Below are 115,343 nucleotides of genomic sequence, written 5' to 3'. Positions count from 1 at the left end.
AATTGCCATTTATTGTCGTACGATTCATATTGGGAAATGCGGGTATAACCAGTGCAACTTTATTTTTAATATTATCCAGTAGTGCGGCTATTTCAGTACCAATATTTCCCCGTAAAGTAGAATCAATTTTTTTATAAATCTGTTTTAAATTAGGATTATTTGTTATAACAGTTTGTATTCTTTTTTTTGCTTCTTCATTTGATACGGCTCGACTTTCAGTATTCACGACCATAACTTCGTGATTGTCGTTTTTAATTTCTTGAATACCATATTTTTTCGATAAGTTGGCTTTTTCCCAATCGAAAACTACATTAACTACTAATCCTTTATTTACTAATTGTACACCTGCGTCGTTAGAACCAGTGAAGTCATCAGCAATAATTAATTTAATCATTAAGATCCCTTGATCATAAATAATTCCTTTTATTCTGTTGATTATACATATTCTTGATTAAAAATAATAGTCAATATGATTAAAAAAAATCAAAATAATCATAATGTGATCTTTGTCATATTTTTTTACATTTTTCTTGCTCATAATTCAAACATAAATTAATATTTAATGATTAAATTAGATCAATTTGATTTATAGTTTTCATTTTTTTTGGTGGGGATAATTATGCATATAAATAGCACAATTCTTAGTGGGCAAGGAGTTTTAAAAGATCTCTATTTTTTATTGAAAGATCGTAAACATGTTCTGTTTATAACAGATCAAAATATTATTAATTTATCCGTAACAAAAGAACTTATCAAAAAAGTGCAAGAAAATGTTGCTTTAGTAACCATAGTTGATGATATCCCACCAGAACCAAGTCATCATGATGTCACTAATTTATTAAATAAAATGAAAGTTTCTAATGCAGATCTTGTAATTGGTGTCGGTGGTGGAAGTGTACTTGATGTGGCTAAATTGATTTCTGTTTTATGTATCAAAGATTCAAACATTACACTTGAACAGTTATTAGATGGGCAAAAACCAACTAGGCGTTGTACTTCTATATTGATTCCCACTACAGCTGGAACAGGTTCGGAAGCAACTCCTAATGCTATTTTAGCTATTCCAGAAAAAGATACAAAACAAGGGATAATTTCTCCTGTTATGTTACCTGATTATGTCTGTTTAGTACCTGAATTAACAACGTCAATGCCAAATCATATTGCTGCCTCAACAGGTATAGATGCATTATGCCATCTAATAGAGTGCTTTACAGCCAATATTTCTAATCCTATAGGTGACAATTATGCCTTAATCGGTATGCAAAAATTATTTAATTCTCTCGAAAAATCAGTTAATGATAAAACCAATATAGAAACAAAACTGAATATGTTATGGGCGTCTTATTATGGTGGAGCTGCGATTGCTCATGCAGGTACTCATTTAGTTCATGCAATGTCTTACCCACTTGGCGGTAAATACCATATTCCTCATGGTGTTGCTAATGCCATTTTACTTGTTCCTTGTATGGAATTTGTTCGTGATGCAGTAGTTGATAAATTCGCTCAAGCTTATGATCTTTTACCTGATGCCGTTCTAACCTTAACAGCAGAAGAAAAATCACATGCTTTAGTTAACTACTTTAGAGAACTAGTAAAACGCTTAGCATTGCCTTGCAAATTACAGGAACTCAATATCTCATCAGACGATCTACATTATCTAGTTGATGCAGCTCTTGATGTGAAACGTTTAATGAATAACGTACCAAAGCAAGTTTCCAAACAAGATGTATTAGCTATTTATCGATCGCTTTTATAAAAAACTTGGTTAGCAGGAGTAAATATAATGAGAAAAAAAATAGAAGGAATTTTAACCGCTATTGTTACCACCTTTGATGACAATGGTGATTTTTGTCCAAAACGGATGCGTAAACAAGTCCAACGTCAACTAACAAATGGAAACAGTGTTTTTTGCAATGGTACTAATGGTGAGTTTTTTGTATTAAGTACTCAAGAAAAAATTAAAGTGACTGAAGTTTGTGTTGATGAAGTAGCAGGGAGATCGCCTGTTATGGCTCATATTGGAGAAATCTCGACACGTGAAACAATCAAATTAGGTAAAGAGATTGAGAAATTAGGCGTTGATGCGGTATCAGTCATAGCACCTTATTTTATACCCGTTAAACAAGAGGAGCTAATTTATCACTATACGGCTATTGCTGACGCTCTTACTGTTCCAGTCTTTTTATACAATATCCCCGCAAGAACCGGTAACACAATTCAACCAGAAACCGCTGCCAAACTAGCTGAACATCCTAATATTTTAGGGATTAAAGATAGTGCAGGTAGTGCAGAAAGCTTACAAGCATTCCTAGATGTCGCTAATAAAATTGATGGTTTTGATGTATTAACAGGGCCAGATTCGCTTATTTATCAGGGTTTTATTGGTGGTGCAGTTGGATCAATTTCAGGGTTAGCAAATGTTGCACCAGGTTATATTAATGCCATCTGGAAAAATTTTAAAAAAGGTGATCTGGCTAAATCTAAAGCAGCTCAAGATGCGGTTGGGGATTTAAGAAAAAATTTGTATGCAACAGTATTTTCACCAGCAGCTGTTAAGAAAGCATTAACTTTAATGGGCGAAGATGTTGGTGTAAGTCGTTATCCAATTTTGTTCACGGGTGAACATATAGCCACAATTAAAAATATTATTAAAGAATTATAACAAATACTTAGTTTGTAATTATATTAAACATGAAAGGTGATTTATGCATTATTTTGGAACGATTGACACGATAATAATAATTAGTATTGTAGTTCTTTATATTTTAGCTACCTCATGGATGACTTATTTTTTAAGAAGTAAAAATAATAGTGACTTTATGGAAGGTTCTCGAGCTGTACCTGCAATTGTCGTTGGTATTTTATTGATGACTGAGTATATTGGTGCGAAGTCAACTATAGGTACGGCTCAGTCCGCGTTTGATAATGGTATTGCAGCATCATGGTCAGTTATAGGTGCAGCAATAGGTTTTCCTCTATTTGGTTTGATATTAGTTAAAAAAATTTATAACACAGGGGAAATTACAATTTCTGGTGCTATCGCTCAAAAATATGGTAATTCAACTAAGAATCTAATTTCGCTTATAATGATTTACGCATTAATACTGGTAAATGTCGGAAATTATATTAGTGGTGCAGCAGCTATTTCTACTGTACTTCAAATTTCTTTACCCGTTGCCGCCTTTATTACTGCTGTGGTGAGTACATTTTATTTCGCTTTTGGTGGCTTGAAAGGTGTTGCTTATGTAACAATTATTCATAGCGCAGTTAAGTATTTTGGTGTGTTATTTATTTTAGGAACAGCGCTTTATCTTACTGGTGGTTTTGGTCCTATGATTGAACAAATGCCGCCTCATTATTGGACTTGGGATGGTTCAATCGGTGCTAGTACGATTTTTGCCTGGTTAATCGGTACTATAGGCTCAATATTCTGTACGCAATTTGTTATTCAAGCTATATCATCAACTAAAGATGCAAGATCAGCTAAAAGAGCTTGTTGGTATGCTTTCTTTTTCTGCTTACCAATTGCGATAGCAATAGCTGTTATTGGTGTTTGTGCAAAATTCCTACATCCTGACATTAAAAGTTTATATGCACTACCTGTATTTATTCAAGATATGAACCCTTTCATGGCAGGCATTATTACTACATCATTAGTTGCTTCAATTTTTATCAGTGTTAGTACAGTGGCATTAGCAATAGCTTCTTTAATTGTTAAAGATTTCTATGTTCCTTACTGTAAACCAACAGCAGAAAAAGAATTTAAAGCAACAAAAATTATTTCGGTTATTGTTGGTTTTGCTCCATTATTACTTGTACTTGCTTTTCCTGAAGTTTTGAAATTATCATTCTTCACAAGAGCAATTCGTTTATCAATTACCATTGTAGCAATGATAGCCTTCTATCTACCATTTTTAAATAGTACACGAGCTGCAAATATGGCTTTAGTTGGTGCTGCAATTATAACGTCTCTTTGGTTCTACTGCGGTGACCCATTTGGTATTAATAACATGTATGTAGCATTAATTTCACCGGCATTAATTATGTTATTAGACAAAGTGCTAATCAGTCCTTTTGTAAAAACTAAAGTTAAAGCGGATAATTTATAAGGAGATAAAGGAATGACAAAAGTAACATTAGATTGTTCGGGCCGATTATGTAAAAATACTGATGATTCACAACGTGTTGATGCATATTTGCCGACCGAATGTGTGCAAAATCATGCAGCAAATTTGTTGCAATTGCCAAATGGTGATCTACTTTGCACATGGTTTGGTGGAACACAAGAAGGGATTCCTGACATTTCTGCATATTATTCTAGATTAAAAAAAGGGAGTGATACATGGACAAAAGCAGTTAAACTTTCGGACGATCCAACACGATCTGAACAAAACCCATTATTCTTTTTAGATCCCGATAATGTTTTATGGATTTTATATACTGCGCAAATTTCAGGAAACCAAGATACTGCGATTGTCCGTTATCGAAAATCACTAGATTATGGAGAAACCTGGGGGCCGATTGAAACATTATTGGAAGACCCCAATAAAGGTATTTTTATTCGCCAGCCTATTACAGTTATGCCAAACGGGGATTGGTTATTGCCAGTTTTTTACTGTATTGCAAAACCGGGTGAAAAGTGGGTTGGAAGTTATGACACTAGCGGTGTGATGATTTCTAAAGATAAAGGTAAAACATGGTCAAATATTGATGTCCCTGAAAGTCTAGGCTGTGTGCATATGAATATCTTAATGCTAAAAGATAACTCTTTGTATGCTATTTTTCGTAGTCGCTGGGCTGATCATATTTATGAAAGTAGATCAACAGATGGTGGTTATACGTGGACCAATCCTGTTGCTACCATATTACCTAATAATAATTCATCAATTCAAGCCACAGTATTAGATAATGGTCATATTGCCCTAGTATTTAATAACTCAAGTGCCAAAGATGCCAAAGAAAGGCGTGTATCTCTTTATGATGAAATAGAAGATGAAAGCAGTGCACATAAAGAAGAAGCAAAAATTCTTGATGGACAAAAAAATGCTTTCTGGGGTGCTCCTCGAGCGCCTATGTCGTTAGCAATTTCCACTGATAATGGTAAAACATGGCCCTATATTCGAAATTTGGATGAAGGTGATGGTTACTGTATGTCAAATAATTCTAAAGACAATCTTAATCGAGAGTTTTCATATCCAAGTATCAAACAAGGCTTAGATGGTAAGTTACACATCGCCTATACCTATTTTAGAATGGCAATTAAATATGTTTTGGTTGAAGAAGATTGGGTTAAGTCCACTATTGATAATAAGTCCTAGCAAATTTAAAGGGCTTAAATTTTAAAAGGTAAACTGGCAAAGGGAGATTGAAAATGATTGCTGGTAATACAAAATTTCTACATTTAGCAACACTACCTAAGTCGTTATATAGTATTTTAGCTCGACCAGAAGCTAGCTTTGAATATCTAAAGACTTTACCTGATGGTAGATATCAACTAAAAGGAGAAGAGTGGTTTTATAATATCGGTGATTCTTATACTTCACCTGAGCAAGAGCGACATACAGAGTTTCATAAGCTATTTTTAGATATTCAAATGATCTTAGAAGGTGAAGAAATCATTCGTTACAGTTTGATTGATTCTAGTAATGAACCTTGCTATGAGAAAAAGCCTGATTTGTATATTTTGGAAAATCCTAAGATAAATAATGCTATTTATTTAACTGAAGGAGATTTTGTTACTTTTGCACCTGGTGAGGCCCATCAGGCTTTGTGTATGATTAATGTTCCCCAAAAAGTACGAAAAGTTGTATTTAAAGTTCCTGCAAATATTCTTTAAATTCTTTACAAAAACATCCTACAAAAAAGTCAAAACAAGTTCAGTTAATGAACTTGTTTTTTTGTGATAAACTTTTACCTATTTATCAATGTTTACAATTCTTATTTATATTCAATATAACTATTAGTTATAACCATGTAAAAATTTATTATTTAGTTACCTAAGTTATTTGCTGTTAGACTTTAGTTGTACTTAACTCTATCCTTATTTGGGGAAATCAAGATGAAATTTTTAACTAAAACGCTAACAGTAGTAGCATTAATTGGTAGTTTATTAGGAACGAATTCTGCTTTTGCGGATCGTTTGGATGATATTGAAAAACGCGGTGAAATTAAAATAGCCGTATTTGATAGCAATCCGCCGTTTGGCTTTATTGATGAAAAAACGAATAAAATTGCAGGGCTTGATGTTGATTATGCTAATGAAATTGCTAAAGCATTGAATGTAAAAGTTGATCTTGTTCCAACTAATCCGGCTAACCGTATTCCCTTACTAACCTCACAAAAAGCCGATCTGATTGTAGCAAACTTTACGGTTACTGATGAACGCGCTAAAACAGTCGATTTTAGTTTACCTTACTTTGCTACCGGGCAAAAATTTATTGCCAAAAAAGGGTTATTAAAATCGCCTGATGATTTAAAAAATTTACGCATTGGTGCTGATAAAGGTACGGTAATGGAAATTACTTTACGTGAAAAGTATCCAACAGCTAAAGTAATCTCCTATGACGATACGCCTTTTGCTTTTACTGCATTGCGTAATGGTGTGGTACAAGCTATTACTCAAGATGATGCTAAATTAATTGGGTTACTTGCTAATGTGCCTGACGAACAACGCGCCGCATTTGAAATTTCGCCATTTAGTATTACCCAAGAGTATCAAGCTGTTGGTATTCCAAAAGGGGAAACCCGTTTGAAAGAAAAGGTTGACCAAATACTATTAAAACTTGAAAATGATGGTGAAGCGTTAACGATTTATAATCGTTGGTTTGGACCAGAAACCAAATCAGCTATGCCGCGCGGTGATTTTAAAATAGGTCAAGGTTTATAATTTATGTTTGAGCAGTTACTAGAACCACGTTACTTATGGTGGTTATGGGATGGTTTTTTAGTCACTATCGCTATTTCGGTTTTAACAATCATTTTATCTACTGTATTGGGTTTTTTGCTAGTTATTGCTCAACAAAGTCATATCAAATTTATCAAAGGCGTTGTAGTTAGCTATAACGCCATTTTTCGTTATTCGCCATTATTGCCTCAACTGTTTTTTTGGTACTTTGGCATTGGAAGTTTATTACCTGCTGAATTTAAAATGTGGTTATTTGATGAACCACAGATTAATTTATTTTTGTTCACTTTAAAAATGCCGTCATTTGAATTTATTATTGGTTTGATTGCTTTAACATTTTATTCTAGTGCGTTTATTTCTGAAGAATTTCGAGCAGGAATATCTGGGGTGAGTAAAGGGCAACAGCAGGCATCATCGGCACTCGGGTTGACTTGGTGGCAAAGTATGCGTTTTATTATTCTGCCGCAAAGTTTTCGTATCGCATTCCCACCATTAATTGGTCAATATATGAATATTATCAAAAATTCATCCCTGACCATGGCCATTGGCGTCTTAGAGTTGTCTTACGTTTCTCGACAAGTAGAAACTGAATCGCTTAAAACTTTTCAGGATTTTGCCATTGCAACGTTTTTATATATTTTAGCTATAGTGATTGTAGGTACGCTCGGCAATATTTATCAGGCAAAACGACTGCAATTTGGTAACAAGGTTTAGTTATGGAACTTAAAGGTTTAGCACTTATTTGGAATAACCTGGATTATTTAATGTGGGGAAACTTTCCTGGCGGCATTTTCTTGACACTATTAATGAGCATTGCCGCTATCTTTTTTTCCACACTTTTGGGGATTTTAGCTGGGGTAGGCTTAACGGTGGCCAAAGGTATATGTCGCTATATATTAATTAGTTTATTGGGTTTTTTAAGAGCTATTCCTGTGATTATGCTAATTTTTTGGACTTACTTTTTATTACCTATATTGCTTGATATTGATGTGCCAGCTATAGCTACAGTGATATTCGCGTTATCCTTAATTGGCGCGGCTTATATTGGTCATTCAGTTTATGCGGGTATGATTGCGATTGCCAAAGAACAGTGGCAAGCAGCCTATTCGTTAGGTTTGACTAAAAGACAAGTTATTATTTTTATTATTTTGCCGCAAGCACTAAAAATGATGTTGCCATCTTTCGTTAATCAATGGGTTTCACTCATTAAAGATACCTCTTTAGCTTATATTGTTGGTGTGGCTGAATTTACTTTTGTTGCAACACAAATCAACAATCGTAGTATGGTTTATCCAACCGAGATATTTTTATTTGTCATTGTCGTTTATTTTATTATTTGCTGGTTGTTGGATTTTTCTTTATCTATGCTATCAAAAAGTCGATTATTTCGTATTCACTGATCATTATTGTTGAACCGCCAAACTAACCATAATTTCTGATTATGTTAAGTTTGGTAAAATCATTATCCCTTTATCAAATATAGCCTTATTCCACTTTACTTGGGCGTATCAAACCGAAATGGAATTTATATTTGAAATTTATTGCATTAAGGTTGTATTAAGATTTATTGATTAAATTAGTTCACATTATAAATAATATTGGTTTTTTTTATGTGGAACAATGTGAATACTCAACTTTTTTTACTCATTAATGCATCAGAACAAGCTTCAAAAACATTTGTCTATTTTGCTGTTTTTTGTGCAAATTATTTAGTTTATTTGCCTGTCATTGTTTTAGGCATTTATTGGTTTTTACAGCCTTCTTGTCGACAATTAATTATTAAAATTGCCATTGGTTTAGCTTTGGCATTATTGGTCACGTTTATTCTTCGCCATCTCTTTTATTCACCGCGTCCTTTTGCACAAAATATAGGGACCAATTATTTATATCACGATAAAACAAGTTCATTTCCTAGCCAACATGCGGTTTTTGTTTGGACTATTTGTTTAGTCATTTGCTTAAATTACGGTGCTAAATTAAAAAAACTTCTAATGCTATTTACTGTTGTGGCTATTTTAGTCTGTTGGAGCCGAGTCTACTTAGGTGTCCATTGGCCATTAGACATAGTGGGGGGCTTTATAGTGAGTTTAATTTCAGCTTATGTAATACAAAAATTATGGCCGATTATTTATAAATTACTATCAATGATTTTTATTCGCTGATCAGTATTTTAATTAAATAAACATCATTCATTTTTACATATTCATTAACGCTGATAGCTAAACACGAACTTCCTTTAGGGATAGGTATAAATGTAGTATAGGTTTTTTATGAAAAGAATAATTCAAATGCTTTTAACTCGTCCTATATCACTGCGTACGCTCATTGTGTCAGTTGCAGTATATCAAGCGACAATTTTGAATATCAGTTTTTACAAACAAGTTTTAATCAAATTATCTTTAGATTCTATTGAAAATATTGCCTTTTTTATATCCATGCCTGTTGTTGTTTTTTGTGTGATTTTTATCCTGCTCACTCTGCTATTAAATCAATGGTTAGTTAAAATAGTAGCAAGTAGTTTAGTCATAATCGGTTCAGCACTCTCTTATTTTATGCTCAGATTTGGCATTATGATTGATCGCAGTATGTTGCAAAATACGTTAGAGACGAGTTTTACTGAATCGGCATCGTTGATAACCTTTGAATTAATAAACTGTATTTTACTGTTAGGGATTTTACCCAGTATTGTCATTATACTTGTTAAAATTAAACCAAGAACGATAGGATTATATTTTTTATTTAAGCATGTCATGATTGTATTATTAGCACTGTTATTGGTTGGGCTTATTGCGCTTATTTTTTATAAAAATTATGCTACGTTTATGCGTAATAATAGCAAAATAATCAAATATCTACTCCCATCCAATTATATTGGTGCACTATACGGACAATATCAATTTGAACAAAATAAAAATCGCCCTTTTTTAACAATCGGTGATGATGCTCATCGGCAAGTCGTTAATAGTGATAGTGAAGCTATTAAAACAGTTGTTGTGTTAATAGTTGGCGAAACAGCGCGTAGTGAAAATTTTGCACTAAATGGTTATGGTAAAAACACAACGCCTTTGTTAAGCAAACGTGATGATGTTATCTCGTTTCAAAATACAACGTCGTGTGGTACCTATACTGCTTTTTCTATCCCTTGTATGTTTTCGAATATGTCACGTAAAAATTACGATGAAGCTTTAGCTTTACGTCAAGAAAATATACTCGATATTTTAAACAAACAAGGTATAAATGTAATTTGGTTGGATAATAATACTGGTTGTAAAGGTGTTTGTAACAGGATTGAAAATGAAAATATAACTAAAAAGTATCTAAATAGCGGTAGCAAACTTTGCCAAGATGGGGCGTGTTATGATGAAGTGCTTGTCAATGAGTTAGCCACAAAGCTGCAACATCTTGATAAAGATTCCTTAATTGTTTTACATCCTTTAGGTAGTCATGGTCCAAATTACTATCAACGTTATCCTGAACAATTTAGAACATTTACACCAACATGTGATACTAATCAGATAACTAATTGTGACTTAGGCAGTTTAGTGAATACTTACGATAATACGATTGTGTATACTGATTATATTATCAATCAAACAATTGAACTTTTACAACGTAAGCAAAATAAATATAACACGATGCTGATCTATTTATCCGATCATGGCGAATCGTTGGGTGAAAATGGTCTATATTTACACAGTTTTCCTTATTCAATTGCGCCAACACAACAAACTAAAATTCCATTTATTTTGTGGATTTCAAAGCATTTAGCAAACTTAAATCATATCAATACAGCATGTATACAAAATCATGCAAAACAGGACCTTTTATCGCATGATAATTTGTTTCATTTATTATTAGGCATTTTTGCTATTCAGACTAAAGAGTATAATCAATCACTCGATAGCTTAAATTCTTGTAAAAATGCTCGTGGATAGGTTTTAAAAATCATGAAAATATTAATTGTTGAAGACGATAATCTGTTACAAAAAGGGTTGTATGATGGTATCACCGCGAATGGTTATGTTTGTGAAGTGGCGGCAACAGGGGAACAAGCTGAACAACATTTACTATTTGGACAATTTAGTTTGATTATTTTAGATCTTGGCTTGCCCGATTGTGATGGACTTGAGCTTTTAACACGCTGGCGTAAAAATAAAATTAGTATCCCTGTATTGATTTTAACCGCTCGAGATACTATTGAAGATAGGGTTCAAGGATTAGATCTTGGTGCGGATGATTACTTAATTAAACCCTTTGCTTTGACTGAATTATTAGCACGCATTCGAGCGCTGATACGTCGGCATCAGGGAATTGCCGAAAACCTTATTAGTTATGGTCCTATCACCATTGATATAAAACAACAAAAGACCATTTTGTCTAATCAAGAAGTGATGCTAACCCCTAAGGAATTTATTGTGTTATCTCGATTAATGTTAAAAGCCGGTGAAAAAGTCCATCGAGATCTGTTGCAAAATGATTTGTATGATTGGCAAAGTGATCCGAGTTCAAATGTACTGGAAGTTTATATTCATGGGCTACGAAATAAACTGGGTAAAAATTTAATACGTACTGTAAGAGGTTACGGTTATCAGCTTAATACTCAAGACGATTAACCATGCACAATCAATTAAGAAAAAATTTTATGATCATAAATTCTATCAGTAAAATTCGTCACACAATTCGCTGGAATCTATTTTTTACTTTGGGCGCTATTATGCTGATTTGTCAAATCATCACCGTGTTTTGGTTATGGCATGAAAGTAAAGAACAGATTGATGTTTTAGTGAATTTAACTTTAAGCCAAAATAAAATTGACGAAGTTGTCGAACATGAGGAACTTGAAGCTATCTTTGCTTTGTTTTGTTCAGCTTTTTCGATGATGCTAGTTACATTATTTTTAGCTTATAAGGCAATTAAATGGATAACAAAACCACTAGAAGTTCTTGAGCACGATCTTAACCAACGTACTGAGGAAAATCTTAAACCCATTGCCCCAATTAGTAATATGCGAGAGATCAAATCGATTACTACGGTATTAAATAATCTATTTTTAAGATTGAATAACACGTTATCACAAGAGCGGCTTTTTACCGCTGATGTTGCTCACGAAATGCGAACACCTTTAGCCGGTATTCGTCTCCATTTGGAATTATTAGAAACTAAACATCACATTGATTGCCATGAATTAATTGAGCGAATTGATCGTTTGGTCAATACAGTTGAACAATTATTGATGCTAGCTAGAGCCAGTCAAAAATTTACTATTGGTCAATATCAAAAAATTAATTTTTATCAAGATGTCATGATTCCATTAACCGATGAGTTAAGCGAATTAACTTCGCAAAAAAATCAGTTAGTTTTGTGGCAGGTTATTGACCATACTGTAACGTTTAATGGTGATGCGACGTTAATTCGTCTATTAGTACGTAATTTAGTTGAAAACGCTCATCGATATAGCCCCGAAAATACTAACATCACTGTTAGTTGCCTTAAGGACGACAAAGATATCGTTATTTCGGTTATCGATGAAGGGATGGGCATTGATGAGTCAAAAAGTGAAAAACTGACCCAAGCTTTTTTCCGTATGGATAGAAAACATAATGGAATAGGGCTTGGGTTAAGCATCGTTAATCGTATATCTAATTTACATCATGGCGTATTCACCCTTAACAATAGACAAGATAATATTAAAGGTGCAGTAGCAACATTGCGCCTTACTGATTCACCTCGTTAACTAATTGAGTGATTAACTGATTGTGTTTGTTTTCTCTGATTAATGAAGCTAAAAACCGTTGCCAAGTGCGTTCAATTTTGGCTCTAGCAAAATAAGAAACATAATTAGCGATAGGAATCAATGTCGAATTACCAATGTTATCAATAATAATTAAGCGATTTGCTTCTGGTGATAAATGTTGAAATAAAATATTTTTACTTTTGATTGTCATGGTAATAATTCGATCATTTAACAATGCTGTTTTTAATGCTTTTAGCGAAATGACTAATGCATCAAAATATTGTTTGGTTAGCTGTTCATCCAACAAATATTTTTCAAGTGGAGTCGCTATTTCACCGTTATAATCACGAATGAGTTCAAACACATGACCTTGGCCATAATTGGTGTTTACCGGACCGTAATATTGTGCTAACGCATCCCATGATATGTGGCGTTTAATAAGATGCTTATAATAGGCTATTTCGCGGTTGGTTTCTTCTTCTGCCCCGTCATTATAATTGACTTTGATGCACTTATTCGGATCATCTGGGTGATGATAGCATTTACGGTGTAACCCCTTGCTTATATAATCTTTATCGGTAAGTTGAATTAAATTTTCCATCTAATTTTTAATGCGTTATTAATAGTTCGCTTAGAGTTTATCAGCAAGTGTTTTCGCATGCCATGATTTTTTATTTAAAATGTAGCGCTTTTATTATATTTCTGTATAATATTGCAACCCACGTTACAACAGTGTTTTTCCCAACACTGTTTTCGGTTGTCAAAGTTAATGTAACAACTCGAAGGGGTTAGTTAGTTAATAGCAACAATCAAAAAGTGTAAATAAATCAAATGATTTATTAACGTGAGATTAATTAAAAATTGGATAATTACGAATGAGTACTTTTTCAGCTAAACCAGAAACAGTTAAACGCGACTGGTATGTTGTTGATGCAGCAGGTAAAACGCTAGGTCGTTTAGCTACTGAAATCGCAAGCCGTTTGCGTGGTAAACACAAAGCAGAATATACACCACATGTTGATACAGGTGATTATATTATCGTTATCAATGCAGAAAAAGTTGCTGTAACAGGCAAAAAACGCACTGATAAGATCTATTATCGTCATACTGGCTACATCGGTGGACTTAAAGAAGCGACTTTTAAAGAAATGATTGAACGTCATCCTGAACAAGTCATCGAAATTGCTGTCAAAGGCATGCTACCGAAAGGTCCTCTTGGTCGTGCAATGTACCGTAAACTAAAAGTTTATGCTGGTAATGAGCACAATCATGCGGCACAACAACCGCAAGTATTAGATATTTAAGGGGATAGAAGATGGCTGATAATCAATATTACGGTACAGGTCGCCGCAAAAGTTCTGCTGCTCGCGTGTTTATTAAACCAGGTAGTGGAAATATCGTTATTAATAAACGTTCATTAGAGCAATACTTTGGTCGTGATACTGCTCGTATGGTTGTGATGCAACCTTTAGAGTTAGTTGAAATGACTGACAAACTTGATCTTTACATCACTGTTAAAGGTGGGGGTATTTCAGGTCAAGCGGGTGCGATTCGTCACGGTATTACTCGTGCATTAATGGAATATGATGAAACTTTACGTTCTTCATTACGTCAAGCGGGCTTTGTTACTCGTGATGCGCGTCAAGTTGAACGTAAAAAAGTGGGTCTACGCAAAGCACGTCGTCGTCCACAATTCAGCAAACGTTAATTATTTTTTGTACAAAGGTTACAAAATTGTTTGCAAAAACCCAGTTTCGACTGGGTTTTTTTATTTGGATTTTAATTAGATGCTAATTCATAGTCTGACGGGTAAATGTAATTTTGTTAATTGATAAAAAACATTAATTTTATTAATTTATTGTTTTTATTTTATTTTATTATGTTAATTAAATTCAAACCTTTGTTTTAAGATGTATATTTATTCTTAAACTTTTGTCAAATTGCTGTTGTTTAGAGAAAGATAACAAGAAAATTAATTTTTTTTAACAAATTTGTTATCCAATTTGCTAGAATAGTTAAATTCTAAACTTTTTTTAATTTTGCATATTTGGAGTGAACATGGTTGTTGCTGTTAATAAACGTTCTGTAATGACATTATTTTGTGATACAACAGATATTTACGGCCATCAAATTCGTTTTGTGCTGGCAGAAAAAGGGGTAACTGCTGAAATTGAGTTTGTAACGGCAGATAATTTACCTCAAGAACTTCTAGATCTTAATCCCTATGGTACAATTCCAACTTTGATTGATCGCGATCTAACATTATATGAACCTCATATTGCGTTAGAATATCTTGATGAACGCTTCCCTCATCCACCTTTAATGCCTGTTTATCCGATTGTTCGTGCAAATTCTCGTTTAACCATGTACCGCATTAAAAAAGAGTGGTATAGCGCTTATGAAACCATCATTGCCGATCCTAATAGCCAAGCTGCAAAAACTGCGCGTAAAAATTTGCTTGATGATTTGGTTTCCATTTCGGTTATGTTCAAAGAAAAACCGTATTTTATGAGTGATGATTTCACATTATGTGATTGTTATTTTGCCCCATTACTATGGCGTTTACCAATGATTGGTATTGAATTGCCAAAAGTAGCTGAGAAGAATTATCTAGCTTATATGGCACGTATTTTTGAACGTCCAGCTTTTGTTAACTCATTAACTGAAGAAGAAAAAAAGATAAGATCTTAAGTAAATTTTTATCTCGTTGATAAAACTGTTGAAATAGGTAGTTTTTATGGATCTTGAACAAATGACACCAAGGCGCCCTTATTTATTTAGGGCTTTTTATGATTGGATTATTGATAATGAACTAACGCCATATATTGTTGTTAATACTTCAATTTATGGTGTGATTGTTCCTCAAGAATTTGTCCAAAATAATCAGATAGTCTTAAATATTGCGCCACATTCAGTTGGTCAATATTTTGCGTCTAATGAACAAATTGAATTTAATGCTAGATTTTCTGGTGTTCCTCAACACATTGTTGTGCCAATGGCCGCTATTGAAGCTATTTATGCACGTGAAAATGGGGTAGGGATGGGATTTGAAGATGAACCTCAATATCATGCTCAGACCAAAAATAGTGACACACAACCTGAATCAACCAATAAAAAAACCACTAATCCATTTAGAGTTGTAAAATAATTAACCTTTCATAATTGTTCTTACTTGCTTAGTGACTGCGTTATAAACCCTACTAATGTCTTGCTTGCACCTCTGTAAGCAAGATCTCATGATGTACTTTATAAAAATTAATCTACAGGTGTAATAGTTATTTTTTAATAGCTAAACGCACAAAAAATATTGTTATTTTATTTTTTATAATTGATAATGATTATTATTATTAAATGAAAGTTGGTTAATTTTATGAAGTCCAGTAATAAAACTGCAAGTTCAAGACTTTGGGAGTTAGCATTTAATTATAAGGTTTTAATGACTTTCGCTTGTCTATTTTCAATTGTTAGTGTAGCCGTTTCTTTTATCCCGTTTATCGCCATATATTTTATTATTTATGAAATAGTAATGAGTATCAGTAGTGGTGCGGCGTTAAATAATGATTTAATTATCAATTATGGTTGGTTAGCTTTTATTTCAGCAGCGGTATCCATTTTATTAAACTTTTTGGGATTATGTTTTTCACATTATGCGGCTTTCAAAACTCTCTATCATTTAAAATATAATTTTGTAAGATACTTATCCCTATTACCATTAGGTTTTTTTTACACGCATTCGAGTGGAGAATTACGTAAGATTGTTGATGATGATATCGAAAAAATTGAACAATTTATCGCTCACCAACTACCCGACATGGTTGGGGCGTTTGCTTCCCCTGTTATGATTTTCATTATTTTAGCTGTCTTTGATTGGCGATTAGGTTTAGCGACGTTATTCCCTATAATGCTTGCCTATATTGTGTTAATCAGTGGTTATAAACGTCAAGATGTTAAACATCATCAACAAGAGTTTCAAAAAAGATTAATTGAAATGAGTAATGCATCTGTCGAATATATTCGTGGTATTACTGTTGTTAAAGCCTTCAATCAAACCTTTTTTTCATTTAAACGCTTTTATCAGTCAATTAAAGCTTACCAGTTATATTGCTTAAAATTTATCTATTGTTTCAAATATCACATGGCTTTTTTCTTATTGATATTAAATAATATTTACCTTTTTATTATTCCAATCATTATTTTATTATTAGGGCATACTGATAATTACGCTCATTTTATACTGTCTGCTATTTTTTATTTGATTTTTTCTTTAGGGTTACCAGCACCGTTCTTTAAATTACTTTATGTTACTAGGAATTTTCAAAATTCAGCAACTAGTGTGCAAACTATGGATGCGGTATTGAATATACCTTTGTTGCCTGAGCCTAAAATAGGTTTAAAAACAGATCATTATGATATATGTTTTAATGATGTGAATTTTTCTTACTCTAACAATCAAATTGATGACCAATCTGTCAATAATAATGCAATCAGTCATATAACATTCACTGCAAAACAAGGTCAAACTACAGCTTTAGTTGGTTTATCTGGCAGTGGTAAAAGTACCATTTCTTTACTGATACCACGATTTTTTGATCCTACCAGTGGGCATATCACTATTGGTGGTGTTGATTTAAAGCAGATGAACAGTGATTACTTGTTATCGTTAGTCAGTTTTGTTTTTCAGGATGTTTTTTTATTTAAACAACGCATTTTAGACAATATCAGAATCGGCAAACCTCATGCATCACTTGATGAAGTGATTGCTGCTGCGAAAGCGGCACAATGTCATGATTTTATTGAAAAGCTACCGGATGGCTATAATTCAGTTATTGGTACACAAGGCTTACATCTATCGGGGGGTGAAATGCAACGTTTGGCTATTGCAAGAGCATTATTAAAAAATTCGCCTATTTTGATCTTGGATGAAGCGACGGCATTTGCCGATCCTGAAAATGAATATAAGATTCAACTAGCATTAAAAGCGTTAATGAAAGATAAAACAGTCATTATGATTGCGCATCGGCTCTCTACCATTAAAGATGCTGACCAAATAATTGTTTTAGATAAAGGTCATATTGTTGAAAAAGGTGCGCACCAAACACTAATTGACAATCACGCAACCTATTACAAGATGTGGCAGTACTATCAAAAAACATTAGATTGGGATATGCCACAAAGTAATCAGGCAGTTGAAGCAAATGATAGGCAAATAAATCATGTTAATGAGGTGCGAGATGTTTAAACGTTTACTGATGCTATCAGATGTGGGAAATAAAAATCTAATTCAAGCTACGATTGCTTGCACTATTTCTAATCTGACATTAATGCTCCCTTTTATTATTTTATTGCAAGTTATGGTGTTACTGATAAACCCATTAATCAATAATGTGCCTATTAATAAAGATGATTTATGGATAATGGTTGCCTTTGGCGTTTTAGCCGCTTTGTTATTTTTATATTGTTATCAACGAGAATATAAAAAAACTTACGCGAGTGCTTTTGGACAAGCCGCTAATACTCGAATTGAAGTCGCCGAAAAAATTCGAAAACTGCCCCTAAGCTTTTTTAATCGTAAGGATTTATCTGAATTGACGACCAATATCATGGGTGACTGCTCAACGATTGAAAGTATGTTAAGTCACGTTATCCCCCAACTAATTGGTTATTCATGTAGTAGCATAATTACCTGTAGTTTACTTGCTTTTTATGACTGGCGAATGGCTGGAGCCATACTGTGTACATTACCATTATCATTGCTGATTGTAGTTGTCGGTAAGTTGATTGAAAAAAAACTAAGCCATAAGCATATCGAATCAAAATTAGCGGTGTCGAATGAAGTACAAGAGTATCTTGATGGTATTAAAATTATTAAAGGTTTTGGACGCAGTGGAGAAAAATTTCAACAACTGGATAAAGCATTAAAGAATATGATGTGGGCATCGATTAAATTCGAAGGCATTGGCGGTATATTTGTCACGTTATCTATCATGATGTTACAAGTAGGGCTGGGGGTAGTGGTATTAGTGGGGGTAAAATTAATGGTTTCAGGTAGCTTAGCGCCCATTACTTTTTTAGCATTTGTGATCATTAGTTCTCGAATTTACAGCCCTTTAATTTCGGTATTAACGCTGTTACCTGAACTGTTTCATATGTTGGTTTCGATTGAGCGTATGAAGAGTCTTAATAAAGAATCAGTTATGGAAGGTCGTGATGATGTCGTTTTAAATGATTTCACAATTGATATTAATCATATTAATTTTTCCTATCATCAAAAAACCGTTATTCACGATTTAAGTTGCGTTATACCCTCAGGAAAAATGACAGCATTAGTCGGTCCATCTGGCAGTGGTAAAAGTACGTTATTACAATTAATTGCGCGTTTTTGGGATGTCGATAGTGGCACAATTAGCATTAGTGGATTTGATATCAAAGACATCGATCCAGAAACCTTGATGCGTTATATGTCGTTTGTTTTTCAAAATGTTGTGTTATTTGATGATACCATTTTAAATAATATCCGTATTGGTCGCCATAATGCGACAGATGAAGAAGTGATGCAAGCTGCAAAAAAAGCGCGTTGTGATGAGTTAGTTGCACGCTTACCGAATGGTTGGAATACTTTAATTGGTGAAAATGGGAGTAAGCTTTCTGGTGGTGAAAGACAACGTATTTCAATAGCAAGAGCTTTATTAAAAAATGCGCCGATTGTGTTACTTGATGAAGCAACAGCTTCACTTGATCCCGAAAATGAAGTTTATATTCAGCAAGCTATTGCTGAACTGGTGAAAGATCGCACGGTAATTGTGATTGCGCATCGTTTAAAAACCGTCATTTCGGCAGATCAGATAATAGTATTAGATAAAGGTACTCTTGTCGAGCAAGGTAGTTATCAACAATTAATGAATAACAATCAACTGTTTGCTAAGCTTTATAAGCTACAAAAACAAACCTTTTCGTTGGCACCTTGAGTGCCTATATTTCTGAGTTAAATCGGTATATGATATGTGTAAATTATCATTATAGACTATAGATTAATGAACGAAATCGAATTGAAGTTTGAAATAACTAATCGCCAAATTGCTGACCTAACGTTGTTTTTAAACCAGTGGGTGAATTGTGATGCTGCTGAGTATATAGATAGTGGGCAAACGCAGCCAAGAATTTCACAATTAATCTTATTAAACACTTATTATGATACTCCAGACTATTATTTGCGTAATAATGGCTGTGGATTAAGAGTCAGAGTAAGTGAACAAGGTTCAAATCAACATTGTGAAATGACTCTTAAGCGTGATTCTCAATCAATAGCGGGTTTGCATCAACGCGCTGAATACAATATTGATTTACCCAGCCCACACCTTGATATAACGGCTTTGCCTAAAGCTGCACTACCAAAAGATTGCGATATTAACCAACTACAAAATCATCTTAAACCTTTATTTAGCACCAATTTTAAACGCCAAGCTTGGTTAATTTTATTTGCTAATAGCGAAATAGAAGTAGCTTTAGACCAAGGTGAAATCGAGTCGAATGGAACAAAATTACCCATCCAAGAAGTTGAATTAGAGATAAAACAGGGTAATAAGCAAGATTTGATTAATTTTGCTATTGAATTAGCTCGGTTTGATTTGCACCTTTTTTCGCAAAGCAAAGCAGCAAGAGGTTATCGATTATTAAAAAATCAACCAATTAACCACAGTGAAATTAATTTAAGTTGTCAACAAAGCTTACCTGATATTTTAAAATTCTGGCAACAAAATGAAGAGTATGCCTTAGCTAATAACGATCTCAACTTTTATCAACACACATTACAACAAGTTCAACAAGCTTTATTAGAAAAGGGTGTTTTCATTGAACCTGAATTCAATCAATGGCAGCATGCGTTACAATCGATTAAATCAGTAAGCGATTTTGCTTATCGTGAGGTAAATACTAAATTGAAGTTAATGTTATTAGCTCAAAATAACCGGTAGTGTTTTAGCAATATGTTTTAAATCATTATGGAACATTAAATGCCCGTTAATTTTTTTAAATTACCTTTATTGACGATATTATTTTTTCTGCTAATTAACGTTATTTTGCTAACAGGTTATTCTTGTTTTTTTGACATTAGCCTGTTTTTTTCACCAACCATTGGGCAAAGATCGTTTTATTGGGTAGTGGGTAATGTGCTTTTAACGCATTTCTTAATTCAATTACCCAATTTATTATTTATTTTTATTATCTCAACGCTGCTTTTATCTCGACAAGCTATTTATCAAATCCATTGGCGTAATGTTAGTTTTATTTTCATTATTTCAATTGTCATCACATTGATAACGCTGGTTAGTCAATACTATCTAAATCAATATGTTGTTCCTCTCTTAAATCAAAGTTCATCATCGAAACCATCTATATTAACCTCATGGATTTTGGTTATCGTATTGATGATAATTGGCTATGTTGTGATAGCAATGATGTTTTATTTAGGCATGAAATTATTTAAAAAATACCTTATTTATCCCCATTATTGCCTAACCAGGCAGCAAAATAAAAATTTACATTTATCATTGTATATCGTGCTATTTAATGGGTATTTTTTAACTTTGTTATTTAGTTTTTTTCACCTGCAGAACGTTTTTTATACGTCTTTGTTTGCTAACTTGGTTAGAACTGGCATATTGTTTACTTTTCTAATTGTAGTAAATACATTAGGTTATTTTGCTTTACGTAACGGTTTTACGGCTGTAAAAAACCATTTAGAAATAAAAAAACTGATCTTGAGTTCTTTATGGGCTTTTTTGATTCTTTGTTGTTTAACGTTAGCATTGATGTTTGGATTAATCCAATTGATGGGATTAATCGCAAATGAATATCTATCAGACACCATAGAAATAGGTTTGTGGTACCTATTTCTTTTGATCTTGTGCGTGTTAGGTTGTTTTGTCACTCGGGTATCGGTAAAACTGTTTTTTAAACAGCGTCAACTTATCAATCAACCAAATTTTATATGAGCTAATAATATGTCAGAATTAACTTCACTCCTTAATGATAAAAAGCAGAAAATTATCTCACAATTGACTCAATGTGATCCTAATGATGTTCACGTTAATTTAGATATTTTGGTTCAAAGTGATTTTATCGTTGATGCTTTTTATCGGTTTCCAGAATGGTTGACAGACATTGTTAACAATCCCCCTCAGACTGATGAAAGACGTAACTATCAACAATGGTTAAATCAAAAGTTAGCGTCGGTATCTGATGAATTGACGCTCATGAAAGCGTTAAGATTATTTAGGCGTTATATCTTAGTGAGGCTTGAATGGTCACAATTAACGCAAACCAGTAGCGATGAGCAAATTTTATTGCAACTTACTCACTTGGCAGAGGTGATTATCATCACTGCGCGAGATTGGCTTTATGAACTGAGTTGTAAAGAGTGGGGTACGCCGTGTAATTTGCAAGGACAAGCGCAACCTTTACTTATCCTGGGCATGGGAAAATTAGGAGGGGGAGAGCTTAATTTTTCATCTGATATTGACCTTATTTTTACTTATCCTGAACATGGACAAACACAAGGCGGTCGTCGCGAATTAGATAATGCTGTGTTTTTTACGCGTTTGGGACAACGTTTAATTAGAGCGTTAGATCAAGTTACCGAAGATGGTTTTGTCTACCGAGTTGATATGCGCTTACGTCCTTTAGGCGATGGTGGCCCGCTTGTTTTGAGTTTTTCGTCGATGGAAGACTATTATCAAGAACAAGGTCGTGATTGGGAACGTTATGCGATGGTGAAAGCAAAAGTGCTGGGTAATCAACAAGATCATTATACTGTTGAACTATATCAACTTCTCAAGCCATTTGTTTATCGTCGTTATATTGATTTTAGTGTATTACAATCATTGCGCAACATGAAAAGTATGATTGAACGCGAGGTTCGTCGTCGAGGTTTAAAAAATAATATCAAATTGGGTGCAGGTGGCATTCGTGAAATTGAATTTATTGTACAAGTTTTTCAACTTATTCGTGGTGGGCGAGTTGTTGGATTACAGACTCGCTCACTGTTAACCGCACTACAAGTCATTGAACATGAACAGTTATTGAATTATCAGGAAGTCTCAATTTTACGTGAAAACTACCTATTTTTACGTCGTTGTGAAAATGTATTGCAAGCAATCAATGATGAACAAACACAAACACTTCCCGACGATGAATTAAATAAAGCTCGGTTATCATTGTCTATGGGGTTTGGCACTTGGCAAGAATTTGAAACGGAATTATTTGTTCGAATGCAGGCGAATCGTCAAATATTTAATGAATTAATTGGTGAGGATGACAATGAATCCTCAACTAAAACTAAACCTTATAATGACCAATTTGATGAATTATGGGTGCCTGATTTGCAATTGAGTGATGTGCAAGCACTATTACCTGATTATTCAGATGAGAAAGCTAATCAGCTCTACCAATTACTTTTACAATTCCGTAATGATATTGGTAAACGTACTATCGGCGTACGTGGACGAGAAATACTCGATCAACTCATGCCACGCTTACTTGATGCTTGCTGTAATGATAGTCATAGCTTGATGGTATTATCACGTATTTTGCCATTATTGGTAAATATTGTAAGCCGTACCACCTATTTAGAACTGTTATTAGAATATCCAACAGCATTAAAACAATTAATTCGATTATGCAGTGCATCGCCTATGATTAGCGATCAGCTTGCACATTATCCAATTTTGCTTGATGAACTAATTGATATTAATTCATTGTATCAAACACTTGCGCCACAAGAGTATAAAAATCAGCTCTACCAATACCTATTACGTATTTTATCGGATGATGAAGAACAACAACTTGAAGCACTACGGCAGTTTAAACAGATGCAACTGCTGCATATCGCGGCGGCTGATGTTGAGCATGTATTATCGACCATGAAAGTCAGCGATCATTTAACCTATGTTGCAGAATCGCTCCTTGATTTTGTTGTTCAAATGGCCTGGAATCAGATGGTGGGTCGTTATGGTAAACCTGAACATTTAGAGGATAATCAAAAAGGGTTAGTTGTGATTGCTTATGGTAAATTAGGTGGATGGGAACTGGGTTATGGCTCTGATTTAGATTTAGTTTTTTTACATGATTGCCCCGTTCATAGCATGACCAATGGCGATAAGCAGATCGATAGTCGTCAATTTTACTTACGACTAGTACAACGAATAATTCACCTATTTAATGTACGAACCAGCTTTGGTATTCTTTATGAAGTTGATGTCCGCTTGCGACCACAAGGTGATGCTGGACTATTAGCGTGCAGTTTAGATTCATTTGAAGATTATCAGATGAATGAAGCATGGACATGGGAACACCAAGCTTTGGTTCGAGCAAGAGCTGTTTATGGCGAATCCGCACTCATTGATCGCTTTAATCAGATTCGTCATAGTATATTAAGCCAACCTCGAGATGAAAATCGATTAAAAACTGAAGTAAGAGAGATGCGCGAAAAGATGAGAAGCCATTTAGGCTCCACACAATCAGACTTATTTAATTTAAAAATTGATGAAGGTGGAATTGGCGATATTGAATTTTTGTCTCAGTTTTTGGTACTTAATTATGCTCATCAACAACCTAAAATGACGCAATGGAGTGATAATGTGCGTATTTTAGAGTTGGCTGCAAAATATCAAATTATGGATAATGAGCAAGCGCAGCAATTGACAAAAGCTTATATCGATATGCGTAACGAAATTCATCGTTTAGCCTTACAAGTTTTACCCGGTACGGTTGATAATTCTTGTTTTACACAGGAAAGAGCAATAGTAAAACAGAGCTGGAATAAATGGTTAAATTGAAGGTTTAATATTGGTTAATAAGCGAGTTTGATATCAAAAAACAATGATGCTTGATATCTTATTAAAACTAACCTACTAGTTAGGCTTCATTTGCAAGTTTGATAAAGGTTCAACAAACTTATATTAAATAGAGTGATGATCTAAGGTTCAAATAAGATTTTAATATCAACACGTTACCATATAGTTAGTTAAGTTGAGTGGGTTATTACCGGTTATTTATGGAGTTTAATATCAATGGCAACGATTAAAGATATCGCTAAGATGGCGGGTGTATCACATGGTACGGTGTCAAATGTACTAAATGGTCGCGGTAATGTCAGTGTCAAAAAAATTAAACTTGTTGAGCAAGCCGCTCAAGCATTAGGGTATCAACTAAACTTACAAGCAAAATTTTTAAAACAAGGAACGACCAAAACGATTTCGGTCTTGTTACCCAATATTACCGCTGAACAGTACGCCGATTTATATGATGGGCTTTTTAGTTATTTAAATCGATTAGGTTATGGATTAACCTTATATTTAACCTATGATTCAAAAGAGTTTGAATTACAACTCATTCAAGAAATTGCTGTAAAACGCGATTATGCGGTGATTGTGGTCAGCGCTTTAGACAGCGCACAAAGTTATTACCAAACGCTAAAAGTAGATAAAGAAAAAATTATTTTTGTTTACCGTAAACCAAAATCTGCGCTGAAATTCATATCATTAGATTTTGAAAAAGCTGGGCATGATATTGCCTGCGAAATGATAAAAAATAATTATCGGCATATTGGTTTATTTAGTAATTCTGATCAACATACTCATTCACAATCTTTTAAAAAAGGGTTAGAGCAAACCTTTAAGCAACAAAATTATCGTGTCGAGATAAATTGCATTACTTCAATGCCTTCAAATAGTACCTATAATTTATCATTCAATTTTTTTGCAAATGAGCAAGTAGAGTACGATGCCATCATTACCATGGATATGGAGCGCGCACATTTTGTTCGTAATGCTAATTATTTCGGAAGTTTACAATCTTGCCCACCCATTTATACATTAACAAATCATAGTTTTTTTTATGAAAACCATTTTTATCAATATCATATGAATTATGGGATATTAAGTCGGCAAATTGCCAACTTAATTGAGGACCAGCGAGTTACTTTACCTGAAAATAAAGGATTTACCTTACTTCCTGATTCATTGCCCCACGACAAGACTAACGATGGTGATACAGTTAATTTTTTAATCCTTCCCAGCCCGTCAACCCAAGCCGTAGTCAAATTATTACCTCACTTTAGCAAAATAAGTGGTATTAATGTTAATTTAATAGTTAAGCCTTTTGATGAGATTTATCACATACTTAATCATATAGAACATCATCAATATCTGGATATTATTCGGATTGATATGGCGGGTTTGCCTTGGTTTGCCCCTTCAATATTTAAACCGCTATCTGAACTGCAAATTGATTTATCCAATATCTTTACACGCTATACGCCTGAAATAATAGACCGTTTTAGTTATGTGAATAATATCGCTTATGCTTTGCCGTTCGATCCAAGTGTACAAATGCTGTTTTATCGTAAAGATCTTTTTGATGATCCGTTAATTAAACGCGCTTATTTTGAGCAGTTTCGTCAACAACTTGATGTACCGGCAAATTTTGCTGATTTTAATCAAATATCGGCTTTTTTTAATCGACAGCAAAATGGGGAGTCACAAGTAGAGTTTGGTAGTTGTTTTACCTCAGGTAATGATGAACTCATCGCTTCCGAATTTTTAGTCCGCTATTATGCACAGGGTGGAAAATTATTTAATCAACCCCAACCTCAGCTCGATACTGCTATAGCACTTACAACGTTAACTCAATTACACTCTTTTATTAAACTAGCCAAAAATATTAATGCCACTTGGTGGCAAGATTCAGTGAAATTATTTGAACAAGGCAAGTTAGCGATGCTAATTGTTTATATGAATTTGTTTAGTTGTATAAATCATCGTAACATTTTGCCGTTGGTGGGGTATGCTAAAGTGCCGGGTAATAAGCCTTTATTTGGTGGTGGTTCTTTAGGCGTATCAAAGTATAGTCAAAAAGATGCGGCTATAAAATCTTTTTTTGAGTGGCTATATTCGCCAGAAATTAGCGAACAGATTGCGTTGTTGGGTGGGGCAACGGCACAAAACTCTATTTTTCAAAATCAACGCATTATCAATAGCTATCCGTGGCTCACTGTGGCTAAGCAGCAGTACGCTAACGGTATACGTGAAAATAGTATAAAAGGTAAGGCTGTGAATTTAAGGTGTGTTGAAAACATCATAGGTAATTATTTATCAAAGTGGATGGCTAAACAATACGATTCAAAACAAGTTATTGATTTGATTAATGATGAGATAAAAAAACAATATTGCTAATGATAAACACACTAACAATATTGTTTGATTTGATAATTAAAATCAGATTATTTTGATTTTTCTTTCGGTGCCATTATTACATCTTTATCTTTGAACAATAACCAAAAACCAATCGCAACAATCGCTGCCACTACAGCAGGATAGATCCAAAATTCTTGCCATTGTGGCCCAGCATTTGGCAGCGTTTTTTCGGTAACTACGCGATTGTTGATAAATCCACAAACTGATGCGGCCATAAATACGCCAAAGCCGTTAGAAACAATAAAACGTAAGCCTTGCGCTTGTGCTTTGATTTCTGGTCCTGCTTTTTTATCTACATAAATATCACCAGCGGTAAAGAAGAAGTCCCAACAAACACCTTGTAAAAGTAATGTGCCAATAATATAAAAGAACATCGTACTACCATCAGCAGTGGCGGCTAACGATAACATTAAACTACGAATAACCCAGCATATTGCGCCAAATAAAATGATTTTTTTGAAACCAAAACGACCTAATAAGAAAGATAGAAGGAACATAAATAAGACTTCAGTGGCGATAGCTATTTGCATCATTGATGCAGGTTCTAATCCTAAAACAGGTAGATAAACCGGTAAATAAGCACTATAAGCTGTTTTAGTTATCATTAAGATAAAAGTGGACAACATAAAAATAGTAAAGTATTTATCTTTAAAAAGTGATAATGCATCTAAACACATCGCATCGCGCAAAGAGAATTTTTTATTTTTGCTGCTTGGTGGTGTATTAGGTAGTGTGAAGCAATAAATGCCATAAACAACAGATGCACCTGAAGCAAGTAAAAATGAATTGATAGAACTAGAAAAACCTGTGTAACCAAGAATCAACCCTACAATCATAAAGCCGATAGTACCAAATACACGAATAATTGGGAACCAACGTACACCATCTATATGTCTAAAGCTAACGCTATTGGCTAAAGCTGTTGTTGGATAGAATAATAAACCAACGATGAAAATCATGATTAAAAAACCAGCAATATTGCCGTTTTCAACAAAGTTAGGAATCAAGAATAATACAACGGCATTGAGAATATGCAATATGCCCATCACTTTTTGTGATGCAATAAATCTATCCGCAATCATGCCAATAAATAACGGTGAAATGATGGTTGCGATACCTAATACAGAGTAAGTTGATCCAACAATCTCTTTTAATCCATAAGCAGCGAGGACTGCCCCAATAACCATATTCCATGCACCTTGCACAAAATATTGTAAAAACATCATTACCAGTAGACGTGGTATTTTAAACATAAAAAACTCCGTGTTAAATTGTTTTTATTAAGCCGTCATAAGCGACTTCTATATTATGAGGTTTGAATATTTCCACTAATTCATCGTGCATAAAGCCACTACTATGTGAATGATGCGACGTTATTAGTTGTGTTTTATTATGAAAAATATTTTCACTAATCATGCGTTGTTGTGCGGCGATCACAGTTTCAATGCTCATATGATTATTGGTGCGGTCGTCTTGTTTATAGCCATAGGTACATTCAAAGATCGCTAAATCAATTTTTTTGCCGCTGTTTTTGAGCCATTGCCAAGTGAGTTCAGGAAAATAGCCAGAATCATGACCATGAAGAATAGTTTTCCCCTCTTTTTCAATTAAGTAGATAAAACAAAATTCCCATTTTGCATGATTCGATAGTAAAGGCGTCACATGATAGCCAGCAGAACTGGTAATAGTCTGATAAGGGACCAATAAATTAAACACAAAGCGTTCAGGGCTGTAACCTGGTAGCACATGTAAGCACCCATTTATTGCGATATCATTGCCGTAGATATAAAGCGGGTGATCAATGTTAAAGCCATAATCTACCATACGGCTAAATAGATCACCGACATTAAAATGGTCTGGATGAGTATGCGTAAATAACAAATCTTTAATTTTAGTTACATCAATATTTTCTCGCATAACTTGGTAACTAAATTCGGGTGCAAAGTCAATTTGCATGATGTCATCAATGATAACGGAGCTTCGGCTCCTGATATTTTTACCTTTTTGTATGCGGGTTTTCTCGCAGATTTCACATTTACAAAAAGGATTTGGGATACCTTCCGAGGCTGCTGTACCCAAAAACTGTAGTTTCACATTGTTCTCCTATAATTCAATGATTCAAATTGTTGTCATTTTATTTGGTGATATAAAGCATTTAAAATTGGAACGTTCCAATTTTATTGAAATGACTTGAATTCCACAATAAAATTAATTAATTTTTTGTTAATTCGTGAGGAAGATCAAAATTTGTAAGGGATGATGAGTGTCGAACTCTAAAATTAATGAGGGGAAAGATTATCGGCGAGTTTACTCATTCGCCGATAAATGGTTATTTAAAAGTAGATAATGACGTAATATTTAGTTTGCTTCTTTCCAAAGAATTAAGTCTTGATCCTCAAGGTCAGATGGATCAAATCCAACTACTGAGGGGAGATCTTCGCGATCAAACGCCATGTCGCCACCATTGACATCAATATCCCCTTTTTTGATACCTTTAAAATCATAAAGGTTAGTATCACATAAATGTGAAAGCGTAATATTTTGCGTGGCTCTAAACATGGTTTCTATACGACCAGGAAACTTTTTATCCCAATCGTTTAGCATCTCTTTAATCACTTGACGTTGTAAATTAGGTTGTGAACCACAAAGATTACATGGAATGATTGGAAATTGCTTAATTTCAGCATATTTTGCAATATCCTTTTCTTTGCAGTAAGCAAGCGGTCGAATAATAATATGCTCGCCTGAGTCATTAACCAATTTGGGTGGCATTGCTTTAAGTTTGCCACCATAAAACATATTTAAAAATAACGTTTCTAGAATATCATCGCGGTGATGACCTAACGCAATTTTCGTTGCGCCAAGCTCTGTTGCGGTGCGGTATAAAATACCACGACGCAAACGAGAACAAAGTGAACACGTTGTTTTGCCTTCAGGAATTTTTTCTTTTACGATACCATAAGTATTTTCTTGAACAATTTTATACTCAATACCTAATGACTCTAAGTACTGCGGCAAAACATGTTCAGGAAAACCGGGTTGTTTTTGATCTAAATTGACGGCAATTAGTTCAAAATTGATCGGGGCACTGATTTTCAAATTTAATAAAATATCGAGTAGCGTATAGCTATCTTTACCACCTGATAAGCAAACCATAATCCGATCACCATCTTCAATCATATTGAAGTCGGCAATGGCTTCTCCAGTTAGACGACGTAACCGTTTATGTAATTTATTTTGATTATATGTATTCATCACGATTTTATAGATTATTCAGCTCGGCTCATATAACGGCGTTCTGCAATATGAATTTTCACTTTTTCGTTGTTATCAATGTATTCTGGAACCTGAATAACTAAGCCAGTTGATAAGGTTGCCGGTTTTGTGCGTGCACTGGCAGACGCACCTTTGATGCTAGGTGAAGTTTCAATGATTTCTAAATCAACCGTTTGCGGTAACTCTAATGCAACTACCTCGCCATCAGCCATTAGCACTTGAATACCGTTCATTCCCCCTTCAGGAATAAATAATAGCTCTTCTTCGATTTGCGCTTTTTTGAAGATAAACGGCGTGTAATCTTCATTATCCATAAAGACATACTCATCACCATCGATATATGAAAAACTAACCGGACGACGAATTAATTCAATGGTTTCGATAATATCATCACCTTTAAAACGTTCTTCGACTTTACCGCCAGTTTTTACATCAGTAAATCGCATTTTATAAAGTGTACTAGCGCCACGTGCACTAGGGCTTTGAACATCAATATCTTTAACCAATAATAATTTACCGTTATAAGTGACTGCATCGCCACGTTTTATTTCATTTGCTTTAGCCATAATATCTTCTTCGTGATTATTAAAAATAGAGTTGAAAATTAGCTCGCTATTTTAGCGCTATCTTGCTATTGTCACCAACAAAATTTACCGATTAATGTCAAATTATGAAAAAAACAACGGATAGCTTATTTCAATGTCGAAAAAACTGTGGTGCTTGTTGTATTGCGCCTTCAATTTCGTCAATGATTCCTGGTATGCCAAATGGTAAACCCGCTGGAGTTGCATGCATTCATTTAAATGCTAATTTTCAATGTGACTTATTTGGACAGTCATCAAGACCAAAAGTTTGTGGTCGGTTAAAGCCTTGTATTGAGATGTGTGGCAACAATCGTGTACAAGCTTTAAATTATTTAACTCAATTAGAACAGTTAACTAGCGTTTAACTATTGCTAATATTTAATAAACGAGTTTTATTATTAGAATTATTTATCTCGCGTCGTTTTTTTTTTGATAAACTTCATCGCATTTCATTATTTAATGATAAATGACCATATTAATTAGATTAATCTTTAGTTAATTGTTGTTAGGATTGCGGTATTACACTATTAACTGAATTTTTCTTATTGTCTTTTTTAATCTTTTTAAACAGAAGAATATTGTTATGAATAATAAATTAAAACGGGACTTAAAATCTCGGCATTTAGCCATGATTGCTATTGGCGGTTCAATTGGTACAGGGCTTTTTGTTGCTTCAGGCGCAACGGTTGCTCAAGCGGGTCCCGGTGGTGCATTACTTTCGTATGCTATCATTGGTATTATGGTGTACTTTTTAATGACCAGTCTTGGTGAACTAGCGGCGTATTTGCCGGTGTCAGGAACCTTTGCTACTTATGGCGCTCGTTATGTTGATGAGGCTTTTGGTTTCGCAATTGGATGGAATTATTGGTATAACTGGGCAATTACTGTTGCAGTAGATTTAGTTGCTGCTCAGCTTGTTATCTCTTATTGGTTTGATGCAGGTAGTTATAGTTGGCTTTGGAGCTTGCTGTTTTTAAGCATCATCTTTTGTTTAAACTATATTTCTGTAAAAGGATTTGGTGAAGCCGAGTTTTGGTTCTCATTAATTAAAGTTGTCACTGTTATCGTGTTTATTGTGATTGGTTTGTTGATGATTGTTGGCATTTTAAAGGGGAGTGAAAATGCAGGTTGGCAAAATTGGACTATTGGTGATGCTCCTTTCGTTGGTGGTTTTTCCTCGATGATAGGGGTTGCGATGGTTGTTGGCTTCTCATTCCAAGGTACGGAGTTAATCGGCATAGCGGCTGGAGAGTCAAAAGATCCAGAAAAAAATATTCCAAAAGCGATGAAGCAAGTTTTTTGGCGAATTTTACTGTTTTATATTTTTGCTATTTTGGTCATTAGCTTAATCATTCCTTATACGGATCCAAATTTATTACGTAATGAAGAAACCGACATCAGTGTCAGCCCATTTACCTTAGTTTTTCAGCATGCAGGACTATTATCCGCTGCGGCAATTATGAATGCGGTTATTTTAACATCGGTATTATCGGCGGGTAATTCCGGTTTATATGCCTCAACACGGATGCTTTATGCATTGGCTAAAGAGGGGAAAGCCCCTAAAATCTTTTCAAGGCTATCTTCATCAGGGGTACCTAGATTTGCACTTATCGCAACAACAATTATTGCTATGCTATGTTTTTTAACTTCGATGTATAAAGATCAAGAAGTTTATTTATGGTTGCTTAATATGTCTGGGATGACAGGTTTTATAGCTTGGCTTGGTATTGCAATTAGTCACTACCGTTTTAGAAAAGGTTATATTGCACAAGGATTAGATATCAATAAGTTACCTTATCGTTCAAGCTGTTTTCCATTTGGTCCAATATTTGCTTTTGTCCTATGTTTGATTATTACACTAGGTCAAAATTATGAAGCATTCTTACAAGATACTATTGATTGGAATGGCGTAATAGCAACATATGTCGGTTTACCACTATTTTTGGTAATCTATTTGGGCTACAAAATTGTGAAAAAGACCAAATGGGTTAACTATTCAGAAATGGATTTTTCACAAGTAAATTAATTAGCATAATAGTATTAAAGCTCTTTTTTCCGTCGACACAAGTCGACGGAATTTTATTAAAAAAGAGAATAAACCGTTTTAGATTTAATAATGATTAAATAACAATTCTGATGATAACGATATTAGCGACTACGGAATATGATACGTGCTTTAGATAGATCGTAAGGTGTCATTTCAACGGTAACTTTATCACCAGTTAAAATACGAATATAATTTTTGCGCATTTTACCAGAAATATGTGCAGTAACGACATGACCATTTTCAAGTTCAACACGGAACATCGTGTTTGGAAGAGTATCAAGTATGGTACCTTGCATTTCAATGTTATCTTCTTTTGCCATTGGGGCCTCTTATTAATAAATACAAATTAAATATACTCATATCATCATCCATTTATTCCCATATCATCTGGGGATAACGTGACAACTAAAAACTTTTTCAAAATTGCTGTTATCGACTTTTGTGCATATAGATTAATTGACATTGAGTATAAGCTATAAAATCACTGAATTTATAATATATAAAGACAGCGGCAAAATAATGCCGAAAAAACTGACAGAAGTAAAGACCTTTCTAATTTTTCTTTGCATTATAAAGCCCTTGCTCACAAATATAACGCCATACTTTGGGGGGTAATAAATTTTTACAACTTTGTTGATTATGAATATTTTGTCGAATTTCTGTCGCAGATATATTTTCTAAAGGGGTATGTGCAAAATAGATGTAACCAGCTGGAAAATCATGCAAATCGTCAATATTGGTTGTTTGATGTTGAGTGATAAACGCTTGAAGTTCATTGTCAGTCGTTTTTTCGGTATAACCTGGACGTCTACAAATAAGTAAATGACAGTAATTAAGTAGTATTTTCCAATCTTTCCAGGTGGGTAAATTTATTAAAGAATCTTGTCCCATGATAAAGGCTAGACCAGACTGATCACCATGTTGGTGACGCCACTGTTGCAGTGTTTCGATAGTGTAGGACGGTCGGGTTAAATTTTGTGGTAGTAATTCTCTGGTATCAATTGAAAATAACGGTATATCGCTTATGGCTAAATTTAACATAGCTAGGCGCTGTGCTATCGTTGCCTCAGGTTGCGGTTTATGCGGGGGAATATGGTTGGGTAATAAACTAATTTTCGTTAAGCCAACCTCTTTTGCGAGCGCAATTGCTGGGTAAATATGCCCATAATGAATTGGATCAAAAGTGCCGCCGAACAATGCTGTTAACATTTATTTAATCCCATAAATTGCATTGTTAAAGCCGATAGCGCATCCCACACTCGTAGTTGATTATCATGTTTCAAGCTGATTTCGATTTCAGTAAGTAGAGCTAGCGTTGAAAATAGATCTTTAATATCATTACGATTTAAATAATTGGTATACATTGCTCTTTTATTTTGCCAAATTTTATATTCATCAAAAATTTGTTTTAACGGTTTTGATGATAAGCCTTTTTTTAGATTGATGATCAAAATCAGCTCACGTTGAATAATTCGGAGTAATATTAATGGTTCAAAATCATTCATTTTTAATTGCTGTAAAATGTGGGTTGCTCGCTTTGTTTTGTGAGCAACCATTGCATCAATCCAGTGATATGGGGTAAATATGGCTGAATCATTAATATTACTTTCAACCTGATCATAAGTTATTGTTTGATTTGTATATAATAACTTTAATTGTTCAATAATTTGCGTTAATGCCAGTAAATTTCCTTCGTAATAATAACAAAGAAGATCGATAGCTTCAGGTTCAACCACTATTTGCTTTTGTTGAAGATGATTTTTAATCCATTGTGGTAATAAAGCTGTGTCAGGCGTAGTACAATTGACGACGACTAAGTTATCGGATAATTTTTTATACCAAACTGCATTTTCTTGAGTTTTAGTAATTTTGGTTAAACTGATAATTAATGCAATATCAGGATTGAGTATTTCACTTAAACTATTCAGCTTTGAACTCGCCGCTGCATTGATTGTGTTTTCACCAAAATCTAAAAAAATAAGCGTATTGGTTGAAAACAGATTCATTGCATGACAACTATCATAGATAGGCTGCCAATCAGTTTGATTATCTATGTTAAATGTCAGTTGTTCATTAAAGCCAGCTTGTTTAAAAGCGGTTTTTAGCTGCGATTGGCTATAATATTGTAAATAAGGATCGTTGCCTAATAGTAAATAATAGGGCGATCCTAATTTTGTCGTAATTTGGTCTGCGTTGATTTTAATCATGTCAAAAAGTTAATTAACAGCATCAACCGATTTCAATTTACGAATAATTTGCTTAGCGGCTTGTTTATACATTTCATCTTCAATTAAATCTTGCTCGGTTGTTTTAGCAAGTGCTGCTGTTGGGTTATCAAAAAATGTACGGAAAATACGAACACTAATTGGGTATACCTTTTCACTCGCAACAATAACTTGAGCGTCAACATTTAAGACTAATTGATATTCCGCCGCCTTACCATCTTGGTAAATAGATATCGTACTACGATCAATGGACTCTCTTATAATATTTAAAGAGGGATAATTGTGTGATACATCATTGTTAGCTAATGTAACTTTATTATCCTTTAATAACTCTTTAATATTTCTTGAAAGCTGTCCATAAGGATCATAACTGATATAAGCCATTGTTTTAAATCGTGCCGGTATTTCAGTTTCATTTTGTAGATGAAAACCACAACCCGTCAGTGATACTGCCATTAGCATAAATAAGGCTATATATTTTTTCATAAGTATTACCACCCATGTTTTAATTTTAACAGTATCAACCAACAACAAGATTTAATAATTTACCCGGCACATAAATAACTTTACGAATAGTAACGTCCGCTAAGTATTTTTGGATATTCGGTTCTTGTTTTGCTTGCGCCAATACCAAATCTTGATCAGCATCAGCAGGAACGGTAAACTTACCACGTACTTTACCATTAATTTGCACAACAATCAGTTTTTCATCTTCGACCATGGCTGACTCTTCAGCTATAGGCCATGTTGTATTATCAATTGTTTCACTATGACCTAAAGCTTGCCACATGACAAAACAAGCATGAGGCATCATTGGGTAAAGTAAACGAACAATCGCATTTAAAGCTTCATCCATAAGCGCATGGTCTTGTGCTGATTCTTGTGGTGCTTTTTGCAAACGATTCATAAACTCCATTACCGCAGCGATAGCAGTATTGAAGGTTTGACGACGACCAATATCATCACTGACCTTAGCAATTGTCTTATGTAATTCACGTCTTAATGCTTTTTGATCGGCATTTAAAGCATTAACGTCAAGTTTATCCACACTGCCTTTTTGTGCGTGTTCATAAACTAAACGCCAAACACGTTTTATAAAGCGATTGGCACCTTCAACGCCAGACTCTTGCCATTCAAGGGTCATCTCAGCCGGTGAGGCAAACATCATAAACAAACGTACAGTATCGGCGCCATATTTTTCGACCATTTCTTGCGGATCAATACCGTTATTTTTTGATTTAGACATTTTAGTCATACCGGCATGCACCAGCTCATTACCTTTGCTATCTACCGCTTTCACAATACGACCTTTTTCATCACGTTCGATTGTGACCTCAGTTGGCGATACCCAAATACGTTCATTGGTTGGGCTGGTATAATAAAACGCATCAGCTAACACCATACCTTGGCAAAGCAAACGCTTAGCCGGTTCATCTGATGATACTAGACCAAAATCACGCATTAACTTATGGAAGAATCTAAAATAAAGTAAATGCATAATGGCATGTTCAATACCCCCTACATATTGATCGACTGGCAACCAATAATTGGCAGCTTTTTCGTCCAACATGCCTTTGTCATAATGTGGGCAAGTATAACGAGCATAATACCAAGATGATTCCATAAACGTATCAAAGGTATCCGTTTCACGCAATGCTGGTTGTCCATTTACCGTGGTTTTTGCCCAATTAGGATCGGCTTTAATTGGACTGGTAATACCGTTCATTTCAACATTTTCTGGTAAAATAACTGGCAGCTGATCTTCTGGTGTAGGAATTGTGGTGCCATCTTCAAGTGTCACCATTGGAATTGGTGCACCCCAATAACGTTGGCGAGAAACCCCCCAATCACGTAGGCGGTAATTAACTTTACGTTCACCAATACCTAACGCTATGAGTTTATCGGCAATAGCATTAAACGCTTGTTCAAAATCAAGGCCATTAAACTCACCCGAATTAAACAATATACCATGTTGAGTATACGCATTTTCGGAAAGATCCGGCGCATTGCCATCTTGATCTAAAATTACCGGTTTAATTGGCAAATTATATTTACTTGCAAACTCATAATCGCGTTCATCATGGCCAGGTACTGCCATTACTGCACCGGTTCCATATTCGATTAAAACAAAATTAGCAATCCAAACTGGAACTTTATCGCCTGTTAATGGATGAATAGCAAAAAATCCTGTCGCCATGCCTTTCTTTTCCATGGTCGCCATATCGGCTTCGGCAGTTTTAGTATTTTTGCATTCAGCAATAAATTCAGCAATTTTGGTGTTATTTTGGGCTGCTAATTGCGCTAGTGGGTGTTCGGCCGCAACAGACACAAAACTCACACCCATTAATGTATCTGGCCGCGTAGTATAAACTCGTAACTTATCAGCATAGTTTTCAACCGCAAAATCAAACTCTACACCTTCAGAGCGGCCAATCCAGTTACGTTGCATGGTTTTAACTTGTTCTGGCCAGTTTTCTAATGTATCTAAATCGTTAAGTAACTCTTCGGCATAATTAGTAATTTTAATAAACCATTGTGGGATCTCTTTGCGTTCAACGGGGGTATTACAGCGCCAACAGCAACCTTCAACCACCTGTTCATTAGCAAGGACGGTCTGATCGTTCGGACACCAGTTAACAGCGGATGTTTTTTTATAGACTAAACCTTTTTCAAATAGTTTAGTAAAAAACCACTGTTCCCATTTGTAGTATTCAGGACGGCAGGTTGTCACTTCGCGATCCCAATCATAACCAAACCCTAATAACTGTAGTTGCTTTTTCATGTAAGCAATATTTTCATAGGTCCATTTAGCCGGTGCAGTGTTATTTTTCACTGCCGCACCTTCTGCCGGTAAACCGAAAGCATCCCAACCAATAGGTTGTAAAACATTTTTGCCATTTAAACGTTGATAGCGTGAAATAGTATCACCGATAGTATAGTTTCGAACATGACCAAGGTGTAACCGCCCTGATGGGTAAGGTAACATTGATAAGCAGTAATACTTTTCTTTTGAGGGATCTTCGGTAACATGGAATGTTTTATTTTCTTGCCAATGTTGTTGAACTTTGGCTTCAATCTCATCGGGGCGATATTGTTCTTGCATGACGAATTAATGTCCTATCTATTATTGCTAATAAAAATAATTTGCTAATTGTATTGGTTATTGTCACGTTTTACAAACGATATGTGAATGTATGAATAGATTTATTAAAGGGGATAATTTAGGCAACTCATTAATAATGATTAACAAACAGAGTAATTGCTAGCTGATAATCTTAGTGATGGGCGGGTAATTATCCCGCCTCTTACGGCTTTAGTTACCATTAAATACGCTGGTTAAGCGTGATAAAAATGAGCGCTGTTCTTCTTTAGGCATGTTTTCAAGATTTGCTTGTATAAGCGTATCGGTTTTTTGTGTTTCATTAGTCAAGCCTAGTTCATTATAGGCATCGCGCATTAACAGTAGACCTTGTTTAGTTGAATCCGTATCCGGAAATAACGCAATCATTTGGCTAACACGATTAATAACCGCAACATAAGCACCGCGCTGAGTATAATATTCCGCTATTTTAAGTTGGTATCTTGACAGTCTATTTTTCAAAAATACCAAACGTTTTTGTGCATCAGCGGCGTAAATACTGGTTGGAAAACTTGAAACCAGATAAGTAAAATCTTTAAAAGCAGCGGTAGCAAAGTCAGGATCTCGGTCTGAACGATCAACATTGAACCAACCTTGGATCATATTGTTGTCTTGAGCCATATTGGCTAAACCACGCATATAAATAACCCAATCGATATTAGGATGAGTCGGGTTTAATTTTAAAAATCGGTCAACCGACGCGATAACTAATGGGAAATTAGCAGATTTATAATAAGCATAAATTAAATCAAGTTGCACTTGTTGTGAATAAGGACCAAATGGATAATTTTTATCCATTGCCTCTAATATAGTGATACTGGATTTTATGTTACCACTTTCTAGCTCGGTTTGAGCTTTGTTGTGGAGTTCTAATTCTGATACATTTTCAACATCAGGCTTTGTTGTTGTGCAGCCAATTAACATGCCACTTAAAGCAATTGCTAACAAAGAGTGTAAACGTAGTTTCATTCAGTTCTCAATCCAAAATATAAATAAACATTAAAGTCTATGAATAGTATATAATACTCTAAAACATATCAGCTTAAAATAGATAAATTACATATGCTCGAGTTAAAATTATCAACAGAAATAGAACAAACACAACTCGGAATGCGTTTAGATCAAGCGTTATCCGAGCTTTTTCCTGATTATTCACGTTCAAGAATAAAAGAGTGGATTGTGAATAATAAAGTGACAGTCAACGGTATTATTGTTAATAAGCCTAAAGAAAAAGTATTAGGCGGCGAAAAAATTACCATTAGTGCAGAAATTGAGCAAGAAACATATCATCAACCTGAAAATATCAAATTGAATATTGTTTATGAAGATGATGATATTTTAGTTATTAATAAACCGCGTGATTTAGTTGTCCATCCTGGTGCGGGCAATCCTAATGGTACCGTATTAAATGCATTACTCTATCATTATCCAGAAATAGCACGAGTTCCGCGCGCCGGTATTGTCCATCGCTTAGATAAAGATACCACCGGTTTAATGGTCGTTGCCAAAACAATCATTGCACAAACACATTTAGTTGAATCGTTGCAATTACGTGAAATTACGCGGGAATATGAAGCCGTTGCCATGGGCATTATTACCGCAGGTGGGACGATTGATGAGCCGATTACACGTCATCCAACAAAACGAACACACATGGCGGTATTTCCAACGGGTAAACCCGCTGTTACTCACTATCGGGTAATGGAAAAATATCGGCTCCATACGCGCTTACGTTTAAGACTCGAGACGGGACGCACACACCAAATACGTGTGCATATGGCTCATATTGCTCATCCACTAGTTGGTGATCCTCTATATGGTGGACGACCAAGACCACCAAAAGGTGCAAGCGAATCATTTATACAAACTTTACGCGATTTTGATAGACAAGCCTTACATGCTGCTATGTTACGGCTATTTCATCCTATTACTGGGGAGCAGATGGAATGGCATGCACCTATCCCAGAGGATATGGAAAAGTTAATTGTAGCGCTTCAAGACGATACCCAACAACATAAAGATGAATTAGATTGGTGAGGTGAGCATCATGATTAAATCGATTTCTCCTTATTGGCCAGCCCCGAAAAACATACGGGCATTTACCACCACTCGAAAGGGTGGGGTAAGCCTAGCGCCTTTTGAAAGTTTAAATTTGGGCAGTCGCACTGGTGATGATTTAGATCATGTTGCGGAAAATTGTCGGCGATTAATCAAAGCAGAACAGATTCCCAGTGAACCTTATTGGTTAAATCAAACGCATAGTACAGTTGCATTAGATATTACTGAAGTGGAATTGCAACCGGCTATCGGCATGATTGCTAATGATAGATTTGAAGCTGATGCGTCGTATACTCGGCAGGCTAAGCAGGTAAGCGTGGTGTTGACAGCTGATTGTATGCCAGTACTGTTTTGCTCGGTTAATGGCGATGAAGTTGCAGCGGCTCATGCTGGTTGGCGTGGACTTTGCAATGGAATTTTAGAACAAACTATTAAAAAGTTTTCATGTCCTAAAAATCAAATCCTCGCTTGGATGGGACCGGCTATTAGTGCAAAAAAATTCGAAGTAGGCGGTGAAGTGAAAGCACAATTTGAAGCAATTGATCCTCAAGCTGAACAGGCTTTTACATTGATTAACCAAACAGAACAAAAATACCTTGCTGACCTCTATTTAATCGCCAGACAAAGATTAACTGCCATGGGAATAAATAAGATTTTTGGTGGTAATTTCTGCACTTTTACTGAACAGGATTTATTCTTCTCTTATCGTCGTGAAAACAGAACCGGTAGAATGGCATCGATGATTTGGTTTGAAAATCCATAACCATCCCAGTTTTTCAAAAGCGGCAACATTCTGAAAAATTATAATAATAAGGTATTAACTAGATAGATGAAATTTGATAATCCTCAGCCAAAAACACGATAACAATTACAACAGAATTTCAAATCTGAAGATGTTTTTATGATTACCGAAAGCCCAATTGCTTTTAGCTTTTTTTAAACAAGATTGGCGATGAGCGTAAACTATTTGCCTTATTTTTTTAAATAGGATGACGTTTAAGTGTGCTCATTAGCAGCAACCGTTTTAGCACATACAGCCAGGGCAAATCACACATTGGATAAAAAAATCGACAAAGTTTTAATAGAAAACTTGCTGACTCAGTCGTTAGTCGTTGCGTGCAAAATGCATTCGATGCTATCGAAATCTTTTGTAACAAAGTTTTTTAATCAATACTGAAAACTCAAGCAATACTACATTTATTTCATTGAGTTAAATAATTAAAAATAATTCATTCATCATTCGATATTTGCAAATTTATGAGTTTGAATACTAAGTAACCATTTATTCTCGCTACGCTGTTGATTTATTTTGCCGAGTAATTCAATGGTTTCAAACATGTTAAATTCACCATTTTTTTCACAAGGTGATAGATAGTAACGTTTGGCTTTGATATGTTTTTCAATATAGCGGCAAAAAGGTAAAAATTCAGGGTGGTTTTCTGCCACAATTCGCACTTCATCTGCGGTGGATTGAACAATTTTTTGATAGCGTGTTTGATAACAGAACTTCGGGCTTAAGGCAATATAATCGATTAATGAATCGACTTTACCTAAACCATTACTTTCAATTGCAATAAAATAATTAGCTTGCTTAAGTGGTGCTAACAATTCGGCTAATGCTTTTACCATTGTTGGTTCGCCACCAGTAATAATAATATTTTTACTTTGGTAACTTTTTACTTTAGCTAATATGTCCGCTAACGTATATCGTGTAAATTGACGGAAATTGGTATCACACCACTGGCAATTTAAATTGCAACCAGCAAAGCGAATAAAAATAGCTGGCATGCCTGTATTATAACCTTCGCCCTGTAGAGATTCGAAGATTTCAACAATGCGAAACTCTGTCATTTTTCGCCCCGATGATATTCACAATAAGAAGTGGGTGTTTCCCATAATTTAATCATCGAAACGGGTAGGTACTGTGACAAACAATCAAAAATAAATTTACTCATTGCTTCGGCTGTCGTCCGACAAGGAAAAGCAAAAGTTTTTCGATTCATTTCGTGTAATAAAGCCGCGATGCGACACTCATTTTCATTGTTTTGATTATAAAGGTAAGCGTGATCGAGTGGATCAACAATATGTTGCGTGACTGTTGCCTTTAGATCTGCGTAATCCATCACCATATCAGCACTTGAACCATCGGCAATAAGGTTACCACTAATCTCAACCAATAATTTATAAGTATGGCCATGAAGGTTGTGACATTTTTTATTATGCCCATCTAACATATGACAAGCATCAAATTGAAACTCTTTAGCTATTTTAAACATGTTAAATCCTAGTTTTTTTTCGTGGGATGGGTTACGAACCACGGTTAGATAATCTAACAACATTGGGGAAGCTAATATAAAATATTCCTAGTGTTTTGTCATTTAAAATCATTATTTTGAATAAACATGGTAATGATTATATTTTTTATATTAGGTAAGTAACTTAAATAATATTAGCAATATAGATGCCCCAACATTTTGTTGGGCAATTTAAAATTAATTGCCAAATCTCGTCAAACTTTATAAAAAATAGCGCTAAATTATACTTGGGTTAAAATTAAAGCGCTCATACATCAGTACATAAAATTCTATTTTAGAATTGAGGTTAGCTTTATGTTGTCGTATCAATAATTGATGTATCGAACGATTGTGGTGTTTTGTCTATTTGGTTAATTGGCGAAGATGTATCAAGTCGCATAGATTTTAATCTCGCTTTGCTTAATGATGATTATTCCTTTCTATACATTTTGAATTATTTTATGATAGTAATAATTCATGAAAATTGATGCGGCTGTAATGGTACAGCTAATCAACAAATTTTAAGACCAAATCTAGCCAGCTAAACGAATAATATTAACGTTTATTACTCAATTTTTTTAGTGTTTTCTTAGCTCGCAACTGGCGGTGAATGAGGTTATTTTTATTCGAAAGTAATTTCATGATTTTTAACTTTTACTTTGATTTTAATCATATAAAAAAATTTTTTTGTAGCTCTTGAAATTTACTCTTCCACACTTATTTAGTGATCATGCAAATGGTTTAAATGTTTTATGCATTTATACCAAATTTATTGCTCAGGAGAGAATAATATGAGGTTAGATAAACTCACTAACAAGTTTCAACAAGCTTTAGCTGATGCACAATCATTAGCATTAGGTAAAGATAATCAATATATAGAGCCGGTACATGTGTTATCAGCAATGCTTAATCAGGAAGGTAGCAGTGTCAAACCATTATTGGCAGCAGCGGGAGCGAATGTTGCTGCTTTGCAACAAGAATTAACCCAAGCAATTGATCGATTGCCACAAGTACAAGGTGTGGGTGGTGAAGTATTGCCTTCACAAGAGTTTGTTCGTGTATTAAATCTTTGTGACAAATTAGCGCAAAAAAATGGCGATAGTTATATTTCGTCAGAACTATTTATATTAGCTGCTTTAGAAGAAAAAGGCAGTTTAGGTGATATTCTTAAAAAATCCGGTGTTACAAAAGACAGATTAAATCAGGCCGTCAGTCAAATAAGAGGAAGTGATAACGTGAACGATGCCAGTGCAGAAGATCAACGCGGTGCGTTGAAAAAATATACTATCGATTTAACCGAGCGTGCTGAACAAGGCAAACTCGACCCTGTGATTGGGCGCGATGAAGAAATCCGTCGTACAATTCAAGTATTACAGCGTCGTACTAAAAATAACCCGGTGTTAATCGGTGAACCTGGCGTGGGTAAAACCGCTATTGTCGAAGGACTTGCACAGCGCATTGTAAACCGTGAAGTACCTGAAGGTTTACGTAATAAACGTGTGTTGTCTTTAGATATGGGCGCATTAATTGCGGGTGCCAAATACCGTGGTGAATTTGAAGAACGTTTAAAAGCCGTTTTAAAAGATTTAGCCAAAGAAGAAGGGCGCATCATTTTATTCATTGATGAAATTCATACCATGGTTGGTGCAGGTAAAAGCGATGGTGCAATGGATGCAGGTAATATGTTAAAACCAGCATTAGCCCGCGGTGAATTACATTGCGTTGGTGCGACTACCTTAGATGAGTATCGTCAATATATTGAAAAAGATCCCGCTTTAGAGCGTCGATTCCAAAAAGTCTACGTGGCTGAACCAACTGTTGAAGATACTATTGCTATATTGCGTGGTTTGAAAGAACGTTATGAATTGCATCACCATGTACAAATTACAGATCCAGCAATTGTGGCAGCAGCTACATTATCACATCGTTATATTTCCGATCGTATGCTTCCAGATAAAGCGATCGATTTAATTGATGAAGCTGCATCCAGTATTCGTATGCAAATGGATTCAAAACCGGAATCATTAGATCGACTTGAACGCCGTATTATTCAGCTTAAACTTGAGCAACAAGCGCTTAAGAAAGAGTCTGATGATGCAAGTAAAAAACGACTTGAGATGCTAAACGATGAACTTGCTGAGAAAGAAAAAGAGTATGCGTCACTTGAAGAAGAGTGGAAGTCAGAGAAGGCTGCTGTTTCGGGTACTCAGACAATCAAAGCTGAGTTGGAAAAAGCACGTACTGAAATAGAACAAGCGCGCCGAGCTGGTGATCTTAATAAAATGTCTGAGTTACAATACGGCAAGATCCCTGAACTGGAAAAGAAATTGGCATCGGCAACACAGCTAGAAGGCAAAACCATGAAGTTATTGCGTAATAAAGTTACCGATAATGAAATTGCTGAAGTGCTTTCTAAATCAACGGGTATTCCTGTTTCAAGGATGCTTGAAAGTGAGAAAGATAAATTACTGCATATGGAAGATGCACTACATAAACGCGTGATTGGTCAAGACGAAGCCGTTGTTGCGGTAGCGAATGCAATTCGTCGTAGCCGAGCAGGACTTTCTGACCCGAATAAACCAATTGGATCTTTTTTATTCTTAGGACCAACTGGGGTAGGTAAAACTGAGCTTTGTAAATCATTAGCTAACTTTATGTTTGATAGTGAAGATGCCATGGTCAGAATTGATATGTCCGAGTTTATGGAAAAACACTCTGTGGCACGTTTAATTGGCGCACCTCCGGGATATGTAGGATATGAAGAGGGCGGTTATTTGACCGAAGCGGTAAGACGTCGTCCTTATTCTGTCATTTTATTGGATGAAGTCGAAAAAGCGCATCCGGATGTCTTTAATATTTTATTACAAGTATTAGATGATGGACGCTTAACCGATGGGCAAGGACGCACTGTTGATTTCCGAAACACAGTGATTATTATGACATCTAACTTAGGTTCAGATTTGATACAAGGTCATGTTGAATTAAGTTATGACGAAATGAAAGCATTAGTAATGACTGTTGTAACAAAACACTTTAGACCAGAATTTATCAATCGTATTGATGAAACAGTGGTATTCCATCCACTTGGTCAAGAAAATATCAAAGCGATAGCTAGAATTCAATTGGCTAATGTGGAAAAACGTTTGGATGAACGCGGTTATCAATTGGATATCTCTGATGCAGCGTTAGAGCAACTTGCTAAAGTTGGTTTTGACCCAATTTATGGTGCAAGACCATTAAAACGTGCAATTCAACAAGAGATTGAAAACCCATTAGCACAACAAATCCTATCTGGTAAACTTGTGCCAGGTAAAACCATTCATTTGGATTTAGTGGGTGATAACATTGAAGCTAAACAATAATCAATTTTGATTATTGTTGAAAATAATACAATGTGAGCATATAAAAAGCCTGAGATTATTTTCAGGCTTTTTTATTTATCAATTAATCATTATTGTTGAAAATAATTGAATTAAAGAGGACTGACTTGAAAAAATCTGAGGGTATATTCAGGCTCTTTTAATTTATCCTCTAAACGCATGCTTGATTCATCAATACAAGTATCACTATCTTTAAAAAAATTACCTGAGAACTTAACCTTCTGCCTTTTCTTTAAATTTGAAACTGTATCAAATAAACGGTGTAGCAGGTTTAATTAATGTCTTATGAAACGAATCTGAAATGGTTTATTCTAAATAGTAATATAAAAATTTTTTGCTATTTTAATTTTCAAAATACCACGAGTATTTGATTTAGAGGTAATAGATTATTGTTCCTATCGATGCTTTGACTGTTAAAAGGGTGACATTGATATACAGTTGTTCTGTTTTTTTCAATTAAAGCACTATTTTTTTGCCTATTATTATCCGTTTTGGGGGTTGATTAATAACCCCTAAACAAGCATTGATAAGTGCGGTTTGATTAACGGAATAGGGAAGTATCGATTCAGGATCTTTTCTATAATTAGCTATTTTATTGGTTGTTGATGCTCGATGTTGATGCTTTTTATATGGCGGGTGATAATTGGATTTCCACTAACTTTTATGACATTCTTCGTTGTTTATTAATGCTCAGCATCTTAGTAATTAATCTTGAATTTATTAATCATTTTGTAAAAGACTTGTTTGAGTGTGTTTTGATAAAGCTCAAAGCAAAAGTATTATTTAATCTTGCTAAATCCATCACAAAGCATCATACTAAATCATATTGATAAAATCTTCATTATTAGCATGAAAGGAAAAATATATGATTAAATTAATTATCAGTGATTTAGACGGGACTTTTTTAAACGAACAAGGTGATTACGATCGTAAACTGTTTGCTAAAGTGTATAAGCAAATGGCAAATGAGAATGTCCATTTTGTTGCGTGTACAGGTAAACAGTGTGAGCGGGTCGAGGAACTCTTTGGCGATTATAGTCAACATATTTGGATCGTTGGCGACAGTGCTACAGCGATTAAATTTAATGAAGAATTTGTCTATCGTTCCTTTTTAGCCAATGATTTAGGACAACGTATTATCAAAACATTGGAACAAGCCAGCACCGATCATGTCATCATTGCCTGTACAGCAAAAGGGGCAGTGATTCGATCGGATTTACCAGCAAGATTAAAACAAAAAGTTCGTGGTTCTTATGCTTCCATTATTGAAGTTGATGAACTGAGTTCAATTTCTGATGATTTTATTAAAATCACGGTCTATGATGAAACAGGTCAATGCCCTCAAACGCGTATGCATTTAACCCCTTATGAGGATAATGTCTATATTGTTGTATCAGAAGCAAATTGGATTGATATTACCGATTATGATGTACATAAAGGTACAACTATCAAGAAATTACAACAAATGCTTAATGTAACTGCACACGAAACTATGGCATTCGGTGATGGTTATAACGATATTGAATTGTTAGAACAAGCGGAATATAGTTTTGCCATGCGTAATGCATTTGAAGAAACGAAAGCAAAGGCAAATTTTATAACGGGCTATAATACTGACAGTGCCGTTCTAAAAACAATTCAATTGCTATTAAATCTACAAGCAAAATAGCTAAAAAAGAGATTTGGTCGACCTTAGAGCGAATCTATTAGGCGACCTCTATTTGTAAATCAACCTGCTCAAAACCTTCAATTTTAGTTTCTCGACTGACGACAATGATATCGAGATCTTCACACCTTGCCACTTTATAACGAGCTATTTGTAACATTTTATCGGCTATTACAGCGGCGACAACTTCATTACTTTGGGCAATTACCTCTTTTTTAAAACAAGCATCTTCATAATAAACTGCACTTAATCCAGCTTGTGGATCAAGTCCACACACACCGATAAATGTTTGATCAAAGACCATGTTACGGATCTGATTTACCGTATCTGCACCCAGGGTGCTGCCGGTTTGCGGATTTACTTTTCCACCAAGTAAAATAAGCTCCCCCTGAGTTCGACTACTAAGTAGTGAAGCGATTTGGGGGGAATTTGTCACAATAGTTAACTCAATATTTGTAGGAATATAACTTGCCATTGTCAAATAGGTTGAACCTGCGTCAATAAAAATACAAGAATTGGCTTTGATGAGTTGAGCGCATCGTTTAGCAACCGATGACTTTTCACTAACGCTTTGTGTCATTCTGGTTTCAAAGCTTGCAGATTGTTTTAATTGACTGACCGCACCACCATAAACACGTTTGCAGATACCATTACGTGCAAGTTTTTGTAAATCGCGGCGAATTGTATGTTCTGATACACCAAGTAATTTAATTAAATCGGCATTGACTACTCGACCTTTGTCTTGTAACAGCTGCTGAATATAAGATTGCCGTTGCTCAGGAAAAGCATCATAATCAATCATCTATCACTCCATCAATTAATTTACCTTTATCCCACGCCATATTCTTGTACAGTATATTATCTTCACCAATTACATTTGGATTTTCACGATTAATATTATTGCGGTTTAGTAAACAGGCATTATATTCGGCATCTAAACAATTTCGTTGGGTTTTGTTGTCAATATTGATGATTTGACAACGATTTTTTACAAAAATATATTGATAGTTTTTGTATTGATAAACACTTTCTATTTTAGTCTGGACCCTTTGTTGTTTATCATCCAGGTCATAACAATTTTTGCTACCTATGGCGGATTTGTCTTTGGGATTAAATTCTATATTGCTCCCCCATAAATGGGTTGGTGTAAATGCTCCCTTATCATTAATATAATAATCCAAGTTATCACCTTGCCTTGAACGGTATTTTTTAATAGCTAAATCAAGTATTCCATCAAAATTGATATCTTGTAAGTCGATGCTCATAAAACCATTATCACTATAGTTTAAATTTTCGATTTTTTGTAATAACTGATGGTTATTTTTCGCATAAACATTAATGCCAACTAACTTAATTTTATCCATTTTTTGTTTAGAAAAGACGGCAGTAAAATAGTGATGATCAGTTGACGCTAATTGTAATAATTCAACATTAGTAAATTGCGTATTACTGTCTTTATCTATCACTAATTGTTGAGAAAGTTTTACCGGATAGTGTTGATTATTACTGCCATTAAACCAATAACCCTCTAATGTTTGATTTAACAATGTTGTTTCTTGATTTTGTGTTAGGTGAATATCATTAAAGATAAAATAATGACTTTGTTTTTTGGCTTTTATTTGTTGATTGTCAGGATCGATATAGAGATCGTGTGCATCATAAAGTTCTAAATTGGTTTGATGAGTTAACTGTGAGCAGGAATTATTTAATTCACATCCATAGTTTAATTTATGTTGTATCTGTTTAGGATCATCATCATAAACCCAAAAAGCTTGACTTATCGGCTCTAGATATAAAGTCATTTGTTTATCTGCTATATTACCTTTATAAACATAGATAGTGCTAAATGCCGGTGAGGATACCATCAATAATAAAAGTAATATTATTTTTTTCATGCTTTTCATCTCTTAAACAATGTTGATTATGTAACATTCCTTATAATAGGGTTATTAAGGAAGACGTTTTCATCAACATATTACAATCTAATTTAATAATTGTAATGTAAATCTGCTTTTATGCAAAAGGGTATAAACTAAATGAATTTATCTATATTTCAACTTAAAATCATTTTTTTAAATTTTTTTATTATGTTATCTCTGAATCTATCAAAGATAGTATTAAAATTAAACGTCTAGTGTAAAGACAAATGTCACTTTATTTGAGTGATAACTTAACAATTCTTTACTGAAAAGCTCATTACAAACTCAATTAACTATTCTAATATATTACGCTAAAAGTACTTTAGTATAAATTGGTACTAAAGGTTTAGAGCAAAATTAATTGATGATTAAATTAAACTCAATCATATGAATTTTAAAGAAAAAATTTAGATATTCACTACAAGGATTGGTAAAAATATGTTAAAATGTGGTCTTAATCGGGCATCGGGCATCGGGCATCGGGCATCGGGCATCGGGCATCGGGCATCGGGCATCGGGCATCGGGCATCGGGCATTATTAGATAGTCTAGTTACAACAAGTCATCGCGTCAGTGGATTATCCTCGCACTTATTGTCTTTTATCTCTTTTTTCACATTTTTCACATTTTTAAAATTTTTATATTTCCTTAAACACTTTTCGAGCATTATTTCGTTAAATAATTTATATGTAAAAGATTATTTTAAATTAATTCAATCGACATTAGCGCAATGTTCTTTATTGATATTTTTTATTTTATTAACGACTCATACCGCTCAAGCATTAAGTACAACGACAGCGAAAGCGATAGAAGGCAGTGCGCCGGAAGTGATAAATATCGATTTGGCAGCGAATAAGCAAGGATTTACGGTTAATGGTGTTTTTTACAGTGAAGCAAGCAACAATATCAAGGGTGATGTAATTAAGGAATTTAGTGGTGAGTTAAGCCCTGCTGATTTTATCGTTAAGAATTTTTACTATAATTCATTGGATAACACATTAAATTATGCGGATAAAGATGGTGATGGGATAGATACATCAAAGCCGTTTTTACTCTCATTTACCAGTAAACAGTGGTATGACGGTAATGGAAAATTAATTACAGATATTAGTAAAACGATGGGATGCGGAAGTGGTTATCCGATGCCATTAACGCTTGAAATAACAACACAAGTAAAGACCTATTCTAAATATGGTATCCCTCGGGAAAGTGATTATGTGCCAATAGTAAAACGTTATCAAATTTCTTCTAAACCTCTACTTTGTTATGCTAAACCTAATGCAACAATTGTTAACAAATCTAATCAATGGATTAGTTATAATGCCGATGGCAGTGGTGAAGCTTGGAATGATGTTAATCGTACCAGTCGTCATCCGATTCACGGTGGTGGTTTTACGGCAGATTATGTTCCAGATATGGGATTTAAGGTCAATCCTACTGTATCGAAAGCGACGTTTCCAACAACTGGTTTTCCTGGCGCTAAGTTTCAGTTAGTTATGTCAGGTGCACAAACTGATTATAGTTATAGTATCACAGCTAACCCTGGTGGGCAGGTTTCGGTTGATCCGCAAGGATTTGTTAAAATCAAAGATAAACCGACTGGTAATGTAACAGTAAGTATTGTCACCAAAAGAGATAACTCCAAAGTTTTTACTTATACCTTTAATCCAACAAGTATTTGGATAATTCCACAAGGTAGTAATTATATGGATTTTGAGAGTGCAAAAAATCGATGTGGTGGCATCCAAAATATACCGGCTATTTCAGTGTTTACTAATTCACCACAAAATAATATAGCGCCTAATGTTGATTGGGATACCAGTATGAACACCTTTACACGGGCGATAGGACAAGGCGTGTTCCCAGAATGGGGATTTACAAATTTTGCTGCTTATCCGGATTCGCAATGGGGTAACTTTGTACAAGCTTTGGATGGAAAAGCATTCTATTGGACATCTAGTGTTCATCTTACTGGTAGTTATATGTTTGTTGCTGATGCAAGAGCAGGTAATGTAAATACTTATTCTGTTACTTATCAACATTTAGTTGCCTGTAAAGGCTAAATAATTTTTACAATAGTATATTTGATCGTATTATGATGGTTAGTGCCATCTACTAATGGGCTATGCAACTTACAAGGGTAAGAAAAAACGCATTGTGATGATTATATTATTAGAGAGAAAACAAAATTTTGTCTTGTCGCTAAGCGACAAGCAAAATTTTTTAAAATGAATGCATAAAAAATAAACAGATAACGGTGCTTTATTGATAACTTAGCAACAGTTAAAAGATACTTCAGTTGAGCGTAAATAATAATTATAGATAACTGTGCTAAACAGATAAATTTTTTAACTTAATTCACTTAAATTTATATTGGAATTAATCGCTAACTTTTTATCATTTTCATAAAAAACGACATGAGTTAAGTGAATTACAGCCATCTATTTACCAATAAATCTTACATATTTAACCAGTTAAACGACTAGGTAAATTTACACTGTAGGTTATATAGTCATGTTGTTCATTAAGTTATGTATGATAAAAGTAGCGTATTGATAAATAATAAAATATTTATGCTGATTTTTTAATCTGTAAGTGGGATTTTTAGTTAAGCGTTTACCAAAATAAATCAAGGCAATGTCTAACAGCAAAGCGCTTAAAAAACACCATAATCTTTAAGCAATCACCACGATAAATGAATGATAATTTGCTAGATAACGGTTATTTTTTCAACCATTAAAAATGGATCAGTGTAGTCATCTGATTTACTTTTAGTCGATTATTATTTTAACTTTTAAAGGGCTGTACCTTTACGGGGTGTAAAAAATTGTGTCATATCTAAGCCTTCTATTTCAAGTAGTTTAATTTTTTTATCTATGCCACCAGCATAACCGGTTAAATTACCATTGGCACCAACAACTCGATGACAGGGGATAATAATGGATATAGGGTTATGGCCAACCGCACCGCCAACGGCTTGGCTTGACATGCTAGCCTTATTAGTTTGTAGTGCAATTTGTTTGGCTATATTGCCATAGGTGATTACTTGCCCGTAAGGGATCTGACACAAAATTTGCCAGACTAAGTGTTGAAAAGGGGTACCTTGTGGCGCGAGATCAAGTTGCTTAATGTTAGGTTTTTTCCCTGCAAAATAATCATCAAGCCATTTTTTTGTCTGATTAAAGATGGGTAGGTTTGCATGATATTGTTTTTCTGCTTTGAGAATGGTACCGAAATATTTTTGTCCTTCAATCCAAACGCCAACTAATTTATTTTGTTGACTTGCTAGACTGATTGAGCCCATAGGTGATTGGTATTGAGATAGATAAAACATGCTGACCTTTTTAATGTTATCACTTGAAATAATTGATTAATTGTGCAGGTTTATTGTAACAGATTCTATCATTTTTTTAATTGCAAAAAGTATCTTGAGTTAAAGATGCCCCAATGTTGAGGGGGCATCTTTTAACTGTTAGATATTATTGTTTGCCTTTTTCGACATAACTCATATCACCTAAACTTTCAACAATAAATTTGCCATCATCGGTATAACGAATTTTAGTTACACTTGCATTACCTAAACCTGCGGTTATCGGTTTATCTAACAGCTCTTCAACCATTGCCATAATTGCCAAACCATGCGATACGACTAAAACGTTACCGCCACCTTGTGCTTTGGCTGATTCTGCAATCATTTTTAATGATTCTTGCATGCGAGTTTTTACTTTATTATAGTCTTCTGCTTCTCCTGATTTTTCAACAGCAGCAATCGCGTCGATCATTTTTTTAAGTGTTACTTTACCTTTTGCTAAATCGTCCATAAGATCTTTATCAGATGCGTAACCTAAATGTTTTGCTGCCGGATTCCACATATTAGGGTCAAGATCACCTTCATATTCGCCAAAGCAATTTTCCCGTAATCCTTCCATTTCGTTTATTTGCACTGGCACTCCTTTTGTTTCGAGAATGATACGTGCAGTTTGCCTTGCTCGTCCTAAATCACTAGAATAGACCGAAATAAAATCAACATCTTTTAACCCTCGACCAAGTTGCTGAGCAACGTCAATACCAGGTTTGGTTAATGGGGTATCAGACCACCCCTGAACACGATGTACATTATTGAACATGGTTTTACCATGTCGAGTAACATAAAGATAGACATCTTGAGCGAAAGCATTTGTTATCGTAAAAAGAAATACCAATAACAAACTTGAAGATTTTATTAATGTTTTCATAAAAAGTACCTCATAGTGTTCTGATTTATAATAAGTTAAAACGGTATTCTGCAATAAATTCAGCACCTAAGAACTGTGCAGTTTGTGATTTACCATTTCGTAAAATGGGTGTGCGATTTTTATGTTTATAAGACCATCCGGGCCCAACCATTCCCCAAAGGGTTAATCCTTTTAAACTATTATTGGTCGGGATCCAGCTGGTGAACAGGTTAAATTCGCTTGAGCGTACGGTTGTGTGCCTGAATTTAAACTCCCCATAATTGGCAGTTAAACCAAGCGTTAAATCGGGATATAGCTTATAATCAATGATTGTTGATAATGCTCGTTCGCCATGTCGTAAATAATCTTCGCCTGCTTGCGTCATAGACATAAATGTACCGCGTGAGTGGCTAGACATATGGCGATGATAATAGCCTAACTGTCCTTGACCTTTTTTAGCATCAGTATAGGCAATGCCAATTTTAGCTCCCCACTTATCATCTTGCCATTTGACATCAGCGGCATAGTGATTGGCATGTTTATCAAAATAACGTTTGCTCAGTGCCATTTTTTTATAATTATTTAGCGATTTGGTAAAATATAGTTGGGTGCCAATTGTTAACTTATCGATTGGTTTAATGCTACCTAAAAAGATTTGACGGCGTAAATAGTCTTTGCTTTCACCAATGGCATATTCAACGCTGTAAAATTTATTTTTTAGTGAAATATCGCCTGTGGCAATATAATCAATGGTGTGTTTGCCATCACGACTTTTAAACTGTTTTTTATCGGGAGAGTCACGAGAAATTGAATGCGTTATATAAGCCCCTTTTAATGTCACTTCACCGTAATTTAATGTTGCGCTATAGCCTTGATAAGTTGTTGGCGATAGGCGAGTAGTATTAGAAATAACCCCAAAGTTTTTCATTGTATGCCAGCCAATATTACCATTAAGATTAACATCAGCTACTTTCGCTTTTAATTTTACATAACGTTGGCCTATTTTAGTGTAGCCACCGGCATTGCTACTTTTGGCTTTATTGCCTTTATTGTAAAGTACGCCTCGACTTGCAAAGTGATCACTGGCAGCTAAACGAAATGCTCGATAAAAATCAGCATTTAAACTAATAAAATCAGCCAAATAACCGGATTGATAACTTACTGCAACGCCATGCCCCCATGCATTGTGAACTGTTTTTGGATTTTCGGCTTCTTCTTTTAAATACTTCCAATAGTTTTTGGTTGATAGCACGATTTTGGTATCTTTAAAAAAAGCATTATCAGCTATTGATTTAGGCTCATATTTTGATGTCGATTCATTAGCTACTACAAGACTACTCGTCAAGCTAAAAAGTATAACAGTGAGGGATTTTAATTTCATTCCTAAATTCCTAAAGTGTTTATATTCAAAGTTCAAAATAATTAATATTTATAAATTTTTATTTTTTACTAAACATTTAGGTTTTGCCTGCCTTGGCAGTAACAATCCAGTCTGCTCAATTTTTTGTCTGTCTAATTTTTTAAGGTAGATTTTCCGTTTTCAACATAATGCATGTTGCCTATTTCAACCACGTTGTATTGGCCGTTTTTGTAAACAATTTTAACGACTGTTGCATTCGATAATGGTTTATTTTTATTGCTGTTGTCAGTAAGATCAGAGATCATTACTTGCATCGACATTCCAGATGAAATCGCTAATACATTTTTTTGGTGATATTTAATTGCATTATTAACGATAGTATTTAGCGCTGCTTGTGTACGCTGTTTAACTTGTTGATAATCTTCGGCTTGATGTTTAGGATCAGCTTTGGCAATAGCATTCGTCAATGCGGCGACAGAAATCTCACCTTCTTTATAGCTTTTATAAAAACTTTCGACTGATTTATAACCCAAAGAATCCATACTGGCGTTAACCATTTTGGCATTCGGCCCACCTTCAAAACCACCATAAAATACTTCACGTAAACCTTTTAGTTCTTGTATTTTATAATCTTTTATCCCTTTTTGTGCTAGCAATACCTGCATCGTTTCGCGCTGGCGACCTGCATCACTGGTATAGTAAGCATCAAATTTAATATCTTTAAGGCCTTCACCTAAATAGCGAGCAACTTCAATACCTTGTTCAGTTAAAGGCGAGTCAGCCCATCCTTGAACCAAATCATAACTATTGAAAAGTGTTTTTCCATGACGAGCAAAATAGATGGTGATAGCGTCTTGTGATGTATTAGATGATAATTGAGCACAACTCGTGATTAATAGGCTCGATACGATCAAATTTACGGTAACGAGTGCTTTTATGATTATTTTTTTCATATTCTAGTTCTAACTTTTTAGTAAAGTAGCTAACCGTTCTGCCTTGACACAATAATTAACTACTTTTTTACTCGCAATTAGTCAATGATAGACTAGTCACTTTATCGTTTATTTTAATGTTTCACCATTTGAGGCGATGACAGATTGATACCAATAAAAACTTTTCTTTTTGTAACGCGTTAAGCTACCGGAACCATCTTGATTAAGATCGACATAAATAAAACCATAACGTTTGGTTACTTCTGCTTTTGAGGCACTGATAAGATCAATGGGTCCCCAACTCGTGTATCCCATGACTTGCACACCATCATTGATTGCTTCTCGAATTTGCACAAGGTGATCATTCATATAATTAATTCGATAGTCGTCGTTGACAGTGCCGTTATCCTCAAGTTTATCTTTAGCACCTAAACCATTTTCGACAATAAATAGCGGTTTTTGATAACGTTCATAAAGCATATTAAGTAAATAACGAATACCAATAGGATCGATTTGCCATCCCCATTCAGAAGCTTTTAGATAAGGATTTGGCACCATATCTAAAATGTTACCTTTCGTTTTTTGTGATTCATCCGCTGTTGCGCAGCAACTCATATAATAACTAAATGAAACAAAATCGATCGTTTCTTTAAGATCTTCATGATCTTGCTCTGTTATTGTTAGTTTAATATTGTTCTCTTTAAAAAATCGGTGCATATAGGTTGGATAGTATCCACGCACTTGTACATCACCAAAAAATAACCAACCATGATTTTCTTGATGAGTAGCCCATACATCTTCTGGTTTTGGTGTAAGTGGGTAGGCAACAGCACCCAATAGCATATTACCGATTTTTGCATCAGGAATCATGTTGTGGCATAGTTTTACTGCTCGGCTACTTGCGACAAGTTGATGGTGAATCGCTTGGTAAATTTGTGCTTTACTGCTATTGCGAGCAAGCCCAACACCAGTAAACGGTTCGTGTAATGACATGTTGATTTCATTAAAGGTTAACCATAGTTTTACTTTATTTTTATAGCGTTCAAAAACCGTTTTAGCATAATGGGTAAAAAAGTCGATCACTTTACGGTTTGCCCAGCCGCCATATTGCGTAACTAAGTGGTAAGGCATTTCGTAATGAGATAAAGTAACTAATGGTTTGATATTGTGTTTTATCATTTCATCAAATAGCTTATCGTAAAAAGCAAGCCCAGCCTCATTAGGTTGAGTTTCATCGCCATTTGGAAAGATCCTAGTCCATGCAATAGATGTGCGTAAACAGGTAAAACCCATTTGTGCAAATAGTGCAACATCTTCCGGATAGCGGTGATAAAAATCGATTGCTCGATCTTTAATACTAGTAATGTTATGTTCATTACGATCAACAATATCACCAAATAGTCCATTAGGTGTACAGTCCGAAGTCGATAGCCCTTTGCCATCTTCACGAAATGCCCCTTCTACTTGATTGGCGGCAATCGCACCGCCCCATAAAAAATCTTCAGGAAATTTTGTTGACATGTTTTACTCCTTATTTGTCGATAATGCCAATAATGCATCACCAATTTGAATATTATCTTGTTTAAAAATACATTGAATATCTTGATAATTATCTGTATTTGTAACGATAATTGGTGTAGTGACTTCAAATCCAGCTTGTTTAATAGCATCTATATCAAAGCTAACAAGTAGATCACCTTTCTTGACTTTACTGCCAGCTTGTACGTGAGCTTCAAAGTATTGACCCTCTAATTTAACAGTATCAATACCAATATGAATTAAAATTTCAGCACCAGAATCAGTTTGTAATCCAATCGCGTGTTTAGTTCTAAATAGTGAGACCACTTCACCATCATCGGGTGCAACAGCTTGACCAATTGTTGGTATTATCGCTACACCTTTTCCCATTAGTTCATTGGCAAAAGTAGGGTCATTAACTTTATTTAAAGCAATTAACTCACCTGTCATTGGGCTAAATAAGGTAACGCTGCTGTCATTAACTTTATCAAGTTGTTTTTCAGTTTGTTGTTCGTTTTGTCCGATTACATCGCGTTTATCTTTCGCAATTCCAAAAAGATAAGTAGCAATCAAGGCAAGCATAAATGAGATTAAACAACCCACAACGACCGCATAAAATCTTTCATCGATACCTTCAGCAGGAATTAATTGTAAAAATGAAAAGATACTAATAAAACTAAATGAGTAAATTACCGTATGGAAGTAACCCACAATACCGCCACCAACTGTAGCGGCTAGACAGCCAATCACAAAGGGTCTTTTTAACGGTAAATTAACACCATAAATAGCGGGTTCTGTTACCCCAAAAATGCCCGATAAAACGGATGAACTGGCCAATGCTTTAAATTGTGGATCTTTTGCTCTTAGCATCACCGCCAAAACAGCCCCCACTTGTGCAAAAACCGCTGGGAATAAAATTGGTAGCATAAAATCTTCGCCACTGATAGATAAGTTATTCATGGCAAACGGGACTAATCCCCAATGAATACCAAAAATAACCATCACTTGCCAAACTGCAGCTAAAATCATTGAGGCAATAATTGAGTTGAGTTGATATACATAAATAATACCAGCAGCTACAATATCGCTTAAAAATGAGACCACAGGACCAATAACTGCAAAAGTTAATGGCACAGTAATTAGTAACCCAAGCAGGGGCGAAATAAACTTTTTAAACGAGTCATGTAATATTTTATTAAAGCTTCTTTCTAATAAGCAATAAAACCAACTCGCTAAGATGATTGGAAAGACAGAAGATGCATAGGGAATAAGGTTTATCGGAATAGAGAAGAATTCCGTTTTAAGGGCTAAAGCACTCCCCATCATATTGACTATATTGGGGTGGACTAAAGCGCCGCCAATTGCCATACCAACGTAAGGATTACCACCAAATTTTTTCACGGCAGAAAAACCTAAAATTAGTGGTAAGTAGTAAAAAGGCGCATCGGCAATCGCAAATAAAAAGTTATAAGTTGGTGTCGCAGGCTGAACAAGATTCAATACTTGCAATAATGATATGAGGCCTTTTAAAATACCGCCCGCAACGATGATAGCTAATGCAGGGATAAATATACCAGAAACTAAATCAATTAATTTAGATAAAATGCCCGATTTTTTACCTGATGAACTGTTTGGTTGAGAAATTTCATTTAATTTGGTTAATTCCATAATATCGTTAAACACATCAGCAACATTGTTACCAATAACGACCTGAAATTGCCCACCGCTTTGTACAACAGTAATTACACCTTTTTGTTTTTTTAAAATATCGGCATCAGCTTTATTGTCATCTTTCAATACAAAGCGTAATCGAGTTGCACAATGAACTAAACTGGTAATGTTCTCTTTTCCACCAACGTGTTGAATAATTGATTCGGCAAGCCCTCTGTTTTTCATACCTTATCCTTATTAAAAGCAAAAAAAAACCTAACCACCTTTGTTCAAGGTGATTAGGTTTTGCTTGCATAATTTATTGTTCTATTATGCAATAACAATCCAAAAATTATGAAGTTAGGCTAACATAAATTGTGAAAAGTAAATATCACTTTTTGAAAGTCATTACAAAAATGTGATCTATTTCACATTATTGCGTTTTAAGCTCATTACGTAAACGTTCAATGTGGATGGTTAAATATAAACTTTCGTCATCGGTAAGAGGGTGCTGATATTGTTGAATTAGATGTAAGTCTATTTGTTTGGTACAAAGGTAAGCGTGCTCATATTTTTGCCGAATTATCTGATACAGTGAAGCATCTTGTTGTACTTGTTTGCTTTGGTTTAAAATTCGATGAGCAAAAAATTTCAAATGTGTTACAAACCGCTGATAAGATAAACAATCTTCATCATATTCGAAGTTGAAATGATATTTTACAATATTAAGGATTTCCCGCATAATCTTTGTCATTTTGACGATATTTGGCATGGTATCATTTAGCTGTGCATTAATAATATGAAAAGTGATAAAGCCGGCTTCGTCTTCGGGTAATTCGATATTCAAACGATCTTTTATTACCGATAAAGCGTATAACCCCATTTGGAACTCTTTGGGGTAGAGTTTTTTTATTTCCCACAAGAAACTATTTGGAATGTCAAATCCTTGCTTATGACGCTCTATGGCAAAATGAATATGATCAGTGAGTGAAATATAAATACTATCTTGTAGTTTTCCTTCTATAAATTGCTTGGCATGTTGAATAATAATTTCTGAAGTGGTGAGTACTTCAATTGGAATTTCAGAAAGTAACTCAGCAAATTTGGGCAAAGTTTCTTTATTGGTTAATGAAAACTGCTTTTCAATTAGGGTTGGATCAATTAAATCACCTTCACGTTTTTTAAAGCCAACGCCTCTACCCGTTACAATTAATTCATTGCCTTTAGCATCAAGCGTAATAACTACATTATTATTAAGTATTTTATGAACTTTCATAGCTTAGGATTTAATTTATCGGTTAAAATATTATGAATAGCTAATCGAAAATGGAAAGTTAAAATATCAAAAAGTGTGATATTTATCATAATTCCAACAAAATTTTATTGCTTTTTGAGGAAAAAATAACAAAAAACCCGATACATTGGTCAATATCGGGTTTGCACTTTAACATTAGATTAAAAAAATTATTGAGCCAGTAACTTATTCATTGTCTGAATAAATTTACTCGGATCACTAAGCGAACCTTTTTCGGCAAGCAGCGACTGATCTAATAATAATTCAATCCAATCCTTGAATGCAGCTTCATCTTGGGTATCGGCAATGCGTTTAACCAAGCTGTGATCAGGATTAATCTCGAAAGTATATTTTATATCTGGCGCTTTTTGTCCTGCTGCGGCAAAGAGTTTAGCCATTTGTGTTGTCATTTCATCAGCAGCCGTAGTCACAATTGCTGGCGTATCCGTTAAGCGATGGGTTAATTTGACTTCTTTAACTTTATCACCTAATACTTTTTTGACTCTCTCAATAAATGGTTCAAGTTCTTTTTCAACTTGTTTTTGTGCTTCACTATCTTGATCGGCTAATTTTTCGATTGATTCGTCTGATTTGCTGATTGATTGGAATTGTTTACCATCAAATTCAGTTAAATTGCTCATCATCCATTCATCAATACGATCAGAAAGTAATAAAACTTCAATACCTTTTTTACGGAATAACTCAAGATGAGGACTATTTTTTGCTGCGCCATAACTATCAGCAGTAATATAGTAAATTTTTTCCTGACCATCTTGCATGCGGCTAATGTAGTCTTCTAATGAGACAGTTTGTGCATCACTATCACTATGGGTTGTAGCAAAACGCAATAATTTAGCTATCGCTTCACGGTTGGCAAAGTCTTCACCTGTACCTTCTTTTAATACTAAACCAAACTCACTCCAGAATTGTTGATACTGTTGTTTGTCGTCTTTGTCTAATTTTTCAAGCATCTGTAATACACGTTTAGTACACGCATTACGTAAACTTTGGGTAATTTTATTGTCTTGCAGAATTTCACGCGATACATTTAGTGGTAGATCATTTGAATCAATTAATCCCTTCACAAAACGTAAATAGTTAGGCATAAATTGTTCCGCATCATCCATAATAAATACGCGTTGAACATAGAGTTTTAAGCCGTGTTTGTTATCACGATTCCACATATCCCAAGGTGCTTTAGATGGGATATAAAGTAAACTAGTATACTCTTGTTTACCTTCAACGCGATTATGACTCCAGCTTAAAGGATCGGCAAAATCGTGAGAAATATGTTTATAAAACTCTTTATATTCTTCATCAGTAATTTCAGATTTGCTTCTTGTCCAAAGCGCTTGAGCTTTATTAACTTTTTCCCATTTAACTTCTTTACTTTCTTCGTCTGTGGTTTGTACTTCAACCGGAAGAGAAATATGATCAGAATATTTGCTGATAATTGATCGTAAACGCCAGTCATCTAAAAACTCTTTTTCATCGTCTTTTAAATGTAATGTGATTTCAGTTCCTCGGGTTTCTTTATGATCATCAGAAATAGTGTATTCACCTTCTCCGGCTGATTCCCACATGACGGCTTCATCTGCATTTGCAGTAGCGGCGCGCGTTCTAACGGTCACTTTATCAGCAACGATAAATGCGGAGTAAAAACCGACACCAAATTGGCCAATTAACTGACTATCTTTAGCTTGATCGCTACCAATTGATTCTAAAAATGCTTTGGTGCCTGACTTAGCAATAGTGCCAAGATTTTCAATGACTTCGTCACGAGTCATACCAATACCGTTATCCGAGATTGTTAGCGTACCGGCATCTTTATCGGTTGAAATACGTACGCCTAGTTCACCATCACCGGCGTATAGATTTGGGTTTTCTAATGCTTTAAAACGGAGTTTATCGGCAGCATCAGATGCATTAGAGATCAGTTCACGTAAAAATATCTCTTTATTAGAATATAAAGAGTGGATCATTAAATGAAGAATCTGTTTAACTTCGGATTGAAATCCTCGTGTTTCGGTTCCTTGCTTACTCATTGACTAGTACCTCTTACTCTATTAAGTAAATTCAATTAACGATTGCGACCATAATGATTGTTAACTCATTGATATACTTTAACGATTATTTTAAAAAAATATCAATACAAAAGGGTATTAACGTTAATCGAATAACATTGTTTTAACCATATGATTTATTGTTGTATTGGTATATGGGAATAAAAAAATCGTTTTCAATAGACGTTTGCAAATTTAGTGGGTAGTTTGCTGGTTTTTTGTAAAGTTGCCAAAAAAGCCCTGACATTACTTCAGGGCTGATTAACAACTTTCTAATGATTATTCTGGTGTAAATCCAAAAATAAGAATCGCGATAATTGCTACTGGAATAACAAATCGTGTCAATAAAGTCCAAACAATAGTCCAGAATGAATTTAAGTTGAGCTCTTGACGGATGCGTTTTTGATTCATCATCCATGCACCAAAAATAACCGTACCTAGTCCTGTGACCGGCAACATAATTTTACTGGTTATATAATCAAGAATATCAAAAATATTTTTGCCAAATAGCGTTACATCGGCCCATTTGTTGAACGATAAAATACAGGCAATACCTAATGCCCAAATAATAATACTACTTACAGCGGTTGCTGTTTTACGGCCCATATGTGTTTTTTCTTCTAGCAATTCAACTGTTGGCTCGAGTAAAGAGATAGAAGAGGTTAATGCAGCAAAAGTTAAAAAGATAAAGAATAAAATACCTAAAATTAAACCACCACCCATATTACCAAATGCAATTGGTAACGTAACAAATATTAAGCCTGGACCAGAACCTGGTGTTAGATTGTTGGCAAAAACTAATGGGAAAATCGCTAAGCCAGATAAAACAGCCACAATAACATCTAATATCACGACTGTACGGGCGGTTGATAACAAGTTAACATCCTGTCCTAAGTAAGAGCCGTATGCCATCATAATACCCATACCTAATGATAGACTGAAAAATGCATGTCCCAACGCAGCTAAAATAGCCGTTCCGTTTAATGCTGACCAGTTAGGTGAGAATAAGAATTCACAAGCTACACCAAAAGACGGTCCACTTGCATAAGCCGCGTAACCTACTAATACTAATAGTAAAATGCCTAAACCTGGCATCATCACTTTACAGCCACGCTCTAAACCTGCTCCGACACCTAAGGCAACAATAAATGCAGTTGCAAACATAAATACGGTATGCCAAGTGAGTAAACTAGTCACATTACCAAGGAAGTCAGTAAAAATTTGTCCGGTAATTTCGCCTGTTGCGTTTTCAAAGGTCCCTTCTGCTGCCAGCACAATATAATCTGTAGCCCATCCACCGATTACACTATAAAAAGATAAAATTAAAAATGAGCCAAGTACACCAATAATACCAACCCAACGCCATGATTTAGAACGTCCCTCAGAAGCGGCGACATCTTCCATTGTATGAATCGGATTTTTTTGCCCGCGGCGACCAATTAACCATTCTAAAACTAAAATTGGTAGTCCAATCATGAACATGAACAGTAAATAGGTGAGTACAAATGCTGAACCACCCATTTCACCTGCCATATATGGAAATTTCCAAATATTACCTAAACCCACTGCAGAACCCGCCGCTGCAAGCATAAATCCCATGCGAGAGCTCCACTGTGAGTGACTTTTCTTCATAGTACCTGTACTCATGAATATCTTTTCCTTTACTCTTAATTAAACGTTTAATTTTAGTGTAAACAAATGCTCAAAAAGCTTTTTTATTAAAAAAATTAAGTGTTAGATCATGCCATGAAACCAAGCTATAAACAAGAAAACATTACTTTATTTACTATATCTGTCTAAAATTTTAGCTTGACGTTATTAGTAAATTAGCATCTATTACTGAATAATTTTTATATTAATTATTCTATTAGATTGACTTTGTTCATTAAATTAATGTCAATAAAAATTAGCCTACAAGTAGAGTAGAAAAAACTTATTTTGATAATAAAAATAAACGATTGAATGAATGTACCCAGCCAGCTGTAATTTCTATTTGGTTTTTATTATGATCATCATAATTAATGAACTAAGAATAGTTTGGGCAATTTGTTGATAATTACTGATAGTTAGAATATAGTTAATTTTAGTTTTGATAATCTTATAATACATAATCATGTCACAAAATATCGATATTAATGAAATCAATAAATTTTCACAGATGGCTGCCCAATGGTGGGATCCCAATGGTGAATGTAAGCCACTACATATTATTAATCCATTACGAGTAGACTATGTTAAGCAAAAGTGTGGCTCATTAGAGCAAAAAAATGTATTAGATGTAGGATGTGGTGGGGGAATTTTATCTGAAAGTTTAGCCAAACTCGGTGCTAATGTTACGGCAATCGATCTAGCTGATGAATCATTACAAGTGGCAAAATGCCATGCACAACAAAGTGGTCTTTCTATCACATATTTAAAACAGACCGTTGAACAGCATGCTGACCAAAAAAGTGATTATTATGATATGATTACGTGTATGGAATTATTAGAACATGTTCCTGATCCCTTTTCTATTATCAACGCTTGTGCAAAATTACTTAAACCTGGCGGAAAACTATTTTTATCAACCATTAATCGCAATTATAAAGCTAAATTAATGTTGATTTATGGTGCTGAATATATTGCAAGACTAGTACCAAAAGGCACACATGACGCCAATAAATTTATTCGTCCGTCAGAGTTAATGCTATGGGTTGAACAATCAGGTTTAGTGGTTAAAGATATTATCGGAATGGAATATCATTTACTCAAAAATCAATTTACATTAGGATCGAATGTCGATGTGAATTATATTATGATGGCGCAAAAAGAGATTAATAATGATTATGAGTAAGTTAAATTTTTTGATATGTAAGTGAACAAACACTTAATAAAATATTAAATTTAACTAGTTTTTCATAAAAAAGAAAGGTAGAATACGTCGGCAATATTTTATCAACAATTCAACTCAATGGTGAATATTGTCATGTCTCGTATCGTAAAAGAAGCCCTCACATTTGATGATGTGTTATTAGTTCCCGCTCACTCATCTGTATTACCTAACACTGCTGATATTAGTACTCAATTAACGAAAACAATAAAACTTAATATTCCAATGCTTTCAGCTGCAATGGATACGGTTACCGAATCCGATCTGGCTATAGCCCTTGCTCAAGAAGGTGGAATTGGTTTTATTCATAAAAATATGCCAATAGACGTTCAAGCAAATCATGTTAAGCGTGTTAAAAAGCATGAAAGTGGTATTGTACAAGATCCAGTTTCAGTGTTACCAACAGCAACAATACAGCATGTTATTGATCTTGCTAAAGAGTATGGCTTTGCCGGTTTTCCTGTTGTCACCAAATCGCAAGAATTAGTGGGGATTATTACTGCACGGGATGTAAGATTTGCCACCGATTTGTCGTTACCGGTTACTGCAGTGATGACCCCTAAAGAACGTTTAGTAACGGTCAATGAAGGTGAAAAACGTGAAAGTGTTCTGCAAAAAATGCATGAACACCGCGTTGAAAAAGTATTAGTCGTTGATGATAAATTCCACTTAAAAGGCATGATCACCGTTAAAGATTACAATAAAGCGGAGCAAAAACCGAATGCTTGTAAAGATGAAAAAGGACGCTTGCGTGTCGGTGCTGCGGTAGGTGCTGGTGCTGGAAACGAGGAGCGCATTGCTGCCTTAGTCGAAGCGGGTGTCGATGTGCTGTTAATTGACTCTTCACATGGTCACTCCGAAGGCGTTCTTGAACGTATTCGTCAAGCTCGAAAAGCGTATCCTGATTTACAAATAATAGGTGGTAATGTTGCAACGGCCGAAGGTGCAAAAGCCTTGATCGATGCGGGTGTGAGTGCAGTTAAAGTTGGGATTGGTCCAGGTTCAATTTGTACAACGCGTATTGTCACTGGTGTGGGCGTACCACAAATTACAGCGATTATGGACGCTGTAGAGATGGCACAAAAATACAATATCCCAGTTATTGCCGATGGTGGCATACGTTTTTCGGGTGATATTGCTAAAGCGATTGCAGCAGGTGCTTCGTGTGTTATGGTTGGATCGATGTTTGCTGGAACCGAAGAAGCACCCGGTGAAATTGAATTATTCCAAGGCCGAGCTTATAAATCTTATCGTGGAATGGGGTCATTAGGTGCAATGGCTAAAGGTTCTTCAGATCGATATTTCCAAACTGATAATGCCGCTGATAAATTAGTACCTGAAGGGATTGAAGGTCGTATCGCTTATAAAGGCTTATTGAAAGAAATCGTCCATCAACAAATGGGCGGATTACGCTCTTGTATGGGATTAACTGGTTGTGCCACAATTGATGAATTACGCACAAAAGCTAAATTCTATCGTATTACTGGTGCAGGCATGAAAGAAAGTCATGTACATGATGTACTTATTACTAAAGAACCACCTAACTATCGTGCAGGTGTTTAAAATCCAAAAAAAAACAGGGATCATTGATTAAATGATCCCAATCTAACATAATTAATTCTCTATAAAACAATTTGTTATTTTTAAATAAATTGTTTCAGTTATTGCATAGTTATATTTTCTGCGTTTGACTACTCTAGATAAAATTTAAATATCAATCTCTCTGCTAGATTCTTTTAAAACTAACAACGTTTGTCAAAATTGCTATCAGTCATTCAATAAATCTCACTGTTTGAAATTAATAGGAACAAAAAATCGTAAATTTGAAATAATTAACAATCAATGACAATTTTTAACATAAATAACCGTTACAGGTGATATTAATTACTTTATGATACCCAAATCATTTTTACTTTTATGGTATTGAAATATATGAAAAAAATAATTTTTAATTAAACGAAAATAACCATATAGATTTCTGCCAAAAAACAGGTATAGCGTTACAAGGAGCGGTAAAAATATGATTGAAAAGGGATATCGTTTTATATTATTTTGTCTTCGATCGGGTGTGATCCCCATATCTAAGGGTTTAACAAAAAAACAATTATTGACTTACTTTAAAGCGTCGTTATTAGAACATTTTTTTATTTATTTTAAGCTTGTTAACAAACCTATAGGTTTAATGCTTAATACGCTTTATCTTCATCTCTTTTTTAAAAAGACAACCCTAATAATTGTTGGCTTACTGTTACTCCCTTTTACTTGTGCCAACGCATTGATCGCCGCGACAGCGAAAGCAATAGAAGGGAATGCGCCGCAAGTAGCCAATATAGATTTGGCCGCTAGAAAACATGGATTTACCGTAGGTGGTGTATTTTATAGTGAAGCAAGCAGTAATATGAAAGGGAATGAAGTTAATCTTTTTGACGGTAATTTAAAACCATCAAGTTTTGCAGTTAAAAACTTTTACTATGATTCGTTAGATAATAAATTAAACTATGCCGATAAAGATGGCGATCAGATAGATACTTATAAACCTTTTCTACTCAGTTTCACGAGTTCTAATTGGTATGATGCAAATGGTAAAGCGTTAACCAATATTAGTCAAAGATTGGCTTGTGATAATGCGTATACACTGCCATTAACGTTAGAGATTACCGCACAATTAAAAACTTATTCTAAATATGGCATTCCTAAAGAAAGTGATTATGTGCCAGTGACTAAACGTTATCAAATTTCTCATAAACCGACAGTTTGTTACGCACAACCTAATCTAGCAAACGATTCAAGTAATAATACCCAATATCAAGATTTAGATGGTCCCGATTGGGGCAAAGGAAAAGGATTTATTCCACAAGATATTAATACAGCTGCTAAAAATTTTCCAAGTACCGGTTCAGATAATTTAAGATTTTATTTGTTATTAAGCGGAATAACACCGCAAGAAGTTGTCAATATCAATGGTAGTACAATTAAATCAAGTTCAGGTAATGTTACGTTATTGCTATCAGCGGAAAATACGCCGGGTTGGGGTAATAGTAGTAGTGTAAGTGCGGTAAAAATAGTACTAAAAGGGCCAACAACTTCAACTGCCAATAAAAGTTTTTCTCCGGTTACCTTTCAGTTATATTCTGACAAAGCTAAGCAGAATATACTCTACAGTTTTACTATACAACGTTGGTATCTCACCCCATCAGTTGATCTTGTTTCAAATCAGAGTAGCGCAATATCTTATTGTCGAGGCATTGGTTATCGACTGCCAAGTGTGGCTGATTATACTAATGCTAATACTTCGATTTGGTCTGGCGGAATACCTGGGCGTAATATAAATGGTTACCGTCGTCAATTAAGTTATAGAGGAACGAACGGCAAATGGATAGGCGGATTATTTAACGAATGGGGAACCATGTTTAATCAACCTATTCATTATCCTGGCACAAACTGGGCTTCTGATCATCCTGGAGATTGGTATTGGGCGATGGAGACTTATCAAGGTAATCCAATAAGAATTGATGCTGGTGATGGGGACATGTGGTATAACGAACCAAGCTTTAGTTCATATCATATTGCTTGTGTTAGTCCATAACTGTAATGATATTATAGCCTCAATTTTGTTATTAGTTGTTTAATATACTGAGTTGAGGTGAGTTATTATAAAAATAAAAAACACATATTGGCTTAATAAACGATTTACCACTGTTCACATCATGTTGTTGTGTGTTTTATACTCTAAAAAACTTGATAATTGAGCCCTGATGAGGGCAAGATTGCCAACAAACTTAGAATCTATTATTTATAAATGAGTGAAGTAAAAAATTTGCCCAGACACAAATAGTGATCTGGGCAGAATTTTTATTGCTGTACAAATTGTTATGAACACGACAAACAACTCAATAACCTTTGCTGATTTTAAGTTAAATCAGCAAAATACATGGCAGTTATTTGATAGCTTTGGCAACAATTTCTTGCGCTTCTTTTTGTAATGTTGCTAAATGATCGTTACTGATAAAACTTTCAGCATAAATTTTGTAAGCGTCTTCTGTGCCTGAAGGTCGAGCTGCAAACCAACCGTTTTCAGTTATCACTTTCAATCCACCAATTGGTGCATTATTTGCCGGCGCCGTAGTTAAACATTGGGTAATTTTTTCACCAGCAAGCTGGTCTGTCGTTAACTGGCTGGCATCAAGTTTAGCTAATTTTTGTTTCTCAGTAAAAGAGGCCGGTGCTTGGAGCCGTCCATAATATGAAACACCAAATTTTGCTTCAAGTTCTTGGTATTGTTCTTGTGGATTTTTTCCTGTTTTTGCCGTCATTTCAGCTGCTAGCAAACATAAAATAATACCATCTTTATCGGTTGCCCAAACTTTTCCATTCGTTCTTAAAAAAGAGGCGCCAGCACTCTCTTCGCCGGCAAAACCTAATGTTCCATTGTAAAGACCATCAGCATACCATTTAAAGCCAACTGGATATTCTAAATATTTTTTATTAAGGCTATTGGCGACGCGGTCGATCATTGAACTCGTTACTAATGTTTTACCAATAGCTATGTCTTTATGCCATTGTGGACGATTTTGGAATAAATAATTCACACAAACAGAAAGGTAAGCATTTGGATTCATCAATCCTTTTGGCGTTACAATACCATGACGGTCAAAATCGGTATCGTTACCAAACGCTAAGTCAAACTTATCTTTTAATTGCAATAATCCCGCCATTGCCCAGCGACTAGAACAATCCATTCTAATCACTTCATCATGATCAAGGTGCATAAAGCTAAAGGTCGGATCGATTTTATTGTTGACAATATTAAGTTTAATACCATATTTGTCAGCAATTCTTGGCCAATAGGTGATACCGGCTCCCCCTAATGGATCAACGCCAATATTAAGATCAGAAGATTTAATTAATGCTAAATCTAAAATGTTTTCAAGATCATTTACATAATCAGTTTCGTACTCTTTAGTATGTATGTAAGAGGAGTTAATCGCTTTGTCTAAAGAAACACGCTTCACGCCATTAAGTTTATTTTTTAGTAATTCGTTAGCGCGATTTTCGATTTGCTTAGTGATATGCGTATCGGCCGGACCACCATTAGTCGGATTATATTTAATACCACCATCTTCAGGCGGATTATGCGAAGGCGTAATTACAATACCATCAGCCAATTGTGATTGTTTGCCAAGGTTATACGTTAAAATAGCATGTGAAATAACTGGCGTTGGGGTAAATCCCCAATCTCGAGCGATAACAACGGTTTGTTCATTAGCGACAAACACTTCTAATACTGATTTTAATGCCAACTCTGACAAAGCATGGGTGTCTTGACCAATAAAACATGGACCCGTAATATTATTTGCCTGACGGTATTCTGCTATAGCTTGAGCAACGGCTAAAATATGATCCTCATTAAAGGTACCTTTGTTGGAACTACCGCGGTGACCTGAAGTGCCAAAAATCACTAATTGACTTGCGTTTTCTATATCAGGGCTAATGTTATAGTAATTATTTCTTAATGCTTCAACGTCAATGAGATCAGACGGTTCAGCTAATAATCCTGCCCGGCTAGGGTTTGCCATTTTATACTCCTCTTTCATAAATTATCTATTTATATCTATGCTACAAGCTATAGTTGTTTATTCTTTAATAAAAGCATGTGATTTTATTTATTCTGCGATGAAAAAATTTCAATCACTCGATTAATCATATTTTCTGATATACCCATATCACTCATAATTGATTCAATAATATAGATTTTTCGGGCTGTATTGGTATTGCTGATCACCCAATACGGCGTGCCAATTACTTCACGCGGCTTTGTATTTTTACCGGATGTTTCTAATGACTCTTTATCTTTCGCCAAATATTGCCGTTTACTGCCATGCAGTGATGTAGCCGCAATTGAAAATAAAGCTGGGTTATAATTGTAAAGCGCACCAAGTAACAATATAAACCGATTTATAATTGATTTTTCATTAACAAAAGTATCACTCGTTAGTAAGTCATTAAATAAGGTATATTGATTGTCTGCTTGACTGGTAGTACTAATTGTTGTTTTTACAGGTTGATTGATCTTTAACAAACGACGCAAAATACTTGATGCATCTTCACCAATATGTTTAGTTTGTGCTGCAATAAATTGATATAATTCTTCGTCTATTTCGATGGTTTTCATTATGTTAATTATGCCTATTAAGTTATTTTACGGGACACCCTTGCGCTGCAATTGCAATATTGTCGAGTTGATGCAAATTACTGCCTGCATTCTCTGATAAACAATCTTTATTTTTACTCTCAACAATTGCTTCATTATCTAATTTTTGTTGTTGATTGGTATCATGGCAGGCACATATCATAACTGATAATATTAATTGAAAAAATAACCGTTTCATATACTTATTGTATGGTAGATAAACTATTAACCTGAGTATAACTCAACTTGCTAAGAAATAATATTATCTAGTGATAAAATAGTGAAAATGATATTGTCGTTTTTATAAAAGAATATTATGCTAAAAAATAGTATGAGCATGCTCATACTCAAATTATATGAGGAATAAATTATGAAAAAAATCGTCACTTTAGCTATTTTAGCAGCAATTTTAACGGGTTGTGGTAATAGTGATATATATTCTGGCGATGTTTATACAACAGATCAAGCAAAACAGGTTCAACAAGTTAGTTATGGTACAGTTGTGTCTGTTCGCCCAGTGAAAATCCAAACTAATGCCTCTGATGGTAGCAGTGAAAATATTTTAGGTTCATTAGGTGGCGCAGTACTTGGTGGCGTTTTAGGTAATACAGTCGGTAATGGTACCGGGCAAGCTGTGGCGATTGCAACTGGTGCAATCGGTGGTGCAGTGTTAGGTAGTGCAATTGAAAATCAAGCTAGCCAAACCAGTGCTGTTGAGTTAGAAATTCAACGAGAAAACGGCGGCAATATCGTTATTGTACAAAAAGGATCTGCTAATGATTTTTTTGCAGGGCAAAAAGTACGTTTAGTCAGTAATGGTAAACAAATTAGCGCATCACCTCGTTATAATAGCGAAATTAAGAAGTAATTTTCCCTTTTTTCTAAATAAAATAGACTTTGCTTGTTAGCGTTCTAAGCGAAGTCTATTTTCGCAAAATTATTCATTTAACTATCTTCAGTAAGTCGTGCACCAATAAAATCTTCAAGGCTTTCTCTTCAATCCATATCAAATATTATCAATATGCAAATTCAGGCATAAAAAATTTGATTGGCTCGTTGTGAATATATAAAATTATTGAAATCATTATTACTACAAAAGGAACAATAAAGCGATGCGTATATTACATACTATGATTCGTGTTGGTGATTTACAACGATCAATTGATTTTTATACTCGTATAATGGGCATGCGATTATTAAGAACGAGTGAAAATACAGAATATAAATATTCACTTGCTTTTGTTGGTTATCATGATGAATCAGCCGGTTCAGTTATTGAACTGACCTATAATTGGGGAACACAAAGTTATGATCATGGTAATGCTTTTGGGCATATTGCTATTGGCGTTGATGATGTTGCGCAAATGTGTAGTAATGTCAAACAAGCAGGTGGCAAAGTAACGCGTGAAGCCGGTCCAGTAAAAGGGGGCAACACAATTATTGCATTTATTGAAGATCCCGATGGTTACAAAATAGAGTTGATTCAAAATGATCAAGCTGATAAAGCATTAGGTCATTAAAATTAAGGTAAATCATATCGCCGATCAAATTCGGCGATATTGTTGTAAAAAATGAATTTACTAATTTACATTAAGGCTTTTATGTCAAAGCTAGCAAAATTATATAGCGCTAACCTATGAGTTACTATTTTGCTAGTAAACTTCTAAGTAGGTTTTGATTAATCATTGCTTGTTTCTGCTGTTCTAAACGTGTAGCTGTGATAATTGAATTTAATGAATTTAACGAACAATCAAAATCATCATTAATAATAATATAATCATATTCATCATAATGTGAAATTTCGGCTTGAGCTTTTTGCATTCTTTTATCAATTACCTGATCATCATCTTGTCCACGCTTCTTGAGTCGATTTTTTAGCTCTTCAATTGATGGTGGCAAAATAAAAATGCTTTTTGACTCGGGCATTTGCGCTCGTACTTGCCTTGCACCTTGCCAATCAATATCTAAAAAAACATTTACTCCATCAATTAAACTTTTTTCGATCTCATCTTTTGAGGTGCCGTAATAGTTTTCAAATACATGCGCATACTCAACAAAAGCTTGTTGATTGATCAACGATTCAAACTGTTGATGATCAACAAAATAATAATGTTCACCATGTTGTTCACCGGGCCTTGGTGTGCGAGTTGTATGAGAAATAGAAACTCTAGCTGGATGATGATCTTTTTGCGCTAAATAAGCTTGAATTAAACTTGATTTACCCGCACCACTTGGTGCTGAAATAATAAACAAGGTTCCTGTATACATAAAATTTTATCACTTAGTATGAAAAGGTTGATTAGATAACTAAAATAAGATAACTAAAACGAAATGCAAATATTATAACAAAATAATTTGCTAGATTGTGGTATAGCAAACATCAAATTACATATGTTTATACTGGATGCAATGATAGGTTGTTAAAGTTTTTGCAATTTAATAAGTTAACAATATACTGACAATACATCAAAACGACTATAAAAATAATTGAATTGAATTTTGTTAATCAGAAAGATAAATTTGATCAACCGCTAATTTTAGCAGTAATTTTTTAAGGTATAGATATAAAAAATATAACAATATAGTTTTGATGAAGGTATCAATAAAATAGTACACAAAAATAATAATTGCAAAAATTTTGTGTCATATTCATGTCTGGTTTATCTTTATTTAGCAATAAAATTTTTAACTATCATTGATTCTAGGGTGAATAATATAGCCCATATACCCCTATAACAGTATTTTTCTTCGTTTAACCACGTTATATCAAGCAGCGAAAGGCTAAAGATAAAATTACTGCTCAATGATGAAAAACATAATATTGATCAAAAAAGGATAACTAGTAATATGACAAATACCAAAATAAAGAGAGTAAGTTAATCAACAAAATCAATTTAAAAATAACTATTTAAAATGATTTGATTTGTTACTAATTAAATTTTAGTTAAAACTGTGATGACTCTATGTCATAATATTGTCATTTAAACCAGAGCTAAGTGGAGTAAATTATGCCATTAAAATATTATGGTGCCAATGCAACGCTTTCAACAATAAATACGACCTCATTTAGCCCTTCACCTATCATAAAAACTGAATATAAAGCGAATAAGACTATGACTGAAAATAAAAAAATGCCAATAAATGCCCAATCTAGTCCTGAAGTAGAAAAAAAATCCAATTTATCAGCTACTAAAAATAATTCAAATAAAGTGCCCACTTCAAAGTTAGCCATCTTAGCGATTGCTTTAACAATCGGTTTAGGCGGCTTTGTTTTTTATCATGGACACTTGCAAGTCGAAAATCAAAAAAAGACAATTGCAAGCCTACAAGTTGAACTTGCCAATTTGAAACAAAGTACCAAAGATAGTATTGTTCATGATTTGCAAAATAGCATCACCGATGCGGTAAACAAGCAAAATCAACAATTTTCATCGCTGGAACAGCGCGTTGATCGCCAACTCAATGAACAACAAAAAAATCAACAACAGTTAACCAATCAAATCAATGACGCCTCAAAATTAACTGAACAAAATTTGCATAATTTAAACGAGCGTCTTTCGGCCATGTCAACAACAGATAACAGTGTGTGGTTGATTTCACAAGCAAATTATCTGGTGCATCTAGCGGGTAGAAAAATTTGGAATGATCAAGATTATACAACCGCTCGATTATTGCTTAAAAGTGCCGATGAAAGTTTAGCGCAAGCTGATGATCCTAGTTTGATACCGGCAAGGCAAGCGATTAATCAAGATATTACTTCACTGTCAAAAGTCAGTTTTGTTGACTATGATGGTATTGTGATGAATTTAATCGGACTTTCTGAATCCCTAACGGAATTACCTTTGGTTGGAAATTACAAAGAAATAGATTTAGGGATGACACAATATAATGATGACATATCATCAGCACAATCAGTTAATACGCCGACTAATTCAAAAGAGCTAACCGAAGAGCCAACAGAGAAAAATAATCATCGCGAAATAACGTCGTCTGTTTTTGATTGGTCGAATAATTTATTGACTAATGCTCAGTCATTTTTGGATAAATTCATCACCATTGAAAAAATTGATGAAAATGAGAAAAATTTTGCCACTTGTTTATCCAAAGCTCAAAAAGATGAAAAACAGATTGTGAGATGTCAAATATTGAAAACACCACTAAATTTAGAACAATCACTTTATTTACGCGAAAATATTCGTTTTCGTTTATTGATTGCAGCTCAGGCTGTACCAAGACATCAAGATCTTGTTTACCAACGCGCTTTAAGTGATGCTGCATTGTGGGTTAATGCTTATTTTGACGGTAATGCGCCTGATGTTAAAGCTTTCTTAGATGATCTTGAGAATTTACAAAGTCAATCAATCAGTAATCAATCTGTTCCAGATAAGTTGGCAAGCGCGACGGAATTAGAAAAATTAATGCAATCGCGTGTGCGTTCAATGATGGCTAAATAGGAGAATAATAATGCTAAAAATATTGATTATTTTTTTAGTGTTGGTGGCGGGTTTTTTGTTAGGACCGCTATTACAAGGTCATCAAGGTTCAGCTGTTTTTGAAGTTGCAAATTATAAAGTCAGTATGTCATTTAATTCATTTGTCATACTTGAGTTATTAGCTTTATTTTGTTTATATATTGTTTATTGGTTTTTAAAGAAAATTTTTAATTCCAAAACAATTTTAGGGGAATGGTTACGTTCAAAATCACCTAAAAAAGTTGTTAAACGGCTTGAGATGGCACAAATTTCACTACTTGAAGGCGATTATCAACAAGCCAGTAAGTTTTTTATGAAATCAGCTAAAGTATCGAACAATTCGGCATTATCTTATTTGCTTGCTGCACAAGCGCAAATCGATAATGATGAATTGGTTTCAGCCAATCAATCTTTGGAACAAGCTGCACAAAACTGTCAACCTAATGAGATATTTGCTTTCAAACTGGTACAGATACGTTTACAAATTAAAAACCGTGAATATGCTTCAGCGCGAACAACAATAGAGCAGCTATTGAATGAAAAACCACGTCATCCAGAAGTATTAAGACTTGCCGATCAACTCTTTTATGATATGGGTGATTATCAAGCTGTGATTGATTTAATGCCTGCTATGTACAAAGTTAAGGCTTATAGTGAATCTCAATTAGATCAATTTAAACAAGCCGCTTATATTGGTCGCATTAAGCAATTGTCAGCTGATAGCGATCCATTAGCATTAATAAAATGGTGGAAATCACAACCTAAAGCAATTCTAAATAATATGGCGTACCAAAAAGCAATGGCGAATTATCTTAATCAAGTAGGACAAACAGCTGAAGCTAATAAGATTATAAATGCTATCAATAAGCTTGAAAATAAAGAGAGAACATAATAAGCAGGACAGTTGTCCTGCTTTTTTCAATTTATTAGGTTAAAAAGAACCGTATTGCTGACATCGCACACATGCCTGTTACCACAATTAACATTAGATTTTTAGTCAATAGTGCCACAATAATCGTTGGAATCGCCGCTAAGCAATATTCAAGATTAAACTCAGGAAACGCGCCAGGTTTTACAATAAACAGATTTTCTACAAATAAGGCAGTTAATATACATATAGGAACATAGGATAAAAAACGAGTCACAATGTCAGGTAATTGTAATTTTCGTACTAATATGAATGGAATAATTCTAGGTAACCAAGTCACTAACCCTGATCCTAATATAATCAGTAAACTATAAATACTCATGCTTTACGCTCCATGGCAACGCCGATAAAACATCCTGCAAACGTACTGGCCAGTATTGCCAATTCAGCGGATAAAAATCGTAATAAAAAAATTAATACGATAGTTACAGTCAACATTGCCAATAGTCGATTTTTCATGCGTTTATTTTTATCACTTATAAGTTGTAAATATAAAAGACCAATAAACATAGCAACTAAAGCATAATCTAAGCCAAACTGGGCAGGATCGGGTAACCATTTGCCAATTAATGCTCCAATCAAACAAGATAAAATCCAAGCTAAGTAAGCGGTTAAATTCAGGCCATGCATCCATGCACAATTGATTGGATTTTTATTCGCAATTGCATTCATCGCGACCGCAAAACTTTCATCGGTTAATAAGCTGCCTATTGCAATATTATTCAATAAAGAATACTTTTTAAATGTTGGTGCAGTTGCCATGCTCATTAAAAAATGGCGAGAATTAACTAAAAAAACTGTAAAAATAATAGCTGAAATTGGTGTTGCAACAATCATTAAACCGGTAATAATAAATTGTGCAGAGCCCGCATAAACCATTACTGCCAATAAGGTGACTTCTAAAATGGATAAATTTGCTGCTTTACCCACAGCTCCAGCTGCAATGCCAATACCAACATAGCCAAGTAATGTTGGTATACATGCTTTAACGCCGTCATTAAATGTTAATGCCATCGTATTCTCTTAATCATTAAAATTTTATAATTTAAAAAATGTAGCTAATCAATTGGTAAGTTTTATCGCTTTTATAATATCAAAAACAATTGATTAGTGAGTAATTATATTTTCATAAACTTCTAATTAGTTAGCTTGATATATTTTTTATTTTATTACCGATGAATTCTTTTCAGTGTTAATCGGTAATTTGATCCTTGCCTCTTGTTATTTGATATAACGTGGCAAAATTTATTGTGGTATCTTCAACTGCTGAGCCTTAATTGCATCCATTTTAGTCTTATTTTACGGTAATCCGCTGTCGATTTAATACTTGGGTGCGGCGTACACAGCTTTCGGCAAACCGTTTTCAAAGAACCGGATTACGTCCTTATTCTGTTGTGACATATGTGATAAATATCTGGTTACAAGGTAAAAAATGTACCGTGATATTTGCGACTTTACCAAAATCATCGCGGGCTGATGGCGGTGGTTTAGGCAATGAAATTTCGGTCGAGTCACTTTTATCATATTGTTGAATGATATTTATTTCATCATAATCCAAATTCATGGCAGGTAAGTTTGACGCGCAGGACCCCATCTTAGATATGGCAAGACGACTCAATAAATCTTCATCGTCATACTGGGGATCCAGTTAGCTCTTAATACAGCAGCGCCACAAGTTGAGCCGCCGCCCCCCCTTTTTTTGCCCACATCTTCGTCATCAATTTCTGGCGTGTTAAGGGCACCACCACTACCATTTCGGTCAGAAGTAAGATTTTTATAATTACATTTAATTGTTTCTATCTGTGTGCATAGGTTTTATTGTTACTCAAGGCCATTTTTACAATCGGCTTAAAACGATTGGCACAACTTGTTAATAGAAGTGGTACTGCCAAAAGAGTTTATAGGTGTTTTTATCTCATTTTTCCTATTATTTTTCATCATGTTGATAACTTATGTGACTAGAACCATTTTTGTTTGAATTGGGAAAGTTTTGCATGGCAGCATTGAGTATATTTTGATTATTTGCGCCATTTACTAATAATACGTTTTGCCATAGATGCTGCTTGGCAACAGTGAAAATTCTATGACTTGTTACAATTAGATGGGTCAGCTGTTTATGCTCTAAATTGCTGTACAGTTCAAGTTGGTTTAAGTGTTCCAAACTGGTAATAATGATAGTTTGTTCGGCAATGTTGTGAGATAAGATATCGGTTGGATAGATTATTGGTTCTCGGCAATAACATTCAATTGGGATTACTTTCGCGTTTCGACCAATGAGTTCTTGTGCTAATAGTTGCCTGCCGACATTACCGCATAATAGTAATACAGTATGATTTTCTATTACTTCGGACTGCAGTCTGATTAAAAGTCCTTCGCTGTTTTCTTGGGCTGGGTAATTAACGTTTACTGTTGTCATTTGATTAAAAAGGTCAGCTGACTTTTTACCAATTGCAAAATAACGGACGTTAGTGGGGAGGTTTAAACGGCAAAGATAAGTCTTTATTGCATAGCTTACTTGTGGTGAAACTACAATAACCATATCATGAGGACGGAGTTTAGTGAGTTGTTCTTGTAAATTTAACAGATCACGACCCGGTAAAATTTTAAAAAATGGCAAATGCTTCGCAGGTAGATTTGCTTGGTTTAATAATTGGGTTAGTTGTTCACCCTCAGGTGAGGGTCTAGTGACAAAAATCATCCGTCATTTAATTCCTGTAATATAGATTTGGCACCTTGTTCTAGTAAATGTTCAGCTAGTGTTTGCCCTAATTTTTCAGGATCGTTAATGCTACCTTCTACTGTTGCTTTGATAATTTTCGAACCATCAATACTTCCAACTAGACCTTGTAAGAATAATATATCATTATTTAATTGACTATAGCAGGCGATAGGGACTTGGCATCCCCCTTGCAAAGCTTTATTCATCGCTCTTTCAGCTTGAATGCAAATCCGGCTATTTTTATCATCAAGTACAGATAGAATGTCTAATAATGGTTTATCATTTGCTCGAGTTTCAATACCAATGGCACCTTGACCAACGGCGGGTAAAATTGAGTTGATATCGATATATTGCTTGATTCTATCTTGTAAATCTAATCGCTTTAATCCTACTGAAGCTAAGATGATTGCATCATACTCCTGATTATCAAGTTTTGCTAATCGGGTTCCAACATTTCCACGTAGATCTTTGATCTGTAAATGGGGGTAGTTAGCTCGTAGCTGGCATTGGCGGCGTAAGCTTGATGTACCGACAATTGCACCATTAGGTAGTTCATCTAAATTGGAATAGTGATTAGAAATAAAGGCATCGCGCACATCGTCTCGTTGACAAATTGTCGCAAGGGTTAAACCTTCAGGAAATTGTGCAGGAATATCTTTTATTGAATGAACCGCAATATCAGCTTGGTTAGTTAATATAGCTTGTTCAAGCTGTTTAACAAAAAGACCTTTACCGCCAATTTTGGCAAGTGGACTATCAAGTATGATATCACCTTGAGTCATCATCGGTATAAGCTCGACAGTTAAATTCTTATGTGCCAAGAGTAGATTTTGTTTAACAAAATTAGCTTGCCATAATGCTAAAGGGCTTCTTCGAGTTGCAATGCGAATCTTCAATTGATTTTCCTATTGTATAGCTAAGTGTAGTTGTTTTTTTAGTTTAAATGAGCTCATAGTTTAGTCTGAATAGCAAAATACTGTTACTATTCAGACCGTTTTTCAATGATTAGAGCTTATCTACAAAATTCACCGCATAACCAATATAATTAGCTGGTGTTAGCTGTTTTAATCGAGTTTTTTCCTCTTCAGGTAAATCTAAGGATTCAATAAACTGTTTCATGCCCTCTGCATCAACTCGTTTGCCACGTGTTAATTCTTTCAATTTTTCGTATGGTTTTTCTATACCATAACGGCGCATCACTGTTTGGATTGGTTCAGCTAATACTTCCCAATTACGGTCAAGTTCGTCAAGCAAGTATGCTTGGTTTACTTCTAACTTATTTAGGCCTTTTAAGGTTGATTGGTAAGCAATAATCGCGTAGCCAATCCCAACGCCTAAGTTTCGTAATACAGTCGAATCGGTTAGATCGCGTTGCCAACGAGAAACCGGCAATTTACTGCCTAGATGATTCATAATGGCATTGGCAAGACCTAAATTACCTTCTGAATTTTCAAAATCAATAGGATTGACTTTATGTGGCATGGTTGACGATCCGATTTCGCCTGTTACCGTTTTTTGTTTGAAGTGATTTAAAGCAATATAGCCCCAAACATCGCGATCGAAATCGATCAGGATAGTATTAAAACGCGCAACACAATCAAAAAATTCAGCGATATAGTCGTGTGGTTCAATTTGAGTTGTGTAAGGATTCCATTTTAGGCCTAATGAACTAACAAACGCTTCGCTTAAATTGTGCCAATCAACATGCGGGTAAGCAACCATATGCGCATTATAGTTACCGGTAGCCCCATTTATTTTTCCTAATATTTCAATGGATTGAAGCTGATTAAATTGGCGTTTTAATCGATAGGCAACATTGGCAAACTCTTTGCCAATAGTTGTGGGTGTAGCGGGTTGTCCATGGGTTCTAGCTAGTAAAGGTAAGTTGCAATACTCTTTTGCTTGCAACGTAATTTTATCAATTACTTGTTGCCAATAAGGTAGTAAAACAGTCTCTTTTGCTGTTTTTAGCATCAAAGCATAAGATAAATTATTAATATCTTCAGAAGTGCAAGCAAAGTGAATAAACTCATTAATAGCATGGAGTTCTTCATTCGTACTGACTTTCTCTTTTAGAAAATATTCAACGGCTTTTACATCGTGATTGGTTGTTTTTTCGATCGCTTTAATGCGTAATGCGTCGTCTTGATTAAATTGTTCAACAATTTGGTTTAAATGATGAGTGGCTGACTGACTTAGTGCTGGAATTTCAGGAATATTTTCTTGTGAAGCTAATTTTTGTAACCAACGAACTTCAACTTCAACGCGGTATTTTAATAAACCAAATTCGCTAAAAATGGTACGTAATTCTATTGTTTTATCACCATAACGACCATCAATAGGTGAAAGGGCTGTAAGTGCAGATAATTCCATCGGTTCAACTCCGTGACTCTATTTAAGTATCATATAAAAATATAAATTAAATTGTTGTATTGATATCTTGTAATAATTGTTGTGCCGCATTATTGATTCGTTTTCGACAAAATAAAAACTGTAATCGACCACCTCCAACTTGATACCATAACATTGCAGAACGAACACAACCCAGTAGCGATGTTCTTACTTTAGCTTGCACTAGTGAGTTTTGTAAAAATTCTGGTTTGCCTATAACTTTTATTTTGGTCGCTAAAGGACTAATAATATCGGAGTAGATCCCCGCTAATGAGTATGATAAATCTTCAATATTGTTATTAATGGTATCAATATTTGTATCGGGGTAAAGACTCGCAATGCGTTTAAGTCGCTGATCGATCTTATCTAAAGCATCATTATTTTTTATTAATTTGCTGGTAATATTTAATGTGCCAAAAAGATAACGAATAATTTCGATCTGCTCTTTTTGCCCTGAAGAGAGCAATTGGATAAGTGTTTGTAATCCCGTTTTTATGTTTTCAAGTCCATCATAAACATCTGCTGTTGTTCTGGGCGAAGTTTCAAACACGCTTTTAATTGATCGTTCATAAAGCGCGTTACTGCATACCCCTGTATTGGCCAGTTGAGGAATTAATATCGCACTTTGTGCAACACCGGCAAGGGCTATAGCAATATGATGATATTTATTATTCATTTTAAAACTCCTTATTGCCCATAATTCTCTCTTCTATAATACCACCCCCAAGGCAAACTTCACCTTGATAAAAAACAGCGGATTGTCCTGGCGTTACGGCGGCAACAGGATGAGCAAAGATCACTTCAATTTTATCCTCAGATAAAGGATTTACACGGCAAATAATATCTTCTTGACGGTAGCGAGTTTTTACCGTGCAATTAAATGGCTCAGTGACGACTTGCCTATCTACCCAATGCAATTGACTGGCAATTAATCCATTTGAAAATAGGGCAGGATGATCGTGTCCTTGCGCTACAATTAATTCATTATTGATAAGATCTTTATCAACAACATACCAAGGCGTATCATCGGCTTGTTTTAAACCACCAATGCCAAGTCCTTTACGTTGTCCTAATGTGTGATACATCAAACCTTGATGTTGACCAATGACTTTGCCATCCACGGTTCTGATAGGACCGGATTTAGCCGGTAAATAGCGCGCAAGAAATTCAGTAAATTTACGTTCGCCAATAAAACAGATTCCTGTTGAGTCTTTTTTGGCAGCAGTGGCTAAACCTAATTGTTTCGCTATTTCACGAACTTTAGGTTTTTCAAGTTCACCAACAGGGAAAAGGCTTTGACGAATTTGTGCTTCGCTTAGTGTGTAAAGAAAATAACTTTGGTCTTTGTTGTTGTCGATGCCCCGTAATAATTCGACCTTGCCGTTGTGCTCACGTTTGCGTACATAATGCCCTGTTGCAATAAAATCTGCACCAAGATCTTCGGCTGCATATTCCAAAAATGCTTTAAATTTGATTTCTTTATTACATAAAATATCCGGATTAGGTGTTCGACCTGCTTTATATTCGGATAAAAAATGTTCAAATACATTGTCCCAATATTCAGCCGCAAAATTGATTGTGTGCAATTTAATATTCAATTTATCACATACGGCCTGAGCATCAGCTAAATCAACGGATGCAGAACAATATTCTTCGGTGTCGTCTTCTTCCCAGTTCTTCATAAATAATCCAACAACTTGATAACCTTGTTGCTGTAATAAATATGCTGAAACAGAAGAGTCAACGCCGCCAGACATGCCGACAACAACTTTTTTGGATGTATTTAAATTTGGCATAATAACAAAATAATTAGACTAAAAATTTAGGACAATTCTATCATATTTGGATAAAAAAGCATAAAGCTATACCTGTATCAATTTGGTTAATTCTGCAAAGCTTATTTGCAATAATTGGGCCTACGCAATATTTTGAACATTTTTAAACGCAATTTTTGCTCGATATTTGCACGGAAAAAAACGAATTTGTCTTTTTTTTAGTCACTTATTCATGCATGAACAAGTGACTTTATTTATGATAGTTAATTTAGTTTTTTCAGAAGATAAACAACATGACCAATAATTTCAAAATCGAGAGGTGAATTTTTATTAACCATAATAGTTGGATATTTCGAATTGTCACATAATAAGGCTAAATTAGAACCTTGATTTTGAATTCGTTTTATACTGATTTGATCATCATACTGTACTGCATACAAATAACCATCAATAGGTTTGCAATATGCTTTATTAATGATAAGAATGTCGTGGTTTGCGATTGTAGGTTCCATACTATCGCCTTTAGCCCATACCGCAGTTAAATCATCATTATGACAATCTTGATGTTTAAGTAAGCTCGTTTCGAAGGGAATAGATTGAATGTCGGCTAAAGAATTACTCGTTTTATTTAGATTGTGGAAAGGTATATGTATTGATCCTCGATTTTGTGATTCACTTAACAATCTACATTCGCCTTTTCCTGTTGCTAACCATTCTATTGGAACTTCACACTTATGTGCAATGATGGCCAAGCGATTAAGTGAAGGATAAGTTTTACCAGATAGATAATCTCGAATTACAGCTTCAGACATACCTACTTTTTTAGCAAAAGCATTACCTGATAGTCCTTCTAAGACTAATGTTAATCGATTTTTGAAATTTATCACCCCTGTGTTTATTAAAATCGACGTTTTTTCTTGCTCATTAAGTGTTTTAAAGTTCTTTTTGTTCATTTTCTATTCCATTTCATGTGTTTTTTTTGTTTTTGTAGTTTTGTTTCGTTTTTTTATATGTTATTCTCTGCCGGTAAATTCATATCTATTCAGCGTTGTAATACCGATAATCATTACAATAGCAAAAAAATTAACCAATAGAGGATCTCATAATGAGAGAACAAGATCAAGACTGGTCACCATCAAGAGTCGTGGGCGAAATTAAAATTAGAGGTGGAAATTTAAGAGCTTTATCAAGAGCGAGCGGATTACAAGCTGATACTTTAAGAAATGCGCTATATCGTCATTGTCCTAAATACGAAAGAATTATTTCTGAATATTTGCAGGTTCCGGTTGAAACTATTTGGCCTTCTCGCTATGCCCCAACTGGAAAAAAATAGTTTAAATAAAATTCTATAAAAAAAAGACGCCCTTACAGGCGTCATTAAATTATTTTTTAGCTTGTTCTGCTGCTTTAACAATCGCTGCAAAAGCATCGGCTTTTAGTGATGCACCACCGACTAATGCACCATCAATATCTGGCTGAGTAAATAGCTCTGCTGCATTTTTATCATTTACTGAACCACCGTATTGGATGATAACTTGCTCAGCAACATTAACATCTTGCTTAGCGATATGTTCACGAATAAATTTATGTACAGCTTGGGCTTGCGCAGGGGTAGCTGATTTACCTGTACCAATTGCCCAAACGGGTTCGTAGGCAATAACTGCACCATTGAATGCTTGTACTCCTAATGCTTTGATAACCACGTCAATTTGACGAGCACAAACCGCTTGTGTTTGTCCTGCTTCGTTTTCAGATTCTGTTTCACCAATACAAAGTACCGGCACAAGTCCTGCATCTTTTAACACGCCGAATTTTTTAGCAATATATTCATCTGATTCTTTATGATAAGTGCGTCGTTCAGAGTGCCCAATAATAACATGTGTTACACCAATTTCTTTTAACATGTTAGCTGATACTTCGCCCGTAAATGCCCCTGAAAGATTCACATCTACGTCTTGTGCACCTAAAATGATATTTGAACCGCCTAACTGATGTTTAACAAAATCAAGATAGACAACAGGTGGTGCTATAGCGATACTGCATTCAATATCAGTAGATAGCTCATTTCGAAGTCCTTCTACTAAGTTTTTAGCCATATCAATGCTACCATTGAGTTTCCAATTCCCCATGACTAGTGGTTTACGCATAATTTTCTCCAACTTAAAGTTTAAAATAGTGTTGATTTTAGAATGAATTCGCTATAATGGTTTGCATTATACACCAAATATTTTGAGCTTGAGGAAAAATATGTCATTAGAAATTTTGAACCAATTAGAAAATAGAATTCAACACACTGTTAATACAATCACTACTTTGCAACAAGAAATTGCAACGTTAAAACAAGGTAATCAAGAGCTAGAACAATTAATTAATGATAGTTCTGACGAAATGAAAGCATTGCGAGACGAAAACGAAAAACTTAAACAAGATCAACAAATATGGCAACAACGTATTCAAACTTTATTAAGTAAAATTGGTGAAATTACACAATAAGTTGTTATATCTGTTTGTTAACGCGGCATATGTCGCGTTTGTTTTTGTTATTCATTAAAGTGATGGCGAAAATTATACACAATGCGTGAAGAGTTAAAATCATTATGGATTGCTCAAACTATTCATTTAATTGAACAAGAATCTGGGCGTTTTGCGGATCAAGACATTAATCGACAAGTAAGAGCCGCTCAAACTTCATCTATTAATCGCATTGTGATGCGTGCCTTAATGCTGTCTAAAAAAAATGGATTATTTTCAGCCCAACAGACGTTATTACGGGCAGCAAATCTCTCTTTCATTATATTAATTTTTCTTTCTATTATGCTTGGCGCTTCATTAGCGTTAAGTGCCTTAAGCCAAGATCCGATTAATTTATATTGGGCTTTGTTTAGTCTATTAGGGGTACATTTAGTCACTTTAATCGTTTGGTTAATGTCTTTTTTCTTTTTTTCAAATTGGGGTGGCAGTATATTGGTTTACTGTTGGTTATGGTTAACTAAAAAATTTTCACAAAAAAAGACTGTCCAACAACTTATTCCCGCTTTTGTTGAACTATTTGGTAGTCAAATTCGCTGGCTAATTGGTTTTATACTTAATCTTTTTTGGACTTTTATATTAACGAGTGCACTGGTGGTATTAGTTGTACTGTTTTCAACTGAACATTATCGCTTTGAATGGAAAACAACTTTATTAAGCTCTGGTACTATTATTGATTTAACGCATTATTTAGGTTCGATACCTGCTTTAATTGGTTTTACCATCCCTAATGATGATGTTATTCGAGCGAGTGAGCACGCATTAAATTCTGGCGATACCCGTTTTGCTTGGGCTGTTTGGTTATTGGGTGTATTTATTGTTTATGGTGTAGCTATTCGATTTTTATGCATGATAGTTTGTGCTATAAATTGGTTGATTTGCAGTCGAAAAGTGAAATTGGACACCAAACATCCACATTTTCAGGTTTTAACTAACGAGTTACAACCTATTTCAGTGAATATAGAAGATGAAGATAAGCATGGGGAGCGTTCCATAAATTATTCACCTTATCATTATGTTGAAAATGCAAAGGGCGCTTTTTTAGTCGCAATTGATATCACGGAAAGCTGGACCCCACCAAATTCGGTTACGTTTTTAGGCTTTTTAAATACGCGAGAACAGCGGCGTAACATTCTAGATTATTTGCAATTAACGCCAGCTAAAAAGTTATTGATCGCTATTGATACCGATAGAGCACCAGATAGAGGTATGTTAAATTTAATTAATCAGCTTATGAATAAATCACAGCAAAATCGCCTTTGGTTTATCAATAACGGTAAGCAAATGAAAAACTGGCAAGCTTTATCGCTACAATTAGCAACACCCACTTGGTTAAGTGAGGAGTTTTGACATGTTAACAACATTAAAATTAGCTGTAGTCGGGCATGCCAATGTCGGTAAAACGTCTTTATTGCGAACTTTAATACACAATAGCCAATTTGGTGAAGTTTCAGATAAACCTGGGACCACAAGGAATGTCCAGTCCATTACATTACCTTTAGCACATCATCAATCTATCATTTATTATGATACGCCTGGATTGGAAGACAGCTTAGCGTTGTATGATTATATTCATCAATTAACTATCGATAGCGGTAAACTAGATGGGATCGATAAATTAACGATTTTTTTACAAAGTCCAGAAGCCGAAAATAGTTTTGATCAAGAAGCAAAAGTCATCCGACAATTGCTCAAAAGTGATGCGGCAATCTATGTTATAGACGTGCGTGAGCCGATTTTAGATAAATATCATGATGAGCTTGCAATACTTGCGAGTAGTGATAAACCAATGCTTGCCGTATTAAATTTTACCGCAAGCGAAAAAGAAAATGAAAAGGAATGGAAAAGATTACTCTCACGCGTGGGGATACATGCTATCATACGGTTTGACGCTATAGTTCCGCCCCTAGATGGCGAGGAACGATTATATAAAAGTCTTGCTTTATTGCTCGAACCTGCCAAAAAGATCTTAGATCAATGGTTAGATCAAATTGCACAAATGCGGCAATCTCGTCATCAAAGTGCTAACTTGATTATTGCGGAAGCACTGGTTGATGTGACTGCCTTTTACAAGATGGCAAAAATTGATGATCAACAGGCAATTGCTCAAATGCAAGATCAAGTTAGAAAGCGCGAACAATTGGCAATAAATGAATTGTTGAAACTTTATCAATTTAATTCTGATTTAGAGAGTTTTGAGACTTTACCTTTAATAAAAGGGCGCTATAATGCAGATCTATTTAATATTGATGCATTAAAACGAATGGGTGTGCATTTGACGAAAGGTTTTGTGTCAGGTGCAACTATTGGGGCAAGCATAGATTTAGCTACAGGCGGAATTACGCTTGGCTCAGCTGCTTTAATTGGAGCAGCAGTAGGCAGTATAATGCAAACTGCCAAACATTATGGTTCTAGAATGCGGTATCAGCTTTCTGGTTATAGTAAACTAAGTGTTGATGATGTTATTATTTGTTTTCTTTCTTTACGGCTGCTTAGTCTGAAAGAAAGTTTAAATCATCGCAGCCATGCGAACACTCATCCGATTAAGTTGTCAAAATTAGAACAACAAGAGTGGGAAAAAGGTGTGTTGCCAAAAGAGTTAAAAATAGCAAGACGCTATTCGCAATGGTCGACTTTAAATAAAGGAACAAAAAGAAATGACAAAAAAAGACAATCGACGATCAAGCATGTTGCCGAACAACTTTTTTAGTGTGAAGAAGCGATTTTTAATAACGACTTTGCTTTTTTCTCTTTTTATGTTATTTGGATGTAGTACAAGTCAAGGGCAGGTATCAACGAAAACCACTAAACCTGACCCGCAAATGTTAGCAAAGATTGAATCTCACTATAAAAAATGGCAAAAAACCCCATACCGGTTCGGTGGAACGACATTATCGGGTAGCGATTGTTCTGGTTTAGTTGTTAATTTTTTCAAAAATAAACTGTCTAAGACATTACCGCGAAGTGCATCAGCTCAAGCTCAATTAGGTTATAAAGTCTCTCAACCTAAAGCAGGTGATTTAGTATTCTTTAAAACTGGTCGTAGCCAAAGTGGTCTACATGTTGGTATTTATTATGCTGATGGTAAATTTTTACATGCATCAACTTCTAAAGGCGTAATTTATTCCAGTTTAAATGAGGATTATTGGAAAAAACATTATTGGATGACGCGTCGCTTAACAGATGGTTAGTCAACTCAATTGAATACAAATTAATAAATTAAAAAGCTCTCTAAGTTAACTGATTTCGAGAGCTTTATTATTTTTGAGCATTGCTAAATTAAATTTTCCCCTGTTCTTTCAATTCACGCATTACATTAGCCACATAAAGCATTTCACCTGGTGTTCCAAGTGATATTCGACACCAGTTTGTAGCTGGTGCAAAATCTCTACCAATTAATATAAATTTTTGTTTCATCAATTCACGATATTTATTCAAATCAATTGGCGTTTGGTGAAATATGAAGTTTGTTTCTGATTTAAGATAATGCAGCCCAAGGTCTGATAATGTTTTTTCCATAATTTCCCTCGATACATCAACAGCTTTTTTGGAATAAGTCAGATATTGTTTATCTTTCATCGAAGCCAAAGCAGCACAAACACCACAATAATTAAGTTTTTCACCTGCGACATATTGTGAAATATTTTGTATGTGAACTTCGGTACTAACAACATAACCAACACGTAATCCCGCCATTGCGTGTATTTTTGAAAATGTTTTAAGTAATACAATATTTCCGTAACCTTGTGTAATAAATTTATCGGCAGACTTAAAGGTTGGATCATTGACAAATTCGGCATATGCTTCATCAAAAATAAAAATAGTATTGTTAGGTTTGCTCGCTACCCATGATTCAATTTCAGGTAAACCAAACACAGTAGAAGTTGGATTATTAGGGTTAACTAAATAAACTATTGAGAATCCTTGATGAGCTTCAACGGCTTTTCTTAACCCGTTGATATCAATTTTCCAGTCATTTAAACAAGGTACTTTGGTTATTTTTAAATTAAAAATTTTAGCAAATTGTTCTCCATCACTGTAGGTAAGTTCAGGTATAACTAGCTGAGTATTGGGTTTTACAAAAGCAGCGATGGTGCTTCTAATACCTTCTGATGAACCGGCAGTCAAGAGTATTTGTTTTTCACTGACATTATGATGTTCTGCTAATGACTGACTTAAAATCGGCATCTCCGCTTTAGCATAACGGTTAGCTTTAGGAACTGCATCAATTGCTGCTTGTTTGGCTGAAGGTGACATACCTAAAGCATTCTCATTAAAGTTAAGCCTTACTGGATTATTTGCATCAGGTGTTACAACTGTATCAAGGATGGGCAATGAAAAAGCGATCGATTTTTGCACTTCTTGAGCATGGGCTTTGGACAGTAATTGATTTATTGATAAACCAGCAATTGCCGCACCAGAGAATGTTAATAAACTTCGACGGCTGATATTTAAATTTGCATCCATTATTCACCTCACCATTTGTTGATCTTCTGTCGGTAATAGTTTGATGCAATATTTATACCAGTTTCAATTGCCGATTATGTAATGCTTAATTTTGTTATCTAAGTCAAGAACATTTGTATTTATTGTATTGGTAAGTGTGAGTAGGGGAAATGTTGAAATGCACTCTATTGGTGCTTTTTTGCACAATTAAATCTTTTTTTTAAATACTGCGCTTATTTAACAATGATAAATAAGCGCAGTTAATTTGGTTAATCTTGATAAGGTTAGTTAACTATCAGCAGGCGTTTCAATATCTGAGTAGGTTGATAACATCTGCAAAAACTTATACTTCGAGTTAACCATTTTTGTTGATCGTTCATGTAAAGTATTCGCAACAGCCGGCTCTAATGTCTCTAATCGTCGGAATCGTTGTTCTTTCAGTAGGATATCTGACAATGATTCACTATTTGGTGATTTAGAGTCTAATACTAAACCTGGTTTTCCTTCTGCTACGCGGCGTGGATCATACCGATAAAGAGGCCAGAATCCCGATTTGACTAAATCTTTCATCTGTTCATGTGATTTAGCCAGATCATAGCCATGTTCTTCACAAGGACTATACGCGATAACAAGTGAAGGTCCATCATAGGCTTCGGCCTCTTGCAGCGCTTTAAGTGTCTGATTGAGCTGAGAACCTAATGCTATTTGCGCAACATATACATGACCATACATCATTACACTTATGCCTAAATCTTTACGTGCTTTGTGTTTCCCTAGATCGGCAAATTTAGATACTGCACCCATTGGTGTTGCCTTCGATTGCTGACCACCTGTATTTGAGTAGCATTGTGTATCTAATACTAAAATATTGACGTTATCAGTTAAACTCATCACATGATCAAGCCCACCAAAGCCAATGTCATAAGCCCAACCATCGCCACCAATAGCCCATACTGACTTATCAATTAAATAGTCTGCATCTTGCATTAATTCTTTAGCTTCGATCGAATCCAAGTGTGCTAATTGTTCACGTAATATAGCAATTTGTGCGCGTTTATCTGCAATCGAAACATCTGCTGATTGTAAGGCTAGGGTAATTTCGGGTGAGATTTCACCGGCAACATGCTCTAATAATCGTAAAACGCGTTTTTTATGTTGATCATAAGTAATACGGTAACCCAAAGCAAATTCAGCATTATCTTCAAATAATGAGTTAGCCCAAGCGGGTCCACGACCACTACGATCGGTAGTATAAGGCGTAGAAGGTAAATTTCCACCATAAATCGATGAGCAGCCGGTTGCATTGGCAATGGCTAAATGATCACCATAGAGCTGGGTTAACAATTTAATATAAGGTGTTTCACCACAGCCTGCACATGCTCCCGAGTATTCAAATAGCGGTGTTAGTAATTGTGATGTACGGATATCAATACGTTCAAGCGTTTTTATATCACGATCGGGTAACGCCGAGAAATAGTCATAATTAATTCGTTGGGTATCGAGGTTTTCAATACGCGGACGCATATTAATTGCTTTAATATCGAAGTTATTTCGATCTCGGGCAGGACAAACTTCAACACATAAATTACAACCTGTACAATCTTCAGGCGCAACTTGCAATACATAGCGTTGACCTTTCATGTCACGTGCTTTCACTTCGAGCGAGCTAAGCGACTCAGGTGCATTAATCATATCATCTGGCGCTACAACCTTGGCTCGAATGGCTGCATGTGGGCAAGCAACCGCACAGTGGTTACATTGCGTGCAAAGCTCGGGTTGCCAAATAGGTATCTCTTCAGCAATATTACGTTTTTCCCATTTTGTTGTTCCGGTTGGCCAAGTGCCATCAGGGGGAAAAGCCGATACAGGCAAGCTATCACCAAGTCCTGCTAGCATTGTTGCTGTAACCATTTTAACAAAATCAGGTGCGTTATATGGCACAATAGCTGGGCGTGATGTGCTACTTTCATCGACACAACTTAATGGGATTTGTTCGAGTGACGCGATAGCTAAATCAAGCGCTTTCCAGTTATTTTCAACTAATTCTTGCCCTTTACTACTGTAACTTTTGGCAATGACTTCTTTTAATTGAGCAATACTGAAGTCATTTTTAAATATTTCTGAAAGATGAAAAAAAGCCGCCTGCATTACGGTATTAATTCTTGCACCTAAATTACATTCACGTGCTATTTTAGCTGCATTGATGATATAAAAGTGCGCTCTTTTTTTAATTAATTGTATTTGAACTTCTTTCGGTAAGCGATGCCAAATTTCATCTTTACTATAAGGGGTATTGAGTAAAAAAATGCCATCATCTTTAAGTTTTTCAACAATCTGATATTTATCAATAAATTGATCTTGATGACAACCGATAAAGTGTGCACTCGTAATTAAATAAGGCGAGTCTATCGGTTCTAAATTAACACGTAAATGAGAAGTCGTTAAGCCACCTGCTTTTTTAGAGTCATAAACAAAAAATCCCTGAACATAAAAGGGCGAACTATCCCCAATAATTTTGATATTATTTTTTGTTGCCGACACTGTGCCATCACTGCCAAGCCCATAAAATAGTGCTTCAAGTGCAGATTTTTGAGGAATAGACTTTTCAGGTAAGGGTAACGATAAACCGGTAATATCATCATAAATACCCACAGTAAAACGAGGGCGAGGATTTTCTAATTGTAGTTCTGTAAAAATAGCCAGAACACAGCAAGGATCAAACTCTTTTGATGATAAACCATAACGTCCACCAATTATTTTGGGTATATTGCTTCGTTCGCCTTGACTAAAGCTTTCTGCAAAAGCTGTCATTATATCTAAATAAAGTGGCTCAGCTTGAGCACCGGGTTCTTTAGTTCTATCTAATACCGCCACTTTTTTAACACTAGTCGGAATAACTTCCAGAAAATGTTTGGCGGAAAAAGGGCGATATAACCTAACAATTACCACACCCACTTTTTCATCATTTTTATTCAAATAATCAACGACTTCTTTACTAGTACTTGCACCCGAACCCATGATAACTATTACTCGCTCGGCATCATTAGCACCATAATATTCGAATGGCTGATACTTTCGACCTGTTTGTTGTTCAAAAGCGTCCATCGCATCGACAACATGCTGATAAGTGTTATTGTAATAAGGATTGACTGCTTCACGGCATTGGAAAAAGGTATCTGGGTTAGCTGATGTACCTCGTATAACCGGTTTATCCGGTGTTAAAGCTCGAGAACGGTAAGCTTTAATGGCTTCATGGGGTAAAAGTTGATGGATATCTTCGTCAGTCAGTGGATAGATTTTATTGACTTCGTGTGAGGTTCTAAACCCATCAAAAAAGTGGACAAAAGGCACACGACTATTAAAGGTTGCCATTTGCGCGATTAATGCTAAATCTTGTGCTTCTTGTACCGAGCTTGAGCAGAGCATCGCAAAACCAGTTTGTCTGATTGACATCACATCGGAGTGATCACCAAAAATTGATAGAGCATGAGTCGCAACGGTACGTGCAGCAACGTGTAAAACAAATGGTGTCAGTTCCCCAGCGATTTTATACAGGGATGGAATCATCAGTAGCAAACCCTGCGATGAGGTAAATGAGGTAGCTAATGCACCTGTCATTAACGCGCCATGCACAGTTGAAATCGCGCCTGCTTCAGATTGCATTTCAACCACTTTAGGGATATCCCCAAACACGTTAGGTTTATTGAATTCAGCCCATGTACTAGCTTGTTCTGCCATTGATGAACTTGGTGTTATTGGATAAATAGCAATGACTTCGTTTGCACGATAAGCAACGGAAGATACCGCACTATTAGCATCTGATATGATCATTAAAAAACCTTGTATTCTAGAGTATTATGACATTACTTAGTTATAATAATTAATATTATTGTACCAGAAAGTAAGATAGCTTTTCGTTATTTTTATGTTAAATTTTTTGTTTAACTCTTTGAATTTTTGAGTGACTGAAATCGATATTAATAGAGTTGAAAATTTAAAAAAGGGCATAATTAATCAACCCAATAGGCAATAAAAAATACCTGTTTGGTAATTTATCAACTTAACGATAAAACCTTCTAATAATAAGGGTGGTTCTCTACTACGTTTTACCTATTGCTTATTATTATCCAACCTGTATGGTTGGATAATAATAGTGTTAACCACTTGGCTATTTTATTATTACACGTTCGTTTGACGTTGAGTGTTTAATTTCACCGAGTAACCAAGCCTTTTCACCTTGATTATTGAGTATGGTAATGGCTTTAGCTGCAAGTGATTTAGGTAGCGCAATAATCAATCCAACTCCACAGTTAAATGTTCGGTACATTTCGTGACGATCCACATTACCTGCCTGCTGTAGCCAATTAAAGATTGCAGGCCATTGCCAACTGTTTTCATTAATTATCGCTTGAGTATTGTCGGGCAAAACGCGCGGAATGTTTTCCCAAAATCCACCACCAGTGATATGTGCTATGGCATGCACATCAATTTGCGTAATTAAGTTTAGAATCGATTTTACATAGATTTTTGTTGGTGCAAGTAAGTGATCGGCCAGCGTTTTGTCTTCTAATTGTGTTTTTGCTGGATTTACCCCACTCACTTCGATAATCTTCCGTACTAGCGAATAGCCATTGGAGTGTGGCCCACTCGATGCTAAAGCAATCAACGCATCACCATCTTGTACTTTGCTGCCATCAATCATTTCCGTTTTTTCAACAACACCCACACAAAATCCTGCTAAGTCATAATCATTACCATGATACATGCCTGGCATTTCAGCTGTTTCACCGCCAACTAATGCACACCCCGCTTGCTTACAGCCTTCAGCAATCCCTGTGACGACTGTAGTTGCTACATCAACGTTAAGTTTACCTGTGGCATAATAATCAAGGAAAAATAGCGGTTCTGCACCTTGCACAATAAGATCATTAACGCACATCGCAACTAAATCAATGCCAATTGCATCATGTCGATTTAAATCCATCGCCAGACGGAGTTTAGTACCAACGCCATCTGTTCCAGATACTAAAATAGGCTCTTTGTATTTTTGCGGAATTGCACATAGTGCACCAAATCCGCCTAAACCCCCCATGACTTCTGGGCGCTTAGTCGCTTTTACTACTGATTTGATTCGATTAACGAGTTCGTTACCGGCATCAATATCAACGCCAGCATCTTTATAACTTAGAGAGTTGTTATTTGACACGAGGAGTAATCCTTACAATAGAAAAATTGCTGATATTTTAGCAAGGAAGCAATGGAATGGCGATCTATAATTATATGAAATAACCAATTAATTAACATAATTAATTGGCTTCAAACCAACTTTCTAGAATGATAATTGCTGATGTTGCATCAACATGCCCCTTTTCCAGCGCTTTATAACCACGAGAAGCAAAAATATGGGATTTTGCCTCAACGGTAGATAGCCGTTCATCTTGCAGATGGACTTGATAACCAAACATACCATGCAAACGATTAGCGAATTTACGTGCTCGAGCAGTTAACGGTTGTTCAGTCCCATCCATGTTAAGTGGTAAGCCTACAACCAAATAGTCAGGTTTCCACTCATTTAACATTTTTTCAATTGCTTGCCAATTCGGAATACCATCACGCGCTTTAAAAGCGCATAATGGATTCGCTGTTTTGGTAATATCTTGCCCAATCGCAGCGCCAATGCTCGCAGTTCCAAAATCAAATGCAATTATTGTTGCCATTTATTATGCATTTCCCATTTGGTGCGAAATCGTATTTATGTTAATACCGAGTGATTGCGCTGCTTTTTGCCAACGATCTTCAATTGCGGATTCAAAAATAATTTTTGGATCAACATCTGTCACTAACCAATCATTACGTGCTACTTCAGCTTCTAATTGCAGTGACTGCCACCCAGAATAACCTAATGCTAAAAACATATCTTTAGGTTGCTCAGGCGAACCGATTGATTTTAGTAGATCAAGCGATGTGGTAATCATTATATCATCCGAAATTTTTATGCTGGATGCAAACCCTTGTTGCGGCGTATGCAAAATAAATCCCTGTTCTTCAGCTATTGGTCCACCAGCAAAAACAGGATGCTCAAGTTCAGCACAGTTTTTACTTGCGGTAATTTCAAGGCGAGCTAAGACTGCGGCGACATTAAGATCTTGTATTGGTTTATTGATAACAATCCCCATTGCCCCATCACGATTATGTTCGCAAATATATACAACAGATCGACTAAATGTTGGCTCAGTGATAGTTGGCATTGCCACGATAAAATGATTTTTTAAATTCATATGCTCACATTTCTATAGTTTATAATGCACATTTGCCAATTTTTACATGATGTTGGATATTACAACGCATCAATAATTCAGGTTCGTTACTCTCTTCATTGATTGATTCGTTTATAATTTCAAATTGTTGCGATAAAAAAAAGTTAATTGCAGAACTATTTTTCTTATAAACATGTACTAGTAACTCACTATGGCGCTGCTTAGCTTTTTCAACTAGCGCTTTACCAATGCCTTGCCCACGATATTCAGGTACAACAAAGAGACCCGAGATGTAATTTTCGGTTACGCCAATGAAACCTTTAACACCGTTAAGATCTTGTACATACACCGTTGACATCGGAATTAACATTTTGACAATGTCATAATTTTGTTTAAAAAATTGCGGATCAATAAAGCTATGTGCTTGTTGGTTACCTTCAAGCCATATATTCATCACTGTGTCTAAATCTTTACTTTGAAATTCTCTAATCATTTTTTTCTCTACTTATTTAATCGACGTTCAATCGCATCCATTAACATACCGGTAATAGAAAGTTTGGGGTTTTCTGATTCAATCTCACGTACACAGGTTGGACTTGTTACATTGATTTCAGTTAGTTTATCACCAATAATATCTAAACCAACAAACAGTAAACCTTTTTGTTTTAATACGGGTGCTATGCTTTTAGCAATCTGCCAATCACTTTCACTTAATGCTCTAACTTCCCCATGACCACCGGCAGCAAGATTACCTCTGGTTTCGCCTTTTTGAGGGATTCTGGCTAAACAATAAGGAACGGGTTCACCGTCAACAACTAAAACACGTTTATCACCATCTTTAATAGCCGGTATGTAGGTTTGAGCCATACAGTAACGGCTATTATGTTCTGTAAGTGTTTCAATAATTACCGAGACATTAGGATCGCCCGTTTTTATTCTGAAAATCGAGGCGCCGCCCATACCATCAAGGGGTTTTAAAATAATATCGCCGTATTTTTGATAAAACGATTTTAGTTGATTGGTTTGACGGGTAACGAGTGTTTCTGGCGTAAATTCAGCAAACCATGCAGTGAATAACTTCTCATTACAATCTCGCAAACTTTGTGGTTTATTCACCACCAGTACACCTTTTGCTTCAGCCCGTTCTAGAATATAAGTTGCGTAGATAAATTCAGTATCAAATGGTGGGTCTTTTCGCATTAATATTACGTCGAGTTCACTTAATGGCAGCGTTTGTTCATCTCCCATATCAAACCAGTGAGAGTTATCATTATGAACGGTTAAAGTACGAATGGTTGCATAAGCTTCACCGTTTAGTAAGAACAGGTCGTTCATTTCCATATAAAAAAGTTGGTAGCCTCGTTTTTGTGCTTCATGTAACATGGCAAAACTGGTGTCTTTTTTTATTTTTATTTGGCTAATTGGATCCATTACAATACCAAGCTTAATCATGGTAACTCCTTACTGATTTTTATTGGTTTTACTAACACGATATTACGTTGTGCGATTTTATACCGTTTATAAGGTATGTTTGAAACATTGTTGATAAATGGCGTTATAAAATAGCATTTAATTATGCTGGCAACTATCATACTCGTTACTCAATGAGATGCAAATAAACATTTATTATCACGCTTTTTTATTGATTATCCCAAATCACCAAAACGAACTTGTAATGCAGTTATGGCTGTTAGCGCCGCTGTTTCGGTGCGTAAAACTCGTGGTCCTAGTAATAGGTCAGTAAAATGATATTGATGAGTCAAATTTATTTCGTCATCTGAAAGCCCACCTTCCGGGCCAATAAGTAAATTGAGGGTGTTATGTTCGCACGCTAATTGATTAATACCTTGCTTAGCTTTAGGGTGAAGATTAAGTTTTAGTCCGTCAGTTAAATTTGCACACCAATTTTCTAATTTTACAACTGGATTTATTTTAGGAATGATATTACGTCCACATTGTTCACAAGCAGAAATCACGATTTTTTGCCATTGTTGTACTTTTTTTTCCAGCCGTTCCTCATCGAGTTTGACTCCACAACGTTCAGAAAGTAAAGGTGTAATACTTGCAACACCTAGCTCGACTGATTTTTGGATAGTAAACTCCATTTTTTCGCCACGAGATATGACTTGTCCTAAATGGATATTTAATGGTGATTCACGATCATCTAAAATCAAATCCTTTGTTGTTACCTTTACAGATTTTTTATTAATCTCGTGTATGGTCGCGGGCAAGATGTGGTTTGAACCATCAAAAAGGGTAATCTCTTCACCGACTTTCATTCTTAATACACGAATAAGATGATTGAAAGCGTCATTATTTAATTCTATTAGGCTATTTTGCGAAAGCGTATAGGGTTGAAAAATTCGGGTCATAATGATCGTTATTTAATATTATTTGCAATAAATTATAGCGTAAATTCTCAATATTCGGTAATCTCTATTTTCACGCAATTAAGCTTTCGGAATTTGAGATAATGAGTGTACAGAGCAAAGATAGGGTATTAATTGAAGGATTAACCACATTAGCAACAATTGGCGTATATGAGTGGGAAAAAACCATCAAACAAAAACTAATACTTGATCTAGAAATGGCATGGGATAATCAACCTGCTGGCGAACATGATGATGTTGCACTTTGTTTGGATTACTTTAAAGTGAGTCAAGCTGTAACAGATTTTATCACTTCAACCGCATTTGAATTAATTGAAAGTGTTGCTGAGCGTGTTGCACAATTAATCATCCAACAATTTGCCGTGAAATGGATAAAAATTAAAGTCTCCAAACCAAGCGCAATTGCTAATGCAACTAATGTAGCGGTTGTGATTGAACGGACATCTCGTTTTTAATAACACAAGTATAGATTTTATTATGAACAATTCACCTGATGCCATTTCTAATCAATGCCATCGAACCGCTAAAGGTTTTCAAAATGAACAACCATTTAAAATAAAATTGCGGGATATTTGGCGTTGGCATCGACAACGAAAAGTTTTACCACCCAAAATGGGGTACGATGCATTTAGACAAACGTGGTGTGAAAATATAGATTTAACGTTGAGCGGTGACCGCGTTTGGTGGATAGGGCATTCAACAACATTAATCCGTTTAAATAACAAAATAATATTGACCGATCCTATTTTTTCACAGCGAGCATCACCTTCACAATGGATGGGGCCTAAACGTTTAACCCCAGCAGCAATAAGTATTGATAAGCTTTCTCAGCTTGATTTTATTGTTATTTCGCATAATCATTATGATCATCTTGACTTTACTAGCATTAAACAGCTTATTATGCGGTTTGCTAATGTTACACTGCTTGTTCCGCTAGGATTGAAAAATAAATTAATCAAATGGGGCGCACAAAATGTTATAGAATTGGATTGGTGGGATTCAATTAACATAAATGATATTACGTTTACTGCCACGCCGGCTCAGCATTGGAGTAAGCGAGGACTATTTGATACCAATAAAGTATTATGGTGTGGTTGGATGATGCAGTCTAATTGTGATGGCTTAACTAAGACAGTTTATTTTATGGGCGATACCGGATATTCACCCAGTTTAAAAAAAATTAATGAACGTTTTAGCAAAATTGATTTAGCCTTAATTCCAATCGGTGCTTATGCGCCAAGGTGGTTTATGCAATCACAGCATATCGATCCCGCGCAAGCAGTGCAGTTATATGATGAACTTAATTGTCAATCTGCCATAGCTATTCATTGGGGAACATTTGAATTAGCCGATGATCCATTAGATGAACCTCCTGAACTATTAAGCTCACTTAAGCACTCGCGTCAGTTTTATTTATTGAAAATAGGCGGTAGTTTAGCTATTAATCCCGAGAATTATGAATTAAAATAATATTAATCACCAATAACATAAATAAATTAAAAAAGCCATTGGCCTAGAATATTGAGGAAACATATGAAATCTAATCTTATTGCGTTGTCATGCTTAGTCATGAGTTTAACTTTAGTTGGTTGTGGTGGCAAAAATGATGAAGGCAAAAAATACCATTGGTCAAAAGCACATGGCGTTTTAGAAGATTGCCGTGGTGTGATGAATAAATCACAACAGTGTGAAACTAACGGTAATAATCAGCAGTATTTGTTTCAAATAGATAGGTATTAACATGAGTGCTTGGCTCATTTATGCATTATTATCGGCAATTTCGGCTGCTTTTGTCGCTATTTTAGGTAAAATTGGTTTACAACATCTTGATGCCAACACGGCAACGGCTATTCGAGCAATTGTAATGGCTATCTTCTTAGTGGGCGTTGTGGTAGTACAAGGTAAACTAAATTTGATAAGCACTTTTTTGAATGACAAAAAAGCGTTATTTATCATTGCACTTAGTGGTATTGCTGGCGCTCTATCTTGGTTGTTTTATTTTATGGCAATTAAAGAGGGCAAAGTATCTCAAGTTGCCCCCATAGATAAGCTAAGTGTTGTTTTTGCTGTTATCTTTGCCGTCATTTTATTTGGTGAAAAAATTTCCTTTCTTGCCAGTATTGGCGTTTTAATGATTGCCGCTGGTGCAATTTTAGTTGCACTATTTTAGTAGTGCATTAAATAGCTCAACGGTAACACGTTCACCTTTTTTAACATTGCCTCGTTCTTGTTCAAGCAAAATAAAGCAGTTAGCGCGATTGAACGATTGTGTTATGTGCGATCCTTGTTGACCAGTTGTGGTAACGGCTAGCTCACCTTGATCATCAAGGTAGAGTTTGCCGCGTTGAAAATCCATGCGGCCGATACTTTTTTTCAAATCACAGGCAGTTTTGACGGTAAAAGATGTATTGATCGATGAGCGTTGTTGTCCACTTAAGGTTAAAATTATTGGTTGAACTAATTGATAAAAAGTCACTAATGTTGAAACCGGATTACCCGGTAATCCACAAAATAATGCATCGCCAATTTTACCCAGTGCAAACGGTTTTCCGGGTTTGATGGCAATTTTCCAAAAATCAATTTCGCCCAATTGTTCTAAAGCCATTTTGGTATAATCGGCATCACCAACCGAGACTCCACCACTTGTGATGATTAAATTAGCTTGTTTAGCGGCATTAGATAACGCCTGTTTGATTTGCATGGGATCGTCAGGAATAATACCAAAGTCGATAATTTCGCAGTTTAGTTTTTGTAATAATAATCTTAAGGTGAAACGGTTACTATCATAAATACTAGCGTTATTAGATAAAGGCTCACCAATAGAGGTTAATTCGTTACCAGTAGAAAAAATAGCAACGTTTAATTTTTTAAATACGGTAAGTTGATTAATTCCTAGGGTTGCAAGGGTTGATAGGGTTGGTATGGTTAATTTAGTGCCACACTCAACGATAATGGCATCTTTCTTTATGTCTTCCCCGCATCGACGAATGTTATCACCGCTTTTTACTTCATTTAAAAATCTAATTCCAAAATCCGATTTTTCGGTTTGCTCTTGCATGACAACGGCATCGGCCTCATTAGGTAAGACCGCACCTGTCATGATTCGTAAACATGTGCCTTTTGGCCAATGAAGATTGTCAACATCATCGCCTGCATAAATAACGCCTGCTACTGGTAGATTTTTGGCGTGTTCAATATCCGATAATCTTACCGCATAACCATCCATGGCTGAATTATCAAAACTTGGCACATTCATCGGCGATATTACTGGTTTTGCCGTTATCCGATCGAGGGAGTCAAGCAAACTCACTTGCTCACAATTGGGTAATTTTATGGACGATACGGCTTGCAGAATTTTTTGTTTTGCTTGTTCAAAAGTGAGTAGCATAAAAATGAGCCTTGTTTAATTTTAAAAATCCATTTTGTTATTCACTAACAAGAAGAGTTAACTAGTAAATAGCTTTTAATAAAAACATGATTTGTTATCAAGTTATGGTTAAATTCGTTTAACAAATCGTCGCCTAATGGCGACGATATAAGCAGGATTAGACATTAAATAAGAAATTCATAATGTCACCGTCTTGTACGACATAATCTTTACCTTCAGAGCGCATTTTACCGGCTTCTTTTGCGCCTTGTTCACCACCATATTTAATGAAATCATCAAAAGCGATAGTTTGTGCGCGAATAAAGCCTTTTTCAAAGTCGGTATGAATTTTACCGGCTGCTTGTGGGGCGGTATCCCCGACCGAAATCGTCCATGCGCGAACTTCTTTAACGCCCGCTGTAAAATAGGTTTGTAAATTAAGTAAGCTGTAGCCTGCGCGAATGACTCGATTAAGCCCAGGTTCAGTTAAACCAAGGTCTTGCATAAATTCATCACGATCGGCATCGTCAAGTTCGGCTAATTCTGCTTCAATAGCAGCACAGACCGGTACCACTACTGATTTTTCTTGAGCAGCTATAGCTTTCACTTTTTCTAAATATGGGTTATTTTCAAAACCATCTTCATTTACATTGGCAATGTACATGGTTGGTTTTAACGTTAAAAAACTTAGGTATTTAATCGCTTCGAGTTCTTCTTTACTTAAGTCTAAAAGTAATAATTTTTTTCCTTGCTCTAAATGTGGTAAACATTTTTCAAGGATTTCTAACTCAAATTTGGCCTCTTTATCTCCACCTTTAGCTCGTTTTTGTACACGAGTTATCGCACGTTCACAGGCTTCAAGATCGGAAAGTGCTAGTTCAGTATTGATAATTTCGATATCTTCTGCGGGATCAATCTTACCAGCAACATGGATAATATTGTCGTTTTCAAAACAACGAACCACATGACCAATAGCTTCAGTTTCACGAATATTAGCCAAAAATTGATTACCCAAACCTTCACCTTTTGATGCGCCTTTCACTAAACCGGCAATGTCAACAAACTCCATTGTTGTGGGTAACGTGCGCTGTGGTTTTACAATTTTAGCCAATTCATCTAAACGTGGATCGGGCATAGGTACAACACCAGTATTGGGTTCAATTGTACAAAATGGAAAGTTAGCTGCTTCAATACCTGCTTTAGTTAATGCGTTAAAAAGAGTTGACTTGCCAACATTTGGTAGTCCGACAATACCACATTTAAATCCCATACTTTTAATTACCTTTTATTCTAAAATAGCTTGAAAATAGAGGCTAATTATATACTAAATCGTGCCGATTGTGCCAATGTTCTTCATGTTGAATGCAAAGTTAGCAAAATTATTCGCAGGTTTATTCAATAACCGCGCTTTAGTTGATTGCAACAAGTAAGACATATATCGCTATTTGTTTATGGTTAATTCTCGACAGTTAAACCGAGTTGATAAAGTTGATTTTTTTTAAGCCCATAAATTTCAGCTGTTATGGCAGCCGCTTTTTTGAGCGGTAACTCTTTTTGCAATAATTTTAAGGTATTAATCACGTTTGCATCGATATCCTCATCGCTTTTAGTGTGACCTTCAACAATCAAAACAAATTCACCTTTTTGACGATTAGTATCTTCATTCAACCAATTAATTAACTCTGCAACAGGGTAACTGACTATGGTTTCCCAAGTTTTAGTCAGTTCTTTGGCAAGCACAATCATTCTTTCATCACCAAAAACCGTTTGCATATCGTGTAATGTATCTAACAAACGATGCGTCGATTCGTAAAAAATCATTGTGCGTGATTGATTAACTAGCTTAACCAAACTGTCTTGTCGTGCTTTCGTTTTAGCCGGTAAAAATCCTTCATAACTAAATTTATCAGAAGGAAGACCAGCAACCGAGAGCGCGGCAATTGCTGCGCAAGCGCCAGGAATAGGCACGACGTTGATATTATTTTCACGACAAGCTTTGACTAAATGATAGCCCGGATCATTAATTAATGGCGTACCTGCATCGGATATTAATGCGATGGATATTCCTGATTTAAGTTTTTCAATCAAAATTTGGGCTTTTTGCTGTTCATTATGATCGTGTAAAGAAAACAGTTTAGCTTTTATGGCTAAATGCTGTAAAAGTAAACCGCTATGGCGGGTGTCTTCGGCCGCGATAAGATCAACACTTTTAAGTGTTTCAATTGCTCTGAGCGTAATATCATCTAGATTACCGATAGGGGTTGCAACAATATATAAAGTCATTATGTTAAGTCACATTCAATTTTGGTTGAAAAATACGATAAATATACTATACGAACTAGCATTTTATTGTATATACTCACCACTTTCAAAATAAATCCTATTTGGGATCGAATAATCGATTAATTCAATGTTGGTAAGATATTAATCATCTGTAGAGCAATCAACGATATTGTTGATCAACAAATGGTATTTTTGTGCTAAATTAATAGCAATAAAGCAGAAATTAAATCTAACAATATAAACTGCTTTGGTTATTATATTCGACCAGCATAAAAAATAATCTATATAATAGCTTTTTACAATAAAAGCGATAAAATATGCACATAAAAATATATGAATGAAGGGTGTTGCTTTGAAAAAGATTCTTACATTAAGTTGTTTAAGTTTATTGATTGTGGCCTGTACACAGTCAAATCCTGCTGAAATTGAGGATATTTCTGATTCATCATCGAGTAATGGTGTGACACAGGGTTATAAAAAACCACCAGCTAATATTTCAACCGGTGGCAGAATGTCAACGCCGGTGAGTTCACCAACAACTTATTCGACGCCTTCATCAAGACCTGTTACTACAACGACAACCAGTGTTCATAATAATGTGTTAACGACTAATGAACGAACCGTTTATAACCGTAATTATGACGAAATTCCTAAAGGTGGTTACAAAGGCGATACCTATACAGTTAAACGCGGTGATACACTATTTTATATTGCATGGGTAACGGGAAATGATTTTCGATCTTTAGCGGCTAAAAATAATATTAAAGAGCCTTATGGTGTCAATGTTGGACAAGTACTCGATGTAAGTGGCGGCACAACAGTTGTAACGCAAACACAAAAGACAACATCTAATCATACTTCTTCTCCTTCTATGGTTTACATGGATGATGATAAGACTACCGCAGCAGCACAAGCCAAAACTAAACCGGTAATGACAACAACCACTACTACGACTACTACCACATCTGGTAATAATCAACCCCCTAAAACTACTCAAAAAACTGAAACGGTGACTGAGCCACTTAATAATACATCTAGCCCTAGCATCAGTGCGAATAGTTCAGCTAATATACCTGTAACATCCTCGCCGGTATCAAATGTGGCAAATATTGCGTGGCAATGGCCGGCAAAAGGTAAGATTATTGAAAAATTCTCAAATGCAAGCAAAGGTATTGATATTGCAGGTTCATTGGGTGACAAAGTTGTAGCTGCTGCTGACGGTCGTGTTGTTTACTCAGGTAATGCTTTACCCGGTTATGGTAATTTAATCATCATTAAACACAATGATGATTATTTAACTGCCTATGCACATAACCAATCAATTTTAGTAAAAGAGCAACAAGCAGTGAGGGCAGGCGAACAAATTGCCACAATGGGCGCAACAGGGACTTCATCGGTAAGACTGCATTTTGAAATCCGTTATAAAGCACAATCTGTTGATCCATTGAAATACTTATCAAAATAATTGAAGTTTTATGTAAGCTTTATTGATACATAAAACGCATAATGCACGGTGTTTTCCGTGCATTATTATGAATACAAATTTAACCGTTTTATTCTACGAAACAAAGGAGTTATACTCATGGCAGTAAAAAAATTAGTGCTTATTCGACACGGAGAAAGTGTTTGGAATCAAGAAAACCGTTTTTGTGGTTGGACAGATGTTGATTTATCTGAAAAAGGTAAAAAAGAAGCAGCTGAAGCTGGACAACTTTTAAAGAAAGAAGGGTTTACTTTTGATTTTGCTTATACTTCTGTTTTAAAACGTGCAATCCATACTTTATGGCATGTTTTAGATGCAGTTGATCAAGCATGGTTACCGGTTGAAAAAAACTGGAAGCTTAATGAACGTCACTATGGTGCATTACAAGGTTTAAATAAAGCAGAAACAGCGGCTAAATATGGTGATGAACAAGTCAAATTGTGGCGTCGTGGTTTTGCAATTACACCTCCAGCACTTGAAAAATCAGATGAACGTTTTCCTGGACATGATTCACGTTACAGCAAATTACCTGAATCAGAATTACCATTAACAGAAAGCCTTGCATTAACGATTAAACGTGTGCTTCCTTATTGGGAATCAACTATTGCGCCACGTGTTGCTAAAGGTGAGCGTGTGATTATTGCAGCACACGGTAACTCTTTACGAGCATTAGTCAAACACCTTGATAACATCAGTGATGATGACATCATTGAACTAAACATCCCAACAGGTGTGCCTTTAGTGTATGAATTTGATGACAACATGAAAGTGATTAAACACTATTATTTAGGTAATGCTGATGAAATTGCTGCAAAACAAGCAGCGGTAGCAAACCAAGGTAAAGCAAAATAATTAATATTTAATTTATGCTTAAAAAGGTAGGTATAGCACTTACCTTTTTTATTATCTTAACAATCTCTTTTTTATCTATTTCACTTTACTTCTTGAGAGTCTTATTTTGTCGAAAATATATTACATTTATGCCGTAATGAATGCGGGAAAATCAACCGAACTATTACAAATAGATCATAATTATTTAAGTAACAATATGCAGACTTTATTGCTTAAGTCGTCCGTTGATACACGTGATTCCGCGGTAGAAATTGTATCGCGATTAGGGTTGCGTAAAAAAGCATTATTGCTTGACGATAATAGTGTTGATGAGATCATAGCACTTATCAAAAAAAATAATTATGCCTGTATATTGATTGATGAAAGTCAGTTTTTATCTAAAAGTACTATATGGAAACTATCGGATGTGTGTGATGAATATGGTGTTCCTATGATGTTTTTTGGCTTAAAAACCGATTATATGGGCCATTTATTTGAAGGTTCAAAAACCTTACTTGAAATTGCCGATAATTTTCGCGAATTAAAAACAGTTTGTTGGTGTGGTAAAAAAGCAACAATGAATTTGCTAGAAGGACAAGATGGTAAAATTGTTAAATTTGGTAATTCAATTCATCTTGGTGATAGTGAGTTCCACTCAGTTTGTCGTAAACATTGGAAAGCAGGTCAAGTTAGACCAAAAAGTTAATTTTAGACAGTGTTACTTTATGGGCATCACTTAATTTGTCTAACGTTATTTGATTTGAAAAAAGTGTGAATGACTTCTCATTTTTACGATATTGTTTTATTGATTCCTTCAATTTTGTGTCATATTAACTGAACCGATTCAGTTTCGTTTTATTCATTATAAGGAATCACTATGAAAATCAAAATTGTTTCATCTGCTCTATTACTTGGTCTGCTTAGCTGTAATGCCAGTGCAAAAGAGTTTGTCTTAATCGATAACGAAAAAGATATTGCAGAAGGTAACTGGTCGATTTCAAGCAAAGATTTGGGTGTAAAAAATGAAAAATTTACTATTCAAAACACGGTGCTTAAAGGCGGTAAACAAGAAGGAACTGAATTACTAACAATAACAAGTGATGTTTTGACTATTAAATTAATTCCTACTCGTGGCTTAGGTATTTTATCGGTAGAAGGGGAGGGGGTTCGTTTAGGCTGGGATTCGCCTGTTAATGAAGTTGTTAACCCCAAATATATCAATTTAGAAAGTCGCGGCGGCATCGGTTGGTTAGATGGCTTTAACGAAATGATGGTTCGTTGTGGTTTTGAATGGACTGGACATGCCGTTCAAGCCGATGGCATGATGTATACGCTTCATGGGCGAGCACAAAATACGCCTGTATCAAAATTAATTGTCACAATCGAAGATAAAGCACCCTATACTATTAACATTAAAGGTTTAATAAAAGAAAACACATTCAAAAAAAGTCATTTAGAAACGTGGGCATCACTTAGCTATGTGCCAGGAAGTAATGACTTTACCATACACGATGTTGTAACCAATAAGAGTGATTATACCCGCGATTATCAAATCATCTATCATAGCAATTTTGGTACGCCAATTCTTGAAGAAGGCGCTAGATTTGTTGCGCCAGTTAAAGAAATTTCACCTTTTAACGATTATGCGAAAGAAGGATTAGCGACGTGGCAAACTTATTTAGGTCCAACTAAAGATTTTGATGAAATGGTCTTTAACGTTTATCCATTTGCGGATGCAAATAATCACACACAAGTGATGGTCACCAATAAAGCAGGCGATAAAGCAGCAGGTATCGCTTTTAATACCAAACAGTTACCGGTACTTTCGTTATGGAAAAATACCGACACCCTTAAGCAAGGTTATGTGACGGGTCTTGAGCCTGGTACCAGTTTTGCCTATCCAGTGACCATAGAGCGAGAACAAAAACGCGTTCGTCAATTGGCCCCTGGTCAAAGTACAGAGTTTACTTTAACGTATAGTTTATTATCGGGTAAAGATGCTGTAAGCAAATATGAAGAGCAAATCAACGCAATTCAGGGTGCGCAACAGACCCAAGTTGTTACTCAACCTATGGCCAAAGAATAACTACCCAATTTTGCTACCAACGCGCAGTTGGTAGCTATCTCATCTATCTATTTTTTCATGTTATTCATCTCTAAAATTATTATCTAAATAAAAGTAGTTTAAAGATGTATTGCTGGTTGATACTTGATTCGCTTTTAATTGGTAGGTATAGTCGGTAAAATTATGTTTATATATATGACTCAACACTTAAACGATGATTTTACGTTGCTAATGCTAAAATAGTATTTCACTATTTAAGTGTAATTTTACTAAACGATAAGGATAGAAATGGCAAACCGACGAATAATAATTGGTATTAGTGGCGCAACAGGAATTGCTTATGGTATTAAAGCGTTAGAACTGTTAAAACCGTTAGATATCGAAACGCATCTTGTTATTTCTAAAGCTGCACAAATCACTTGTCGCTACGAAGTCCCCAATATGAGTATAAAACAGATTCAAGCATTAGCAGATAAGGTTTATTCCATTAATAATATTGGTGCTGCGATAGCCAGTGGATCTTATAAAACTCTTGGTATGTTAGTTGCTCCCTGTTCAATGCGCTCTCTATCTGCTATTGCGACTAGTTTATCTGATAATTTACTTACTCGAGCCGCTGATGTGGTACTTAAAGAGCGTCGCCGTTTAGTTTTAATGGTAAGAGAAACACCACTGCATTTAGGTCACATTAACAATATGCAAGCCGTCACTCAAATGGGCGGCATAATATTTCCACCGGTTCCTGCTTTTTATCAACATATTGATACCATTGATGATATGATAACGCATAGCGTTGCAAGAGCCTTAGACTTGTTTGATATTGATATGCCTTGTTTACCTCGCTGGGGTGAGGATATGCAACTTAACAGTAAAATAATTGAATGACATGACGAGCAACAAATTTTGTAGGCAACCTAATCATAAAATCATTGAATTTATCAAAAAACAACATGTGCTTTCGCTATGTGTGATTTTATCGAATAATCAACCTTGGGCATGTAATACCTTTTATGTATTTGATCTAGATTTGATGAATTTATATTTTCTCACTGAGCTAAAAACTCAGCATGCTAATGCAATGCTCAATCAGCCACAGGTAGCAGGTACAATTAGTATCGCGCCCAAAACTGTTGTTCAAATTCAAGGTATACAGTTTGTTGCAATAGCAAAACAGCTAAGTGATCAACAAGCTATGCATGCTTATTCACTGTATTATCAAGCTTTTCCATTCGCTAAATTAATGAAAGCGCCGATTTGGTCACTGGAATTACAGTACATTAAAATGACCAATAATTTACTTGGTTTTGCGCATAAAGATATTTGGACAAGAAACTAATCTTTTTACCGTCAGGTGGTTAAATTTTCAATTTTAGCCGTTTTTATGTCCATTCAATTCGTTCAAATTGAGTTATTGAATCACTATTCTTATCCAATAACTCAAATTCACAGCTTTCAAGTAAATTGATTGGCAATCATTAAAAATTAACCTTGTTATAAAAAAAAATTATAAATATATATAAATATATTATTTAACGAGAAAAATACTATTTTGTATTATACTTGCACACCTTAATTTTTTTCATCACTAACATAAATGCGTAAATTAGCCGATCGACTCGACCACTTTTCTGATTCAGTTATCCGCCGGATGACCCGAATTGCGAATGAATATCAAGCTATCAATTTATCACAAGGATTTCCTGATTTTGATCCACCAAAAGAATTGATACAAGCGCTTAAACAGGCTGCTGAGCAAGGTCCTCACCAATATGAAATTACTTGGGGTTCAAAAGAATTTAGACAGTTACTGGCTAAAAAGCAGCAAAAATTGATGAACATTGATATAAACCCCGATGAAAACGTCCTTGTAACCTGTGGAAGTACAGAAGCAATGATGTGTGCGGTTATGACAATTTGTAATCCTAAAGACAAAGTTATCATCTTTTCGCCTTTTTATGAAAATTATGGTGCTGATGCGATTTTATCTGATGCAACGCCAATATATGTACCACTCATTCCACCAACATTTGAGTTTGATAAAAAGCAGCTTAGGCAAGCGTTTGAACAAGGTGCGAAAGCCCTAATCTTATGTAATCCGAGTAATCCATGCGGTAAAGTTTTTACCAAAGCAGAACTTGACTATATCAGTCAATTAGCCATCGAATTTGATGCTTATGTTATTACTGATGAAGTGTATGAACATATGGTTTATGCCCCGCACAAGCACCTTTATTTAGCCAATTTTCCCGGCATGAAAGAGCGCACTATTAGTTGTAGTTCATTATCAAAAACGTATTCGATTACAGGTTGGCGCCTAGGTTATATTATTGCAGATAAAACTATCATTGATGGCTGTAAAATGATCCATGACTTTTTAACTGTTGGCGCCGCTGCACCATTACAAAAAGCCGCTTGTGCTGGCTTATCATTGGGTGATGATTATTATCAACAATTAACTCAAATCTATACTGAAAAACGTCAATTGTTTTTGCAAGGGTTAGATAAAATAGGTCTATCTTATTATGAACCTCAAGGCGCCTATTATGTCTTGGTTGATATTTCGACCTTTAACCCATTTAAAACTGATTTTGAATTTTGTGAATGGTTAATTAAAGAAGTAGGCGTAGCGGCTGTACCGGGATCGGCATTTTTCAAACATCCTGAGTATCGATATATTCGTTTTCATTTTGCTAAACAAGAACAAACGCTGATTGCAGCTTTACAAAGATTATCCAAATTTAAGGAAAAATTATTATGTTTAAAAAATTAATTGCATTAAGTTTTGCTATTTTATCAACATTCACTTTGCTGACCGGTTGTGATGATACTAAAAAAGAGAATCATATTGTTGTCGGTGTTGCTGCCGGACCTTATGGTGATATGTTTAAACAAGCGATTGCACCAGGGCTAGAAAAGAAAGGTTATAGTGTTGAAATTCGGGAGTTTAGTGATTATGTACAACCTAATTTGGCGTTAGCGAATAAAGAAATTGATGCTAATTTATTTCAACATCTCACTTATTTGAATAATTTTAAACAGGCACGCAATTTAGATATTATCGCAATTGGCTTTGTGCCTACCGCTGGTGCGGGTATTTTTTCTAATAAAATTACTGATTTTTCTCAATTAAAAAAAGGTGATCAAGTCACTATTGCCAATGATGTCACTAATGAAGCACGAGCATTAAGAATCTTGCAAGCCGCAGGTCTTATTAAACTTGATCCAACTGTGGATAAAAATAATCTTACTCCTAATAACATTATTGAAAATCCTTATGGTTTAAATATTGTTCCAATTGAAGCACCGCAAACACCTAGATCGTTAGATAGTGCGGTATTGTCGGTTGTCAATGGTAACTATGCTATTGGTGCCGGTTTAGATTTGTCTAAAGCACTTTATACCGAAGTATTAGATAAAGATCTAAAAAATGTTATTGCCATTCGAAGTTCATCTAAAGATACTTTAGGTAAAGACATTATTGATGTACTTAAGTCACCTGAATTTGCGCAAGTGATCGAAGATAAAAATGGTATTTTTTATACTTTCCAAAAACCTGACTATCAATTATTTTAATTATGCAACAAACACCTTTAATCCAAGTAAAAAATGTATCGGTGCGCTTTGAGGCAAAAGGCCAAATAGTTGAAGCTGTCAAAAATGTTTCATTTGATGTCAATCAAGGCGAAATTTTTGGCATTATTGGCTCAAGCGGTGCAGGTAAGAGTACATTGGTAAGAACGCTTAATCGACTCGCCATACCGTCGTCAGGGCAAGTTATTATCGATGGTGTTGATATTAGCACTTTGAAAGGCCGCCATTTACAGGCCTTTCGTTTTCAGGTAGGTATGATTTTCCAAAATTTTAACCTTGCTTGTTCAAAAACCGTTTATGAAAATATTGCCTTTGTTCTTAAGGCTGCTGGCAAAAAGGGTGATGCAGTAAAAAACCGAGTGAAAGAGCTTCTGACATTGGTAGGGTTGAGCGATAAAGCTTATGCTTATCCTGCCGAGCTTAGTGGTGGGCAAAAGCAGCGAGTCGGTATTGCAAGGGCCTTAGCGAATGAAGCGAAAATATTGCTATGTGATGAAGCGACCAGTGCTTTAGATCCAACCACAACCAGTGCTATTTTGGATTTACTTAAACAACTTAATGAAAAATTTGGTTTAACTATAGTTCTTATTACCCATGAAATTGATGTGGTAAAAAAGATTTGTCATCGGGTTGCGGTAATGTCGCAAGGTGAAATTGTTGAGATGAATAACACATTTAATTTATTTGCTTGTCCAAAACAACGCTTTACCCAAAACTTTCTTAATATTGATGAAAATACCCATCTTCCCGATCGAATTAGACAAAATGCTAAAGGCAAACTGGTTAGACTACGCTATATTAATGAAAATACTACGCAACCTATTTTATATCAATCAGCGCTTGAAACAGGCGTCGCTTTCAATATTTTGCATGGTTTTATCGAGTATTTTAACGAGCAAGCGCTAGGCAATTTAGTGATAGAGTTAATTGGTGATCCCGATGATATCTTAAATCTTATTGCAAAGTTACACAATCAAGGTGTGATTATTGAGGAAATAAATTAATGATAAAACTCACCCTTGCTGAAATGGCACAAATGTTATGGCAAGCCGCTTACGAGACTTTTATTATGGTCAGTTGGTCACTGCTTGCTGGTATTTTATTTGGCACAATAATCGGGCTGTTGCTGTTTTTGATGTCTAATCCGTTTTTTTTCAAAAACAGAGTAATGAATAGTATTGCTAACTTTATCATTAATGCGACTCGTTCAATTCCTTTTTTGATTTTAATGGTGACGGTGTTACCTTTAGGTGCTTTATTTGTTGGCACGACTGTTGGACCAAAAGCGGTTATCTTTCCTTTGTCGTTAGCGGCTATCGCTTTTTATGCAAGGTTAGCTGAAAATGCGTTTAGCCAAATAGATAAAGGTGTGATTGAGGCGGCAGTAGCGAGCGGAGCATCACATATTCGCATAATTATTGGAATACTATTTCCTGAAGCTATGGCACAATTAATTCGCCATGCAACGGTAACGACAATTTCGCTCATTAGCTTTAGCTCAATGGCCGGTGTGGTTGGCGGTGGTGGAATAGGTGATTTAGCCATTCGTTACGGCTATCAACGTTATGTCACAGAAATCCTGATTTTATGTATTATCATTCTGATTTTTATTGTGATGTTAATTCAATTTTTAGGGGATAAATTAGCTAATCACTTTGATCGCAGCTATAAATAATCGGTATTAACATGAATACAATTACAACTATTATTAAAGATCCTAACCGAATCATTTATCAAAACAATATTCCAAAATCTCACTTAAGTGATGGACTGCAATTGAAATATGGACAAGCCGAACTACTGGTTTATCCAGTAACAACAGCGGAAGTTTCACAAATAGTTCAATATGCCTATTCAAAAGGGATCAATATTACAACGCGTGGTGCGGGTACGAATTTGGTGGGTTCAACCATTCCTAATGGTGGCATTATTATTGATTTATCTTTAATGAACAATATTGTTGAACTGGATAAAGAGACATTCACAATTACTGTCCAGCCAGGCATTTTATTACAGGATTTACAACAATGGGTTGAAAAGCAAGACCTGTTTTATCCGCCCGATCCTGGTGCAAAAAATGCCACTATTGGCGGTAATATAAGTACTAATGCTGGTGGCATGCGTGCGGTTAAATATGGCGTGACCCGTGATTATGTGCAAGCAATAGAAGTGGTTATGGCTGATGGCAGCGTTTTAAATTTTGGCAGTAAAAATGTTAAAGATAATACTGGGCTTTCGTTAAAACATCTCTT

105 protein-coding genes, 1 pseudogene and 1 riboswitch (2 of these 107 cut by a window edge) are annotated in these 115,343 nt (G+C 35.2%); of the genes and pseudogenes, 56 read left to right on the top strand and 50 right to left on the bottom strand.

The window, feature by feature from the left end:
• Positions 1-394, bottom strand: the 5' end (the start) of a protein-coding gene (dtnK, locus tag J3U56_RS02775; protein WP_267343834.1) for a D-threonate kinase. 887 nt of this gene lie to the left of the window's left edge; the window shows 394 of its 1,281 coding nt (coding positions 1-394); it begins with the start codon at positions 392-394; the stop codon falls past the left edge of the window.
• Between the two features lie 225 nt (positions 395-619).
• On the opposite strand from dtnK, the gene J3U56_RS02770 reads away from it, so the two are divergent.
• The 12 genes from J3U56_RS02770 (at position 620) to pmrB (ending at position 12,638) form a co-directional block, all read left to right on the top strand.
• The gene (locus tag J3U56_RS02770) at positions 620-1,756 is read left to right on the top strand and encodes an iron-containing alcohol dehydrogenase (protein ID WP_267343835.1); all 1,137 of its coding nucleotides are present in this window, start codon (positions 620-622) and stop codon (positions 1,754-1,756) included.
• Positions 1,757-1,783: 27 nt separating this feature from the next.
• Positions 1,784-2,662, top strand: coding sequence for a dihydrodipicolinate synthase family protein (locus J3U56_RS02765; RefSeq protein ID WP_267343836.1), 879 nt, complete (start codon positions 1,784-1,786; stop codon positions 2,660-2,662).
• Positions 2,663-2,705: 43 nt separating this feature from the next.
• On the top strand, positions 2,706-4,109 hold the full coding sequence (locus J3U56_RS02760) for a sodium:solute symporter family protein (RefSeq protein WP_267343837.1): 1,404 nt from the start codon (positions 2,706-2,708) through the stop codon (positions 4,107-4,109).
• Between the two features lie 12 nt (positions 4,110-4,121).
• The gene (locus J3U56_RS02755) at positions 4,122-5,318 is read left to right on the top strand and encodes a sialidase family protein (RefSeq protein WP_267343838.1); all 1,197 of its coding nucleotides are present in this window, start codon (positions 4,122-4,124) and stop codon (positions 5,316-5,318) included.
• A 53-nt stretch (positions 5,319-5,371) separates the two neighbouring features.
• Positions 5,372-5,836: a YhcH/YjgK/YiaL family protein gene (locus J3U56_RS02750; RefSeq protein WP_267343839.1), complete on the top strand. Its 465-nt coding sequence runs from the start codon at positions 5,372-5,374 to the stop codon at positions 5,834-5,836.
• A 216-nt stretch (positions 5,837-6,052) separates the two neighbouring features.
• On the top strand, positions 6,053-6,886 hold the full coding sequence (locus J3U56_RS02745; protein WP_416379559.1) for an ABC transporter substrate-binding protein: 834 nt from the start codon (positions 6,053-6,055) through the stop codon (positions 6,884-6,886).
• 3 nt (positions 6,887-6,889) lie between these two features.
• Positions 6,890-7,618 carry an amino acid ABC transporter permease gene (locus J3U56_RS02740; protein ID WP_267366615.1) on the top strand — a complete coding sequence of 243 codons (729 nt, stop codon included), beginning with the start codon at positions 6,890-6,892 and terminating at the stop codon, positions 7,616-7,618.
• Between the two features lie 2 nt (positions 7,619-7,620).
• The gene (locus J3U56_RS02735; RefSeq protein WP_267333094.1) at positions 7,621-8,304 is read left to right on the top strand and encodes an amino acid ABC transporter permease; all 684 of its coding nucleotides are present in this window, start codon (positions 7,621-7,623) and stop codon (positions 8,302-8,304) included.
• Positions 8,305-8,526: 222 nt separating this feature from the next.
• Positions 8,527-9,066, top strand: coding sequence for a phosphatase PAP2 family protein (locus J3U56_RS02730; protein ID WP_267343841.1), 540 nt, complete (start codon positions 8,527-8,529; stop codon positions 9,064-9,066).
• 108 nt (positions 9,067-9,174) lie between these two features.
• On the top strand, positions 9,175-10,839 hold the full coding sequence (gene eptA / locus J3U56_RS02725) for a phosphoethanolamine transferase EptA (RefSeq protein ID WP_267366613.1): 1,665 nt from the start codon (positions 9,175-9,177) through the stop codon (positions 10,837-10,839).
• Positions 10,840-10,851: 12 nt separating this feature from the next.
• Complete coding sequence (pmrA, locus tag J3U56_RS02720; protein WP_267333091.1) at positions 10,852-11,517, top strand: two-component system response regulator PmrA; 666 nt, start codon at positions 10,852-10,854, stop codon at positions 11,515-11,517.
• A gap of 29 nt (positions 11,518-11,546) precedes the next feature.
• Positions 11,547-12,638 (top strand): two-component system sensor histidine kinase PmrB, encoded by a 1,092-nt coding sequence (gene pmrB / locus J3U56_RS02715; protein ID WP_267343843.1) that lies wholly within the window; start codon positions 11,547-11,549, stop codon positions 12,636-12,638.
• Here pmrB and J3U56_RS02710 read toward each other — a convergent pair.
• Positions 12,619-13,239, bottom strand: a complete 621-nt coding sequence (locus J3U56_RS02710) for a YrbL family protein (protein ID WP_267333089.1) — start codon at positions 13,237-13,239, stop codon at positions 12,619-12,621. The genes pmrB and J3U56_RS02710 overlap by 20 nt on opposite strands.
• A gap of 274 nt (positions 13,240-13,513) precedes the next feature.
• On the opposite strand from J3U56_RS02710, the gene rplM reads away from it, so the two are divergent.
• The 10 genes from rplM to J3U56_RS02660 all read left to right on the top strand — a co-directional run bounded on the left by rplM (position 13,514) and on the right by J3U56_RS02660 (position 26,866).
• Positions 13,514-13,942: a 50S ribosomal protein L13 gene (gene rplM, locus J3U56_RS02705; protein WP_065566227.1), complete on the top strand. Its 429-nt coding sequence runs from the start codon at positions 13,514-13,516 to the stop codon at positions 13,940-13,942.
• A gap of 11 nt (positions 13,943-13,953) precedes the next feature.
• Positions 13,954-14,346 carry a 30S ribosomal protein S9 gene (rpsI, locus tag J3U56_RS02700; RefSeq protein ID WP_034901366.1) on the top strand — a complete coding sequence of 131 codons (393 nt, stop codon included), beginning with the start codon at positions 13,954-13,956 and terminating at the stop codon, positions 14,344-14,346.
• Positions 14,347-14,696: 350 nt separating this feature from the next.
• Complete coding sequence (sspA, locus tag J3U56_RS02695) at positions 14,697-15,329, top strand: stringent starvation protein SspA (protein WP_267333088.1); 633 nt, start codon at positions 14,697-14,699, stop codon at positions 15,327-15,329.
• Between the two features lie 46 nt (positions 15,330-15,375).
• The gene (locus J3U56_RS02690; RefSeq protein ID WP_267333087.1) at positions 15,376-15,786 is read left to right on the top strand and encodes a ClpXP protease specificity-enhancing factor; all 411 of its coding nucleotides are present in this window, start codon (positions 15,376-15,378) and stop codon (positions 15,784-15,786) included.
• Positions 15,787-16,008: 222 nt separating this feature from the next.
• Positions 16,009-17,877, top strand: a complete 1,869-nt coding sequence (locus J3U56_RS02685; RefSeq protein WP_323849436.1) for an ABC transporter ATP-binding protein — start codon at positions 16,009-16,011, stop codon at positions 17,875-17,877.
• Positions 17,870-19,603: an ABC transporter ATP-binding protein gene (locus tag J3U56_RS02680; RefSeq protein ID WP_267366611.1), complete on the top strand. Its 1,734-nt coding sequence runs from the start codon at positions 17,870-17,872 to the stop codon at positions 19,601-19,603. The genes J3U56_RS02685 and J3U56_RS02680 overlap by 8 nt, the downstream gene beginning before the upstream one ends.
• 81 nt (positions 19,604-19,684) lie before the next feature.
• A complete protein-coding gene (locus J3U56_RS02675; protein ID WP_267333084.1) occupies positions 19,685-20,608 on the top strand; it encodes an inorganic triphosphatase in 924 nt (307 codons plus the stop codon).
• Between the two features lie 39 nt (positions 20,609-20,647).
• A complete protein-coding gene (locus J3U56_RS02670) occupies positions 20,648-21,628 on the top strand; it encodes a hypothetical protein (RefSeq protein ID WP_267366609.1) in 981 nt (326 codons plus the stop codon).
• Positions 21,629-21,637: 9 nt separating this feature from the next.
• Positions 21,638-24,469, top strand: coding sequence for a bifunctional [glutamate--ammonia ligase]-adenylyl-L-tyrosine phosphorylase/[glutamate--ammonia-ligase] adenylyltransferase (gene glnE / locus J3U56_RS02665; RefSeq protein WP_267366607.1), 2,832 nt, complete (start codon positions 21,638-21,640; stop codon positions 24,467-24,469).
• Between the two features lie 234 nt (positions 24,470-24,703).
• On the top strand, positions 24,704-26,866 hold the full coding sequence (locus J3U56_RS02660) for an extracellular solute-binding protein (protein WP_267366605.1): 2,163 nt from the start codon (positions 24,704-24,706) through the stop codon (positions 26,864-26,866).
• 47 nt (positions 26,867-26,913) lie between these two features.
• Here J3U56_RS02660 and J3U56_RS02655 read toward each other — a convergent pair whose 3' ends face one another.
• The 4 genes from J3U56_RS02655 to yeiP all read right to left on the bottom strand — a co-directional run bounded on the left by J3U56_RS02655 (position 26,914) and on the right by yeiP (position 30,729).
• Complete coding sequence (locus tag J3U56_RS02655; protein WP_267333080.1) at positions 26,914-28,140, bottom strand: MFS transporter; 1,227 nt, start codon at positions 28,138-28,140, stop codon at positions 26,914-26,916.
• 13 nt (positions 28,141-28,153) lie between these two features.
• Positions 28,154-28,981 (bottom strand): MBL fold metallo-hydrolase, encoded by an 828-nt coding sequence (locus J3U56_RS02650; protein WP_267333079.1) that lies wholly within the window; start codon positions 28,979-28,981, stop codon positions 28,154-28,156.
• 264 nt (positions 28,982-29,245) lie between these two features.
• Complete coding sequence (gene ttcA / locus J3U56_RS02645; RefSeq protein WP_267333078.1) at positions 29,246-30,142, bottom strand: tRNA 2-thiocytidine(32) synthetase TtcA; 897 nt, start codon at positions 30,140-30,142, stop codon at positions 29,246-29,248.
• Between the two features lie 14 nt (positions 30,143-30,156).
• Positions 30,157-30,729 (bottom strand): elongation factor P-like protein YeiP, encoded by a 573-nt coding sequence (gene yeiP / locus J3U56_RS02640; protein WP_065634563.1) that lies wholly within the window; start codon positions 30,727-30,729, stop codon positions 30,157-30,159.
• A 104-nt stretch (positions 30,730-30,833) separates the two neighbouring features.
• On the opposite strand from yeiP, the gene J3U56_RS02635 reads away from it, so the two are divergent.
• Positions 30,834-31,112, top strand: a complete 279-nt coding sequence (locus J3U56_RS02635; protein ID WP_267343853.1) for a YkgJ family cysteine cluster protein — start codon at positions 30,834-30,836, stop codon at positions 31,110-31,112.
• Positions 31,113-31,324: 212 nt separating this feature from the next.
• On the top strand, positions 31,325-32,773 hold the full coding sequence (locus J3U56_RS02630; RefSeq protein ID WP_267366755.1) for an amino acid permease: 1,449 nt from the start codon (positions 31,325-31,327) through the stop codon (positions 32,771-32,773).
• Positions 32,774-32,895: 122 nt separating this feature from the next.
• Here J3U56_RS02630 and infA read toward each other — a convergent pair whose 3' ends face one another.
• The 6 genes and pseudogenes from infA to bamD form a co-directional block, all read right to left on the bottom strand.
• A complete protein-coding gene (gene infA / locus J3U56_RS02625) occupies positions 32,896-33,114 on the bottom strand; it encodes a translation initiation factor IF-1 (protein ID WP_025315083.1) in 219 nt (72 codons plus the stop codon).
• 232 nt (positions 33,115-33,346) lie between these two features.
• On the bottom strand, positions 33,347-34,003 hold the full coding sequence (nadD, locus tag J3U56_RS02620; protein WP_267366603.1) for a nicotinate-nucleotide adenylyltransferase: 657 nt from the start codon (positions 34,001-34,003) through the stop codon (positions 33,347-33,349).
• Positions 33,997-35,001, bottom strand: a complete 1,005-nt coding sequence (holA, locus tag J3U56_RS02615) for a DNA polymerase III subunit delta (RefSeq protein WP_267343855.1) — start codon at positions 34,999-35,001, stop codon at positions 33,997-33,999. Before holA ends, nadD begins: the two co-directional genes overlap by 7 nt.
• Before the next feature lie 9 nt (positions 35,002-35,010).
• Complete coding sequence (lptE, locus tag J3U56_RS02610) at positions 35,011-35,505, bottom strand: LPS assembly lipoprotein LptE (protein ID WP_065634558.1); 495 nt, start codon at positions 35,503-35,505, stop codon at positions 35,011-35,013.
• Positions 35,506-35,539: 34 nt separating this feature from the next.
• Positions 35,540-38,122 carry a leucine--tRNA ligase gene (gene leuS / locus J3U56_RS02605; RefSeq protein WP_267333072.1) on the bottom strand — a complete coding sequence of 861 codons (2,583 nt, stop codon included), beginning with the start codon at positions 38,120-38,122 and terminating at the stop codon, positions 35,540-35,542.
• A gap of 282 nt (positions 38,123-38,404) precedes the next feature.
• Positions 38,405-39,127, bottom strand: a pseudogene (gene bamD / locus J3U56_RS02600) (outer membrane protein assembly factor BamD); the annotation flags it as partial.
• A 93-nt stretch (positions 39,128-39,220) separates the two neighbouring features.
• Between bamD and rluD the strand changes: the two are divergent.
• Together rluD and pgeF are read left to right on the top strand one after the other, a co-directional pair.
• Positions 39,221-40,195 (top strand): 23S rRNA pseudouridine(1911/1915/1917) synthase RluD, encoded by a 975-nt coding sequence (rluD, locus tag J3U56_RS02595; protein WP_267347947.1) that lies wholly within the window; start codon positions 39,221-39,223, stop codon positions 40,193-40,195.
• Positions 40,196-40,208: 13 nt separating this feature from the next.
• Positions 40,209-40,979, top strand: coding sequence for a peptidoglycan editing factor PgeF (gene pgeF / locus J3U56_RS02590; RefSeq protein WP_416379558.1), 771 nt, complete (start codon positions 40,209-40,211; stop codon positions 40,977-40,979).
• A 473-nt stretch (positions 40,980-41,452) separates the two neighbouring features.
• Here pgeF and J3U56_RS02585 read toward each other — a convergent pair whose 3' ends face one another.
• Both J3U56_RS02585 and queD read right to left on the bottom strand, forming a co-directional pair.
• A complete protein-coding gene (locus J3U56_RS02585) occupies positions 41,453-42,067 on the bottom strand; it encodes a 7-carboxy-7-deazaguanine synthase QueE (RefSeq protein ID WP_267333069.1) in 615 nt (204 codons plus the stop codon).
• Positions 42,064-42,492 (bottom strand): 6-carboxytetrahydropterin synthase QueD, encoded by a 429-nt coding sequence (queD, locus tag J3U56_RS02580; RefSeq protein ID WP_267333068.1) that lies wholly within the window; start codon positions 42,490-42,492, stop codon positions 42,064-42,066. Before queD ends, J3U56_RS02585 begins: the two co-directional genes overlap by 4 nt.
• 2 nt (positions 42,493-42,494) lie before the next feature.
• A riboswitch (PreQ1 riboswitch) is annotated at positions 42,495-42,540 on the bottom strand.
• Positions 42,541-43,301: 761 nt separating this feature from the next.
• On the opposite strand from queD, the gene clpB reads away from it, so the two are divergent.
• On the top strand, positions 43,302-45,872 hold the full coding sequence (gene clpB / locus J3U56_RS02575; protein WP_267343859.1) for an ATP-dependent chaperone ClpB: 2,571 nt from the start codon (positions 43,302-43,304) through the stop codon (positions 45,870-45,872).
• An 883-nt stretch (positions 45,873-46,755) separates the two neighbouring features.
• Positions 46,756-47,559 (top strand): Cof-type HAD-IIB family hydrolase, encoded by an 804-nt coding sequence (locus J3U56_RS02570; protein ID WP_267366601.1) that lies wholly within the window; start codon positions 46,756-46,758, stop codon positions 47,557-47,559.
• Positions 47,560-47,596: 37 nt separating this feature from the next.
• On the opposite strand, the gene J3U56_RS02565 is transcribed toward J3U56_RS02570, so the two are convergent.
• Entirely contained in the window at positions 47,597-48,358 is a 762-nt protein-coding gene (locus tag J3U56_RS02565) for a DeoR/GlpR family DNA-binding transcription regulator (RefSeq protein WP_267366599.1), read from the bottom strand.
• Positions 48,351-49,451, bottom strand: coding sequence for a hypothetical protein (locus tag J3U56_RS02560; RefSeq protein ID WP_267366597.1), 1,101 nt, complete (start codon positions 49,449-49,451; stop codon positions 48,351-48,353). The genes J3U56_RS02565 and J3U56_RS02560 overlap by 8 nt, the downstream gene beginning before the upstream one ends.
• A 472-nt stretch (positions 49,452-49,923) precedes the next feature.
• On the opposite strand from J3U56_RS02560, the gene J3U56_RS02555 reads away from it, so the two are divergent.
• On the top strand, positions 49,924-51,537 hold the full coding sequence (locus tag J3U56_RS02555) for a hypothetical protein (protein WP_267366595.1): 1,614 nt from the start codon (positions 49,924-49,926) through the stop codon (positions 51,535-51,537).
• A gap of 731 nt (positions 51,538-52,268) precedes the next feature.
• Here the strand turns inward: J3U56_RS02555 and J3U56_RS02550 are convergent.
• From J3U56_RS02550 to J3U56_RS02510, 9 genes are all read right to left on the bottom strand, one after another.
• On the bottom strand, positions 52,269-52,808 hold the full coding sequence (locus J3U56_RS02550; protein WP_267366593.1) for a methylated-DNA--[protein]-cysteine S-methyltransferase: 540 nt from the start codon (positions 52,806-52,808) through the stop codon (positions 52,269-52,271).
• 145 nt (positions 52,809-52,953) lie between these two features.
• Positions 52,954-53,709, bottom strand: coding sequence for a histidine phosphatase family protein (locus tag J3U56_RS02545; protein ID WP_267333061.1), 756 nt, complete (start codon positions 53,707-53,709; stop codon positions 52,954-52,956).
• 25 nt (positions 53,710-53,734) lie between these two features.
• The gene (locus tag J3U56_RS02540; protein ID WP_267366592.1) at positions 53,735-55,069 is read right to left on the bottom strand and encodes an OprD family outer membrane porin; all 1,335 of its coding nucleotides are present in this window, start codon (positions 55,067-55,069) and stop codon (positions 53,735-53,737) included.
• A 131-nt stretch (positions 55,070-55,200) separates the two neighbouring features.
• Positions 55,201-56,001 (bottom strand): histidine phosphatase family protein, encoded by an 801-nt coding sequence (locus J3U56_RS02535; RefSeq protein ID WP_267366591.1) that lies wholly within the window; start codon positions 55,999-56,001, stop codon positions 55,201-55,203.
• A 108-nt stretch (positions 56,002-56,109) separates the two neighbouring features.
• Positions 56,110-57,501, bottom strand: coding sequence for a glycoside hydrolase family 1 protein (locus J3U56_RS02530; RefSeq protein WP_267366589.1), 1,392 nt, complete (start codon positions 57,499-57,501; stop codon positions 56,110-56,112).
• Positions 57,502-57,504: 3 nt separating this feature from the next.
• Positions 57,505-59,394, bottom strand: a complete 1,890-nt coding sequence (locus J3U56_RS02525) for a beta-glucoside-specific PTS transporter subunit IIABC (protein WP_267366587.1) — start codon at positions 59,392-59,394, stop codon at positions 57,505-57,507.
• A gap of 187 nt (positions 59,395-59,581) precedes the next feature.
• A complete protein-coding gene (gene licT, locus J3U56_RS02520; protein ID WP_267333056.1) occupies positions 59,582-60,424 on the bottom strand; it encodes a BglG family transcription antiterminator LicT in 843 nt (280 codons plus the stop codon).
• 188 nt (positions 60,425-60,612) lie between these two features.
• The gene (gene htpG, locus J3U56_RS02515; protein WP_267333055.1) at positions 60,613-62,487 is read right to left on the bottom strand and encodes a molecular chaperone HtpG; all 1,875 of its coding nucleotides are present in this window, start codon (positions 62,485-62,487) and stop codon (positions 60,613-60,615) included.
• A 297-nt stretch (positions 62,488-62,784) separates the two neighbouring features.
• Positions 62,785-64,152 (bottom strand): sodium-dependent transporter, encoded by a 1,368-nt coding sequence (locus tag J3U56_RS02510; protein ID WP_267333054.1) that lies wholly within the window; start codon positions 64,150-64,152, stop codon positions 62,785-62,787.
• Positions 64,153-64,618: 466 nt separating this feature from the next.
• On the opposite strand from J3U56_RS02510, the gene ubiG reads away from it, so the two are divergent.
• The 3 genes from ubiG (at position 64,619) to J3U56_RS02495 (ending at position 68,960) form a co-directional block, all read left to right on the top strand.
• Positions 64,619-65,338 carry a bifunctional 2-polyprenyl-6-hydroxyphenol methylase/3-demethylubiquinol 3-O-methyltransferase UbiG gene (ubiG, locus tag J3U56_RS02505; protein WP_267366585.1) on the top strand — a complete coding sequence of 240 codons (720 nt, stop codon included), beginning with the start codon at positions 64,619-64,621 and terminating at the stop codon, positions 65,336-65,338.
• Positions 65,339-65,470: 132 nt separating this feature from the next.
• Positions 65,471-66,937 carry an IMP dehydrogenase gene (gene guaB, locus J3U56_RS02500; RefSeq protein WP_267348550.1) on the top strand — a complete coding sequence of 489 codons (1,467 nt, stop codon included), beginning with the start codon at positions 65,471-65,473 and terminating at the stop codon, positions 66,935-66,937.
• Positions 66,938-67,394: 457 nt separating this feature from the next.
• Positions 67,395-68,960, top strand: coding sequence for a hypothetical protein (locus J3U56_RS02495; protein ID WP_267366583.1), 1,566 nt, complete (start codon positions 67,395-67,397; stop codon positions 68,958-68,960).
• Between the two features lie 352 nt (positions 68,961-69,312).
• On the opposite strand, the gene pgm is transcribed toward J3U56_RS02495, so the two are convergent.
• The 3 genes from pgm to J3U56_RS02480 all read right to left on the bottom strand — a co-directional run bounded on the left by pgm (position 69,313) and on the right by J3U56_RS02480 (position 71,727).
• Positions 69,313-70,950: a phosphoglucomutase (alpha-D-glucose-1,6-bisphosphate-dependent) gene (gene pgm, locus J3U56_RS02490; RefSeq protein WP_267348546.1), complete on the bottom strand. Its 1,638-nt coding sequence runs from the start codon at positions 70,948-70,950 to the stop codon at positions 69,313-69,315.
• An 83-nt stretch (positions 70,951-71,033) separates the two neighbouring features.
• Positions 71,034-71,546 carry a hypothetical protein gene (locus J3U56_RS02485; RefSeq protein ID WP_267333049.1) on the bottom strand — a complete coding sequence of 171 codons (513 nt, stop codon included), beginning with the start codon at positions 71,544-71,546 and terminating at the stop codon, positions 71,034-71,036.
• A 22-nt stretch (positions 71,547-71,568) separates the two neighbouring features.
• Positions 71,569-71,727, bottom strand: a complete 159-nt coding sequence (locus J3U56_RS02480; protein ID WP_267366581.1) for a hypothetical protein — start codon at positions 71,725-71,727, stop codon at positions 71,569-71,571.
• Between the two features lie 204 nt (positions 71,728-71,931).
• Here J3U56_RS02480 and J3U56_RS02475 point away from each other — a divergent pair, with 204 nt between their 5' ends.
• Both J3U56_RS02475 and gloA read left to right on the top strand, forming a co-directional pair.
• Positions 71,932-72,432 (top strand): glycine zipper 2TM domain-containing protein, encoded by a 501-nt coding sequence (locus J3U56_RS02475; protein WP_416379557.1) that lies wholly within the window; start codon positions 71,932-71,934, stop codon positions 72,430-72,432.
• A gap of 244 nt (positions 72,433-72,676) precedes the next feature.
• Entirely contained in the window at positions 72,677-73,084 is a 408-nt protein-coding gene (gene gloA / locus J3U56_RS02470) for a lactoylglutathione lyase (RefSeq protein WP_267343867.1), read from the top strand.
• A 124-nt stretch (positions 73,085-73,208) separates the two neighbouring features.
• Here the strand turns inward: gloA and gmk are convergent, their stop codons facing one another.
• Positions 73,209-73,832 (bottom strand): guanylate kinase, encoded by a 624-nt coding sequence (gmk, locus tag J3U56_RS02465; RefSeq protein WP_267333045.1) that lies wholly within the window; start codon positions 73,830-73,832, stop codon positions 73,209-73,211.
• A 740-nt stretch (positions 73,833-74,572) separates the two neighbouring features.
• Here gmk and J3U56_RS02460 point away from each other — a divergent pair.
• Positions 74,573-76,018: a uroporphyrinogen-III C-methyltransferase gene (locus J3U56_RS02460; RefSeq protein WP_267333044.1), complete on the top strand. Its 1,446-nt coding sequence runs from the start codon at positions 74,573-74,575 to the stop codon at positions 76,016-76,018.
• Positions 76,019-76,028: 10 nt separating this feature from the next.
• The gene (locus J3U56_RS02455; RefSeq protein ID WP_267333043.1) at positions 76,029-76,928 is read left to right on the top strand and encodes a heme biosynthesis HemY N-terminal domain-containing protein; all 900 of its coding nucleotides are present in this window, start codon (positions 76,029-76,031) and stop codon (positions 76,926-76,928) included.
• A 34-nt stretch (positions 76,929-76,962) separates the two neighbouring features.
• Here the strand turns inward: J3U56_RS02455 and J3U56_RS02450 are convergent, their stop codons facing one another.
• The 9 genes from J3U56_RS02450 to J3U56_RS02410 all read right to left on the bottom strand — a co-directional run bounded on the left by J3U56_RS02450 (position 76,963) and on the right by J3U56_RS02410 (position 84,802).
• Complete coding sequence (locus tag J3U56_RS02450; RefSeq protein ID WP_267333042.1) at positions 76,963-77,286, bottom strand: AzlD domain-containing protein; 324 nt, start codon at positions 77,284-77,286, stop codon at positions 76,963-76,965.
• Positions 77,283-77,978, bottom strand: a complete 696-nt coding sequence (locus J3U56_RS02445) for an AzlC family ABC transporter permease (RefSeq protein WP_267366579.1) — start codon at positions 77,976-77,978, stop codon at positions 77,283-77,285. The genes J3U56_RS02450 and J3U56_RS02445 overlap by 4 nt, the downstream gene beginning before the upstream one ends.
• Positions 77,979-78,348: 370 nt before the next feature.
• The gene (locus J3U56_RS02440) at positions 78,349-78,582 is read right to left on the bottom strand and encodes a hypothetical protein (protein ID WP_267366577.1); all 234 of its coding nucleotides are present in this window, start codon (positions 78,580-78,582) and stop codon (positions 78,349-78,351) included.
• A 309-nt stretch (positions 78,583-78,891) separates the two neighbouring features.
• Positions 78,892-79,662 (bottom strand): uroporphyrinogen-III synthase, encoded by a 771-nt coding sequence (locus J3U56_RS02435; protein ID WP_267333038.1) that lies wholly within the window; start codon positions 79,660-79,662, stop codon positions 78,892-78,894.
• The gene (gene hemC / locus J3U56_RS02430) at positions 79,659-80,579 is read right to left on the bottom strand and encodes a hydroxymethylbilane synthase (protein WP_267366575.1); all 921 of its coding nucleotides are present in this window, start codon (positions 80,577-80,579) and stop codon (positions 79,659-79,661) included. Before hemC ends, J3U56_RS02435 begins: the two co-directional genes overlap by 4 nt.
• A gap of 109 nt (positions 80,580-80,688) precedes the next feature.
• A complete protein-coding gene (gene purB, locus J3U56_RS02425; RefSeq protein ID WP_267366573.1) occupies positions 80,689-82,056 on the bottom strand; it encodes an adenylosuccinate lyase in 1,368 nt (455 codons plus the stop codon).
• A gap of 46 nt (positions 82,057-82,102) precedes the next feature.
• Positions 82,103-82,750, bottom strand: a complete 648-nt coding sequence (hflD, locus tag J3U56_RS02420) for a high frequency lysogenization protein HflD (protein WP_267333035.1) — start codon at positions 82,748-82,750, stop codon at positions 82,103-82,105.
• A gap of 1 nt (position 82,751) precedes the next feature.
• Positions 82,752-83,870, bottom strand: a complete 1,119-nt coding sequence (gene mnmA, locus J3U56_RS02415; RefSeq protein WP_267333034.1) for a tRNA 2-thiouridine(34) synthase MnmA — start codon at positions 83,868-83,870, stop codon at positions 82,752-82,754.
• A 242-nt stretch (positions 83,871-84,112) separates the two neighbouring features.
• A complete protein-coding gene (locus tag J3U56_RS02410) occupies positions 84,113-84,802 on the bottom strand; it encodes a LexA family transcriptional regulator (RefSeq protein ID WP_267333033.1) in 690 nt (229 codons plus the stop codon).
• 152 nt (positions 84,803-84,954) lie between these two features.
• On the opposite strand from J3U56_RS02410, the gene J3U56_RS02405 reads away from it, so the two are divergent.
• Positions 84,955-85,182 carry a helix-turn-helix domain-containing protein gene (locus tag J3U56_RS02405; RefSeq protein WP_267333032.1) on the top strand — a complete coding sequence of 76 codons (228 nt, stop codon included), beginning with the start codon at positions 84,955-84,957 and terminating at the stop codon, positions 85,180-85,182.
• A gap of 49 nt (positions 85,183-85,231) precedes the next feature.
• On the opposite strand, the gene tpiA is transcribed toward J3U56_RS02405, so the two are convergent.
• On the bottom strand, positions 85,232-85,996 hold the full coding sequence (gene tpiA, locus J3U56_RS02400; protein WP_267366571.1) for a triose-phosphate isomerase: 765 nt from the start codon (positions 85,994-85,996) through the stop codon (positions 85,232-85,234).
• A 100-nt stretch (positions 85,997-86,096) separates the two neighbouring features.
• Between tpiA and zapB the strand changes: the two genes are divergently transcribed.
• From zapB to J3U56_RS02380, 4 genes are all read left to right on the top strand, one after another.
• On the top strand, positions 86,097-86,342 hold the full coding sequence (gene zapB / locus J3U56_RS02395) for a cell division protein ZapB (protein WP_267333031.1): 246 nt from the start codon (positions 86,097-86,099) through the stop codon (positions 86,340-86,342).
• A gap of 81 nt (positions 86,343-86,423) precedes the next feature.
• Positions 86,424-87,728: a DUF2868 domain-containing protein gene (locus J3U56_RS02390; protein ID WP_267366569.1), complete on the top strand. Its 1,305-nt coding sequence runs from the start codon at positions 86,424-86,426 to the stop codon at positions 87,726-87,728.
• 1 nt (position 87,729) lies between these two features.
• The gene (locus J3U56_RS02385; RefSeq protein ID WP_267343873.1) at positions 87,730-89,088 is read left to right on the top strand and encodes a DUF3482 domain-containing protein; all 1,359 of its coding nucleotides are present in this window, start codon (positions 87,730-87,732) and stop codon (positions 89,086-89,088) included.
• Complete coding sequence (locus tag J3U56_RS02380) at positions 89,036-89,569, top strand: C40 family peptidase (RefSeq protein ID WP_267333028.1); 534 nt, start codon at positions 89,036-89,038, stop codon at positions 89,567-89,569. The genes J3U56_RS02385 and J3U56_RS02380 overlap by 53 nt, the downstream gene beginning before the upstream one ends.
• Positions 89,570-89,657: 88 nt before the next feature.
• Here J3U56_RS02380 and J3U56_RS02375 read toward each other — a convergent pair whose 3' ends face one another.
• The 8 genes from J3U56_RS02375 to rsmE all read right to left on the bottom strand — a co-directional run bounded on the left by J3U56_RS02375 (position 89,658) and on the right by rsmE (position 99,459).
• Positions 89,658-90,845 carry a pyridoxal phosphate-dependent aminotransferase gene (locus tag J3U56_RS02375; RefSeq protein WP_267366567.1) on the bottom strand — a complete coding sequence of 396 codons (1,188 nt, stop codon included), beginning with the start codon at positions 90,843-90,845 and terminating at the stop codon, positions 89,658-89,660.
• A 267-nt stretch (positions 90,846-91,112) separates the two neighbouring features.
• Positions 91,113-94,655 (bottom strand): pyruvate:ferredoxin (flavodoxin) oxidoreductase, encoded by a 3,543-nt coding sequence (gene nifJ / locus J3U56_RS02370; RefSeq protein WP_267333026.1) that lies wholly within the window; start codon positions 94,653-94,655, stop codon positions 91,113-91,115.
• A 337-nt stretch (positions 94,656-94,992) separates the two neighbouring features.
• Positions 94,993-96,030, bottom strand: a complete 1,038-nt coding sequence (purM, locus tag J3U56_RS02365; protein WP_267333025.1) for a phosphoribosylformylglycinamidine cyclo-ligase — start codon at positions 96,028-96,030, stop codon at positions 94,993-94,995.
• A gap of 100 nt (positions 96,031-96,130) precedes the next feature.
• A complete protein-coding gene (gene ruvX, locus J3U56_RS02360) occupies positions 96,131-96,541 on the bottom strand; it encodes a Holliday junction resolvase RuvX (RefSeq protein ID WP_267333024.1) in 411 nt (136 codons plus the stop codon).
• Between the two features lie 3 nt (positions 96,542-96,544).
• On the bottom strand, positions 96,545-97,102 hold the full coding sequence (locus J3U56_RS02355) for a YqgE/AlgH family protein (RefSeq protein ID WP_267333023.1): 558 nt from the start codon (positions 97,100-97,102) through the stop codon (positions 96,545-96,547).
• 19 nt (positions 97,103-97,121) lie between these two features.
• Positions 97,122-97,574: a GNAT family N-acetyltransferase gene (locus J3U56_RS02350; RefSeq protein ID WP_267333022.1), complete on the bottom strand. Its 453-nt coding sequence runs from the start codon at positions 97,572-97,574 to the stop codon at positions 97,122-97,124.
• Positions 97,575-97,582: 8 nt separating this feature from the next.
• Positions 97,583-98,533: a glutathione synthase gene (gene gshB / locus J3U56_RS02345; protein WP_267366565.1), complete on the bottom strand. Its 951-nt coding sequence runs from the start codon at positions 98,531-98,533 to the stop codon at positions 97,583-97,585.
• Positions 98,534-98,727: 194 nt separating this feature from the next.
• A complete protein-coding gene (rsmE, locus tag J3U56_RS02340) occupies positions 98,728-99,459 on the bottom strand; it encodes a 16S rRNA (uracil(1498)-N(3))-methyltransferase (RefSeq protein ID WP_416379646.1) in 732 nt (243 codons plus the stop codon).
• 95 nt (positions 99,460-99,554) lie between these two features.
• Between rsmE and folB the strand changes: the two genes are divergently transcribed.
• The 4 genes from folB (at position 99,555) to J3U56_RS02320 (ending at position 101,641) form a co-directional block, all read left to right on the top strand.
• Positions 99,555-99,926 carry a dihydroneopterin aldolase gene (gene folB, locus J3U56_RS02335; protein WP_267333019.1) on the top strand — a complete coding sequence of 124 codons (372 nt, stop codon included), beginning with the start codon at positions 99,555-99,557 and terminating at the stop codon, positions 99,924-99,926.
• 22 nt (positions 99,927-99,948) lie between these two features.
• The gene (locus J3U56_RS02330) at positions 99,949-100,941 is read left to right on the top strand and encodes an MBL fold metallo-hydrolase (protein ID WP_267366563.1); all 993 of its coding nucleotides are present in this window, start codon (positions 99,949-99,951) and stop codon (positions 100,939-100,941) included.
• Between the two features lie 63 nt (positions 100,942-101,004).
• Entirely contained in the window at positions 101,005-101,211 is a 207-nt protein-coding gene (locus J3U56_RS02325) for a hypothetical protein (protein WP_065633386.1), read from the top strand.
• A 1-nt stretch (position 101,212) separates the two neighbouring features.
• On the top strand, positions 101,213-101,641 hold the full coding sequence (locus J3U56_RS02320) for an EamA family transporter (RefSeq protein WP_065633385.1): 429 nt from the start codon (positions 101,213-101,215) through the stop codon (positions 101,639-101,641).
• On the opposite strand, the gene moeA is transcribed toward J3U56_RS02320, so the two are convergent.
• The 3 genes from moeA to rsmI all read right to left on the bottom strand — a co-directional run bounded on the left by moeA (position 101,633) and on the right by rsmI (position 105,121).
• Positions 101,633-102,859 (bottom strand): molybdopterin molybdotransferase MoeA, encoded by a 1,227-nt coding sequence (moeA, locus tag J3U56_RS02315; protein ID WP_267366561.1) that lies wholly within the window; start codon positions 102,857-102,859, stop codon positions 101,633-101,635. The genes J3U56_RS02320 and moeA overlap by 9 nt on opposite strands.
• Positions 102,860-103,016: 157 nt before the next feature.
• Positions 103,017-104,108, bottom strand: a complete 1,092-nt coding sequence (gene ychF / locus J3U56_RS02310; protein WP_267333016.1) for a redox-regulated ATPase YchF — start codon at positions 104,106-104,108, stop codon at positions 103,017-103,019.
• 185 nt (positions 104,109-104,293) lie between these two features.
• Positions 104,294-105,121, bottom strand: coding sequence for a 16S rRNA (cytidine(1402)-2'-O)-methyltransferase (rsmI, locus tag J3U56_RS02305; protein WP_267366559.1), 828 nt, complete (start codon positions 105,119-105,121; stop codon positions 104,294-104,296).
• A 352-nt stretch (positions 105,122-105,473) separates the two neighbouring features.
• Here rsmI and nlpD point away from each other — a divergent pair, with 352 nt between their 5' ends.
• The 11 genes from nlpD to J3U56_RS02250 all read left to right on the top strand — a co-directional run.
• A complete protein-coding gene (nlpD, locus tag J3U56_RS02300) occupies positions 105,474-106,586 on the top strand; it encodes a murein hydrolase activator NlpD (protein ID WP_267333014.1) in 1,113 nt (370 codons plus the stop codon).
• Positions 106,587-106,703: 117 nt separating this feature from the next.
• A complete protein-coding gene (gpmA, locus tag J3U56_RS02295; RefSeq protein WP_267333013.1) occupies positions 106,704-107,456 on the top strand; it encodes a 2,3-diphosphoglycerate-dependent phosphoglycerate mutase in 753 nt (250 codons plus the stop codon).
• A gap of 106 nt (positions 107,457-107,562) precedes the next feature.
• The gene (locus J3U56_RS02290; RefSeq protein WP_065633379.1) at positions 107,563-108,141 is read left to right on the top strand and encodes a thymidine kinase; all 579 of its coding nucleotides are present in this window, start codon (positions 107,563-107,565) and stop codon (positions 108,139-108,141) included.
• Positions 108,142-108,312: 171 nt separating this feature from the next.
• Positions 108,313-109,521, top strand: a complete 1,209-nt coding sequence (locus tag J3U56_RS02285) for an aldose 1-epimerase family protein (protein ID WP_267333012.1) — start codon at positions 108,313-108,315, stop codon at positions 109,519-109,521.
• A 267-nt stretch (positions 109,522-109,788) separates the two neighbouring features.
• Complete coding sequence (locus J3U56_RS02280; protein WP_267333011.1) at positions 109,789-110,385, top strand: UbiX family flavin prenyltransferase; 597 nt, start codon at positions 109,789-109,791, stop codon at positions 110,383-110,385.
• A 1-nt stretch (position 110,386) separates the two neighbouring features.
• Positions 110,387-110,836 (top strand): pyridoxamine 5'-phosphate oxidase family protein, encoded by a 450-nt coding sequence (locus tag J3U56_RS02275; protein WP_267366557.1) that lies wholly within the window; start codon positions 110,387-110,389, stop codon positions 110,834-110,836.
• A gap of 258 nt (positions 110,837-111,094) precedes the next feature.
• The gene (locus J3U56_RS02270; RefSeq protein ID WP_267366555.1) at positions 111,095-112,270 is read left to right on the top strand and encodes a pyridoxal phosphate-dependent aminotransferase; all 1,176 of its coding nucleotides are present in this window, start codon (positions 111,095-111,097) and stop codon (positions 112,268-112,270) included.
• Positions 112,255-113,073, top strand: coding sequence for a MetQ/NlpA family ABC transporter substrate-binding protein (locus J3U56_RS02265; RefSeq protein WP_065634051.1), 819 nt, complete (start codon positions 112,255-112,257; stop codon positions 113,071-113,073). The genes J3U56_RS02270 and J3U56_RS02265 overlap by 16 nt, the downstream gene beginning before the upstream one ends.
• 2 nt (positions 113,074-113,075) lie before the next feature.
• Positions 113,076-114,095 carry a methionine ABC transporter ATP-binding protein gene (locus J3U56_RS02260; protein WP_267348525.1) on the top strand — a complete coding sequence of 340 codons (1,020 nt, stop codon included), beginning with the start codon at positions 113,076-113,078 and terminating at the stop codon, positions 114,093-114,095.
• On the top strand, positions 114,095-114,766 hold the full coding sequence (locus J3U56_RS02255; RefSeq protein ID WP_369126354.1) for a methionine ABC transporter permease: 672 nt from the start codon (positions 114,095-114,097) through the stop codon (positions 114,764-114,766). The genes J3U56_RS02260 and J3U56_RS02255 overlap by 1 nt, the downstream gene beginning before the upstream one ends.
• A gap of 11 nt (positions 114,767-114,777) precedes the next feature.
• Positions 114,778-115,343: the 5' portion of an FAD-binding oxidoreductase gene (locus J3U56_RS02250; protein WP_267333007.1), read on the top strand. Its footprint extends 793 nt past the window's final position; only the first 566 of its 1,359 coding nucleotides appear in the window; the start codon lies at positions 114,778-114,780; its stop codon lies beyond the right edge, outside the window.

The organism is Gilliamella sp. B2824, assembly GCF_026536245.1.
In the GTDB taxonomy this organism is placed as follows: domain Bacteria; phylum Pseudomonadota; class Gammaproteobacteria; order Enterobacterales; family Orbaceae; genus Gilliamella.
Note: the sequence above shows the minus strand (reverse complement) of the source record. Positions and strands in the feature narration are given on the sequence as shown.

Excerpts from the sequence above, each read along its gene's own strand:
- mnmA (WP_267333034.1), bottom strand. The coding sequence starts at position 83,870 with ATGCCAAATTTAAATACATCCAAAAAAGTTGTTGTCGGCATGTCTGGC.
- J3U56_RS02585 (WP_267333069.1), bottom strand. The coding sequence starts at position 42,067 with ATGACAGAGTTTCGCATTGTTGAAATCTTCGAATCTCTACAGGGCGAA.
- J3U56_RS02375 (WP_267366567.1), bottom strand. The coding sequence starts at position 90,845 with ATGGATGCAAATTTAAATATCAGCCGTCGAAGTTTATTAACATTCTCT.
- J3U56_RS02390 (WP_267366569.1), top strand. The coding sequence starts at position 86,424 with ATGCGTGAAGAGTTAAAATCATTATGGATTGCTCAAACTATTCATTTA.
- J3U56_RS02355 (WP_267333023.1), bottom strand. The coding sequence starts at position 97,102 with ATGAATTTAAAAAATCATTTTATCGTGGCAATGCCAACTATCACTGAG.
- J3U56_RS02750 (WP_267343839.1), top strand. The coding sequence starts at position 5,372 with ATGATTGCTGGTAATACAAAATTTCTACATTTAGCAACACTACCTAAG.
- nifJ (WP_267333026.1), bottom strand. The coding sequence starts at position 94,655 with ATGATCATATCAGATGCTAATAGTGCGGTATCTTCCGTTGCTTATCGT.
- J3U56_RS02485 (WP_267333049.1), bottom strand. The coding sequence starts at position 71,546 with ATGAAAACCATCGAAATAGACGAAGAATTATATCAATTTATTGCAGCA.
- J3U56_RS02265 (WP_065634051.1), top strand. The coding sequence starts at position 112,255 with ATGTTTAAAAAATTAATTGCATTAAGTTTTGCTATTTTATCAACATTC.
- ttcA (WP_267333078.1), bottom strand. The coding sequence starts at position 30,142 with ATGAATACATATAATCAAAATAAATTACATAAACGGTTACGTCGTCTA.
- J3U56_RS02545 (WP_267333061.1), bottom strand. The coding sequence starts at position 53,709 with ATGAAAACATTAATAAAATCTTCAAGTTTGTTATTGGTATTTCTTTTT.
- folB (WP_267333019.1), top strand. The coding sequence starts at position 99,555 with ATGAGTGTACAGAGCAAAGATAGGGTATTAATTGAAGGATTAACCACA.
- J3U56_RS02710 (WP_267333089.1), bottom strand. The coding sequence starts at position 13,239 with ATGGAAAATTTAATTCAACTTACCGATAAAGATTATATAAGCAAGGGG.
- J3U56_RS02670 (WP_267366609.1), top strand. The coding sequence starts at position 20,648 with ATGCCCGTTAATTTTTTTAAATTACCTTTATTGACGATATTATTTTTT.
- J3U56_RS02770 (WP_267343835.1), top strand. The coding sequence starts at position 620 with ATGCATATAAATAGCACAATTCTTAGTGGGCAAGGAGTTTTAAAAGAT.
- J3U56_RS02685 (WP_323849436.1), top strand. The coding sequence starts at position 16,009 with ATGAAGTCCAGTAATAAAACTGCAAGTTCAAGACTTTGGGAGTTAGCA.
- J3U56_RS02270 (WP_267366555.1), top strand. The coding sequence starts at position 111,095 with ATGCGTAAATTAGCCGATCGACTCGACCACTTTTCTGATTCAGTTATC.
- J3U56_RS02570 (WP_267366601.1), top strand. The coding sequence starts at position 46,756 with ATGATTAAATTAATTATCAGTGATTTAGACGGGACTTTTTTAAACGAA.
- J3U56_RS02460 (WP_267333044.1), top strand. The coding sequence starts at position 74,573 with ATGCCATTAAAATATTATGGTGCCAATGCAACGCTTTCAACAATAAAT.
- pmrA (WP_267333091.1), top strand. The coding sequence starts at position 10,852 with ATGAAAATATTAATTGTTGAAGACGATAATCTGTTACAAAAAGGGTTG.
- J3U56_RS02325 (WP_065633386.1), top strand. The coding sequence starts at position 101,005 with ATGAAATCTAATCTTATTGCGTTGTCATGCTTAGTCATGAGTTTAACT.
- glnE (WP_267366607.1), top strand. The coding sequence starts at position 21,638 with ATGTCAGAATTAACTTCACTCCTTAATGATAAAAAGCAGAAAATTATC.
- ruvX (WP_267333024.1), bottom strand. The coding sequence starts at position 96,541 with ATGGCAACAATAATTGCATTTGATTTTGGAACTGCGAGCATTGGCGCT.
- J3U56_RS02510 (WP_267333054.1), bottom strand. The coding sequence starts at position 64,152 with ATGAGTACAGGTACTATGAAGAAAAGTCACTCACAGTGGAGCTCTCGC.
- rpsI (WP_034901366.1), top strand. The coding sequence starts at position 13,954 with ATGGCTGATAATCAATATTACGGTACAGGTCGCCGCAAAAGTTCTGCT.
- J3U56_RS02550 (WP_267366593.1), bottom strand. The coding sequence starts at position 52,808 with ATGTTTTATCTATCTCAATACCAATCACCTATGGGCTCAATCAGTCTA.
- zapB (WP_267333031.1), top strand. The coding sequence starts at position 86,097 with ATGTCATTAGAAATTTTGAACCAATTAGAAAATAGAATTCAACACACT.
- leuS (WP_267333072.1), bottom strand. The coding sequence starts at position 38,122 with ATGCAAGAACAATATCGCCCCGATGAGATTGAAGCCAAAGTTCAACAA.
- tpiA (WP_267366571.1), bottom strand. The coding sequence starts at position 85,996 with ATGCGTAAACCACTAGTCATGGGGAATTGGAAACTCAATGGTAGCATT.
- J3U56_RS02410 (WP_267333033.1), bottom strand. The coding sequence starts at position 84,802 with ATGAACAAAAAGAACTTTAAAACACTTAATGAGCAAGAAAAAACGTCG.
- J3U56_RS02455 (WP_267333043.1), top strand. The coding sequence starts at position 76,029 with ATGCTAAAAATATTGATTATTTTTTTAGTGTTGGTGGCGGGTTTTTTG.
- J3U56_RS02450 (WP_267333042.1), bottom strand. The coding sequence starts at position 77,286 with ATGAGTATTTATAGTTTACTGATTATATTAGGATCAGGGTTAGTGACT.
- J3U56_RS02660 (WP_267366605.1), top strand. The coding sequence starts at position 24,704 with ATGGCAACGATTAAAGATATCGCTAAGATGGCGGGTGTATCACATGGT.
- ychF (WP_267333016.1), bottom strand. The coding sequence starts at position 104,108 with ATGGGATTTAAATGTGGTATTGTCGGACTACCAAATGTTGGCAAGTCA.
- J3U56_RS02540 (WP_267366592.1), bottom strand. The coding sequence starts at position 55,069 with ATGAAATTAAAATCCCTCACTGTTATACTTTTTAGCTTGACGAGTAGT.
- gloA (WP_267343867.1), top strand. The coding sequence starts at position 72,677 with ATGCGTATATTACATACTATGATTCGTGTTGGTGATTTACAACGATCA.
- J3U56_RS02435 (WP_267333038.1), bottom strand. The coding sequence starts at position 79,662 with ATGATTTTTGTCACTAGACCCTCACCTGAGGGTGAACAACTAACCCAA.
- nadD (WP_267366603.1), bottom strand. The coding sequence starts at position 34,003 with ATGTTAACAGCATTGTTCGGCGGCACTTTTGATCCAATTCATTATGGG.
- htpG (WP_267333055.1), bottom strand. The coding sequence starts at position 62,487 with ATGAGTAAGCAAGGAACCGAAACACGAGGATTTCAATCCGAAGTTAAA.
- eptA (WP_267366613.1), top strand. The coding sequence starts at position 9,175 with ATGAAAAGAATAATTCAAATGCTTTTAACTCGTCCTATATCACTGCGT.
- J3U56_RS02735 (WP_267333094.1), top strand. The coding sequence starts at position 7,621 with ATGGAACTTAAAGGTTTAGCACTTATTTGGAATAACCTGGATTATTTA.
- J3U56_RS02275 (WP_267366557.1), top strand. The coding sequence starts at position 110,387 with ATGACGAGCAACAAATTTTGTAGGCAACCTAATCATAAAATCATTGAA.
- licT (WP_267333056.1), bottom strand. The coding sequence starts at position 60,424 with ATGAAAGTTCATAAAATACTTAATAATAATGTAGTTATTACGCTTGAT.
- J3U56_RS02385 (WP_267343873.1), top strand. The coding sequence starts at position 87,730 with ATGTTAACAACATTAAAATTAGCTGTAGTCGGGCATGCCAATGTCGGT.
- ubiG (WP_267366585.1), top strand. The coding sequence starts at position 64,619 with ATGTCACAAAATATCGATATTAATGAAATCAATAAATTTTCACAGATG.
- hflD (WP_267333035.1), bottom strand. The coding sequence starts at position 82,750 with ATGAATAATAAATATCATCATATTGCTATAGCCCTTGCCGGTGTTGCA.
- sspA (WP_267333088.1), top strand. The coding sequence starts at position 14,697 with ATGGTTGTTGCTGTTAATAAACGTTCTGTAATGACATTATTTTGTGAT.
- J3U56_RS02680 (WP_267366611.1), top strand. The coding sequence starts at position 17,870 with ATGTTTAAACGTTTACTGATGCTATCAGATGTGGGAAATAAAAATCTA.
- J3U56_RS02320 (WP_065633385.1), top strand. The coding sequence starts at position 101,213 with ATGAGTGCTTGGCTCATTTATGCATTATTATCGGCAATTTCGGCTGCT.
- J3U56_RS02480 (WP_267366581.1), bottom strand. The coding sequence starts at position 71,727 with ATGATATGTGCCTGCCATGATACCAATCAACAACAAAAATTAGATAAT.
- J3U56_RS02495 (WP_267366583.1), top strand. The coding sequence starts at position 67,395 with ATGATTGAAAAGGGATATCGTTTTATATTATTTTGTCTTCGATCGGGT.
- purB (WP_267366573.1), bottom strand. The coding sequence starts at position 82,056 with ATGGAATTATCTGCACTTACAGCCCTTTCACCTATTGATGGTCGTTAT.
- J3U56_RS02405 (WP_267333032.1), top strand. The coding sequence starts at position 84,955 with ATGAGAGAACAAGATCAAGACTGGTCACCATCAAGAGTCGTGGGCGAA.
- J3U56_RS02445 (WP_267366579.1), bottom strand. The coding sequence starts at position 77,978 with ATGGCATTAACATTTAATGACGGCGTTAAAGCATGTATACCAACATTA.
- J3U56_RS02565 (WP_267366599.1), bottom strand. The coding sequence starts at position 48,358 with ATGATTGATTATGATGCTTTTCCTGAGCAACGGCAATCTTATATTCAG.
- J3U56_RS02655 (WP_267333080.1), bottom strand. The coding sequence starts at position 28,140 with ATGTTTAAAATACCACGTCTACTGGTAATGATGTTTTTACAATATTTT.
- rplM (WP_065566227.1), top strand. The coding sequence starts at position 13,514 with ATGAGTACTTTTTCAGCTAAACCAGAAACAGTTAAACGCGACTGGTAT.
- moeA (WP_267366561.1), bottom strand. The coding sequence starts at position 102,859 with ATGCTACTCACTTTTGAACAAGCAAAACAAAAAATTCTGCAAGCCGTA.
- gpmA (WP_267333013.1), top strand. The coding sequence starts at position 106,704 with ATGGCAGTAAAAAAATTAGTGCTTATTCGACACGGAGAAAGTGTTTGG.
- J3U56_RS02740 (WP_267366615.1), top strand. The coding sequence starts at position 6,890 with ATGTTTGAGCAGTTACTAGAACCACGTTACTTATGGTGGTTATGGGAT.
- J3U56_RS02535 (WP_267366591.1), bottom strand. The coding sequence starts at position 56,001 with ATGAAAAAAATAATCATAAAAGCACTCGTTACCGTAAATTTGATCGTA.
- J3U56_RS02635 (WP_267343853.1), top strand. The coding sequence starts at position 30,834 with ATGAAAAAAACAACGGATAGCTTATTTCAATGTCGAAAAAACTGTGGT.
- J3U56_RS02525 (WP_267366587.1), bottom strand. The coding sequence starts at position 59,394 with ATGAAAAACAGAGGGCTTGCCGAATCAATTATTCAACACGTTGGTGGA.
- clpB (WP_267343859.1), top strand. The coding sequence starts at position 43,302 with ATGAGGTTAGATAAACTCACTAACAAGTTTCAACAAGCTTTAGCTGAT.
- J3U56_RS02280 (WP_267333011.1), top strand. The coding sequence starts at position 109,789 with ATGGCAAACCGACGAATAATAATTGGTATTAGTGGCGCAACAGGAATT.
- rluD (WP_267347947.1), top strand. The coding sequence starts at position 39,221 with ATGCTCGAGTTAAAATTATCAACAGAAATAGAACAAACACAACTCGGA.
- J3U56_RS02350 (WP_267333022.1), bottom strand. The coding sequence starts at position 97,574 with ATGATTAGAGAATTTCAAAGTAAAGATTTAGACACAGTGATGAATATA.
- pgm (WP_267348546.1), bottom strand. The coding sequence starts at position 70,950 with ATGGCAAACCCTAGCCGGGCAGGATTATTAGCTGAACCGTCTGATCTC.
- J3U56_RS02755 (WP_267343838.1), top strand. The coding sequence starts at position 4,122 with ATGACAAAAGTAACATTAGATTGTTCGGGCCGATTATGTAAAAATACT.
- J3U56_RS02285 (WP_267333012.1), top strand. The coding sequence starts at position 108,313 with ATGAAAATCAAAATTGTTTCATCTGCTCTATTACTTGGTCTGCTTAGC.
- J3U56_RS02260 (WP_267348525.1), top strand. The coding sequence starts at position 113,076 with ATGCAACAAACACCTTTAATCCAAGTAAAAAATGTATCGGTGCGCTTT.
- yeiP (WP_065634563.1), bottom strand. The coding sequence starts at position 30,729 with ATGGCTAAAGCAAATGAAATAAAACGTGGCGATGCAGTCACTTATAAC.
- J3U56_RS02690 (WP_267333087.1), top strand. The coding sequence starts at position 15,376 with ATGGATCTTGAACAAATGACACCAAGGCGCCCTTATTTATTTAGGGCT.
- J3U56_RS02255 (WP_369126354.1), top strand. The coding sequence starts at position 114,095 with ATGATAAAACTCACCCTTGCTGAAATGGCACAAATGTTATGGCAAGCC.
- J3U56_RS02560 (WP_267366597.1), bottom strand. The coding sequence starts at position 49,451 with ATGAAAAAAATAATATTACTTTTATTATTGATGGTATCCTCACCGGCA.
- queD (WP_267333068.1), bottom strand. The coding sequence starts at position 42,492 with ATGTTTAAAATAGCTAAAGAGTTTCAATTTGATGCTTGTCATATGTTA.
- J3U56_RS02760 (WP_267343837.1), top strand. The coding sequence starts at position 2,706 with ATGCATTATTTTGGAACGATTGACACGATAATAATAATTAGTATTGTA.
- gmk (WP_267333045.1), bottom strand. The coding sequence starts at position 73,832 with ATGTATACAGGAACCTTGTTTATTATTTCAGCACCAAGTGGTGCGGGT.
- J3U56_RS02330 (WP_267366563.1), top strand. The coding sequence starts at position 99,949 with ATGAACAATTCACCTGATGCCATTTCTAATCAATGCCATCGAACCGCT.
- rsmI (WP_267366559.1), bottom strand. The coding sequence starts at position 105,121 with ATGACTTTATATATTGTTGCAACCCCTATCGGTAATCTAGATGATATT.
- holA (WP_267343855.1), bottom strand. The coding sequence starts at position 35,001 with ATGATTAAAATCAACGCAGACCAAATTACGACAAAATTAGGATCGCCC.
- J3U56_RS02530 (WP_267366589.1), bottom strand. The coding sequence starts at position 57,501 with ATGTCAACAAAATTTCCTGAAGATTTTTTATGGGGCGGTGCGATTGCC.
- pmrB (WP_267343843.1), top strand. The coding sequence starts at position 11,547 with ATGATCATAAATTCTATCAGTAAAATTCGTCACACAATTCGCTGGAAT.
- J3U56_RS02380 (WP_267333028.1), top strand. The coding sequence starts at position 89,036 with ATGACAAAAAAAGACAATCGACGATCAAGCATGTTGCCGAACAACTTT.
- J3U56_RS02765 (WP_267343836.1), top strand. The coding sequence starts at position 1,784 with ATGAGAAAAAAAATAGAAGGAATTTTAACCGCTATTGTTACCACCTTT.
- guaB (WP_267348550.1), top strand. The coding sequence starts at position 65,471 with ATGTCTCGTATCGTAAAAGAAGCCCTCACATTTGATGATGTGTTATTA.
- infA (WP_025315083.1), bottom strand. The coding sequence starts at position 33,114 with ATGGCAAAAGAAGATAACATTGAAATGCAAGGTACCATACTTGATACT.
- lptE (WP_065634558.1), bottom strand. The coding sequence starts at position 35,505 with ATGAAAAAATATATAGCCTTATTTATGCTAATGGCAGTATCACTGACG.
- gshB (WP_267366565.1), bottom strand. The coding sequence starts at position 98,533 with ATGATTAAGCTTGGTATTGTAATGGATCCAATTAGCCAAATAAAAATA.